This is a genomic window from Pseudonocardia sp. GCM10023141 (assembly GCF_042653605.1).
Window position 1 is genome coordinate 1 of record NZ_JBHSIR010000068.1, and the last position, 112,677, is coordinate 112,677.

Below are 112,677 nucleotides of genomic sequence, written 5' to 3' on the forward strand. Positions count from 1 at the left end.
GGCATAAAAAACCAATTCATGAAAAAGCTCGACACACTGTTGAGTTCTCAAAAGACACCCGCACACCATTCGCCACCGCTGGGCGGCGCTCCGGGGCTGTGTTCTACGTCTGTGTTCCTCGCGGCCTTGGCCGAAGCAACTTTTCTAACTTACCTGGTCCTGTTCGTGGAGTCAAGCTCCACCAGGCCCAATCTCTGAAGGCTAGCACCGAGGTGCTGGACCATCCGAGGCGGTCGGCGTCGGGGGCTGACTCTGGGCCAGAGGATCTCTGTCCCGGTCTGTCGTGCTGCCCCGCTGTGGCGACTTGGAGAAAGTTACACAGGTCGGTTTGGGGCCGTCAAACCGGGGGTACCTTTTTCGCATCCGCGCTGGTCAGAGGCCACTTTGGGGCTCATCCGGCCGCGACGGCCCGCGCACCGGCCAGGTTGCGCTTCCCCCGCCGGACGACGAGCCACCCGCCGGGAAGCAGGTCGGACTCCGCCGGTACCCACGCCTCGTCGGGCACCTTCGCGTTGTTGACGTACGCCCCGCCCTCCCCGACGGCACGGCGCGCGGCTCCCCTGCTGTCGGTCAGACCGGTGGCGACGAGCAGGTCGACGATCGTGGGGCGCTCCCCCAGCTCGATGAGGGCCGTCGGCACCTCCGACAGCGCCGCGTCCAGCGTTCCGGCGTCCAGCTCCCGCAGGTCACCGCGCCCGAACAGCGCGCTGCTGGCGGCGATCACCTGCTCGGTCTGGTGCTCCCCGTGCACGAGCGTGGTGAGCTCGGCGGCGAGCCGGCGCTGCCCGGCGCGCAGATGCGGCCGCTCGGCGACCTCCCGCTCGAGCTCCTCGATCTCCTCGCGCGACAGGAACGTGAACAGCCGCAGGTAGCCGCCCACATCGGCGTCGGCCGTGTTCACGAAGTACTGGTACCAGGCGTACGGCGAGGTCATCCCGGGGTCGAGCCAGACGTTGCCGCCGCCGGTGGACTTCCCGAACTTGCGCCCCTCGGCATCCGTGACGAGCGGGGCGGTGAGCGCGTGGACGGCCGCGCCCTCCACCTTCCGGATCAGCTCGACCCCGCCGATGATGTTGCCCCACTGGTCGGACCCACCCACCTGGAGCGCGCACCCGTACTGCCGGTAGAGCTGCAGGTAGTCCTGGCTCTGCAGCAGCAGGTAGCTGAACTCCGTGTACGACATGCCCTCGTCGGCGAGCCGGCGCTTGACCGTCTCCCGCGCCAGCATCACGTTGATCGAGAAGTGCTTCCCGACGTCGCGCAGGAAGTCCAATGTGGTCTGCTGGCCGGTCCAGCGGAGGTTGTTCTCGACGATCGCCCCGGTGGGCGTGTCGTCGAACTCCACGAACCGCTCGAGCTGGCCACGGATCCGCCCCGCCCAGTCGAGCACCGTCTCGGCGCTGTTGAGCGACCGCTCGCCGACGTCGCGAGGGTCGCCGATCATGCCGGTGGCTCCCCCGGCCAGCACGATCGGCCGCGCTCCCGCCTGCTGGAAGCGGCGCAGCGTGAGCAGCGGCACGAGGTTCCCCGCGTGCAGGCTCGGCGCCGTGGGGTCGAACCCGCAATAGAGAGTGAGGACCCCGGCCGCCAGCTCACGCCGCAGCGCGTCGCGATCGGTGCTCTGCGCGATGAGGCCGCGCCATTCCAGGTCCTCGAGGATGTCCGTGCTCACAGCACCGATCCTTGCGCATCCCGGCCGGCCGGTGTGCGACCGGCCGGGCGGCAAGGTGGGACGGGAGCTGCTCAGGCGGCGCCCACGCTCGCGTTGAGCTGCGCCGGGAGCTTGTCGAGCACCTCGGGCAGGCTCAGGACGCTGCCGAACGAGAGCGCGGCCGACATCCGGTCGTCGAGGGTGATGATGTGGTTGTCCTTCACGGACTTCAGCGCCGGGTAGCCGGAGAGCCCCGCGAACGCCTTGCGCTCCGCGTCGCTGCTCGTGATGACCACGACCGCGTCGGCGGTGTCGAGCAGGGCCAACTGCTCGGTGCTGATGTCGGCGTAGAACTTGTCACCGGCCAGCTTGTCGAACTCCGCGGGCACCGGCATGCCGATCGCCTTGAAGAACTGGGCGCGCAGGTCCTGCTGACCCCACACGAAGTAGTTCCCGCCCGCGGTGCTCGGCCGGGCTCCGGCGACGGTCTTGCCGACCAGCTTGGGGAACTGCGACTTGACCGCTGCGAGCCGGCCTTCGAGATCGGTGACGAGCTTGTCGGCCTCGGCGCTCTTGCCGAGCGCGGCGCCGGTCATCCGGGTGGCCTGCTGCCACGGCGTGCCGTAGTCGACGAACTCGGCGGGCTGGCTGATGGTCGGCGCGATCTTCGAGAGCAGGTCGTACTGGTCCTTGGTGAGGCCTGCCGAGATCGCGACGATCAGGTCGGGGCGCAGGGCCGCGATCGCCTCCGGCTTGAGCTCGGTGAGCTGCAGCACCTCCGGCTGCTGCCCCTGCAACTTGTCCTGTGCCCATGGCCAGGTCGCCGACGGCTGCATGCCGGTGAACTCCCGGATCGCCACCGGCACCACACCGAGCGCGAGGATCGCATCCTGGTCGGTGTAGCCGAGCGAGACGACCCGCTTGGGTGCGGCCGGGACGTCGGTGGTGCCGAACTTGTGCGTGACGTGCGCCGGGAACGCGCCGGGGGCGGTCGGAGCCGATCCCCCCGCCGCGGGTGTGCCGGACGACCCGCAGGCGGTTACGGCGAAGAGGGTGGCGAGGGCGAGGGTGAGCAGTCGCCACGAGTGGCTGCGAGGTCCGTTCACGGACGTAGGTTAGGCTTACCTACACCGCCGTGTCCAGCAACGATGCCCAGAAACCTTCACAAAACGTGCGGCGAAGATCACGTCACCGGGGCGCCCCGCCCCGGCCGGTACGGGCTGACGGCCGGCGAGCGGTCCACCCAGAACCGCCACGGCAACAAGTGCGCGGCCGCGACGCCCACCCGCGGGCCGCTGCGGACCAGCGCCGGATCCACCGGTGGCGCGGCGAGCAGCCGCACCGGCGACGCCGGATCCGTCAGGTCGACGCCGTTGGTGCTGCGGTCGAGCCCGAGCAGCGCCGCGAGCCGGGCCGGCCCCCTGGCCAGATCCACCGACCGCCGCGCGGTGGGCCGGCGCGCGTGCGCGAGTGCGACGTCGGACACCACCTCACCCGCGCGCAGCAGCACCCCACCCGATTCGCCCTCGGCGAGGCAGGTGACGTTGGCGCAGAAGTGCATCCCGTACACGAAGTAGACGTACAGGTGCCCGGCCGGACCGAACATCACCGCGTTGCGGGGTGTGGGCCCGCGGAAGCTGTGCGACGCGGCGTCGTCGGAGCCGCGGTAGGCCTCCACCTCGACCAGGCGCACCGCGACCGGACCGTCGGGGGTGTCGGCCTCCAGGGTGCATCCCAGCAGGCGCACCGCCGCGCGGAGCACGTCGTCGACGAGCTCCGCGCGGTCCAGCATCGCTCCGGGGAGCAGCGGGCTCGTCAGCTCTGACCCTGCTGGGCGAGCGCCAGCTTCACGCACACCACGACGCCCGCCATGGCCTTCTCGACCTCGTCGAGCACCGGGAAGGTGGGCGCCAGCCGGATGACGGCGTCCTCGGGGTCCTTGCCGTACGGGTGGGTGGCTCCGGCGGGCGTGAGGACGATGCCCGCGGCCTTGGCCAGCCCCACGATCGACGACGCCGTGCCGGCCGGCACCGTCAGCGTCACGAAGTACCCACCGGTCGGGGTGGTCCACGTGATGCCGTTCACGTGGGCGAAGTGCTCGGTGAGGATGCGCTCCACGGCGGCGAACTTGGGCGCGATGATCTCGCGGTGCTTGCGCATGTGGTCGGCGACACCGTCGGCGTCGCGCAGGAACATCGCGTGGCGCAGGTGGTTGACCTTGTCCGGCCCGATGGTGCGCTTGGCGGTGAGCGCCAGCCACCACGCGATGTTGGCAGGTGACGCGCCGAAGAACGCGACACCGGCGTTGGCCAGCGTGATCTTCGACGTGGAACCGAAGACGAACACGCGGTCGCCGTTGCCGGCGGCGGTGGCCAGGCCCAGCAGGTCGGCGATCTCGGCGGGGGTCTCGGTGAGGTGATGCACCGCGTAGGCGTTGTCCCACATGATGCGGAAGTCGGGCGCGGCCGTGGTCATCTCGGCCAGCCGCCGGACGGTGTCGTCGGAGTACACCGTGCCGGTGGGGTTGGAGTACTTCGGCACGCACCAGATGCCCTTGATGGCCGGGTCGGCGGCCACGAGCTCCTCGACGACGTCCATGTCCGGACCGTCGGCGGTCATCGGGACGGCCTGCAGCTCGATGCCGAGCCGCTCGCACAGCGCGAAGTGGCGGTCGTACCCGGGGACCGGGGCCAGGAAGACGATGCGCTCCTGGTCGATCCAGCGCTCCTCGGAACCCGGGAGCGGGCTCAGCAGCGCCTGCACGACCGTGTCGTGCATCAGCTCGAGGCTGCCGTTGCCGAACGCGATGAGCTGCTCCACCGGCACCTGCAGGGCGCCGCTGAAGATCTCGCGGAGCTCGGTGAGGCCGTTGAGCCCGCCGTAGTTGCGAGTGTCGGTGCCGTCGGCGGCCTTGTAGTCCTCGCCGGGCAGGCTCAGGAGCGCGGTGGCGAGGTCGAGCTGGGCGGAGCTGGGCTTGCCGCGGGTCAGGTCGAGCTTCATCCCCTGCGCGACGAGCGCGTTGTACTCGGCGCGCGCCGAGCCGAGAGTGGGTCGCGCCAGGTCGGCGGGCGAAGTCATGCTGATCCTCCGGTGGGACTGAGCGATGCCTGCGAGCGAGCATCGCGACTGAATGTGGAGCGGGCCGCGGTGACGGCGTTGCGCAAGGCGTCGAGCTGTTCGGCGACGCGCGCGCCCGCCGTACCACCGCGGGCATCACGTGAGGCTATCGAGCCCGCGACCGTGAGCACCTCGCGCACCCTCGGTGTGAGCCGAGGGTGCACTGTGCTGAGCTCGGCGTCGGTGAGCTCGGCCAACCCGACGCCGCGTGCCTCGGCCGTGCGGACGCAACCGCCTGCCGCTTCGTGCGCGACCCGGAACGGCACGCCCTCGCGCACGAGCCACTCGGCGACATCGGTGGCGAGGGTGAACCCGGCCGGGGCCAGCTCGGCGAGCCGGTCGGTGTGGAACACGAGCGTGGCGATCATGCCGGCGACCGCGGGAAGCAACAGCTCCAGCTGCTCGACGGAGTCGAAGATCGGCTCCTTGTCCTCCTGCAGATCCCGGTTGTAGGCCAGCGGCAGGCCCTTGAGCGTGGCCAGCAGCCCGGTGAGGTTGCCGATGAGGCGGCCGGCCTTTCCCCTGGTCAGCTCCGCCACGTCCGGGTTCTTCTTCTGTGGCATGATCGAGCTGCCGGTGGAGAACGCGTCGTCGAGGGTGATGTAGGAGAACTCCGCCGTGGCCCACAGGATCACCTCCTCCGCGACGCGCGAGAGGTCCACGGCGATCATGGCCAGCACGAACGCCGCCTCGGCGGCGAAGTCGCGGCTGGCGGTGCCGTCGATCGAGTTGGCTGCCGAGGAGTCGAAGCCCAGCTCCTTCGCCACCGCCTCGGGATCGAGCCCCAGCGACGAGCCGGCGAGCGCTCCCGAGCCGTAGGGCGACACCGCGGCGCGCTTGTCCCAGTCCCGCAGCCGGTCGATGTCGCGCAGCAGCGCGTGCGCGTGGGCCGCGAGGTGGTGGCCCAGCAGCACCGGCTGTGCGTGCTGCAGGTGGGTGCGGCCCGGCATCGGCGCATCGGGATGGGCCGCCGCCTGCGTGACCAGCGCCTCCACGACGTCGAGCACGCCCGCACCGACCCGGCCGGCCGCGTCGCGCAGCCACATCCGGAACAGCGTGGCGACCTGGTCGTTGCGCGACCGGCCGGCACGCAGCTTGCCACCCAGCTCCGGCCCGGCGCGCTCGATGAGGCCGCGCTCCAGTGCCGAGTGCACGTCCTCGTCGTCGGGCGCCGGGCCGAACGCGCCGGACGCCACGTCGGCCTCCAGCTTGGCCAGCGCGTCGAGCATGCCGGTGAGCTCGGCCTCGGTCAGCAGGCCCGCGCGGGCGAGCACCCGCGCGTGCGCCATCGAGCCGCGGACGTCGTACGGGGCGAGCCGCCAGTCGAACTGGGTGGACTTCGACAGCGCGGCGAGCGCGTCGGCGGGCCCGGAGGCGAACCGGCCGCCCCAGAGATTGGACGACATGACTACTTCATCACTCCCGGATCGGGGTCAGGTTCTGCAGGCGTTCGGCGAGTTCGGCGCCGGTGAGGGGCTCGCGAGCGACCACCAGCAGGGTGTCGTCGCCCGCGATGGTGCCGACGACGTCGTGCAGGGCCGCACGGTCCAGCGCGCTGGCCAGGTAGTGCGCGGCCCCGGGCGGGGTGCGCAGCACCGCCAGGTTCCCACTCGCGTCGGCGGACACGAGCAGCTCCCCCAGCAACCGGCCCAGCCGGGCCGTGCCGCCCTCGATGCCACGCACCGGGCTGCCGTCATCAGGGATGACGTAGACCGGGGCACCACCGTCGGCGCCGCGCAGCTTGACCGCACCGAGCTCGTCGAGATCGCGGGACAGCGTGGCCTGCGTGGTGCCGATGCCCTCGCCGTCGAGCAGCGCCAGCAGCTCGGGCTGGCTGTGCACCTGGCGACGGCTGATCAGCTCCACGATCCGGGCCTGGCGGGAGGCGCGCGATCGACCCGACGAGGTGACCGTCATCGTCGGAGCAGCCAGGTGAGCAGTGCTTTCTGGGCGTGCAGGCGGTTCTCCGCCTCGTCCCACACCGCGCTCGCCGGGCCGTCGATCACGCTGTCGGTGATCTCGTCACCGCGGTGCGCCGGCAGGCAGTGCAGCACGATCGCGCCACTCGCGGCCCTTCCGAGCAGCTCGTCGTTGATCTGCAGCGGCCGGAACGGGCCGGTGCGGTCGAGCCCGTCGGCCTCCTGCCCCATCGACGTCCAGGTGTCGGTGACCAGCACGTCGGCACCGTCGACGGCGGCCTGCGGATCGGCGATCAGCTCGACCCCGCCACCGGTGTCGGCGGCACGGCTCTTGGCGTCACCCAGGATGTCGGCGTCGGGCAGGAAGCCATCCGGCGCGCAGATCCGCACGCGCATCCCGGCCGTCGCCCCGCCCAGCAGCAGCGAGTGGGCCATGTTGTTGGCGCCGTCACCGAGGTAGGTGAGTGTGAGCCCGGTCAGGTGCCCGAAGCGCTCCCGGACGGTCTGCAGATCGGCGAGCACCTGGCACGGGTGGAACTGGTCGGTGAGCGCGTTGACGACGGGCACGGTGGCCGCGGCCGCCATCTCGTCGACGCGCGACTGGTCCCCCGTCCGCCAGACGATCGCGTCGACGAAGCGCGACAGCACGCGCGCGGTGTCGCCGATCGTCTCGCCGCGGCCCAGCTGGCTCACCGTGGTGTCGATGATCAGCGGGTTGCCGCCCAGCTGGGCGATGCCGACCTCGAACGAGATCCGCGTGCGGGTGGAGGCCTTGTCGAACAGGACCGCCACCGAGCGCGGACCGGCCAGCGGGTGCTGCGCGTACGGGTCGGCCTTCATCGCGGCCGCGAGATCGAGCACCTCCGCCTGCTCGGCCGGGGTGAGGTCGTCGTCGCGGAGGAGGTGTCTAGGCATTGCCGGCGTCCAGGAGTCCGGGCAGCGCAGCGAGGAACTCGCCCGCCTGCGCATCGGTGAGGATCAGGGGCGGGGCCAGCCGGATCCGGTCGGGCACCGCGGGGTTGATCAGGAAGCCGGCCTCGCGGGCGGCCGTGGCCACCGCACCGGAGACCGGCTTGCGCAGCCCGATGCCGATGAGGAGGCCCGCGCCGCTCACGCCGCTGACCAGCGGGTGGCCGAGCTCCTCGACGCCGGCGGCGAGCGTCTTGCCCACGAGCGTGGTGTGCTCGAGCAGCCCGTCGGCCGCGATCGTGTCGAGCACCGCGAGCGCTGCGGCGCAGCACACCGGGTTGCCGCCGAAGGTGGTGCCGTGCTGGCCGGGCTCGAGCAGCGACGCCGCCGCCCCGATGCCGATGCAGGCACCGATCGGCAGGCCACCGCCGAGGCCCTTCGCGAGCGTGACGACGTCGGGGACGATCCCGTCGCGCTGAAAGGCGAACCACGAGCCGGTGCGACCGATGCCGGTCTGGATCTCGTCGAGCACCAGCAGCGCACCGCGGGCGGCGGTGATCTCCCTGGCCGCCTTCAGGTACCCGTCCGGGGGCGTGATCGCGCCGGCCTCCCCGAGTATCGGCTCCAGGAACACGGCTGCGGTGTCGGCGTCGACGGCCGCGTCGAGCGCGGCGACGTCGCCGTAGGGGATGTGCGAGACCCCGGGCGTCATCGGCTCGAACGGCGTGCGCTTGGGCTCCTGCCCGGTGAGCGCGAGCGCGCCCATCGTGCGGCCGTGGAAGGCGTTCTCGGCGGCGATGATGTTCGGGCGGCCGGTGCGCCGCGCGATCTTGAAAGCGGCCTCGTTGGCTTCGGTGCCCGAGTTGCCGAACAGCACCCGCGCATCGGGCTGCTCCAGCAGCGCGACCAGCCGCTCGGCCAGTGCCAGCGACGGCTCGTTGATGAAGAAGTTGGACGTGTGGCCCAGCGTGGCGATCTGCGTGCTCACGGCCTCGACGATCGCGGGGTGCGCGTGGCCCAGCGCGTTGACGGCGATGCCGGCGAGCAGATCGAGGTAGCGGCGGCCGTCGGCGTCCCAGAGCTCGGCGCCCGAGCCACGCACGAGTGTGACGGCCGGGGTGCCGTAGTTGTTCATGAGCGCGCCCTGCCACCGCGCCCCGTTGTCGCTGCTGCTCATGACGGGACCACCATCGTTCCGACTCCCTCTTCGGTGAACACCTCGAGCAGCACCGAGTGCGGCACCCGCCCGTCGATCACGTGCGCCTGGCCGACGCCGCCGCGAACGGCACGCAGGCAGGCCTCCATCTTCGGCGCCATCCCGCTCTCCAGGCCCGCGAGCATCGGCTCCAGCTCGTCGGCCGTCAGCTCGCTGATCAGCGACTCCGGATCCGGGAAGTCGGCGTAGAGCCCGACGACGTCGGTGAGGATCACCAGCTTCGCCGCACCCAGTGCCGCGGCGAGCGCGGCGGCCGCGCTGTCGGCGTTGATGTTGTAGACGGTGCCGTCGACATCGGGTGCGACGCCCGCGACCACCGGGATGCGTCCGGCGGCCACGATGTCGAGCACGGCGTCGGGGTTGACGTGCACGACGTCGCCGACCAGCCCGATGTCGACCTCCTCACCACCGACCAGCGCCGTGCGCCGTTCCGCGGTGAGCAGGTGGGCGTCCTCGCCGGAGAGCCCGACCGCGTAGGGGCCGTGCTGGTTGATCAGGCCGACCAGCTCGCGGCCGACCTGTCCCACCAGCACCATCCGGATGATGTCGATCGTCTCGGGGGTGGTGACGCGCAGGCCGCCGCGGAACTCGCCGGGCAGCCCGAGCCGGTCGAGCATGGCCGTGATCTGCGGGCCGCCGCCGTGCACCACGACCGGCCGGATGCCGGCCAGGCGCAGGAACACCATGTCGCGGGCGAACGCCTGTTTGAGCTCCTCGTCGATCATCGCGTTGCCGCCGTACTTGATCACCACGAGCTGGCCGTTGAAGCGCTGCAGCCACGGCAGCGCCTCGGCCAGTACCGCGGCCTTCTCCCCCGCACGGTGCAGGCGGGCCTCACGAGGAGTACGCACTGTTCTCCTCCACGTAGGCGTGTGACAGGTCGGTGGTGAGGATGCCGCCGACGCCGTCGCCCACACCGAGGTCGATCTCGACGAGGATCTCGGGGCCCGCGAGGTCGGCGGCATGCCGATCCCCCGCCGCCACACCGTCGCGACACATCGCCACGCCGTTGATCGTGATGGCCAGCCGCTCGGGGTCGACCATCGCCGCCGAGCGCCCGACGGCCATCGCGATCCGGCCCCAGTTCGGGTCCGAGCCGAACCAGGCGGTCTTGCACAGGTTGTCCTGCGACACGGTCCGGGCCACCGTGAGCGCGTCGGCGTCCGACCGCGCCCCGCGCACCGAGACGCTGACGCGCTTCGTGGCGCCCTCGGCGTCGGCCTGCAGCTCCTGGCAGAGCGCGGCACAGGCCGCCGTCAGGGTGCTGGTCAGCTCGTCGACCGAAACGGTGACCTCGGAGGCGCCGGACGCCAGCAGCAGCACGGTGTCGTTGGTGGACGTGCCGCCGTCGATGTCGAGGCGGTTGAAGGTCCATTCGACGGCGTTGCGCAACGCGGCCTCGCAGGTGGCGGCGTCGGCGACGGCGTCGGTGGTGAGCACCACCAGCATCGTGGCCATCGCGGGCGCGATCATGCCCGAGCCCTTGGCGAACCCGCCGACGCTCCAGCCGTCGTCGTCGACGATCTGCACCTGCTTGGGCCGCGAGTCGGTGGTGAGCACGGCCGTGGCGGCCGCCGTGCCGGCGACAACGGTGTCGGCGAGACCGGCAACCGCCTTCTCCAGCCCCGCCAGCACCTTGGCGCGGGGCAGCTGCTCGCCGATGATCCCGGTGGAGCACACCGCGATCTCGCCCGCGCCGCAGCCGAGCAGCTCGGCGGCCTTCTCCGCGGTGGCGTGGGTGGTCTGGAAGCCTTCGGGGCCGGTGCAGGCGTTGGCTCCGCCGGAGTTGAGGACGACCCCCCGCAGCGCGCCGCCGGCGAGGACCTGCTGGGACCAGAGCACCGGGGCGGCCTTGACCTGGTTGGTGGTGAACAGGCCGGCGGCGGCGTGCTGCGGACCGTCGTTGACGACCAGCGCGAGGTCGAGCCGCTCCCCGTCCTTGATCCCCGCCGCGAGGCCTGCCGCGCGGAAGCCCTGAGGTCCGATGATCGTCACGGTGCGACTCCTACGAACGGCAGGCCGGTGGTCTCGGGCAGCCCGAGCGCGAGGTTCATGCACTGGATGGCACCGCCCGCGGTGCCCTTGGTGAGGTTGTCGATGGCGGCGACGGCGACCATGCGCCCGGCGTCCGCGTCGACGGTGACCTGCAGCTGCACGGTGTTGGCGCCCAGCGTCGCCGCGGTCGTCGGCCAGCTGCCGGTCGGCAGCAGGTGCACGAACGGCTCGTCCGCGTAGGCCTTCGCGTAGACCTCGGTGACCTCCTCCGCCGTCGCGGTGGTGGCCGCGGAGCAGGAGGCGAGGATGCCGCGGGGCAGCGGGGCGAGCACCGGGGTGAAGCTCACGCTCACCGGCGCGCCGGCGGCCGCCGACAGGTTCTGGATGATCTCGGGAGTGTGCCGGTGCAGGCCACCGACGCCGTAGGCCGACAGCGAGCCCATCACCTCCGAACCCAGCAGGTGCGGCTTCGGTGAGCGACCGGCGCCGGACGTGCCCGAGACCGCGGTGACGACGACGTCGTGGTCGACGATCCCGGCCTGCAGCGCGGGGAACAGCGCGAGCGAGGCGACGGTCGGGTAGCACCCGGGCACGGCGATCTGCCGGGCACCGCGCAGCGCGTCGCGGGCGCCGGGGAGCTCGGGAAGCCCGTAGGGCCATGCCCCGGCGTGCTCGCCGCCGTACCAGCGGACCCAGTCGGCCGGGTTGGTCAGCCGGTGGTCGGCGCCGCAGTCGATGACGACGACGTCATCGCCCAGCTGCGCGGCCACCTCCGCGGACCGGCCGTGCGGCAACGCCAGGAAGACGACGTCGTGGCCGGCGAGCACCTCCGGCGTCGTGTCCTGCACGATGCGCTCGGCGAGCGGCAGGAGGTGCGGCTGGTGCGCGCCCAACGGCGTGCCCGCACTCCCTCCGGCCGTCAGAGCACCGATCTCCACATCGGGATGTCCCAGCAACAGCCGGAGCAGCTCTCCACCGGCATATCCACTCGCACCCGCCACCGCGATTCGCACCACGTGGATGATTATGCACGCCGTTGCAACTCAATACGAGACCGGGGACGGCGCGGGCCGGCTTCCGGGAGCGTCACCGGGCTCGTCGCCTTGAGCGTGCGCAGCACCGGGGCGGTCTCGAGGGTGCGGATCCCTGCAACGCTCCCCAGCCGGTGGGTCAGGTAGTGGTGCAGCGCAGCGGGGTCGGCGCAGATCGCCTGGGCCAGCAGGTTGGTGGAGCCCGTGGTCGCCGCCACGACGGCGAGCTCCGGGTGCGTGGCCAGCGTCGTGGCGACCTCGCCGAGACGATCGGGCGCCACGGCCATCCACAGCATCGCCATCGTGGTGGCACCGAGTTTCGCAGCGTCGATCTCGACGTCGTAGAACAGCGCGCCGCTCGCCTCGAGGTCGGCCAGCCTCCTGGCAACGGTGGCGGGCGTCGCGCCGGAGGCCGCTGCCAGGTCCGCGAGGCTCGCCCGGCCGTCGCGCAGCAGCGCGGCCAGCAGCGGCGCATCGCCCGCGGCCGGTCCGCGTGGCGAGCTCGCGGGCCGGTCCGGCCGGTCCGTCGGCAGGAGCAACGCTCGCTGCCGCTCGTCGAGCACCTCGGTGCGGCCCCGCCACGCCGTGGGGCCGCCGAAGTAGGTGTGCAGCATCAGGTGCGCCGACACCGCGGTGATGCCGGCGGTGCGCGGGATGTCGCGCAGCAGCAGGGCATGCTCGTCACCGGCGGGGATGTGGATCATCGCGAAGATCTCCGTGCCGCCGGACGTGAGCTTGACCCAGGTGGTGTCGGGCCGCCTGGCCAGCGCCGTGGCCAGGTCGAGCGCGGCGTGGGGCGCCGCCGTGACGCGGACCGTCCACTGCTGCGTGCCGACCCGGTGCGGGACGTCGATCAGCCCGACGACGCGCAGCCCAGCCGTGGCCCGCAGCTGCCGGTAGCGGCGGGCGACGGTCTGGGTGGAGACGCCCAGCACCGACGCGATCCGCGTGAAGCTGGCCCGCCCGCTGATCTGCAGCGCCTGGACCAGCCCACGGTCGACGTCGTCGAGCATGGGTGAATCCTGCACCTCCGACGTCAACGATGGAAGAAATCATCGAGGTCAACGGCGTGGCTGGATCAGCGGTGGCACGGCACGCAGTCTCGGTACCGGTCACCCACGCCAGGAGGAAGACATGCCCCAGACGGTGTCGCTCGCGGAGACAACCGGGTACCGGTGGCGCTGGTGGGCACTCGCGGCGCTGCTCGTCGCGGAGGCGATGAACCTGCTCGACACCACGATCGTGCAGGTGGCAGGCCCGACGATGCACGCCGACCTGGGCGGTCCGGCGGCGGTCATCCCGTGGTTCAGCACCGCGTACACGCTGCCGTTCGCAGTGCTGTTGATCACCGGTGGTCGGCTCGGCGACATCGCGGGACGGCGCCGGGTGTTCCGGATCGGCGTCGTCGCGTTCATGGTGGCGTCGATCGCCTGCGCGCCGGCTCCGTCGGTGGGACTGCTGATCGCGTTCCGCGTGGTGCAGGGCGCCGCCGCCGCGGTGATCATCCCCCAGACGATCGGGCTGATCCGGACGATGTTCGCGGGCGCGGAGATGGGCCGGGCGCTGGGCACGATCGGGCCGGTGATGGGGCTCGCGGCCGTCTGTGGGCCGGTGCTGGGCGGCGTGCTCACCCACGCCGACCTGTTCGGCTCGTCGTGGCGCGCGGTGTTCCTGGTGAACGTCCCGCTGTCGGTGGCCGTGCTCGCGCTCGCGCCGCTGCTGCGGGAGAACCGGGCGCCGCAGCGCCCCGGCCTCGACCCGCTCGGCACCCTGCTGGCGACGATCGGCACGGCGCTGATCGTGTACCCGCTCGTCTCGTCGACCGGGATGGCGGCGCTGAGCTGGATCGGGGTGGCCGCTGGGCTTGCCGTCCTCGTCCTGTTCGGGGTGCAGCAGCGCCGCAGCAGGGGGCGCGGCCTCGTGGAGGTCAGCCTGTTCACCCACCGGGTGTTCCCGGCCGCGCTCGCCACGTCGCTGCTGTTCTTCGCCGTGACGTCCGGGCTGACGCTCGTGGTGGTGCTGCACCTGCAGCTCGGGCTCGGCGCCGACGTGCTCACGGCCGGGCTGACGCTGCTGCCGTGGTCGGTCGCGATGGGCGTGACGTCCTGGGTCACCGGCGCGTACCTGGTGCCGCGGTTCGGGCGCCGCCTCATGCCCGCGGGACTCGCGATCGCGTTGGCCGGGGTGGCCGCGTGCGACGTGGCGTTCCCCGGTGCGGCGTCGGGGCCGCGGCTGGTGGCCCTGGGCGTCGTCGGGGCCGGGGTCGGGGTGTTCACCACCTCGTTCTTCACCACCGCGCTGCAGGCGGTGGCGCCGCAGGAGGTGGGCTCGGCAGCCGGGCTGCTCAACGCCGCGCAGCAGCTCGGCGCGACGCTCGGGGTGGCCGTGCTCGGCAGCGTCTACCTGTCGGGATCGGGCACGCAGGCGGCGTTCTGGATCGCGGGTGCGCTGCTGGTGACGACGGTCGCGACGAGCGCACTGATGCGCTCGGCGTAGCGGGCGACGCTAGAGTGCGGCCCATGACGGGGCTCGTCGAGCAGGCCCGCGCCGGCCTCGCCGAGCTGGCCGATCCGGTGGCCGCGGAGCAGATGCGGGCCTACATGAAGTCGCCGATGCCGTTTCGCGGTGTGCCCAAACCGGCGCGGGACCGGCTGCTGCGGGTGCTCGTCGCGGAGCACCCGCCCGCCGATGCCGACGCGCTGCGCGCCGCGGTCACCGCGCTGTGGACGGGGGCGCGCTACCGCGAGGAGCGCTACCTGGCGCTGAGCCTGACGAGCCACCGCCGGTACGAGCGGCTGCTCGACCTCACCTGGTTGCCGGTGTGGCGGAAGTGGATCGTCGAGGGCGCGTGGTGGGACTTCACCGACGAGATCGCCAACCGGCGGATCGGGCCGCTGCTGCGCGCTCACCCCGCCGAGCTGCTGCCGACGCTGCGGGCCTGGGCCGTCGATGCCGACCGGTGGCTGCGCCGCACGTCGATCATCTGCCAACTCGGCTCCCGCGGCGACATCGACCTCGACCTGCTCACGGCCACGATCGAGGCGAACGTCGACGATCCCGACTTCTTCCTCCGCAAGGCCATCGGCTGGGCGCTGCGCCAGCACGCCAAGACCGACCCGGACTGGGTGCGGGAGTTCGTCGCGCAGCATCCGGGGCTGTCCCCGCTGTCGCGGAAGGAAGCGCTCAAGCACGTCGGGTGATCGTCTCGATGCGGCCGGGCCGTCCTGGGTGCTCGACGGCGCCAACCCCATGGCCACCGCGCCGACGTCCCAGCATCGGCGCGGCGGCTACTTGATTGGCGCGGTGGAGAAGGCGCCCGACCGCGCCAACCTGTTGGCCACCGCGCCGACGTCCCAACATCGGCGCGGCGGCTACTTGATTGGCGCGGTCGCTCGGGCCGTTACCCACATCGCACGGAGGAATGATCGGCATCGATCGGTCGTTGGCGCCGTTCGTGGAACTCGGTGTGCACACGTTCGCAGACGTCAGCCTCGACCCGGACGGCGTCGGGCCCGCGCAGCGCGTGCGTCAGCTCGTGGAGGAGATCGCGCTGGCCGACGAGGTCGGTCTCGACGTGTTCGGCGTGGGTGAGCACCACCGCCGCGACTACGCCGCATCGGCTCCGGCGATGCTGCTGGCGGCCGCGGCCGAGCGCACCTCCCGGATCCGGCTGACCAGCGCCGTCACCGTGCTGAGCTCGGACGACCCGGTCCGGGTCTTCCAGCAGTTCGCCACGCTCGACCTGCTCTCGGGCGGGCGCGCCGAGATCATGGCGGGGCGCGGCTCGTTCACGGAGTCCTTCCCGCTGTTCGGTTACGACCTCGCCGACTACGACGACCTGTTCGCCGAGAAGCTCGACCTGCTGCTCGCGATCCGCGAGTCCGAGCGTGTGACGTGGTCGGGGCGGCTGCGCGCACCGATCGACGACCAGCCCGTCTACCCGCGCCCGGTGCAGGACCCGCTCCCGGTCTGGGTGGCGGTGGGCGGCAACCCGCAGTCGGTGGTGCGGGCGGGCCTGCTCGGCCTGCCGCTCGCGCTCGCGATCATCGGTGGGGAGCCCGCCCGGTTCGCCCCGCTCGTGGACCTCTACCGCCGCGCCGCCGCGCAGGCCGGGCACGACGTGCCCGCGATCGGCATCAACATCCACGGTTTCGTCGCCGACACCTCGCAGCGCGCCGCCGACGTCTACTACCCGGCGCACTCCGAGGTGATGAACCGGATCGGCCGCGAGCGCGGCTGGGGCCCGACCGACCGCCGCGCGTTCGACGCCCAGACTGCGCTCGAGGGTGCCTACGCGGTCGGCGACCCCGACCGGCTCGTGGAGAAGCTGCTGTACCACCACGAGCTCTTCGGCCACCAGCGCACCATGATCCAACTGGCGATCGGCACCGTGCCCCACGCGGACGTGCTGCGCGCGATCGAGCTGCTCGGCACCGAGGTGGCACCGAAGGTGCGCGCCGAGGTCGCCCGGCGCGCACCCGCCACGACGGCGTCCTAGCTACCGGCGTACTGGCTACCGGCTCGTGGTCCAGTACTGCCGGAGCTCCCCGCGCGGGTCGGTGACCGTCTCCACCGTGTCGGCGAAGCTGCGGACCTTGCGCTCGGTGCCGTAGGGCTCCCACCCCGGGTCGCCGCTCGTCGCGAACGCCACCCAGGCCGCGTGCATCGCGTCGGCCAGCGCCTGCGGCGGCGTAGCGCCGGTCAGCCCCCGCGACGCGGCGAGCGTGTCGAACACGAATCCGAGCTCCAACGCGTGGCACGCGCCCAGCCGGCCGTCGAACAGCGGCGACTCCCAGCCGAACTCGTAGACGAACGTGGCAGGCCGGGCCTCGGCGAGCCGTACCGCAGGCATCCGGAACATGTACTCGCCGACCAGGTCGACCATCAGCAGGCCCGGGGTGGCGCCGGGGCGAGCGGCCCGGTAGGCGTCGACGGCGCCGTCGGGTAGCCCGAACCCGGCGGCGATCATGCCGATCGCCGCCTCGGGGACCTGACCGATCCCGTCGCCGGGCACGAGGAAGAGTCGCATCTCCTCGGTGGTGTTGCCCACGAGCAGGTCGACGCCGGCACTCGCCCCCGCCTGGACGCGATCGAACGCGAGCGCCGGCAGCACCTCGCCGTCGATCACCGGTTCGAAGATCATGCCGTTGGTGGCGGCCTCGCCCCAGCGTGCCGGATCCGGTGCGGCACTCATCTGTGCCGACAGCGCCCCCTGCGCCGCGACGAAGCGCTCCGGCGCGACCTGCTCCAGCTCGGCGAGCGTGGCCCCGACCCCGATCTCCTCGGCGACGTAGCCGGCGATCCGATCTGCCGTCGCCGCCGTCAGTGCGTGGTGGCACGCGCCGCTCTGCAGGATCGCGCGCCGGAACAGTCCCTCAGCCGCGGGCATCGCCAGCAGGGTGCCGACGCTGATGCCGCCCGCCGACTCGCCGAAGATCGTGACGTTGTCCGGATCACCGCCGAACGCCGCGATGTTGTCGCGCACCCACTCCAGCGCCGCAACCTGGTCGAGCATCCCGCGGTTGGCAGGCGCATCGGGGATGGCGAGGAAGCCCTCGGCACCGAGCCGGTAGTTGATGCCGACCAGCACCACCCCGTCGCGGGCGAACGCGCTGCCGTCGTAGATGGGGATGGCGTTGGACCCGTTGACGAACGCGCCGCCGTGGATCCACACCATCACCGGCCGGCCGGTGGCACCCTCGGGCGCCCACACGTTGACGTTGAGACACTCCTCGCCCGCGACCGCGGGTTCGGGCAGCAGGGTGTCGAAGGGCGGGACGTAACCGGGCTTGGGCACGGTGGCGCCGAACGCGAGCGCATCGCGCACTCCCTCCCAGCTCGGGGCCGGAGCGGGGGCCCGGAACCGGTGCGGGCCGAACGGCGCAGCCGCATAGGGGATGCCCAGGAAGCGGGCGATGCCGCCGTCGACCTGTCCGCGGACCTCGCCCGCGCCTGTCTTCACCACGAGATGCATAGCTGCATCTCTACTCCACCGGGAGCGAGCGGACCACGACCTCGTCGAGCCGCCGTTCGATGATGGAGCCGACGGGCCAGTCGGCCACCAGCGCGAGGAGATCCTCGGCCTCCTCCGCGGCGCAGTTCTCGCACGGATCCCAGCCCTGTTGCTGCAGGCTCGACCGGATGGCTTCGACGTAGTCGTCGTACGAGAGCGGCGTGTCGGCGATCATCGCCGTGGTGGTGGACTTGTGGGAGTTGAGCCCGCCGAAGCCGCGCCCGCAGCGGCAACGGCCGTCGGGGTCCTCGCGATCCTTGCGGCACACCTCGCCGATGCGCACCAGCTCTCCCTCGATGCACCAGTGGAAGTCGTTGGTGCGCCTGCCCTGGGTCCTGCGCGTGGCTACCAGCACTTTCATGGCCGTTCCTCTCCTCGGTGCGCCAACGACTACCAGCGGGCACCGACATTTCCGCCCGTTGCCAGCGAGTCGATGGGCGCGGGCAATCTCGCCGAACGCCCACGGGACCCACCGGTCCCCCGCTACCGTCGCCGGGTGCGACGCGCCTGGTGGGGGCCCCCGACGGTCCTGCTGACCGCCGGGCTGCTGGCCGCCTGCTCCGAGACGGTCACCGGCACGGCGGCCCCGGCGGGCCCGGCCGCGCCGAGAATGGTCACCACGCAGGCCGCCACCGGGGTCACCGGCGCGCTCGTGGCCGATGCCGTTGCCGACGAGTGCCTGCTCAACGCCTCCGAACTCGGCTCGTTGCTGAAGCGTGCGGTGCGACCGCCCGTGCAGAGCACGATCCCGCACGCCGACGGATCGAGCGGCTCCAGCTGCGTCGTCACGGCCGATGCCGAGCCCATCGCCATGATCAACGTCTACCGCGCGGGCACGGGTGTTCCCGCCGACTACATCGCGCCCGGTTCACACCCCGTCAGCGGTGCCGGCGACGCCGCCGGAGTGGTCACCACCGACGCCGGACCGATGCTGCAGCTGGCCACGCGCGGCTACCTGGTGACGATCCTCGTGGCAGGCGGGCCGGCACCCGCCGACGACGCGTGGCGCAAGGCGGCGGCAGCCGCGCTCACGCGCCTGCCGCCTTGACCCTCCCCCTCGACCCTTCCCCCTTGATCCTGCGGTGGCCGCGATCCGGGCCGTCAGGCGCGCAGCGTCGCGGCGTGGCGCGCCGTGGCCACCGCCACCGCGGCGTCGCGGGCCGCGTTGGCCTCTTCACTGGTCAGGGTGCGATCCGCGGCCCGGAAGCGCAGCGTGAAGGCCAGCGACCGCTTGCCCGCGCCCACCTGCTCACCCGCGTAGACGTCGAAGAGGCGCACGTCCTCCAGCAGCTCCCCGCCGCCGTCGATGAGGGCATCGGCGAGCTCCCCTGCCGGTACGGCGGCGTCGGCCACCAGCGCGACGTCGACGGCGATCGGCGGGTACGGCGAGATCCGCGGCGCCGGGCGGGCGTCGTCGAGCGGGAGCAGGTCGAGGTCGAGCTCCATCGCGCAGGTGCGCGGCGGCAGCCCGAGCGCCTCGACGACCTTGGGGTGCAGCTCACCGGCATGCCCGACGACCCAGTCGCCGATGCGCAGCGCGGCGCAGCGCCCCGGGTGCCACGGCGCGAGCGCGGCCGCCGTGGGTCGCAGCTCCACCCCCGCCGCCTCGCCCACCAACGTGGCGGCGTGCACGGCGTCGGCCCAGCCCGCGGCGCGGCCGGCGCCCCACCAGCCACGGACGTCCCGATCCCCGGCGAGCACGACGCCGACGTGCAGGGGTTGAGCGGGCAGCGCGGCCTTGATCTGCGCGTACTCCGCGTCGGTGGGACGGGACTCGACGCCGGGGTCGGGCATCGGTACCGGGTTGAGGTGCGGCAACACGACCTGGCCCAGCGTGTAGAGCGCCACGTCGGTGGCGCCGCGGGACCGGTTGCGCGCCAGCATGTCGAGCAGCCCGGGCAGCAGGGTGGTGGCGAGCTCGGCGCGGTCGGCGTCGAGCGGGTTGGCCACGTGCACCGTGCGGCGGCGCACGTCGTCGGCGGCGAGGCCGAAGTCGTCCCACACCGATGGGTCGATGAACGGGAACGGCAGCACCTCGACGCACCCGGACTCGGCCAGCGCCCGCGACACCGCGCGGCGGCGCTGCTGGGATGCGGTGAGGCCGCGCCCGGCGGGAGCGGCCGGGATCACCGACGGGATCACGTCGTAACCCTCCAGCCGCAGCACCTCCTCGACGAGGTCGGCGGGCTGGGTGAGGTCGGGGCGCCACGACGGCGGGGTGGCGACGAGCGTGTCGCCCTTGTCGGCGACGTCGCAGCCCACCTGACCCAGCCTGCGCGCGGCCGCGCCAGCCGGGTAGCCGATGCCGGCGAAGCGGTCGGGCAGGTCGACGGGCATCGTGATCGGGCCCGCCGCGGGCGCGGCGCCCGCGTCGGTGCGTCCGGGGGCGATGGTGCCGCCACCGAACTCGACCAGGAGCTGTGCCGCCCGCTCGGCCGCCACCGGGGGCAGCTCGGGGTCGACCGTGCGCTCGAAGCGCTTGGACGCCTCGCTGGGCAGCTTGTGGCGCCGCGCGGCGCGCGCGATGACCTCGGGAGCGAAGTGGGCGGCCTCGAGCAGGACGTCGATGCGACCGTCGGCACCGGGCTCGCCGATCTCGGTGCTCGCGCCGCCCATGACGCCGGCCATGCCGATCGGGCCGGAGCCGTCGGTGATCAGCAGGTCGTCGGGGTCGAGCGTGCGCTTCGCGTCGTCGAGGGTGGTGATCGTCTCACCCGCCTTCGCGCGGCGCACCACGATGCCGTCGGTGAGCCGGCGGGCGTCGTAGGCGTGCAGCGGCTGGCCGAGCTCGAGCATCACGTAGTTGGTGACGTCGACGATGAGCGAGATGGGGCGCATCCCGGCGGCCAGCAGGCGCCGCTGCATCCACCACGGCGCGGGGGCGGCGGGGTCGACACCGTCGACGCGGCGGGCGACGAACCGCAGGCAGCCGCTGTCGGCGAGCGTGACCGGCCAGGCGTCGCCGGTGGCGGCCGGCACGTCGACGGCCGCGGCCGGGTCGGCGAACGGGACGTCGAGCGAGCACGCCAGCTCCCGCGCGAGACCGCGCACGGCGAAGCAGTAGCCGCGGTCGGGCGTGACGTTGAGCTCGATGACGCTCTCGTCGAGCCCGAGGATCGGGCGGGCCTGCGCGCCGGGCTCGGCGGTGCCCGGCGGCAGCACGAGGATGCCGGCGTGCTCGCTGCCGATGCCGAGCTCGCGCACCGAGGCGATCATGCCGTCGGAGATGTGGCCGTAGGTCTTGCGGGCGGCGATCGCGAAGTCGCCGGGCAGCACGGCGCCAGGCAGCGCGATGACGACCAGGTCGTCGACGGCGAAGTTGGCCGCGCCGCAGATGATGCCGCGCGGCGCGTCCTCACCGACGTCGACCTGGCACCAGCGGATCGGCTTCTTCAGGCCGGTGAGCTGCTCGATCTCCAGCACCTGCCCGACGACGAGCGGACCGGTGATCACCGGTGGCGCGTGCAGCTCCTCGATCTCCAGCCCGACGCGGACGAACGCGTCGGCGGTGTCGTCGAGTGGCGGCAGCGTGCCCACGAGCTCGGACAGCCAGGACTGCGAAACGCGCACGTTCTCTTCTCCCGCTACTCAGATGCCGAACGCGCTGCTGAACCGCACGTCGCCCTCGACCATGTCGCGCATGTCGGGGATGCCGTTGCGGAACATCAACGTGCGCTCCAGGCCCATGCCGAACGCGAAGCCCGAGTGCACCTCGGGATCCACGCCGCAGGCACGCAGGACGTTGGGGTTGACCATGCCGCAGCCGCCCCACTCGACCCAGCCCGCGCCGCCCTTCTTCTCCGGGAACCACACGTCCACCTCGGCGGACGGCTCGGTGAAGGGGAAGTACGAGGGCCGCAGCCGCGTGCGCGAGTCGGCGCCGAACATCGCGCGGGCGAACGCGTCGAGCGTGCCCTTGAGGTGGGCCATGGTGATGCCCTTGTCGACGGCGATGCCCTCGACCTGGTGGAACACCGGGGTGTGCGTGGCATCGAGCGCGTCGGTGCGGAACGTGCGGCCCGGGCACACGACGTAGACGGGCAGCTCGCGCTCGAGCAGCGACCGGATCTGCACCGGTGAGGTGTGGGTGCGCAGCACCGTGCCCGAGTTCTCCCCGTCACCCAGGTAGAACGTGTCCTGCATGGTGCGGGCCGGGTGGTCCTTGCCGAAGTTGAGCGCGTCGAAGTTCAGCCACGACGAGTCGACCTCGGGGCCCTCCGCGACCTCCCAGCCCATGGCGACGAAGACGTCGGCGATGCGCTCGCCGATCTGCGTGATGGGGTGGCGCGCGCCGCGCGGGTTGCGCTCCCACGGCAGCGTGACGTCGACGGCCTCCTCGGCCAGCACCCGCGCGTCGCGCTCCGTGACGAGGACGGCGCGGCGGGCGTCGAAGGCCTCCTGCGCCTCGACGCGGGCGGCGTTGACGCGCTTGCCGGCGTCGGCGCGCTCCGGGCCGGGCAGCGAGCCGAGCTCGCGGCGCGCGAGCAGCAGCGGCGCGCGGTCACCGAGGTGCGCCGGTTTGATCGCGGCGAGGTCGGCGAGGTCGGCGGCACCGTCGAACGCGGCACGGGCCGCGGCGACCGCGGCGGCGAGGGTGTCGGGATCGAGCGCCGGCGTGATGCCGGTGGTGCTGTCGGGCATCAGACCAGGGACCTTCCGCGCATGGATCGGGGCAGGAATCGGGAGCAGCCGGATTCTAGGCGGGAGGGTGTTGGGGGATGCCGACGGCCCGGTGCCCCGTTGCAGGAAAGCCACTTTCCTGCAACGTCGTTGCGGGAAAGTGGCTTTCCTGCCACCCCAGAGCGCGGCTACCGGGCGCCGACGCTCGCGTAGAGGCAGATCGCCGCGGCCGTGGCCAGGTTGAGGCTCTCCGCGCGGCCGTGGATCGGCACCCGGACCCGGTGGTCGGCCAGCTCTGCCAGCTCATCGGGCACCCCGTGCGCCTCGCCGCCGAAGATCCACGCGACGGGACCACCGAGCACGGCTGCCGCGGCCGGGTCGTGCAGGTCCAGCTCGCCGCGCCCGTCGGCGACGAGCAGTGTGAGACCGACGGCGCGGCAGGCGTCGAGCACGGCGGCGGCGTCGCGGTCGCGGGCCAGCGGCAGGTGGAACACGCTACCGGTGGACGCGCGGACGGCCTTGCCGTTGTGGGGGTCGACGGTGTCGCCCGCGAGCAGCACCGCGTCGGCGCCTGCGGCGTCCGACACCCGGATGACGGTGCCCGCGTTGCCCGGATCGGCGATGCCCACGCACACGGTGATCAGCTGCGGTGAGCCGGCCAGCGCGTCGGTGACGGGAACGTCGAGCAGGTCGCAGACCGCCACCAGCCCCTGCGGGGTGACGGTGTCGGACAGCGAGTCGGCGGCGCGGTCGGTGACCAGGCTGACCCGCGCGCCCACGTCAGCGGCAGCGTCGATCAGCTCGGGGTGGCGCGCTGCGGCGACGTCGGTGGCGAACAGCTCGTGCACGTGGCCGTAGCGCAGCGCCTCGCGAACCGCCTGGGACCCCTCGACGAGAAACCGCCCGGCCCGATCGCGGCCTGCGCGGCGCAGCAGCTTGCGGGCTGCGACGACGCGCGGCGTGCGGTCGGATCCGGGCGGTACGTCGGTGGTGATGTTGCGGCTCAGGCCGCAGTCCCCTCGGACGGTGCGCCCTGCGCCGGGACGTTGGCGCGCGACAGCTCGACGAGAGCGGAGAACGCGGCCGGGTCGCTGATCGCGAGCTCCGACAGGTTCTTGCGGTCGACCTCGACACCGGCGATCTTCAGGCCCTGGATGAAGCGGTTGTACGTCATGCCGTTGGCACGCGCCGCCGCGTTGATCCGGGTGATCCACAGCTGCCGGAAGTCGCCCTTCTTGGCGCGACGGTCGCGGTAGGCGTAGTTCAGCGAGTGGAGCATCTGCTCCTTCGCCTTGCGGTACAGCCGCGACCGCTGGCCGCGGTAGCCGCTTGCCAGCTCGAGGGTGGAGCGACGCTTCTTCTGAGCGTTGACCGCGCGCTTCACGCGTGCCATGGGTGTTCCTTACGTTGTCGGCCGGCGCCGGGCGGGATGTGCCGGCGGCCGGTCAGCGGGTGGGCGGTGGCAGCGCTCTCAGCGACCGAGCATCTTCTTGACGCGCTTCGTGTCGGCCTTGTTGACCTGCACGTAACCCGACAGCGAGCGCGTCTCCTTGCTCGACTTGACCTCGAGCCGGTGCCGCAGACCGGTCTGCTGGCGCATCAACTTGCCGCCACCGGTCACCTTGATCCGCTTGGCGATCCCGCTGTGCGTCTTGTTCTTGGGCATGGCAATTCCTACTCACCGGTGGCACCTCCCGGAGGAGGCGCCAGTGCTTGTCGTGCGGCAGTCGTGCGGCGCTCGTGCCTACTGCGCGTCGACAGCCTCGGGGGCCGCGGAGGCCTCCGGAGCGGCAGACGCGGAATCCGTGGTGTCCGCACTGTCCGTGGAACTCGGACGCGGGCGGATCGGCGGCTTCTTCGTCGGAGCGATCACCATCGTCATGTTGCGGCCGTCCTGCTTGGGCGTCGACTCGACCACACCCAGATCCTCCACGTCCTTGGCCAACCGCTGCAGCAGCCGGAACCCGAGCTCGGGCCTGGACTGCTCGCGACCACGGAACATGATCGTGACCTTGACCTTGTTGCCACCCTCGAGGAACCGCCGCACGTGGCCGCGCTTCGTCTCGTAGTCGTGGGTATCGATCTTCGGTCGGAGCTTCTGCTCCTTGATCGTGGTGAGCTGCTGGTTGCGGCGGGACTCCCGGGCTTTCTGCGCGCTCTCGTACTTGAACTTGCCGTAGTCCATGAGCTTGCAGACCGGCGGGCGGGCCTGTGCTGCGACCTCGACGAGATCGAGCTCTGCCTCCTGCGCAAGCCGCAGTGCGTCCTCGATGCGCACGATCCCGACCTGTTCCCCGTTCGGCCCGACGAGCCGGACTTCGGGAACGCGGATGCGGTCGTTGATGCGCGTCTCTGTGCTGATGGGGTCTCCCTGTATCGACGTCGTGTGGTGCGACGGAAGAGGAGCCCTGAACCCGCAACGATCCATGCCCAACGACACCCCACGTGCTCGACGGGGTTCGCCGGCGGACCGAACCCGGACGCCGGAAGCGTTCGGGTGGGAGCGGGGCTCCACTTGATCGCCCTGTAGCACGTGTGAACGCACGACGGGGTGGTCGCATTCCAGAGGTTACAGCAGGTGGCTACCGGCGCGCCGGGCGGGGGCCCGAGAACCGCTCCTGTGCGGCCGGATAGCGCTGGGCGTACCGCGTGGGCGGCTCACCGAACATCGACGTGAAGTCGCGCGTGAAATGCGCCTGGTCAGCGTAACCCAGATCGGCGGCGAGCCCGGCCCAGTCGATGACGGCGCCTGCCGCCATCCGCTCCGTCACCTCGTGCAGCCGGTAACGCCGGATCACCCACTTCGGCCCGACGCCCACGTACTCGGCGAAGAGCCGCTGCAGGCTGCGCAGGCCGGTACCGCACTGCGCCGCGAGCCGGTCGGCGCGCAACACCGTCGGTTCGCAGGCGATCATCGCGACGATCTCCGCGGCGCGGGCTGCGGCCGGATCCGGTGCCGGCAGCGCCCGCCGCAGCCAGCCCTCCACCGACGCCATGGCGAACGGGTCTGCGGGGCCGCCGGGCGGCAGCGCCGTGATGTCTGCGGCCGGGACGCTCCGGTCGGTCAGGGCCGCGACCGACGACCCGAGGAAGGGACGGAACCCGCCGGGACGGAACGCGATCCCGAAGACCCGACCACGGCCGTCGAGCACCTTCAGCTGGTGCCCGCTCGCCACCCCGTGCACCGCGAACTCCCCCGCAGGTCCCGTCGACAGCTGGACGTGCGGGTACGGGACGATCACCTGCCGATACGGCGTGGCGTAGTCCCACTCGACCATCCAGTAGTGATCGACGAACGGCGCCAGGTCCGGAGCGGGCGCAGCGAACTCGTGGCGCTGGAACCGCGTCCAGGCACCACCCAGCTCCCGCTCGTCACGCTCCACCCGACCAGTGTCGCCTTTCTTCAAGACCGCCCCCACCAGCCTGCCTACCGTGGCGTCATGTCCTTCACGACCCGCTCCCCCGCAGCCCTCGTCGGACCCGCCGCCGCACCTATCCTCGCGCTCACCACGGACCTGGACCCGGCGCTGCTCGACCGGGCCACACCCTGCACCGACTTCGATGTGCGGACCCTGCTCGGCCACATCGCCCAGTGGGCGCCGGTGTTCGTGGCGGCCGCGAGCAAGGACACGGCGACGCCCGGCGCGGCCGATGCCGCGCTCGCTCCCGACCTGCTCGCCCGGGCCGCGACCGCCTGGTCCGACCCGGCGGCCTGGGACGGCACGGCGTCCTTCGGCGCCGATCCGCTCCCCGCCTCGATGATCGGTGGCATGATCGTCGGCGAGTTCGTGGTGCACGGCTGGGACCTCGGCCGTGCGCTCGGGGTCGAGCTCAGCTGGCCCGCCGACGTGCTCACCTACCTCCACGCCGAGGTGGCGGGCACGGCCGAGCTCGCGAGGCAGATGAGCGTGTACGGCCCCGAGGTGCCGGTGCCGGCGACGGCACCGGCCCTCGACCGGCTGCTGGGCGCGAGCGGGCGGGATCCGCGCTGGTCGGCGAGCTGACGGGACCGCACGGCAGGAACCGTCAGCGGGCTGCGGTCGCCTTCTTCTTCCGCGCCGCCGGAGCCTTGCGCGGAGCCGCCGACGTGACCAGCTTCTTCAGGAACTCCCCCGTGTAGCTGGTGGGGTGGGCCGCGATCTGCTCCGGGGTGCCCTCCGCGACCACCATGCCGCCGCCGGACCCGCCCTCCGGGCCCATGTCGATGATCCAGTCGGACGTCTTGATGACGTCGAGGTTGTGCTCGATGACGAGCACCGAGTTGCCCTTCTCGACCAGACCGTTGATCACGAGCAGGAGCTTGCGGATGTCCTCGAAGTGCAGGCCCGTGGTGGGCTCGTCGAGGATGTAGATGGTGCGGCCGTTGGAGCGCTTCTGCAGCTCCGACGCCAGCTTGACGCGCTGGGCCTCACCGCCCGACAGCGTGGGGGCCGGCTGGCCGAGCCGGACGTAGCCGAGACCGACGTCGACGAGCGTGCGCAGGTAGCGGCTGATCGAGGTGATGGGGCCGAAGAACTCAGCGGCCTCCTCGATCGGCATGTCGAGGACGTCGGCGACGGTCTTGCCCTTGTAGTGCACCTCGAGCGTCTCGCGGTTGTAGCGGGCGCCCTTGCAGACCTCGCACGGGACGTAGACGTCGGGCAGGAAGTTCATCTCGATCTTGATGGTGCCGTCGCCGGAGCACGCCTCGCAGCGGCCGCCCTTGACGTTGAACGAGAACCGGCCCGGCTGGTAGCCGCGGACCTTGGCCTCGGTGGTGGCCGCGAACAGCTTGCGGACGTTGTCCCACACCCCGGTGTACGTAGCCGGGTTGGAGCGCGGGGTGCGCCCGATCGGGGACTGGTCGACGCGCACCAGCTTGTCGAGCTCGTCGAGGCCGGTGATGCGCGTGTGACGCCCGGGGACCTGGCGCGCGCCGTTGAGCTTGTTGGCCAGCACCGTGGCGAGGATGTCGTTGACCAGCGTGGACTTGCCCGAGCCGGACACGCCGGTGACGGCCACGAGCGCGCCCAGCGGGATGTCGACGTCGATGCCGCGCAGGTTGTGTTCCCGCGCGCCGACGATGGTGAGCTTGCGCTTCGGATCGAGCTTGCGGCGCTTCTCCGGAAGCGGGATGGAGCGCCGCCCGGACAGGTACGCGCCGGTGAGCGACGTGTCGTGGGACTCGAGGCCGGCGACGGGCCCGCTGTGCACGATGATGCCGCCGTGCTCGCCGGCGCCGGGACCGATGTCGACGGCCCAGTCGGCGGCACGGATGGTGTCCTCGTCGTGCTCCACGACGATGAGCGTGTTGCCCAGATCGCGCAGCCGGATGAGCGTCTGGATGAGCTTGCGGTTGTCGCGCTGGTGCAGGCCGATGGACGGCTCGTCGAGCACGTAGAGCACGCCGACCAGTCCGGAGCCGATCTGCGTGGCCAGCCGGATGCGCTGGGCCTCACCGCCCGACAGCGATCCTGCGGCGCGGTCGAGCGAGAGGTAGTGCAGGCCGACGTCGAGCAGGAAGCCCAGCCGCGCCTGCACCTCCTTGAGGATGCTGCCGGCGATGATCGACTGCCGGTTGTCGAGCACCATGCCGCCGAGGAACTCGGAGCACTCCGACACCGACATGCTCGAGACCTCGGCGATGGACCGTTCGCCCTGGTCGCGGTGGGTGAGCGTGACGGCAAGCACCTCGGGCTTGAGCCGCGCCCCCTTGCACACGGGGCACGGGACGTCGCGCATGTAGCCCTCGTACTTCTCGCGCGCGTAGTCCGAGTCGGTCTGGTCGAGCCGGCGCTCGAGGAACGGGATGACGCCCTCGTAGTTGGCGTAGTACGAACGCTCGCGGCCGTAGCGGTTGCGGTACCGCACGTGCACCTGATCGCCGCTGCCGTGCAGCACGGCCTTCTGCGCGGCGATGGGCAGCTTGCGCCACGGCGTGTCCATGCGGAAACCGATGGCCGTGGACAGGCCCTCGAGCAGCCTGCCGAAGTACTCCGCCGACTGGCCGCCCGCCCACGGCGCGATGGCGCCGTCGGCGAGGCTCGCGTCGGGGTCGGGCACGACGAGCTCGGGGTCGACCTCCTTCTTGATGCCCAGGCCGCTGCACTCGGGGCAGGCGCCGTAGGGCGAGTTGAAGGAGAACGTGCGCGGCTCGAGGTCGTCGAGGGCGAGCGGGTGGCCGTTGGGGCAGGCCATGCGCTCGGAGAAGCGGCGCTCGCGGTGCGGATCGCCCTCTGGCAGGTCGACGAAGTCGAGCACGACGAGCCCGTCGGCAAGCCGCAGCGCCGTCTCGACCGAGTCGGTGAGCCGCTGCTTCGCCGAACCCTTGACCGCCAGCCGGTCGACCACCACGGAGATGTCGTGCTTCTCCTGCTTCTTCAGCGTGGGCGGATCGGTGAGGGCGTGCACGGTGCCGTCGACCAGCACGCGGGAGTAGCCCTGGCCCTGCAGGTTGGTGAACAGGTCGACGAACTCGCCCTTGCGCGTGCGCACGACCGGTGCCAGCACCTGGAACCGGGCGCCCTCGTCCATGGCCAGCACCTGGTCGACGATCTGTTGCGGCGTCTGCTTCTCGATCACGTTGCCGCAGACCGGGCAGTGCGGGATGCCGGCGCGCGCGTAGAGCAGGCGCAGGTAGTCGTAGACCTCGGTGATGGTGCCTACGGTGGAGCGCGGATTGCGGTTGGTGGACTTCTGGTCGATCGACACCGCGGGCGAGAGGCCCTCGATGAAGTCGACGTCGGGCTTGTCCATCTGCCCCAGGAACTGGCGCGCGTAGGCCGAGAGCGACTCGACGTAGCGGCGCTGGCCCTCCGCGAAGATGGTGTCGAACGCGAGGCTGGACTTGCCGGAACCCGACAGTCCGGTGAAGACGACGAGTGCGTCGCGCGGCATGTCGAGATCGACGCCACGCAGGTTGTGTTCGCGAGCGCCGCGGACGATGAGTCGATCGGCCACGGGGGGAGCCTCCGGTTTGTGCGAGGTGCGGCGGGCTTTCGCCTGCCCCGTTCCATGCTAGGCGCGACCACCGACAGGAACCGGGTGGCATCTGCGCGCTGCATCGAGGATCGCACGGACGTTCGAAGAGCGCACAGCCGGGTCGGACGGGTGCCGAACACGCAGCGTGCGGTCATGATCACGCTGTGCGGGACCGGGATTGCAGGAAGTCCGTCATGGCCTGCGGCCGCCATGAAAGATGAGAACCGGGACGTCGGCTGCGGAGGGGGAGCGTGCCCCGCTCTACCGCGCCCTCGCCGGGCCGGCAGATCAACAGGAGGAGGTCGTGCCCTCCCGCCGACCTCCCTATCGGGCTATCACGCGCCCACCCCACGCACAGGCTTCGTTCGAGACATCAAGGTGCCGGAGTGGCTGCGCGCGGGGCGGGCGCATGATCGGGCTGCGCCAGGTCGGCGGGAGGGCACAACAACCACCCCGGGCGCGCGAGCCGCACACCACAGCCCTGTCGACGGCGCTGCGGTCCGGCTCGCACCGATCATGCTCGCCGAGGCGCACCGCAGGGCCCGGCGCGGGGCCGTGGGTGCGTTTCGCTCGCCGCCGAGCGCGTACTGGCTCATGATCCAACCGGAACCTGTAGGCGTTGATCACCCGCGCGGCGCGGCAGGCTCTCGGATTGCAGGAAGGCCACGGCCAGTTTGCCGCAAGATTCTTGCGAGAAGGCCACCTTCCTGCAACGAGGCCAGCGCGGGGCGTCGGGGGTGCGCTTCCCGGTAGGTCCCGCTGGTAGGCCGCCTTCGGATGGGGATTCTCCTGACAGCCACTTTCCTGCAACGACGTTGCGAGAAAGTGGCTTTCCTGCCATCGCCGCGCGAGGGAAGCCTGCCTGCGACGGGACGAGCGGTGGCCAGAACGCCGAGGCGTCAGGCCCGGCGGCGCCTCAGCAACCGCGCCGACTGGCGCGGGGTGAGGTCGGGCAGGTAGGCGCGCCCGATCGCGAACCCGATGGCCGGCAGCGCCGCCAGATCCGGGTAGGCCAGGTAGAGCGGGGCGTAGACGGGCTGGAACTTCGCCTTGAACGCCAGCAGTGATCGGAACCCGTACACCGGCTCCAGCGCCGCGCCCAGCGCGTCGAGGACGCGTTGCAGGCCGCGCTCGTCGGCGGTGCGGTCGACCCGGGCCAGCGGTGACCCGGACAGCGAGATGAACTCGACGCCCTTCTCCTCCTGCAGGTCGCGCACCGCGGAGCCGACGAGGAACTCGGTGGTGCCGCGGAAGCCGCCGGTGCCGCGCCTGCGCATGAAGTCGAGCGTCCAGCCGACGATCTCGCCGTCGCGGTGCACGGGCATCCAGCTGGTGACCCCGTGCACGGTGCGGTCGGTGTCGACGGCGACGAGGCAGCGGACCGCATCGTCGGCCAGCTCGGGCAGGCCACCGAGGGTGAAGCCCATCTCCGGGAGGCCCTTGTCCGCGACCCACTCCTCGCTGATGGCCCGGATCTGGTCGGTGATCGCCAGCGGTGCGTGCGAGAAGGTGAGCCACTCGGCCTTGATGCCCTCCCGCTCGGCCTTGTTGAGGGCGGTACGGACGTCCTGCCAGCGCTTCCCCGTGAACGTCAGCCCCTCGAGCGGCACGACGATCTCCTCGGCCACCTGCACCGATCGCCACCCCAGCTCGGCGCACGCGTCACGGGTGGGGGCGGTGATGCTGTAGAGCGCCGGTGTCCAGCCGCGCTCGCCGCAGAACCGCGCGAAGCCCGCCACGGCGTCGGCGCGGCGCTCGGGGCGTCCGATCGGGTCGCCGGTCGTGACGGCGACCGATCCGATCACCCGGTAGGCGATCGCCGCCTCCTGGTCGCAGAACCAGTAGCTGTTGCCGGCCCACGTGGTGATCCAGGCCAGATCGGATCCGCCGTGCTCGACGACCAGCGCCCGCGCCCTGGCCGCGTCGGCGGCGGCCGCGGTGACGCGCGGCTTCACGAACCCGGCCAGCAGGCCGGCGGCGACCGTGATCCAGAAGGCGACACCGACCCACTCGAACAGCAGCGTCGCGACGAGCCCCTCCGGCAGGAACGCCGGATCCACCTCGCCCAGGTACCCCGGCGGCAGGAACCGCAGCGGGAGATCGGCCAGCAGCTGCGCCGCCGTCGGGGGGCGGTCGAACTGGTCGGCCACCGCCGTTCCCCCGACGACGTAGAGGATCGACAGCGTCCCGAGCACGGCGACCGACGTCGCCGCCGTGCGTTGCAGCGTGCCAGCCGGGGCCCGAACGGTGAACTGCGCGCGGCCGGCCAGCAGCAGCAGCACCACGCAGAGCGGCACCAGCGACGGCAGGAGCAGCGTGAGGAGCTGCTGGGCGCCGGGCACCCCCCGGAACACGACGAGCTCGCTGTCGGGGGTGTCGGCGATCAGCAGCCCGAGTCCCGCACCGAGCACGGCGAGCACGGCGTTGAGCGCCACCCCCAGCACCCACGCCGCCCGCCGCCCGCGGCGCAGCCCCTCGGCGATGACCAGCAGGAGGATCACGGGCACGGCCGAGGCGAGTGCCGGTCCGATCCCGGAGAGCCGCAGGTGGGCCTGCAGTTCGCGGCAGGTGTCGGCATCGCCGGAGAGGCAGATCTGCAGCACCGCGTCGGCGTCCGGTGGCGGGGAGAGGACGAGGTACTGCAGCACGGAGAGCGGCCCGATCGCCGCGCCAGCAGCAGCGGCGACCACCGGCCCGACCGCGGACGCCGCGACGATCATCGCCACCAGCACGCGGCTCTCGTGCCGCGACGCCGGGCCGGGACTGCGGTCGGTGCGGCCCAGCAGCAGCGGCCCGCAGACGAGCCCGACCAGGCCCGCCGAGAGCAGCACGACGTCGGAGAGCGCCCCCGAGTAGGCGACCAGCACGATGCCCGTGGTCAGCAGCAGGATCCGCAGCCGGCGCCGCCACAGCGCCGAGATCCGGCTCGTGACCGCCAACCCCAGCCCGACCGCACCCGGTGCCGCCCCGATCGCGGCCTGCGTCGCCAGCTCGCCGGCCCAACGCCCCCCGACCAGCGAGCCGAGGCCGACCAGCCCGCTCGCGAGCAGCGTGCCCGCGACCTGCGTGCCGAACAGCAGCAACACCGACCGCGCGGTGCCGATCCGGCGCTCGGCCACCGGCCCGGCCACCAGGAACAGCACCGTGGTGACCAGGTGTCCGCCGAGGCTCCCCCAGAAGAAGCACCCGGTGACCGCGGTCCACCAGTGCCCCGCCGCGAACGCCTCCGGCCCGGCGCCCACGTTGTGCAGCAGCCGAGCGCTCGCGCCGCCGGGGATCGAGCCCGTCAGGAAACCGGCCAGCCAGCAGACGGTGATGAGCGTGCACGTCATCGGGGCGTGGCGGGCCGCTCGGACCAGCGCGCTCCCGGTTCCCCGCGCGCGCTCGGCAACGTTCATCGACCGGTTCCCCGGTCGGTGCGGGCACGCCAGCGGACCGATCGTTCCCCCCGGACGTCCCCGATCTGCACACCGAGAGCCTGCCGTAGTCGCATCGGACCGCTGTGCCCGGGCGACGGGCCGTCGTCGCACACCGTCGCGGGTCGTCGCACACGCTGCGCGGTGTGCGACGACGGGTGCAGGTGTGCGACGTCGGGGTGGATGTGCGGCGTCGCACCAGGGGTGGGGCACTACTAGGCTGAGCGGGTGGACGTCCTCGAGTACTCAGGTCACACCGATCCCGGCGGCGCCGCCATCCGGCGCGACCTCGACGCGCTGAGCATCACCAAGCTCTCCGTCGGCACGATGGACAACAACGCCTACCTGCTCGTCTGCAAGGCGACGAACGAGGCGCTGCTCATCGATGCCGCCGCAGAGCCCGACCGGCTGGCCGATCTCGTCGGCTCCGGCGACGCCCGCCCGGAGCTGCGCCACCTGATCACCACGCACCGGCACTTCGACCACTGGCAGGCGCTCGGCGCGGTCGCGGGCATGTTCCAGACCCGCCAGATCGCCCACCCGCTCGACGCCGGCGAGCTGCCGATCCCGATGGACGAGCTGGTCGAGCAGGGTGACACCGTGCGCTTCGGCGAGATCGCGCTCGAGGTCGTGCACCTGCGCGGGCACACCCCCGGCTCCATCGCGCTCGTCTACACCGACGCCGCCGGGCCGCACATCTTCACCGGTGACTCGCTGTTCCCCGGTGGTCCCGGCAAGACCGCGGGTCCCGCGGAGTTCGGCACGCTGATGGACGACCTCGAGGCCAGGGTGTTCGACCCGCTCCCCGATGAGACCTGGGTCTACCCGGGCCACGGCGACGACACCACGCTCGGTGCCGAGCGTCCCAGCCTCGGTGAGTGGCGCTCCCGGGGTTGGTGAGGCCGCGCAGGGCGGTGGGTTCCCGACTTATGGCGAGGATCCGTTCGAGTTGACCGCGGGCGATCGCGCACCCCAGCGCTCGGCGGCGTGGCGCCGGTACCGGGCCCCGAACCCGTAGAGCACGATCAACCGCGGGATCAGCGGCACCTCGTGCAGCACCACCTGGCGACCCGGCTCGTCGAGGTCGTCCATCCGCCACAGACCCTCCTCGGCGAGCACCGGGAGCGACTTGGGCCCGATGTTGTGGGTCTGGTCCCACTCGTGCCACTGGCGATGCGTGAGTGTGGCCGACACCAGCGGCATCGCCTGCGTTTCCTCGCGCTCCAGGTGGGGCAGCAGGACGTCACCGAGCGCGTCGAGTGCCGCCCCCAGCGCGATCCGGTCGGCCTCGCCGCCGGAGCGGCCCCACCGCTGCGTCGCCGCGGTGAGGTGCTCCATGGCCGGGTCGATCGACCCGTGGTCGGCGGCCATCGCGTCGAGGAGCGTCGCGGCGCTCGGATCGGCGGCGCGGACCATCGGGTAGAGGCCCGCATCCTCGCCGCCGTGGTGGGCGTGGAGGAACCGCATCATCCAGTCCAGGTGGGCCGCGAGCGCCGTCCTCCGGGCCCCGTCGGGGAACGGGCTGCTGGTCAGCGCCGCGCGGGTGCGTCGCAGATCGCGCCGCAGCGCGTCGTGGACGATGCCCATGGAACTACCGCAATATCAATGCAAGGGTGTTTGCTGAATCGGTTCGGCCCACACCGCCGCGGCCGTCGCCCGCACCCAGTGCAGCGCGGCGATCCCGGTGTCCCGGCGGATCCGCAGGTCAGCGGTCGTCCGCAGGCCGACCAGGTCGGCAACGGCGTCCCGGAACGCCGCGTCGACGTCCGCACGCAGCGCCGCCGACCCGTCCACTGCGACGATCTGCGCGCAGCGTGACGCTGTCGCGACGATCCAGAACACCGCCTCGCGATGGTCGCCGCCGTCGATCAGCTCCCGGCTGCCGTCGATCGCGACCGGCCGGGCGGCGGGGGTGATGTCGGCCGAGAACGGGAACGGCGTCCGCGAGACGGCTGCCGTGGCGTCGAACATCGCGGCGAGCCGCTCGAGGTGCTTCCGAACGGTCGCGGCGGTGACGTCGGCAAACCCGAGCAGGTCGAGCAGGGGCGCGTAGGGCAGCCCGTGCTCGCGCAGCACGTCGCGCGCGGCCACGTAGCGTCGACGCACGGTGGGCGTGCGCAGTGCCGCCACCTGCATCGCGACGGCCGGCAGGCTGGCCGGGAACATCCAGGCCGTCACCAGGTCCGGCCACGGTGCGCTCCACTCGATGGCACCCCACCGGGCCTCGATCATGGTGAGAACGGTGGCCACGCGCTCCCCTGCCGTGGCCGCGAACGACGGCGCTACCACCGCACGCAGCCGGCCCAGGTGCCCGGTGGGATCGGCGAGTACCTGGTCGGTGGCGAAGCTCGGCGCGAGGTGCGGCGACCGCAGCACCGTCACGGCATCGGCCACCTCCGCCAGCGGCAGGTGGCTGACCTCGAGCAGCACCCCCCGGTGCAGGAACTTTCCGGGCTTCGGCGGCAGCGGCCCCTCGATCACCACCTGCACGTCGACGTCCGACGTCGGCGGCAGCGCGGCCTCGGGCGGCAGGACGGTGGCCGAGCCGGTCAGGAACGCGCCACGGAAGCCCGGCACGGCCGAACCGTGCCGCGCCACCCAGTCCCCCGCGACCTTGCGCGCATCACTCACCAGCACCCCGTCCACGCTACGGCGGCCCCGGACGCCTGACCGTCGAGAACGACGTTGCCATGATCAAAGTGCCTTTTGGATCATGGCAACGTCGTTCTCGACGGCCTGGAGGGCGCGCGTGACCGTGGCGGCGGCCGCCGGGAGCAGCGGGAGCCGGACGTCCGGGGTCGGGATCCGGCCCATGGCGTGCAGCACGCCCTTGATCACGCTCGGGTTCGGCTCCGCGAACAGCGCGGCGGCGAGCCCCGCGAGCGGCGCGGCCAGCTCCCGCCCGGTCGTCGCGTCGCCGCGGCGCCACGCGGCCACCATGGCGGCGAACCGGGCGGTCGCCACGTGCGCCGACGCGAGGATCGCGCCCTGCGCGCCGAGCGCCAGCAGCGGCGCGGCCACGACGTCATCGCCGGCGAGGACCGTGAACCCCGGCGGCGGGTCGGCCAGCAGCGCGACGGTCGTGGCGTCGACCGCGGGCACGGCGTGCTTCATCCCGATCACGCCCGGGATCGCGGCCAGCTCCCGGATCGTGTCCTCCCCCAGCTCGCGGCCGGTGCGGGCCGGCACGTTGTAGACGACGAGCGGCACCCCGGCCGTCGCGAGCGCCGCGAAGTGCGCCACCACGCCCGCCGCCGAGGGCCGCGTGAACGGCGGCACCGCCACCAGCGCCGCGTGGATCTCCGGCCACTGCGCGAGCCCGCGCAGTTCCAGGACGCTGCGCCGGGTGTCGTTGCCACCTGCGCCGACCACGACGGGAGCCCCGCCCGCCGCCCCCAGGCAGGTCCGCAGCACCGCGCGGCGCTCACCGTCGTCGAGCACCGCCGCCTCGGCGGTCGTGCCGAGAACGACCAGGCCGTCGGCTCCGCTGCCGAGGGCGTCGACAGCCAGCCGCCCCAGCGCGTCGTGATCGACCGCTCCGGTCGTGCTGAACGGGGTGACCAGCGGGACCAGCAGTCCGTCGAGGGGCATGGACCGAGCGTCCTGCCTGCGGAGCAACAGGTCCAGTTCACGTTCCTACCGTGGGACGTAAGCTCAACTGATGCTCGACGTCCGCCGGTTGCGCCTGCTGCGGGAGCTCTCGCTCCGCGGAACGATCGCGGCGGTCGCCGACGCGCTCGCGTTCACCCCGTCGGCCGTGTCGCAGCAGCTCGCTGCGCTGGAGCGGGAGGCCGGGGTCGCCCTGCTGGTGCGAACCGGCCGCCGGGTGGCACTGACACCGGCCGCGCTCGCGCTGGTGGCCCACACCGAGGTCGTGCTCGAACGGCTCGAGCAGGCCGATGCCGATCTCGCCGCCACCCGCGACGGCCTGGCCGGCACGCTGCGGATCGGCACGTTCCCGACGGCCGCGCGGGCGATCGTGCCGGCCGCGCTCACCACGCTGGCGCGCCGGCACCCGCGCCTCGACGCGTCGGTGCGCGAGATCGACCCCGCCGACGTCGCGGAGGCGCTGCGCGGCGGCGGGCTCGACGTCGCGCTCGTGCTGTCCTACGACTTCGTGCCCGACCAGGCCGAACCCGGGGTGGACACCGAGCACCTCTTCGACGAGGCGATGCACCTGGCGGCACCGCGGCACTGGCCGGCGCCCGAGGGTGACCCGATCGGCCGCTGGCGCGACGTGCACTGGGTGGTGGCGCCGCCCACCACGCGCTGCGGGGCGATGACGCTGCGGGCCTGCCAGCTCGCCGGGTTCACCCCCCGCGTCCGCGACGAGGTGGACGACTTCGGCACCGCGCTCGCGCTCGTCGGGATCGGCCGCGGGGTGGCACTCGTGCCCGAACTGGGCATCGCGGGCCCGCACCCGGACGTCACCTTCACGGCACTGCCCATGCGGCGCGCGACGCTGGCGGCCTACCGCCGGGGCGCCGCGACGCACCCGGCCGTCGCCGCCTTCGCCACAGCCGTCCGAGCGGCAGCAGGATCTCAGCGCACCGCTTCGGCGCCCGCCGATGTTGCGATCGACTCGAGCGAGCGGCCGGTGGTGCGCGGACCGAGCACAGCGACGTCCACCACGAGCACCGCCATCGCGGCAGCGACCACCGCGAACATGGCCCCGGCACCGGCACCGTCGAGCACCGGGATGAGCACGAACGGCATCGCGGCGGTGGCCAGCCGCGACAGCGAGTAGGCCGAGCCCGCGGCCGTCGCACGCAGCGAGGTCGGGAACAGCTCGCCCTGGTAGGTGTGGAAGGCGTTGGAGAAGACGTTGCTCGTGGCCGTGTAGCAGAAGCCGAGCACCGCGATCAGCACGTCGGACGTGGCGAAGCCGAAGCCCAGCCCGAACACCGCCATGCCGACGGCACTGCCGATGATCAGCCACTTGCGCTCGAACCGCTCGATGATCGGGATCGAGAGCGCGGAGCCGATCGGGTAGCCCAGGAAGGTCAGCGCGGCGAACGTCAGCGAGGTGACGAGCCCGAACCCCTTGGCGGCCAGCACGATCGGCACCAGCGAACCGAAGCCGTAGTAGCCGAAGGCCTGCATCGCCTGGAAGACGTAGAGCATGACGGCCCGCCGGCGCCACGGCGGTCGCAGCAGCGCCGACGCCCGCCCCGGCCCGGGCTCCGGCGGTGCTGCCACGGGCTCGGCGAGCGGACCGGGCGCCGCGGCCTCCAGCCGCCGCACCACGGCGTCGGCTTCCTCGATCCGGCCCCGCGCCGCCAGCCAGCGCGGCGACTCCGGCAACCCGATCCGCAGCAGCCACACGATCGCCGCACCGAGCGCGCCGATCACGAACAGCCACCGCCAGCCGTCGAACCCGAGTGGCGCGGTGCCCACGAGCCCGCGCGCGAGGAAGCCCGCGGCGGGCACGCCGCAGAAGCCGACGGTGTACGCCCAGGCGATCGCGCGCCCGCGCGAGCGCGCCGGCAGCAGGTCCGACAGGTAGGCATCGGCCAGCGGTAGCTCGGCCCCGATCCCGATCCCCGCGATGAACCGGCAGATCACGAGCATCCAGACGTCCGTGCTGAACGCGCCGAGCAGCGTGAACACCGAGTACAGGCTCAGCGTCAGCAAGAAGGCGCGGCGCCGCCCGATCCGGTCGGCGAGCCTGCCCAGCGTCACGGCCCCGACGAACGCGCCCAGGAACGCCGACGCGAGCACGAGCTTCAGCTCGTCGGGGCCGACGTGGAACTCCTTCGTGAGCACCGTGCTGACCGTGCTCGCGAGGAAGAGGTCGTAGAGGTCGAAGAACGTGGCGACACCGACCACGGCGATGAAGAACCGGTGCAGCCGGGTCACCGGCAACCGGTCCAGCCGTGCCGCGATCTCCGCCCGTCCGGTCATCGGCTCTGCGGGCCTCGACTCCCCACTCATGGAGATCAGGTTCTGCCCACCACCGCCGCTTCCGCAACCGCGAAAGCACCATCCGTCCGAGGGGTGGGACGGCCGGGCACGAACGCGGCCGCGACCGCACCGGCGACCAGCGCCGCGGCGGCCAGCCCGATCGCGGGTGCGAAGCCGCCGACGAACGCCGCGGGCGACGCGTAGCTCCCGGAACCGGCGAACACGGCCACCAGCACGGCCAGTCCGAGCACGCCGCCGAGCTCCCGGACCATCGCGTTCACGCCCGAAGCCTTGCCGACCTCCGCCGGCTCCACCGCGCCCAGCACGGCGTTCGCGGTGGGCGGCATGGCCAGCGAGGCACCGATGCTGGCCAGCAGGAACGGCGCGACGAGAGCGCTGTAGGTCAGTCCGGAATGCACGACGAGCGCGACCCAGGCGAGCCGCCTGCGGAGAGCAGCAGGCCGCCGACCATCAGCGGCCGGTTGCCGACGCGATCGGCCAGGCGACCGGCGAACGGACCGATCACGATCAGCGCCGACGTCCACGGCATCAGGCCGAGACCCGCCTGCAGCGGGGTGAACCCCAGCGCGTTCTGCAGCAGCTGGGAGAAGAAGAACACCCCGCCGAAGATCGAGACGACCAACCCGACCGTCGCCAGGTTGGCGGCGACGAACCCGCGGCTGCGGAACAGCCGCAGCGGCAGCATCGGCGCGGCGGCGCGGCGCTCCCATGCCACGAACGCGATCGTGAGCAGACCGCCTGCCACGAAGGCGGTCAGGACCTCTGCGCTCGTCCAGCCTGTGGCGTTGCCCCGGGCGAGCGCCCAGACGAGGCCGACGGCGGCGGCGGTGACCAGCAGCAGGCCGCGGATGTCGAGTGCCGTGTCGGCGCCGCGGCTCTCGTCGACCTTGCCGATCACGAGCAGGACCACGGCGAGCCCGATCGGGACGTTGAGCCAGAAGATGAACTCCCAGCCGACCGTTGTCGTGATGACACCGCCCAGACCCGGTCCGGCGAGCACCGCGAGCCCGGACCCGCCCTGCAGGATCCCCAGCGCGGCGCCTCGCCGGTCGGCCGGGTACGCGGCACCGACCAGCGTCATCGCCAGCGCCGTGACCAGCGCGGCGCCCGCACCCTGGGCGGCCCGCGCGGCCACGAGCACCACCACGTTCGGCGCCAGCGCGCAGGCGACCGACGCGACGGTGAACAGCGCGACCCCGATCGCGAACATCCGGCTGCGCCCGAACCGGTCGCCCAGCGCCGCGGCCGGCATCAGCAGCACCGCCATGACCAGGTTGAACGCGTTGATCGTCCATTCGAGCTGCTCGGCGGTGGCCCCGAGGTCGCGCTGGATGGTGGTGAGCGCGGTGGAGACGACGAGCGTGTCCAGCGCCGTCATCAGGGATGCTGCGGTGGCCAGCCCCAGCACCCATCGGCGCGCGGTGTCGGTCATGTCGAGCTCCTCGTTCGTCGAGCGGGCAGTCACCCACCGACGTGCGGCACGCCACTAAATCGACACCGGGGGCGCCACGAGTTCCGTCGAGAACGACGTTGCCATGATCAACAGGCCCTTTCGATCATGGCAACGTCGTTCTCGACGGCTCCACCGTGGTGAGGCGGCGCTGCAGGTAGCGGCGCTCGGCGTCGGTCGGCGCGAGGGTCAGCGCCTCCCGGTACGCCGCCGCCGACTCGGCATCGCGGCCGAGCCTGCGCAGCAGGTCGGCGCGGGTCGCCGGCACCAGGTGATGGCCCGGCAACTGCGCCGCAACCGCGTCCACCCGCACCAACCCGGCGGCGGGACCTTCGGCCATCGCGACGGCGATCGCCCGGTTCAGCTCCACCACCGGCGACGGCACCAGCCGCGCGAGCTCCCCGTAGAGCCGCACGATCTCGGGCCAGTCGGTGTCGGCGGCCGCAGGCGCCAGGTCGTGGCAGGCCGCGATCGCCGCCTGCAGCTGGTAGGCGCCTGCCCGTTCCCGCCGCAGCGCGCCGTCGAGCAGCCGGACGCCCTCGGCGATCGCGTCCCGGTCCCATCGGCCCCGGTCCTGCTCCTCCAGCGTGACGAGGTCACCCGCGGCGTCGAGCCGGGCCGCGCCGCGGGCGTCCTGCAGCAGCATCAGGGCGAGCAGGCCCTGCGCCTCCGGCTCGTCGGGCATCAGGCCGGCGAGCGCGCGGGCCAGCCGGATGGCCTCGGCCGTGAGGTCGCGGCGCAGCAGATCGGCACCGGCGCTGGCCGCGTAGCCCTCGCGGAACAGCAGGTAGAGCACCGCCAGCACGCCCGCGACGCGCTCGGGCAGCAGGTGCGCGGGCGGCACCCGGTACGGGATGGCGGCGTGGCGGATCTTCCGCTTGGCGCGCACGAGGCGCTGCGCCATCGTCGGCTCCGGCACGAGGAACGCGCGGGCGATCTCCGCGGTGGTCATGCCGGTGAGGGTGCGCAGGGTCAGCGCGACGCGCGCCTCGAGCGCCAGCGCCGGGTGGCAGCACGTGAAGATCAGCCGGAGCCGGTCGTCGGGCACGCCGCTGGGATCCCGGTCGGAGTAGGGGTCGTCGGCGGGTTGCACGGTCACCTCACCCAGCTCCTGGGATTCTGCGAGCTTCCGGGACTCCACGGCCATGCGCCGCTGTCGGTCCCGGGCGCGGTTGCGCGCCGTGACCGTCAGCCAGGCACCGGGGCTGCGCGGGACGCCGTCACGCCCCCAGTGCTGCAGCGCGAGCGCGAACGCGTCCTGGGTGCACTCCTCGGCGAGCTCCCAGTCCCCCGTCAGCCCGATCAGGGTGGCGACGACCTGGCCCCACTCGTCGCGGAATGCCTGCGCGACGGCGTCCTCGACGGTCACGTCCAGAGCGGCCGCACCTCGATGCCCGCGTAGGCGGCGATCGGGTGCTTGGCCGCGATCTCGATCGCCTCGTCGAGATCGGCGCACTCGAGCAGGTCGAACCCGCCGATCTGCTCGGTGCCCTCGGCGAACGGCCCGTCGGTGAGCAGGACCTCGCCGCCGCGCACCCGCACGGTGGTGGTGTCGGCGACAGGACGAAGACGGTCGCCGGTGATCCGGACCCCGCGCGCCGTCATCTCGTCGACCCACGCCTGGGTCATGCCCGGCATGTCCACGTCGGCGGGGATCTCGACGTCACCGCAGATCAGCATCAGGTACTGCATGGTTCCTCCTCGGTTCGGATACCCACCGACGAACCGGACCGCGACAGATCGACACGCACTCGCGAGAATTTCAGCTGATCTTCACGAGGTCCACGACGAAGACCAGCGTCGAGCCACCGGGGATCGGGCCGTTGGTCTGGTCGCCGTAGCCGAGCGCCGGCGGGATCACCAGCACCCGCCTGCCGCCGGCCTGCATGCCGGCGATGCCCTGTGAGAACCCCTTGACCACCCGGTTGAGCGGGAACGAGATGGGGTCGCTGCCGCGGCTCCACGAGCTGTCGAACACCGAGCCGTCGGTGTAGAGCGTGCCGGTGTAGCGGACGTCGACGGTGTTGGTGGGCGCTGCGGCGGGTCCGGTGCCGACCACGACGTCCTGCATGACGAGGCCGGCGGGCGGCGTGCCGGTGCCGGCCTGCGCCTGGGTGGGCTTGGTCAGGTCGGTGGGGGTGCCGGTCAGTGCCGGTACCCCGGCGGGCGCCGGCTGGGCGGGCGCGGTGGCGGGAGCGGCAGCCGACGAGGTGGCGGCCGCGGTGGGGGCCGCAGCGGCGGGCGATGGTGCCGCAGGACTGCCGCATGCGGCGAGCACCGCGGCGGCGGCGACCGCGACGGCAGCGGCGAGGAGGGAGCGCTTCATGGCGTCAAGTCGACCACGCCCGGGCGGGCACTACGGCGTCACCCCGCCAGCCCGGGCAGCTCCCGGCGCTGCAACGCGCTGATCAGGAATGTGACGGGCGCGCCGGGCGGGGTGCGGGCGATCAGCCGCACGATCCCGCCGTCGAGCTGTTCGACCTGCGGATCCGTCAGGTAGGCGGAGTAGGGCTCGCTCCCGGTCCGGGGCTTGCCCGAGCGCACCGCCTCGGTGACCGCCGCCGCAACGTCAGGGGCCGTCGCGCCGGCCGCCACGCACAGGACGCTGTCGGCCCGCGCCGGATCGGTACCGGCGCGACGCAGCCCGACGCCGGTCGCCCGGATACCGGTGCCGCCCGCCCCGGTGCCGCCCGCCCCCGTGACCAGGGTCGCCGTCAGCACGTCGCCGAGGCAGCGGGCGAGGGGGCCGACCACCGGATCGTCCTGCAGGTCCGGACCCGCGCCGTCGACGAGAGCGACCGCCGCGTCCGGCGCGCCGACCACGACGTCGCTGCCGATCGGGCGGACCGTGCCGGCCTGCAGCGTGAGCGGTTCCGCGAGCGAGAGCTGCCGGCCGAGCGTGTCACCACCCGTCCAGCCCGCTGCGGTGGCGGCGGTCCGGATCTCCGCAGCGTCCTGACCACCGGAGACGAGGGTGATCGCGCGGGGCGGACGCCCCGCCGTGAGGACGCTGCCCGCCGCGTCCAGGTCGATCTTCAGCTGGGCCGCGAGCGGCGCCCGGTAGGCGTCCAGCTGACCGCCGGCCCGCCCGCCGAGTCCCGGCAGCTCCGGCCCTGCTGCCAGCCGAGCGGTGTCCACGAAGTCCAGGTAGCCCTCGAACGGCCCGTCGACCCGGCTCAGTGCCTGCTCGAATGCCGGCCCCGACCGGGTCGGGCCGGGCGCGAGCTGCGGGGCGGCTGCCGGTGCGGCGCACGCGGCGAGGCAGGCGGTCCCGATCGCTGCCAGGAGTGCCCTACGGATCATGGATCGGACGGTAGTGCGACGGCGTCGGGGCGGGCGTCCGTGACACTACGCAGAACCGACGGGGCAGACTGGGCGACCGTGACCGACAGCTTCCCGCGCCGGCAGGCCCGCACCCGTCGTTTCACCCTGGGCGCCCCGCGCGGCTTCACCCTCTCCCCCGACGGCACGCGGGTGGTGTTCCTGCGCAGCCGCGGCGGCACCGACGCGGTGAACTGCCTGTGGTCGCTCGACGTCGCCACCGGCACGGAACGGCTGGTCGCCGACCCGCACCTGCTCGACGGCGCCGCGACCGAGGACCTGCCGCCCGAGGAGCGGGCCCGCCGGGAACGCAGCCGGGAGAAGGCAGGCGGGGTGGTCGGTTACGCCGTGGACGCCGTCGCCGAGGTCGCGGCGTTCGCGCTGTCCGGGCAGCTCTACGTCGCCGATCTGGTGGGTGCGGCTGCGCCGCGGGCCATCACGACACCGGGTGGGGTCATCGACCCCCGGCCCGATCCCACCGGACGGCGCGTCGCCTTCGTCAGCGGCGGCGCGCTGCACGTCCACGACCTGGAGACGGGCACGACGGCCGTGCTCGCCGCCCCGGACGGGGAGCAGGTCACCTTCGGGCTGGCGGACTTCGTCGCGGCCGAGGAGATGGACCGGATGCGCGGCTACTGGTGGTCGCCCGACGGCACCGCCCTGCTCGTCGCCCGGGTCGACGACGCGCCGGTGCAGCGCTGGCACATCGCCGACCCGGCCAACCCGGACCGCACCCCGACCGTGATCTCCTACCCGGCGGCCGGCACCCCGAACGCGGTCGTGACCTGCGAGATCATCACGCTCGACGGCGGCCGGACGCCCGTCGCCCGGGACACCGCGGTCGACGAGTACCTCGCCACCGTCGTCTGGGATGCCCACGAGCTGCTGCTGGTGGTGCAGCCCCGCGACCAGCGGGCGCTGCGCGTGCTGGCCGTCGACCCGGCCACCGGGGCGACCTCGCTGCGCCACGAGCAGACCGACCCGGTGTGGGTCGACATCGTGCCCGGCGTTCCCGCGCACACCGCGTCGGGCGCGCTCGTCACCGTCGCCGACCTCGACGACGCGCGCCGCCTCCTGATCGACGGGGTGGCCGTGACACCGCCGTCGCTGCAGGTCCGCGGCGTCGTGGAGGTCGAGGACGAGACGGTGCTGCTCCGCGCGAGCGAGGAGGCCGCCTCCACCGGGCTCTGGTCGTGGAGCCCGGACGGCCTCACCCTGTTGAGCCCGCCCCACGGCGTCCACAACGGGCGCCGCAGCGCCGGCACGCTCGTGCTGACCAGCGTCGACCTGGAGTCCGACGGCGCCACCACGGTCGTGCGGCACGCGGGCGGCGAGCACCCGATCGCGTCGCTCGCCGAGTCGCCGGACCTGACGCCGCGGATCACGTTGACCGTCGCGGGTGAGCGCGAGTCACCGACCGCGGTACTGCTGCCGTCCTGGCACCGGCCCGGCACGAAGCTCCCGGTGCTCATGGACCCCTACAGCGGCCCGCACGTCCAGCGCGTGGTCGCCGCCCGCGGGGCGCACGCGACCAGCCAGTGGTTCGCCGAGCAGGGCTTCGCCGTCGTCGTCGTCGACGGGCGCGGCACGCCCGGCCGCGGCCCGGCCGTGGAACGGGCGGTCTTCGGCGACCTCGCCTCCCCCGTCCTGCAGGACCAGGTGGACGCGCTGCACGCCGTCGCGGCGACGCATCCCGATCTCGACCTGACCCGCGTCGGCATCATCGGCTGGTCGTTCGGCGGTTACCTCGCCGCACTGGCCGTGCTGCGCCGTCCCGACGTCTTCCACGCCGCCGTCGCGGGTGCCCCCGTCACCGACTGGGCGCTCTACGACACGCACTACACCGAGCGCTACCTCGGCCACCCCGAGCAGTTCCCCGATGCCTACGCCCGCTCGTCGCTGCTCGGTGACGCCGCGAAGCTGACGCGTCCGCTGCTGCTGATCCACGGCCTCGCCGACGACAACGTGGTGGCCGCCCACACGCTGCGGCTGTCCTCGGCGTTGCTGGCCGCGGGCCGCCCGCACAGCGTGCTGCCGCTCTCGGGCGTCACCCACATGACGCCGCAGGAGGAGGTGGCGGAGAACCTCCTGCTGCTGCAGGTGCAGTTCCTCAAGGAGTCGCTGGGCGTGAGCTGAGCGGCTCGCACACACCTCCGCGTCGCCGCACACACCGTGCACGGTGTGTGCGGGGATGCTGCGATGTGTGCGAGCTAGTCGAGCGGGGTCAGGACGGCGTCCGGGGCGCCCGCCGTGCTCGGCCGGCCCGCCCGCCACTCCCAGATCCCGATCCCCAGCGCCACCGCGACGGACCCCGCGGCGGTGCCGATCGTGAGCGACACGGCCAGCGGGTAGTCGTTGCCGCTGCCCGCGAGCACCGCGTAGAAGAGCCCGGCGAGCGCGGCACCGCCGATGGCCGCGCCGATGCGCTGCCCGGTCTGCAGCGCCCCACCCGCGGAGCCCGCCATCTGCACCGGCACCCGGCGCAGCGTCATCGTGGTGTTGGGCGAGATCACCCAGCCGCCGCCGATCCCGGCGAGCAGCAGCGGCGCCGACACCGCCCAGCCCGCGACGCCGGGGGACGCCAGCCACAGCACCACGGCGGTGGCCGCCAGCCCGGCCACCACGAGTCCGAGCCCCGCGACGGTGAGCGCGCGGCCCCAGCGCTCGACCAGCCGCCCGCCCACCACGGCCGACACCGCCGACCCGAGCGCGAACGGGGTGACGGCGAGACCCGACTGCAGGGGTGTGTAGCCCAGTCCGGCCTGGAAGAAGAGAGCGAAGACGAGCCAGATGCCGCTGAACCCGATGAAGTACACCGATCCCAGCCCGGCGCCCGACGCGTAGCCGGGGATCTCGGTGAGCAGCCGGATGTCCAGCAGTGGCTGCCGTTCGCGCGCGATCACGCGCTGCTCCCAGCGGACGAACAACCAGCCCAGCACCACCGCGACCGGGAACAGCCACCACAGCCGGGCGATCCCACCCGACTCGGCCTGCACCAGTGGCAGCAGCACCGCGAGCACCGTGCCGCCGAGCAACCCGACCCCGACGAGATCGATGTGCTCGCGGCGCCCGGAACCGCCCTTCGGGAGCAGCCGCGCCGCCAGCACCAGCGCGAGCACGCCGATCGGCACGTTGATGTAGAAGATCCAGCGCCAGCCGTCGCCCTCTCCGGCGAGCGTCAGTATCAGCCCGCCGACCACCGGCCCGACGGCCGTGGAGATGCCAACGGTCGCCCCGAACAGGCCGAACGCGCGACCGCGCTCGGCGCCGCGGAACAGCTGCTGGATCAGCCCCGAGTTCTGCGGCGCCAGTGCTCCGGCCGCGAGGCCCTGCGCCAGCCGCGCGGCGATCAGCGTCGCGGTGGTCGGCGCCGCCCCGGCCAGCGCGCTGAACAGCACGAACGCCCCGAGCGCGATCAGGAACATCCGGCGCCTGCCCAGGGCGTCACCGAGCCGCCCGGCCGGCACCAGCGCCAACCCGAACGTCAGCGCGTAGCCCGAGATCACCCACTGGACGTCGGACGGGGTGGTGCCCAGCCCGTGCTGGATGGACGGCAGCGCCACCGAGACGATGCTGACGTCGAGCAGGCTCATGAAGCCCGCCACGAGCGTCACCCACAGCGCTCGCCAGCGACGCGGATCGGGCTCGTACTCCGAACCGGAGCTCACGCCGCCGGCTCGGCGGCGGGCGCGCGGCGGCACCGGGCGGGCATGGTCGTCACCCCGGCATCGTAAGCATCGACACGGATCTCCGCTGGCCGCCACCGTCACGGCGGCGGCGGGGCTCCCAACCGCCGTCGGTACTGCGCGGGGCTGTGGCCGGTGTGCTGTCGGAAGCGGGTCGAGAAGTAGAGCGGGTTGGGAAAACCGGCCTCCGCGGCCACCGAGGCGACCGGCCGGCTGGTGAGCTCGAGCAGCCGGCACGCGGTGTCGAGGCGGCGGCGCTCGACGAACTGCTGCGGTGTGGTGCCGAGCTGGCTGCGGAACACGTGGGCGAAGCGGGAGACCGACAGGTTGCTCACCCCGGCCAGCACCGCGACGGACAGGTCGGCGCGCAGGTGGCGGTCGACGTGCTCGATGGCGCGCAGCAGCCGGTCGTCGATCCGGGCCGCCGCGGGGTTCTGGGTGTCGCACCACAGCAGCGCGGCCTCCAGCGCGTTCATGCCCAGCTGCTCGCCCTGCGGCAGCACGCTGTCCTGGTGCCGGACGCACGCGGCGAGGCTGCCGCGGATCCGCTCGGCACCGTCCGCGCCGGCCCGGAGCACGAGCAGCCCGGGGGCGACCTCCGGCCAGTCGAGCAGCGGCAGCCAGTCCGGTCGCGGGTGGAAATGCGCGTAGAGGAAGTGCCAGCGCTGCATCGCCGGCTCCACGCCGTAGTCGTGGGGCGTGCCGGGGCGGATCAGCGCGGTCTCCCGCGGCTCCACGAACACGCCGGGGCCCAGCCGTCCCCGACCGGCGATGGTGTGGAACAGCAGCCAGTCGGTGGTGCCGCGGCTGCGGTACGTCGCGTAGCCCGACCCCTCGTCGAACTCGCCCGCGAGCAGCCGACGCACCGTCGGGGTGAAGGACTCCGCCCGGCTCGCAGCAGGATCTCGAAGGTTCACAGCGCAATACGCTATCCCCTTGCCCAGCTCATCGGCCGATGCTGGGAACCATGAGCAGCACAGTCGCAGAGGTGTACGAGCGCGACGGGGTCGTCCAGGTGCCCGGCGTACTCGACCGGTCCGAGGTGGAGCGGCTCCGGGCCGCCTACATGAGCCTCGTCGCCGCCGACCACTCGCTGGCGGTCGACGACGGGGTGCCCGACGGCGACCCGCTGGCCCGCTACCCGCGGTTCGTCCACCCGCACCGCCGCACCGACGTCGAGGCGGGCCGCCTGGCCATGGACCTGATGCTGGACGGCCGGATCCTCGATGTCGTCACGACGCTGATCGGACCCGCGCTCGGCGCCCAGTCGATGTTCTACTTCAAGCCACCGGGCGCTCGCGGGCAGGCGCTGCACCAGGACAACACGTTCCTGCGCGCCCATCCCGAGACCTGCCTGGCGGCCTGGATCGCGATCGACGACGTCGACGCCGAGAACGGTGGCCTCGCCGTCGTCCCGGGCTCGCACCGCGTCGAGTTGGCCTGCCCCGAGCCCGCGGACCTGGCCGAGTCGTTCACCTCCGTCGAGGTACCCGTCCCGGCCGGGATGCAGACCGTGCAGACGCGGATGGCAGCGGGCGACGTGCTCTTCTTCCACGGCAGCGTGGTGCACGGGTCGCGGCCCAACTCCAGCATCGACCGCTTCCGCCGCGCGCTGATCTTCCACTACGTGCCGGAGGCGAGCACCGAGATCGCCGAGTTCTACAACCCGCTGGTGCGGCCCGACCGCCGGACATGCACCCTCCCGGTGGCCGTGGGCGGCGGCCCGTGCGGCGAGTACGCCGACGCCGAGCCGTAGCCGCCCGGGGCGTTCTGGCAGGGTTGGGCTCCGCAGCAACCGGACTCACCAACCTGGAGAACGTCGTGGCACTCGAGAAGCCCCAGATCGACTACCCGGAGGGCACCCCGCCCGCCGACCTCGTCATCGAGGACATCCAGACCGGCGACGGAGCGGAGGCAGCAGCCGGCAACACCGTCGAGGTGCACTACGTCGGCGTCTCGTACTCGACAGGTGAGGAGTTCGACGCCTCGTGGAACCGCGGTTCCACGTTCCGCTTCGGCCTCGGCGCCGGTCAGGTCATCGCAGGCTGGGACCAGGGCGTCGCGGGCATGAAGATCGGTGGCCGGCGCAAGCTCACCATCCCGCCGCACCTGGGCTACGGCAACCGCGGCGCGGGCGGCGCGATCAAGCCGGGCGAGACGCTGATCTTCGTGGTGGACCTCGTCGGCGTCAGCTGACACCGGCGGAGGAGCGGCGATGGCGAAGAAGGAGCCCGACGAGACGCGCGAGGGCGTCGCGCTGACCAACCTCGACCAGCCGCTGTACGACGACGCGGAGGCCACCAAGCGCGACCTGGTGGACTACCTCGACGCGGTGCGGGATCGCATCCTCCCCGGCCTGGCCGGGCGCCCGCTCTCGGTGATGCGCGTGCGCCCCGGCCAGCCACCCTTCATGCAGAAGAACCTGCCCAAGTACGCGCCCGACTGGATCGCGACGGTCGGCGTGTGGGCGGAGGCGTCGCACCGCGAGGTGTCCTACCCGCTGTGCGAGGACCGCCGGACGCTGCTGTGGCTGGGCAACCAGCGCTGCGTGGAGTTCCACCCCACGCTCGTCCAGGGCGAGCAGGCGCGCATGACGCACCTGGTGCTCGACCTCGACCCGCCGGAGGGCGACGCGTTCCCGCACGTCGTGCGCGCCGCCCGGCTCGTCGAGCAGGCGCTCTCCGACAGCGGGCTCGCCGGCGCCGTCAAGACGAGTGGCGCCAAGGGCATCCACATCTACGTCCCGCTCGCCGCGGGCGTCGGGATCGAGGACGCCGCGGCCGCCACCCGTGCGCTGGCGGCGCGCGCCGAGCGGCTCGACCCGGACGTCGCCACCACCGCGTACATCCGCGAGGACCGCGAGGGCAAGGTCTTCCTGGACTCCACGCGCGCCGGCGGCGCCACGGTGGTGGCGGCCTACAGCCCGCGGATCCGGCCGGGCGTTCCGGTGTCGTTCCCGGTCGACTGGGCCGAGCTCGAGGCGATCAAGCCCGCCGACTTCACGATCCGCACCGCCCCGGCGCTGCTGGCGGGCGGCGACCCGTGGCACGAGCGGATGCCCGCGCCGCAGGAGCTACCGGCCGACCTGCTGGCCGAGGGGCACGCGATCCCCATCGCCCGGGTGGTCGCCATGCACGAGGGCAAGCGGCGGAAGCGGGCTGCTCAGCAGGAGTGACCGAGCAAGGGCGACTCCGGACGACCCACGCCGCCGGTTCCGCGGCACGGGGGCGACTCCGGGTTGCAGGAAGTCCGTCATGGCCTGGCGGGCGCATGATCGGGCTGCCGCCAGGTCGGCGGGAGGGCACCACAACCACCCCGGGGCGCGCGAGCCGCACGCCACGGCCCTGTCGACGACGCTGCGGTGCGGCTCGCGCGGATCATGCTCGCCGAGGCGCACAGGTGGGCCCGGCGTGGGGCGCTGAGGTGCGGCTGGGGTGATCAACGCCCACTGGTTCGGTGTTGACCATGACCCAGTGGGCGTTGATCTTCGTGCCGGTGGTCGAGCGCGCACTGGCTCATGATCCAACCGGAACCGGTGGGCGTTGATCACTCGCCCGGCGCGGCAGGCTCGCGCGTTGCAGGACTATGCGCAGACCGTCGTGTACTCCTGGTTCGCCACCATGTCGACGTTGTTGTCGGCTTCGGGCGCCAGCGGTCCGCTGCTGCGCGGCGCGATGGTGGCGCGCAGGATCCAGCAGGTGTCGTCATCGCTGCGGGAGTACATCCACTTGGTGTAGTCGGTGTTGTTCGCGAACGCGGACGCCCGGTCGTTCCAGCCCTTCGGGGTCAGCAGGAACCCACCGGCCCACATGAACGCCACCTCGAACCCCGCGTCGCTGCCGTCCGCGTTGTCGAAGATGCAGATCGCCTTGTCCGCGCAGTTGAACGACGCCGTGGCCGCCTGTGCCGGTGCCGCGCCCAGCAGGGCGCCGCCCAGCGCCACCGTCGCGGCGACCGCAGCCGCACCCGCACGATTACCCGAGAACATCGTCAGACTCCCCCACTGTCGTCGTCACCCGGCCCCCGGCCGAGCGACGACAACGCTAAGGGGATCTTCCGGACATCCGCGGGTCGTTTCGGCGATCGTCCAAACAAGATCGACGAGATCACACCCCGGCCGGCACCGAGAGGCCGCTGGTGCTCTGCCGCCAGGCCGTCGGCCGCGCGTGCTCGTCGTGGTGCCCGGCCACCGCGCGCGTGATCGTCACCTTGTCGATCTCACCGCCGAGGTCGCTGATCGCCCGCACCGTCATCGTCGACGTCCCGCCGGGCCGAGCCGGGACCACGTCGACCGTCAGGAACGCGTAGTCGAGGTAGCGCGTCTGCGACCAGTCCACCTTCTCCGGCACCTTCACGCCGCCGGTGCTGGCGATGTAGCTGGTGACGACGGTGCCGGTGTCCGGGTTCGGGCCGCCCCGGTACCGGTCGCCCACCCCGGGCTGCCAGGCGTAGCGCGGCCGTCCCGCCGAGCCGCAGCAGATGTAGGTGGTGCCGTCCTTCGTCGGGTCGATCGTGGAGCCGTCCGGCTTCTGCGCCCCGGACGTGCCGCCCTTGATCGGGTTGGTGCGCTCGTACTGGTGGTTGTGGCCCTGCACGACCAGGTCCACGGAGTACTTGTCGAACAGCGGCGCGAGCGCGGCCCGCACCCCGCCGTCGGAGGCGTGCGAGCTCGACGTCGCGAAGGCGCAGTGGTGGAAGAACGCCACGATGAAGTCGACGCGCGGGTCGGCGCGCAGCTCCCCGAGCCGCTCGGTCACCCAGGCCAGCTGCTTGCCGCCGCTGTAGCCCGCGTTGGTCGGGATCTCCTGCGACAGGTCGTTGGCGTCCAGCGACAGGATCGCGACGTTGCCGTAGACCACCGAGTACACCGACGGGCACGGGCTGGGGCCGGTCTTCGGCAGGTCCAGCCGCGCGGCGTGGCCCGCGTAGCCGTGCGTCGCGCCGCCCGGAGCCCTGTTGTCGTCGTAGAGGGCCTCCATGTCGTGGTTGCCCGTGGCGAAGAGCCACGGCGTGCTGGCCGCGCTCTTCTCGATCGACCCGAAGTACTGCGTCCAGACGGTCGGGTCGAAGTTGTTGAACCCCGAGGCGGCGGTGGCGGGCGCGTTGTTCTTGATCGGCTGCCCGGTCCCGGACGGGTCGGCGTAGCAGATGTCGCCCGCCAGCAGGTGGAACGCGGGCCGCTGCTCGGCGATGAGCGCGACGATCGAGTCCGCGGGCGCGAGCGTGCGCCTGGTGTCGGTCGGTGTGTAGTAGTTGTCGCTGAAACCGGTCTGCCCGTCCGGCGTCGGGTCGGTGCTCACGCCATGGTCGCCGAACGCGGTGAACGTGAACGGCTGCGGCACGCGCCGGTCGGGCGCGGTGGTGAACATCGCGTCCGCCGTGGTCGTGCCGTCCTCGAGCCGGAAGCGGTAGTGGAACGGGCGGCCCGGATCGAGCTTGTCGGCCAGCGCGTGCACGAAGAACTGGTCGGCGGCGCGGATGGTGCCGTTCTGCTGGGGCACCATGCTGATCAGCTCGCGGACCTCGGCCTCGATCGTGGTGCCGTAGTGGCTGTTGTGTCCGATGTCGACGAACACCTTGCCCGTGGGCTTGGCGGTGAGCTCGCCCGCGATCGCCATCTGGCTCGTCGGGTCGTCGCCGAAGCACAGGTGCCGCCCGATCACGGCCACCTCGCTGGTGGCCGCCTGCGCGGCGGAGGCGCGGGCCCACGGCGCCGCGGTCAGCCCGAGCGCGGCGAGCACGCTCGCCCCGCCCTGGAGCGCGGTACGCCTGCTGACGCGGTGCCGGTCGAGGTAGCCGCGCAGCCAGTCCTGCTGCTCACCGATCGTCATCGTCGCGGCCAGCCGCGCGGGCACGCCGACGTCTGGGGTCTCGCCTGGGGGGTTCACGATCACCGCCAGACGATGCAACGTCGGACCTCGTTTCACCCCATCCGGTGAGAAAAGGGTGGGTGAACAGTCGATCATTTCCGGGCGGAAGCACCGAAGGGGGCAAATCGACGCATGGCAGGATAGCGGCATGATTCTCGAGGTTGCCGACTTCAAGGTCCACGCCCACATGGCCGACGATTTCGCGGCGGCGGTGAGCAAGGGGCTGCCCTTCGCACAGGCCACTCCCGGGTTCGTGTCGGCCCGACTGACCCGCAGCATCGAGACGCCCACGCGCTTCGTCCTCCTGATCACCTGGGAGACCGTCGAGGCCCACACGGTCGCCTTCCGGGAGTCGGAGAACTTCCCGCGCTGGCGCGAGATCGTCGGCCCGTTCTTCGACGGACCGCCCACCGTCGAGCACGTGGAAGACGTCGCGGGCACCGGCGCCTGAGAACAGGCTGAGGCTCACCCTCCGCACAGGGTTGCACTTCGCCTAACGTCATGTCGTGCGACCAACTTCGCGGGCATTCGCGCTCGCACTGACCGCCGCTCTGCTGCTCGCCGTACCGGCGACAGCGGCGGCCGCCCCGGCTGACGTTCGCACCGAAACGCTGCGGATCGACGTCGGTGGCACGGATCCGGTGAGCCTCGACAGCACGCTGTACCTGCCTGCTCACACCCCGGCACCGGCGGTGCTCGTGGCCCACGGATTCGGCGGCAGCAAGACCTCGGTCGACGCCGACGCGCGCGACCTCGCCGCCCGCGGGTTCGTCGCGCTCGCCTGGTCGGCCCGCGGGTTCGGCGCGAGCACCGGCCAGATCTCGCTCGACGCGCCGGGCCGGGAGGTCGCCGATGCCCGCGCGCTCGTCGACTGGCTGGCCAAGCGTCCCGACGTCGTGCAGGACGGGCCGAACGACCCGCGCGTCGGCGTCACCGGCGGCTCCTACGGCGGTGCGCTGTCGCTGCTGCTGGCGGGCTACGACAAGCGCGTCGACGCGCTCGCGCCGGTGATCACGTGGAACGACCTCGGGCAGGCGCTGTTCCCCAACGCCGCCGCGGCCGTCGCACCCGCCGTAGACACCCCGGCGCACGGCGCCTTCGCCCCGGACGGGGTGTTCAAGCGCGGCTGGGCCGGCATCTTCTTCTCCGCGGGGCTCGGCCCTGCGCAATCGGCCCCGCCGGGTGCCGCCGGCGCCGCCCCGGCGCCGGTCCCGACCGTGGCGCCCACCCTCACGCCGACCGCCCCGCCCGCGGCACCGAACGGCACCGGACGCGGCACGACGAGCCCACCGGCCACCACCACACCCCCGGCCGCCACGGCGGCGAACCCGATCACCTGCGGCCGGTTCGCACCCGAGGTCTGCGCGGCCTACACCGAGGCGGCCACCGCCGGCCGGCTCTCCCCCGCCACCGCCGACCTGCTGCGGCGCTCATCACCAGCCACCGTCACCGGGATGATCACCGCGCCCACGCTCCTCGTGCAGGGTGAGCAGGACACGCTGTTCGGGCTCGACCAGGCCGACGCCAACGCACGTCAGATCGCCGCGGCGGGCGGCACGGTCAAGGTCCTCTGGTACCCGGGCGGCCACGACGGCGCCGCACCCGACCAGGCTGTGCGCGACGCGATCGGCGCCTGGTTCGACTTCCACCTCGCCCACACCGGCGTCGACCCCGGCACCGGGTTCGGCTATGCCGTGCAGAGCGGGGTCCGTGCCGGCGCCACCACCCCGACGTCGCGCACGGTCGTCGCGACCGCCTATCCCGGACTCGCGGGCACAGGCGCGCTGCAGACCCAGTCGCTCCCGCTCGAGGGCGATCCGCAGACGGTGCTCAACCCCGCGGGCGGCAACCCGGCCGCCATCACCTCGCTGCCGGGGCTCGGCGGGGCGCTGGGCGCCGTGGCGGGCCGGATCTCGGCGGCCACGTCGGAGCTGCCCGGGCAGTCGGCGCAGTTCCGCACCGCTCCGCTCGCGGCGCCGGTACTGCTGGCGGGGGCGCCGCGGGTCACGCTGATGGTCGCGCGGGTGCCCGGTCAGCCCGCGTCCGACGAGGCGATCCTGTTCGCGAAGACCTACGAGGTGACCCCGGACGGCGGCCGCTCGCTGCTGGGCAGTGCGGTCGCGCCGATCCGGGTGCCGGTACCGGCGGACGGGTCGGCCACCGTCACCGTCACCCTGCCCGGTGTGGTCGCCCCGATCGAGGCCGGCAACCGGCTGCTGGTGTCGGTCAGCACCACCGACCAGGGCTTCGCGGGCGCCACCGACCCGGCCGTCTGGCGCATCGCGACGGGCGCCGCTGCCGTCACCGTCCCGGTCGTGCCGGGTGCGGCGGTCACGGCCAACACCGTGCCGCTCGTCCCGCTGATCGGGATCGCGGTCGTGCTCGGCGCGGTGATCATCGCGTGGATCGTGGCGGCACTGCTGCGTCGCCGCCGCGCGTCGCTGACGCAGGCCGCCGTGGACCCCTACGCGCCACCGCTGGAGATCCGCGACCTCGCCAAGACCTACCGCGGCGGGTTCAGCGCGGTGAAGGGCGTGTCGTTCACCGTCGAGTACGGCATGGTGCTCGGCCTGCTCGGGCCCAACGGCGCCGGCAAGACCACCGTCCTGCGCATGCTGATGGGCCTGATCCGCCCGACGGCGGGCTCGATCATGGCGTTCGGGCGGCCGGTCGGCGCCGGCGCGCCCGTGCTCGCGCGGGTCGGCGCGTTCGTCGAGGGGCCCGGCTTCCTGCCGCACCTGTCCGGCGCGGACAACATGCGGCTGTACTGGGCGGCCACGGGCCGCCCGGCCGCCGACTCCTACCTCGAGGACGTGCTCGACATCGCCGGGCTGGGGGCGTCGATCGACCGCAGGGTCGGCACGTACAGCCAGGGCATGCGCCAGCGGCTCGCCATCGCGCAGGCGATGCTGGGGCTGCCGGACCTGCTCGTGCTCGACGAACCGACCAACGGGCTCGACCCGCCCCAGATCCACGCGATGCGCGACGTGCTGCGCCGCTACGCGGAGTCGGGCCGCACCGTGCTGGTCTCCAGCCACCTGCTCGCCGAGGTGGAGCAGACGTGCACGCACGTCGTCGTCATGCACCACGGCAAGGTGGTGGCCGACGGCACCGTCGAGGAGATCATCGCCGGCGGCGGGGCCGCCACGTTCACCGTCGACGAGCCCGCTCGCGCGGCAGCCGTGCTGAGCGGCATCGCCGGCGTGCACGAGGTGTCCGTCGAGGGCGCGGCCGTGCATGCCGAGCTCAACGGCACGCCGCGGTCGTCGGCCGTGCGGGCGCTGGTCACGGCGGGCGTCGACGTCGCGTCGGCAGGCCCGCGGCGGCGGCTCGAGGACGCGTTCCTGCAGCTGGTCGGAGAGGACAGGGAGCCGTGAGCGCCGACGTGGGCACCGAGCCGGAGTACGACGACGACGTCGAGCTCGACGAGTTCGATCTGGACGACGTGGGCTACCGCCCCTGGCGCACCCTGCCGCTGCGCGTCGAGCTGGTGCGCCAGCTCAAGCGCCGCCGAACCCAGGTGGCGTTCGCGCTGGTGGCGCTGCTGCCGGTGATCCTGTGGATCGCGTTCACGGTGGCGCCGAGCTCGCCGCCGAGCGGCTCGCTCAACCTCGTCGACCTCGCCAAGATCAGCGGTGGCAACTTCGCCGTGTTCGCGCTGTTCGCATCGGCGTCGTTCCTGCTGGTGGTGGTCGTGGCGCTGTTCTTCGGCGACACGGTGGCCGCGGAGGCGTCGTGGTCGAGCCTGCGTTACCTGCTGGCGGCACCGATCCCCCGCGCCCGGCTGCTGCGGCAGAAGGCGATCGTGTCAGCGGCGCTCGCGCTGGCGGCGCTGCTCGTGCTGCCGGTGATGGCGCTGCTGGTCGGCGGGCTCGCCTACGGCACGGGTGACGTCGTCAGCCCCACCGGGGAGTCGCTGTCGTTCTGGACGGGGGCCGGACGGATCCTGCTCGGCGCGGTCTACCTCGCGGTGCACCTGAGCTGGGTGGCCGCGCTCGCGATGCTGCTGTCGGTGAGCACGGACGCCCCGCTCGGGGCCGTCGGCGGGGCGGTGATGGTGTCGATCGTGTCGCAGATCCTCAACCAGATCACCGCGCTGGAGGACCTGCGCGACTACCTCCCCACCCGCTTCGCCACGGCCTGGTCGGACCTGTTGGCCGACCAGATCGACTGGGGCAACATGACACGAGGGGTGTTCAGCGCGGTGACCTACGCGGCGGTGTTCGGGTCGCTGGCGATCTGGCGCTTCCGGCGCAAGGACGTCACGAGCTGACGAGCGGCTCGCTCGGGCGCTGCTCGCGCAGGTAGCCGGGCGGGACGGCCGCCGTCAGCCAGACGCCGTTGGCGCTGACCCGGAACGCGTGGCCGTCGGCCTGCATCGCGGCGGCGTCGACGACCAGCACGACGGGAGCGCCCCGGCGGGCCCCGACCCGCTCCGCGGTGTCGCGCGTCGCCGAGAGGTGGACGTCGTGGCGCGCCATCGGGCGCAGCCCCTCGCGGCGGATCGCGTCGAGGAACCGGGCGACCGTGCCGTGGAAGAGCACCTCGGGCGGCACTGCAACCGGCAGGTCGAGTTCGACGGCCACGCTGTGGCCCTGGTTGGCGCGGATGCGTGGCCCTTCGATGACGAAGCGCTGCTTGTCGCTGGTGCGCACCACCTCGTCGAGGTCGGCGCGGGTGACGCCGCCGAGCGCGGCGAGCAGGACGTCGACGTCGACCCAGCCGCCCGCGTCCAGCTGCAGCCCGATCTTCTCCGGGGCGTGGCGCAGGTGCAGCGACAGGCGCTTCGAGAGCCGTGTGCGCGCGTGGTCGTCCATCAGGCGATGATCGCGCATCACCGTGGCGAGGGCAGCCGGATTGTCTCCCGGCCGCCGTTCCCGGATCGCAGCATGGTGGCCATCCTGCGATCTGACGCTGGGATGGCCACCATGCTGCAGTTCGGGAGCGCTGCAGTTCGGGAGCGCTGCAGCAGCACAGCCTCAGTGCGACGGCGTCGACGTCACCACCACCGGTTCCGGCGCCACCGGCACCACGGCCTTCGCCGCCCGGGGTGTCCCCAGCAGCACCCCGAAGACGATCACCGCCGCGGAGATCAGCTCGACGACGCTCGGCCGCTCCCCCAGCACCGCAGCGGCGAGCGCGATCCCGACCACCGGCACGAGCAGCGAGTACGGCGCGACCACGCCCGCGTTGTGGCGGCGCATGAGCGAGGTCCAGATGCCGGCGCCGAGGACCGTCGCGATCACCGCGATGTAGGCGACCGCGAGCACGCCCGGCAACCCGGCGGGAGTGACGGCCTCCTGCAGCGCACGCCACCCCGCGTCCGGCCCCTCGGTGATCCACGACGCCACGAGCAGCGGGATCGGCGGGATCACCGACATCCAGAGCGTCAGGTGCAGCGGGTTGGGTGCCGGAACGCCTGGTTCGACGTCGGCGACGGCTCGGCGGCTCGCGAGGTTGCCCAACGCCCAGCCCAGCGCGCCACACAGCGTCAGTACCACCGGCAGCAGCGCCGCGGTCTGCGCGCGCGCCACGGCGATCGCCGCCATGCCCAGGACGGCGAGCCCGATGCCGATGCCCTGGCGGCGCCCGATCCGCTCCCGCAGCAGCGCCGCACCGAGCAGCACCGTGAACGGCGCGGAGGCCTGCAGCACCAACGACGCGAGGCCCGTCGGCATGCCGTTGGCCATCGCGATGAACAGGAACAGGAACTGCAGGGTGCCGAACCCGACGCCGTAGCCGAGCAGCCAGCGCAGCTTGACCCGCGGGCGCGGCACGAACAGCACCGTCGGGATCGCGATCACCGCGAAGCGCAGCGCGGCGAGGAACAGCGGCGGGAAGTGCTCGAGGCCGATGTGGATCGCGAGGAAGTTCGCGCCCCAGAGCACGGCGACGAAGACGGCGAGCAGACGATCGCGGGAGGACACCCGTCCAGCGTCCGACGCTTCGACCCGGAAGACAATCGATAAGAATTGAACAATCTCTTTAGACTTGCTTCATGAACGTCACACGCCTGCGGGTCCTGCGCGAGCTGGCCGATCGCGGCTCCGTCACCGCGGTGGCAGCAGCGCTGTCGTTCACACCGTCGGCGATATCGCAGCAGCTCAAGGCGCTGGCGGAGGAGGTCGGGCTGCCACTCACCGAGCCGGCAGGCCGCGGGCTGCGGCTCACCGAGGCCGGCCGGGCGCTGGCGGCGGAGGCCGAGGGGGTGCTCACCGCGATCGCCCGCGCCGACGCCGCGGTCGAGCACCTGCGCACCACGCCCAGCGGGCCGGTGCGGATGGCGATCTTCCAGTCCGGGGCGCGGATGATGCTCGCCGGGCTGCTCGCCCGCCTCGATGCCGTGCCCGAGGTGGACCTGCAGTGCCGCGACGTCGACATGATCTCGTCCGACATCCCGGCGCTCACCGCCGAGTTCGACATCGTCATCGCCCATCGCGACGAGCAGGCACCGCCCTACGACGCCCGCGGCCGCGTGGTGGTGCCACTGATGCGCGAGCCGCTCGACATCGCGCTGCCGCCGGGCCACCGGCTGACCCGGCTCCGCCCGCTGCACCTCGCCGACCTGGTCGGCGAGCCGTGGATCAGCGTGAACGTCGGGTGGCCGGTGGACGACGTGCTGCGCTCGCTCGCGGTGCAGACCGGTGTCGCCCCGCGCGTGGTGCAGCGGATCAACGACTTCGCGGTGACCGAGGAGCTCGTGGCCGCCGGCCGCGGGCTCGCCCTGCTCCCCCGCTACTCCACCGACTTCCGGCGCGGCCGCAAGATCGTGCGCCGAACGCTCGCCGGCGTCCGGGCGGCCCGGCTGGTGGAGGCGGTGCTGCGCACGAGCGCGGCCGAACGTCCCGCCGTGGCCACGGTGCTCGCCGCCGTGCAGGCCGAGGCCGCGGAGATCGTCCGCACCCGCTGACCGCGCGGTCAGATCACCTCGAGTGTGTCGGCATCGAGCGACGACGTGTGGCCGCTGCCGCTCGCCACGTCCTGGTACCAGAACGCCGTGGAGGCGATGTCGTCCTGCAGCGGCAGGTAGCGGCCTCCGGAGCGCCAGCCCAGCGCCTGGATGTCGACGCGCAGGTCGGTGGCGAAGCGGATCGGGTCGGCGACGTGCCAGCGGTACATGCCGAAGCGCGTCTGGCTGCGGTGCACGCCGTCGGGCTGGATCGCCTGGTGGAAGCCCAGGTAGGGCGTGGTGTAGGTCTGGTAGCCGGTGCCGGGGCCCTGGAAGCACCACGCCCCGCCGACGTAGTCCTCGGTGCCGGTGCCGCAGATCGTCGGGTGCTCCTCGTCGCCGTCGAGGTAGAACTTGATCTCGCCCTCGCCCCACCAGCCCTGGTTGTTGGAGCCCCAGGCGAGGTAGGTGCCGACGTAGTGCCCGGCGCCGACGATCCCGTCGAGGATCGGGTGGGTGGTCAGGTACGGCAGCGGGTTGCTGCGCCGCCAGGTGGCGTGCAGGTACGCGACGTCGGCCGGCACCTCCTGCAGCGAGTACGTGACCTGGTAGTACACGCCGGCATCGCCGGTGCCGATGTTCTCCAGCGTGATCCGCGCGTTGTGGCGGAAGGGCATCTCCCAGTAGGAGTTGAGCCCGCCGTGCGCGTTGACGGCGATCGGCAACGACGAGAGCTGGGCGAACTCGCACCAGCCCTGGCCGAAGAAGTCGCCCAGCGGCGTGGCCACCGCGGGCTCGTCGGACCCGTCCCAGTAGCAGCGCAGCACGATGTTGCGCCACTGGCTCGGGTGCACGGTGATCCAGATGTGCTGGACGACGCCCGGGCCCGTCATCTCCGCGATCGTGGTGGTGGTGCCGCCGGCGATCTGGATCGACGGCGAGATCTTCCAGCCGAGCCCGAGGTCGCGCCCCGCCTCGGCGCCGGTGCCGCGGGTGGCGCGCGCACCGCCTCCGACGCGGCCGTCCGGGTTCTCGGCGCTGATCGACCGGGTACGGGCCGACGAGAGGCGGGCGAGGCCGCCGAGTGCAGGGATCGACATCGGCCCTGTCTACCGCATGCCGGTGACGGTGATCACTGCAGGCAGAACTCGTTGCCCTCCGGGTCCTGCAGCACGATCCAGTGCCCGGCGTCCTCGTTCACCTCGCCGATCACGGTGGCGCCCGCCGCCACGAGCTGCGCGGCGTGGCGCCGGACGGCTCCCCACCGGTCGACGGCCCCGTGACCGGCGTTGATGTCGAGGTGCAGGCGGTTCTTGACGACCTTCGACTCGGGGACGCGCTGGAACAGCACCCGCGGCCCCATCCCGGACGGGTCGATGACCGCGGTGTACTGGGCCAGCTCCCCCGCGGGGACGTAACCGGGCAGTGGCGGCTGCAGGACGTAGCCGAGTGCGACCGCCCAGAAGGCGGCCATCCGTTGGGGGTCCCGGGCATCGACGGTGATCTGCAGGGGAATCGCCATGGGCGAATTGTGCCGGAGCGGAGGTGGATGTTCAGCCGGTCGGACGCAACCGCTTCGGCAGTTTGGCCACGATCGCGGCGTACGAGCCGTCGATGAGCTCGCGCAGCTCGTCGTCGGGGACCGTGCCGTCGAGGGCGATGCTGTTCCAGCCGTGCCGCCCGATGTAGGCCATGATCGTGACCGCGTCCGGGTAGGCGAGGCGCAGCTCACCCGACTCGTCGAGGTCGCTCCCGCACTTGAGCCCGATGCCCTCGCCGCCCAGGAAGGCGAAGATCTTGCCGCCGACCTTGGCCACCAGGTCGTTCTCCCAGGGCTGGTCGGGCACGGCGCCCGGCTTGGCCAGGCAGTACGCCACCGCCTCGTCGTGGTTCACGACACCTCCACGCGGCCGGCCGGATGGAGCACCGTGGCGGAGCGCCGCCGCCACGCCAGCCACATCAGCACGAAGAGCACCACGGTGTACCAGACGTAGGTGCTCCCGATCACCTGTTGCAGCGCCGTCCAGTGCATCTCGTTGTCGCCTGCCCTGGGCAGTCCCTGCTGGTGCGGCGCGATCACGAACACCGCGGCCGTGACCACCGTGGCGACCGCCCAGCCGAGCGAGCGGAACCGCCAGGCCGTGGCCGCCATGACCAGCAGCGCCGGCGCGATCCACACCCAGTGGTGCGACCAGGACGTCGGCGACACGAGCAGCCCGACGCCGGCCGTCGCCACCATCGCCAGCGGCGCCGAGCCCTGGCGGATGACGGGGGCGGCGATCAGCACCAGCACCGCCGAGAGCGCCAGCCAGCAGACCGTGCGCGTGGTGCCGTCGACGCCCATGCGCACCAGCACCGCCTGGAACGTCTGGTTGGTGAAGAACGGCGACGCGCTGACCCCGCCCGCCGGGTTGTGCAGCCAGAACGTGAGCGACGCCGACGGCGCGAGCGCGAACCCGATGGCCGTTGCCACCGCCCCGGAGACGGCGGCGATCGCGGCCGAGCGGTAGTCGCGGCGCAGCAGGAAGTACAGCACGAACACCGCGGGTGTCAGCTTGATCGCCGCGGCGATGCCGATGAGGGTGCCGCGGGGCCACTTCGGGCGCAGTACCAGGCAGTCGAGCGCGACGAGCGCCATCAGCAGCAGGTTGATCTGGCCGAACTCGATGGTCTGCAGCACCGGTTCGAGCGCGATCGGTGGGCCGCCCGGTGGCGGGTTGGCGAAGTCGATGTCCTTGCCCGGCTGCACCGCCAACGCCAGCGGCAGCAGGATCGACATGACCGACAAGGCGCCGCCGGGCCCGCCCGACGGCCACAGCCGCCGCGCGGTGACGTAGAGCGTGGCGCCCAGCGACAGCACCGACAGCGCCAGCAGCGTGACCCAGGACGCGAGCCACGACACCACGGCCAGCGGCACCATCAGCACCGCGGCGAACGGCGGGTAGATGAACGGCAGCGCGATGTGGCCCGACGTCTCCGGCAGCGGGCCGTACATGTCGCCGCCCGCGAGCCAGGCCTGCACGCCGAAGCGGTAGACCTCGAGGTCGATGTGGCGCCCACCGGTGTGGATCACCAGGCCGACGAGCACCAGTGCCAGCAGCGGGATCGTGACGGGCAGGATCCGGCGCGGCGCCCGCAGCTGCGCCAGCAGCCACGGTCGCGTCCAGGTGGCCGACTGGCCGGTCGCCGTCACGGTGTCGTCCCCCTCCGTCACCGGCCACGGTATCCGGTGGAACGAGCGCGGCCTCAGGTGAGGGGGCGGTGCGCCGTCTCAGGCAGCCGGAGGTAGACGACGAGACCGAACACCGCGAGCACCACGACGTAGTACGGGAACAGTTCGGGACGGCCCAGCTGCGTGAGCCAGGTGGCGAGGAACGGTGCGGTGCCCCCGAAGACGGCGACGGTGAGCGAGTACGGGAACCCGATGCCGGACGCCCGCACGTGCCCGGGGAACAGCTCGGCGTTGACCGCGGCCGCGATCGCGGTGTAGCCGGTGAGCAGCACCATCCCCGCGCACTGCACGAGCAGCAACGACAGGAACGATCCGATGACGGCGAGCAACGGGATCAGCAGCAGGGCGAAGCCTGCCGCGAAGACGATCAGGAACGGCTTGCGGCCCCAGCGGTCGGACAGGATGCCGCCCAGCGGCTGGAGAACGGCGAAGAAGGCGAGCGCGATGGTGCTGGCCAGGGTGGCATCGGCCACGCTGAAACCGTAGTTGACCTGCGCGTACGTGGCGAAGTACGTGGTCCACGTGTAGTAGGTGACGGTGCCGGCCACGGTGACCGCGGCGATCAGCACCGACTGGCGCGGGTAGCGGCGCAGCGCCGTGAACAGTGGCGGTCGCTTGCCGGCGGCGAGATCGGCCTGCGCGGGATGGGTCTCGTCGGCGCTGCGGCGGATCCACACGCCGACGAGCGCGATCACGGCGCCGACGACGAACGGGATGCGCCAGCCCCAGCTCGCCATGTCGGGCTTGGCCACCGTGACGGCGAGCAGGGCAGTGAGCCCCGACGCCACGAGCTGGCCGATGGTGGTGGACACGTACTGGAAGCTCGAGAACAGGCCGCGCCGCCCGGTGGGCGCCGACTCGACGAGGAACGTGGTGGAGGCGGCGAACTCACCGCCGACCGACAGCCCCTGCACCAGCCGGGCGATCACCAGCAGGATCGGCGCGAGCACCCCGACCTGGTCGTAGGTGGGCAGGATCGCCATCAGCAGGCTGCCGCCACCCATCAGCAGGATGGTGGCGGTGAGCGCACCGCGCCTGCCGATCCGGTCGGCGAGCGAGCCCAGCAGCAGCCCGCCCAGTGGCCGCATGAAGAAGCCGACGGCGAACACCGCGAACGCGTTGAGCAGCGGCACCAGCGGATCGTCCGTGGAGGCCGGGAACACCTGGGTGGAGAAGTAGACGGCCAGGAACGAGTAGGCGTACCAGTCGTACCACTCCACGGCGTTGCCGATCGACGCCGCCACCAGCTGCCGGACCGGGCGCCGCACCTGCACCGCGTCGATCTCCGCCTGCTCCGCCATGCGACCCCCCGCGCTCGGTTGCCGAACTCTGCCTCGACAACCGGAGGACGGCAACCGGAAAGTGCGGGTTACTTGATGCCGGCAGCGTCCATCCCCCGCAGCTCCTTCTTCAGATCCTGGATCTCGTCGCGTAGGCGTGCGGCGAGCTCGAACTGGAGATCGCGAGCGGCGCCCAGCATCTGGTCGGACAGGTTCTGGACCAGGTCGGCCAGCTCCGCGCGGGGCATGTTCTTGGTGTCGCGACCGGTGACGATGCCCGAGCTCGCCGAGGCGCGGCCCGGTTCACCCGCGGCGCGCTTGCCGCGGGACTGGTTGCGGCCCGATCCGCCGACCGGGATCTCGCTGTCCTCGGCCTCCTTGTAGACCTGGTCGAGGATGTCGGCGATCTTCTTGCGCAGCGGCTGCGGATCGACGCCCCGCTCCTCGTTGTAGGCCACCTGCTTGGCGCGGCGCCGGTCGGTCTCGTCGATGGCGTGCTGCATCGAGTCGGTGACCTTGTCGGCGTACATGTGGACCTCGCCGGACACGTTACGGGCGGCGCGGCCGATGGTCTGGATCAGCGACGTGCCGGACCTCAGGAAGCCCTCCTTGTCGGCGTCGAGGATGGCCACCAGCGACACCTCGGGCAGGTCGAGACCCTCCCGCAGCAGGTTGATGCCGACGAGCACGTCGTAGTCGCCAAGGCGCAGTTGCCGCAGCAGCTCGATGCGCCGCAGCGTGTCGACCTCCGAGTGCAGGTAGCGCACCCGGATGCCGAGCTCGAGCAGGTAGTCGGTGAGGTCCTCTGCCATCTTCTTGGTGAGCGTGGTGACCAGCACCCGCTCGTCACGCTCGGCCCGCTCGCGGATCTCGTGCACGAGGTCGTCGATCTGGCCCTTCGTCGGCTTGATCACGACCTTCGGGTCGACCAGGCCGGTGGGCCGGATGACCTGCTCGACGAACTCGCCGCCGGTGCGCTGCATCTCGTAGGGGCCCGGGGTGGCCGAGAGGTAGACCGTCTGGCCGATCCGATCGGCGAACTCCTCCCAGGTGAGCGGCCGGTTGTCGACCGCGGACGGGAGCCGGAAGCCGAAGTCGACGAGGTTGCGCTTGCGCGACATGTCGCCCTCGTACATCCCGCCGATCTGCGGGACCGTCTGGTGGGACTCGTCGATGACCAGCAGGAAGTCGTCGGGGAAGTAGTCGATCAGGGTGGCCGGGGCCGTGCCGGCGCCACGACCGTCGATGTGGCGCGAGTAGTTCTCGATGCCGGAGCAGAACCCGACCTGGCGGATCATCTCCAGGTCGTACTGGGTGCGCATGCGCAGCCGCTGCGCCTCCAGGAGCTTGCCCTGGCGCTCCAGCTCGGCGAGCCGCTCGGCCAGCTCGGCCTCGATGTCGCGCACGGCGCGCTCCATGCGCTCCGGGCCCGCGACGTAGTGGGTGGCCGGGAAGATCCGCAGGTCGTCGACCTGCCGCACGACGTCGCCGGTGAGCGGGTGCAGGTAGTAGAGCGACTCGATCTCGTCGCCGAAGAACTCGATGCGGATGGCGAGCTCTTCGTAGGCCGGGATGATCTCGACCGTGTCGCCGCGCACCCGGAACGTGCCGCGGCTGAACGCCATGTCGTTGCGCGTGTACTGGACGTCGACGAGCGCGCGCAGCAGCTGATCGCGATCGACGGTGCCCCCGACCTCCAGCTTGACCGACCGGTCGAGGTAGGACTGCGGCGTGCCGAGGCCGTAGATGCACGACACCGACGCGACCACGACGACGTCGCGGCGCGAGAGCAGGTTGTGCGTGGCGGAGTGGCGCAGCCGCTCGACGTCCTCGTTGATCGAGGAGTCCTTCTCGATGTAGGTGTCGGTCTGCGCGATGTACGCCTCGGGCTGGTAGTAGTCGTAGTACGAGACGAAGTACTCGACGGCGTTGTGCGGGAGCATCTCGCGCAGCTCGTTGGCCAGCTGCGCCGCGAGCGTCTTGTTGGGCGCCATCACCAGCGTGGGCCGCTGCAGCTTCTCGATGAGCCAGGCCGTGGTGGCCGACTTGCCCGTGCCGGTGGCGCCGAGCAGCACGATGTCCTGCTCGCCCGCGCGGATGCGCTTCTCGAGCTCCTCGATGGCCGCGGGCTGATCGCCCGCCGGCTTGAACTCGCTGACGACCTCGAACCGCCCGCCCCGGCGCGGGATGTCGCTGACGGGGCGGTGCTCGGAGTGGGCGATCGGGATGTCCTGCATCGCCGCGCTGCCGGGAACCTCTGTTGCGAATGCCACGCCTCCAAGAGTACGAGCCTCCACCGACAAGTTCTGACAGGATCAGGATGGTGCACCCGCCGAAGATCGTCACCTTCGACGTCCCTGCCAGCATCAACATCGACACCAAGGGCGTGGAACGCCCGGTGGAGACCTACCGCGAGACACCGTTCGGCCTCTACATGAGCCGGGCGATGGTCGGTCGGCCCACCGCGCACTGGATCGAGTCGTGGCTGCTGCCCGACCTCGGGCTCTGCGTCACCGACTGGTGGTGGAACCCCGGTCATGCCCGCGACCAGGACTTCTACCTCGACCTGTGCGAGATCGTGCGCGACGGCGACCGCTGGCACCTCACCGACCACTACCTCGACATCGTCGTGCAGCAGCGACGCGGCGCCGAGGTGATCGACGTGGACGAGTTCGTGGCGGCCGTCGCGCTGGGGCTGCTGGCGCCGGCCGCGGCCGAGGCGGCCATGCACCGGACGCACCGGGCGATGGCGGGGCTGGCCGCGCACGGCTACGACCTGGATGCCTGGCTAGCGGAGTCCGGCATCGCGTTGAGCTGGAAGGTGCGGGGCTGAGCGGAGGCGCGACCGGCCCCGGAACGTCCAGCGGGGTGACATCACTGACGTCCGACGTCAGTGATGTCACCCCGCTGGAGTCGAGAACGGGTCAGATCAGGCGGCAGGGTTTCCCTGGATGGCCGCGTCGGCCGGGTTGGAGCCGGACGTGGAGGCCGGAGCTGACGAGGTGACCGTCGACGACGGCGGAGCCGTCGGCTTCGGGGTCTTCGTCGGCTTCGGCGGCGTCGTCGTCGGATCCGGTGTGCCCTCGGGCTGGGCGGTCGTTGTCACCACAACCGGCGGCGGCGTGGTCACCACGACCGGCGGCGGCACGACCACCGGCGGCGGGACGACGACCGGGGCCTTGGTGACCCGCGGTGCGACCGGACGAGGGGCCGGAGCGGGCTTGGCCTTCTCCTCCGTGGTCGGATCCGGAACCACCTCGGGCACCGGCACGTGCGCGGCCTCGACGGTGGGCGGCAGCGACGGGTCGGCGGCGGGTGCGACGGCCGCCGTGGCGACGGTGGGCTCGCTCGTGGACGCCTGAGCCACCGCGGTGATGCCCCCCAGAGCACCGACGGTGAGCACTGCAGCGGCCGCGGCCGTGCTGGCGCGGTTCAGGGTGCCGGCGCGACGGATCACACCGTCCACCGGCGGCAAGGTGACCGCTGCCGCGAGCTCGTCGTCCATGCGACGGAACTCGCCGGTCATCCGGTCGAACGCGTCGGTCACCGGTACTCCCCCTCCTCGTCGTACACGTCGCCCTCGTAGGGCTGTTCGCCCGGCATGCCGAGCACTTCGGGCAGCACGTCGGCCAGGCCCTCCGTGACGACGTGCCGCGCTCGGGACAGCCGGGCCTGGATGGTGCCCGGCGACACCTGCTCGACAGCAGCGATCTCGGCGAGCGGCGCGCCCGCCATGTGGAACAGCACGACGCAGCGGCGCTCGGGCGCCGGCAGCCTGCCGAGCGCGGCCAGCATCGCGGCGGTGCGCGGATCGACGCCGTCGGCGACCGGCGCGTGGCGCCCGATGCCGAACCGGTTGAGCACCCGCCGCCAGCTCCGGACCGTGGAACGCACCGCGACGCGGCGGATCCATGCGGTGGGATCGTCGGTGCGGCTGATCGTGGCCCAGTTGCGCCATGCGCGCGAGTACGCGTCCTGCACGACGTCGTGGGCCTCGCCCGGGTCGAGCGTGATGGCGTAGAGCTGCGCGACCAGGCGCTGGTAGTTGGCCTCGAGGTGGGCGCCGAAGTCGACGCGCAGCTGCGCGGGCGACGCCGCGGGGCCGTCCTGCTCGACGTGCGCGTACACCTGGTGCGGCACGGCGTCGGGAGCAGCGGCATCGGCCGCCTTGCTCACCAGCACCGTGGGCTCGACGTCGAGATCGACATCGGAAACGCCGTCGCCGGAGTCGGACCGGTGGTCGACCAGTGCGCTCACCCTCTCGTCCTCCCGCTCCTCCGGTGCCACCGCGGTGGCTCTCCGTAACCCCGCGCGTCACACGTTCAGGGAATGCCTCGTCCCTCCATCGTGACGGCGCAGCATTGCGTTACGGGTCCGGTGGTCTGATCAGTCCAACGACGGCGACCACCCCGAGGATGCGGCCCAACGTTCGGCCCGTGGCTCCGCGGCGTCGAACCACGGCTCCTTCTCCTCGGCGTACCGGGCGGCATCGGCGTCGCCCGCGTACCGGGCGGCGGTCGCGATCTTCAAGTCCCGGTACTCGTCGCGGGCGGCGGTGTCGGCCCGCAGCCAGTCGCGCAACAGCAGCGCGTAGCGCCACCCGGGCGATCCGACCTCACGAACGTGCAGGTGGACGACCCGACCGGGATCGGCCGAGCCGTGGTAGCGCTTGGGCATCGGCGCCGACCCCGGCGGCTTGGGGTTGTCCCAGGCGATGTCCGGGCGGGCCGGGAACCCGGCGTCCTGCAGCGCGTCGCGCGCGGCGTCGGCATCCGCCAGCGAGGCGACGCCGAGCTGGAGGTCGATGATGTCCTTCGCCGGTAGGCCGGGCACCGCGGTGGAGCCGATGTGGGCCACTCCACGCCCGTGGCCGGCAGCCGCGGCCGCGACCCGCGCCGCCAACCGCCGCCCGGCGGTCACCCATCCGGGTTGCGGCTCGGCGATCAGCGGCGATCCGCCCCGCGTCGGACGGCGCAGCCGCAGGTTCTCCTCGAACGGGACGAGCCGCTGCGACCACAGCGCATCCACCGTGGCCTCGATGTCGGCCGGGACGCCACCGTTGTCGAGCCAGACGTCGGCCGCCGCACGACGCGCCTCGTCATCGGCCTGCGCGGCGATCCGGGCCCTGGCGTCGGACTCGGGCATGCCCCGCTGCTCGACGAGCCGACGCACCCGCACCTCGGCGTCGGCATCGACGACGACCACCAGCGGGAACAGCGGCGACATCCCGCTCTCGACGAGCAACGGCACGTCCTGCACCACCACCGCGTCCGACGGGGCCGCTGCCAGCAGCTCGTCGGAACGCTGCCGCACGAGCGGGTGCACGATGCCGTTGAGCTGCTTGCGGGAGGTGTCGTCGCCGAAGACGACCGCGGCCAGCGCGGGACGGTCCAGCTCGCCGTCGGGCCGCAGCACGCCGTCGCCGAACGCGGCGACGATCTCCTGCAGTCCCGGCGTGCCCGCTGCCACCACCTCGCGGGCCAGCACATCGGAGTCGATCAGCACCGCCCCGCGGGCGACGAGCCGCCTGGCGACCGTCGACTTGCCCGAACCGATTCCGCCGGTCAGCCCCACGCGCAACACCCCGGCACCGTACCGCGGTGCCGACCGCCGCCCCCGCGCCCCCGGCTGCGGGCGAGCGGGCCTCAGTAGCCGGGGCCGGCCGCCTTGGGCGGGTTGGCACCGGGTGCGGCGCTGGGGCTCGGCGGGGGTGTCGCGGGCGATCCCGCCGGTGCACCCGTCGGGGCCGGGGGCGCGGCGCCCACCTCGGGCATCGTGGCGAGCACGCGCACGGCGAGGTCCTTGAGCACGTCGTCGCGGGTCCGGGCGCCCGGGAGCTTGCCGTTCGGCAGCAGCAGCGTGACGGTGCCCGTGCCGTAGACCGCCGACAGCTCCGCCTCGTCGCGGCGCTGGAACAGCACCGCCGTCGCGGCGCCGATCATGAGGTCCTGCCGGTCGCCGTCGCTCGCGTCCACGTTGATCTGCCACTGCTTGAGCGCGGCCGCGCGGTCCTGGAACGCCGTGGCCGCGACGCTCAGCAGCGCCTTGCCACGCACCGGGTTGGCGGTGCCGCTGTAGCTGCAGTCGACACGCTCGGTGCGTCCCGAGTCGGCCAGCGGCACGCCGATGATGGTGCGGACCGCCACCGAGTTCAGCGGCAGGCCCAGCAGCGCGCCGAGATCGGTCACCGACAGCAGCGCGGGGCAGTCGTCGGGGATCACCCCGACCTTCGCTGCCGCGGTGGCGGTGGCCGAGGTGGAGCCCGAGGTCGGGAACAGCGGCACGGCAGGCCCGGGGACGGGGGCGGCGCACGCGGCGGTGAGGAGTGCGGCGAGCGCGATGGCACCGATCCGAGCACGACGTCGTGCGATCGAAACCCACCCCCCGTGCATGTCGCCACGGTAGAGCGAACCGCGCCCGGGGCTCACCCGACGCGCCCGTCGGATCACCGAACGTTCACCCGGAAACGCCGGACGGCCCCGGCAACCTGTGGGGTTGCCGGGGCCGTCCGGGATGTTGCGTCTAGCGGTTGGTCACGCGCCGCCGGAGAGCTTCTCGCGCAGAGCCGCGAGCTGCTCGTCGCTGGCCAGCGAACCACCGGTCTCGGCCGGGGCACCGCCCGCGGGAGCCGACGAGTAGCTGGTGCCGGTGGCACCCTCGACCGCAGCCTCGGCCTCGGCCTCGGCTGCCTTCTTGAGCTGCGTGATGTGCTGCTCGAAGCGGGTGTGCGCCTCGGCGTACTGGCGCTCCCACTCCTCGCGCTGGCTCTCGAAGCCTTCCTGCCAGTCGCCGGTCTCGACGTCGAAGCCCTCGGGGTAGATGTAGTTCCCCTGGTCGTCGTACTCGGCGGCCATGCCGTAGCGCGTGGGGTCGAACTCGGTCTCGACCGTCATGCCCTCGTTGGCCTGCTTGAGCGACAGCGAGATGCGGCGGCGGTCCAGGTCGATGTCGATGACCTTGACCATGGCGTCGTCGCCGACCTGCACGACCTGCTCCGGGATCTCCACGTGGCGCTCGGCCAGCTCGGAGATGTGCACCAGGCCCTCGATGCCCTCCTCGACGCGGACGAACGCGCCGAAGGGAACCAGCTTGGTGACCTTGCCCGGCACGATCTGACCGATCGCGTGGGTGCGGGCGTACAGGCGCCACGGGTCTTCCTGCGTGGCCTTGAGCGACAGCGAGACGCGCTCGCGGTCCAGGTCGACGTCGAGAACCTCGACGGTGACCTCCTGGCCGACCTCGACGACCTCGGACGGGTGGTCGATGTGCTTCCAGGACAGCTCGGAGACGTGCACCAGACCGTCGACACCACCGAGGTCGACGAACGCACCGAAGTTGACCACCGAGGACACGACGCCCTTGCGCACCTGGCCGCGCGCCAGCTGGTTGAGGAACTCGCTGCGCACCTCGGACTGGGTCTGCTCCAGCCACGCCCGGCGGGACAGGACCACGTTGTTGCGGTTCTTGTCCAGCTCGATGATCTTGGCCTCGATCTTGCGGCCGACGTACGGCTGCAGATCGCGCACGCGGCGCATCTCGACCAGCGAGGCCGGGAGGAAGCCGCGGAGCCCGATGTCCAGGATCAGGCCGCCCTTGACGACCTCGATGACCGTGCCCTCGACCGGCTCGTCGGCCTCCTTGAGGGCCTCGATCGTGCCCCAGGCGCGCTCGTACTGCGCGCGCTTCTTGGACAGGATCAGCCGGCCTTCCTTGTCCTCCTTCTGGAGGACGAGGGCCTCGACGTGCTCTCCGACCGACACGACATCGGCGGGGTCGACATCGTGCTTGATCGAGAGTTCCCGCGAGGGGATGACGCCCTCGGTCTTGTAGCCGATGTCGAGCAGGACCTCGTCACGGTCGACCTTGACGATGGTGCCTTCGACGATGTCGCCATCGTTGAAGTACTTGATCGTCAGGTCGATGGCTGCGAGGAAGTCCTCCTCCGACCCGATGTCGTTGATGGCGACCTGCGGGGCCGTGTGGGTCGGGGCGGCGGTGGTGTCGGTGGACATGTAGTGGGGTGCTCCGGTTATGGATGGATTGGTGGTGCGGACCTGGTGGTGTTCGTCTCGTGACGTGGTGCTGTCACCCTTGCTCGTGGAACGTGGTGAAGAAGGCTGCAAGAAGATCAACGCGCGGCGATCGCGAAGACTGCCGGGGACCCCACGATCGAGGTCTGCGACGTTGACCACAATGCGAATTCCATGGTACGCGGGGCCCGATCACCACGGCAATGCGGGTACCCCCCTGCGAGCTGCCAATATCCTCGCATGACGGCCGAAGAGTTGCTGGGCACGGTGGGGGTTGCGCGGCGGTCGGTTGGTGCCGGGGAGTCGCAGCGCGCCAGCCGCCTCTGGTGGGACGCGGACGCGGCCGACTACCTGCAGGAACACGGCTCCGACATCGGTGATGCCGAGTTCGTCTGGGGGCCGGAGGGGCTCCGTGAGGACGACGCCGGGCTGCTCGGTGACGTCGCCGGCAAGCGGGTGCTGGAGGTCGGGGCCGGGTCGGCGCCGTGCGCGCGCTGGCTCGCCGCCCACGGCGCCCGCGCGGTGGCGCTGGACCTGTCGGGCGCGATGCTCCGCCACGCCGCCGCGCTGGGCGAATCGACCGGGATCTCCGTTCCGCTGGTGCAGGCCGGCGCCGAGCAGCTGCCGTTCGTCGACGCGTCGTTCGACATCGCCTGCTCGGCGTTCGGCGCGGTGCCGTTCGTGGCCGACCCGCGCCACGTGATGCGCGAGGTGGCCAGGGTGCTGCGCCCCGGCGGGCGCTGGGTGTTCGCCGTCAACCACCCGATGCGCTGGATGTTCTCCGACGACCCCGGGCCCGACGGGCTGGTGGTGCAGCAGTCCTACTTCGACCGCACGCCCTACGTCGAGGTCGACGAGACCGGCGCCGCCACCTACGTCGAGCACCACCGGACGCTCGGCGACCGCGTCCGTGACGTCGTGGCGGCCGGGTTCGTGCTCACCGACATCGTCGAGCCCGAATGGCCGGAGGGGCGCGAGCGGGTGTGGGGCCAGTGGTCACCGCTGCGCGGGGCGCTGTTCCCCGGCACCGCGATCTTCGTGTGCACGCGGCCGCTGACATAGGGTTCCCGAATGCCGATCGACCCCGCGGACCTGCAGCAGTCCGCCGACGTCCCCGAACAGCTCGCCGACCGCATGGGCATCGAGATCCTCAAGCTGAGCCTCGAGGAGGTCGTCGGCCGGCTCCCGGTCGCGGGCAACAAGCAGCCGTTCGGGCTGCTGCACGGCGGAGCGAGCGCCGTGCTCGCCGAGTCCCTCGGCTCCACCCTCTCGGCACTGCACGCGCTGCCGGAGCGCTTCCCGGTCGGGCTCGAGCTCTCCTGCACCCACCACCGCTCCGCCACCGAGGGCTACGTCACCGGCGTGGCCCGGCCCCTCCACGTCGGGCGCAGCACGTCCACCACGGAGATCGTGATCACCGACGAGCAGGGCCGCCGCACCTGCACGGCGAAGCTCACCTGCCTGCACCGCGACTCCCGGCCGACCAGCCCCAGCGCTTAGGTCGGCGGGTGGGCACAGCAACCACCGGCGTGTGCGGTCGGGGCGCCCGCCGCCGAGCGCGCACTGGCTCATGATCCAACCGGAACCTGTGGGCGTTGATCACTCGGCCGGCTCTCAACGCCGGAGCAGTTCGGCGAGCCGCTCCGGGGTGCCGTCCCACGTCCAGACCCCCCAGCCCGGCACCACCAGCAGGTACAGCGGCTGATCACCGGACAGCCGTAGGAGCTGGACGCCCACCGGAGCCGCTCCCGCCGGCGTGGACGCTGCCGGTGATCCCGTGCGGGCGTCGCGGCCGGCGGCGGGACGGGAGCGTTCCGCGGCGGCGATCAGGTCACCGAGATCATCCGCACCCGCCCGATCGGCCGGGTCGCCCAACGCCGGCGTCGAGTCATGGCCCGACCCGACCGAGTGATCCGGTGCCGGCCGATCTGCAGTCGGCCCAGCCCGGTCGGCCGAGCCGGTACCGCCGACGTCCGGACGATCCGGTGCCCGATCCCGGTCGGTCCCGGCGGTCGACGGCGTGCGGTGATCGGCTCCCGGATCCGCCGGGGAGTCCCCACCCTGCTGCGCCGCGTCCGACCGGGCTACCGGAGCCTTGTCCTGATCGGGCCGGTCCTGATCGGGCCGGTCCTGATCGGGCCGGTCCTGATCGGGCCGGGCTGCGGCCTTGCCGGACACCGCCGCGTTCGGAGCCGCAGGCTTCGCGTCCGCGAGCTTCGGGGCCACTCGCTTCGGGGCCACTGGCTTCGGGGCCACTGGCTTCGGGGCAGCCCGGTTGCCCGCAGCGGGAGCCGGAGCGGCCGGATTCGATGCCGCCGGAGCGGGTGCCGGTGCCGGTGCCGGTGCCGGTGCAGGTGCCGGTGCAGGTGCCGGTGCCGCAGGAGCCGGAACGGGGGTTCCGGGGATCTCCTGCCGGCCCAGCAGGTCGGCGATGTCCTCCACCGGGACGTACTCCGTCCACACCACCGCACCGCGGAACAGGATCGACGTGCCGCGCCCCTGCTCGGCCCGGTTCGCGCGCCGCGTCCCGTCCGGGAAGTCCGTCCGGTCGAACCGCGGGTTCCCGGCCGGCCCGTACGCCTGCAGGTTGCCGTTCGCGTCCACCGACAGCCGCCCGACTCCCAGCCCCGCCAGCTGCGCGTTGATCGCTGCCGGTGTCGCGCCGGTGCTCACCGTCGTGGTCAGCCCGCTGCCGTTCCACAGGACCGCGGCGGCGCCGTCGATCGTCACGCCCTCGGCCCGCGCCGTCGGCGGAACCTGGAAGTCCAACGCTCCCCCGGCGCCCACACCGGCCTCGGTCGTGATGATCCCGACCAGCTCACCCGTGCGCCGATCCCGCGCCAGCATCACCGTGTACCCACCACCCGGTCCCGCGTACGCCGCCACCCGTGAGCCCGCCAGCACCTCCAGATCTGACGACTTCGGGTCCGGGCCACCGAACAGCACGTCGGCTCCCTGGATCGCGGCCGCCGCCGAACCCGGGATCACCACCTTCTTCGGGATCCGGAAGTTCGGCTCCTTGTTCGCCAGCGTCCGCGCCCACGACGCGCTGCGTTCCGCGCGCGCCGCCGCCCGCTGCGCGGCTGCCGACGCGGCGCGCAGCGCCACCGCCGATGCTGCTGCACCGGACTCGTGGATGGGCGTCGGCAGCCCGGCCCTGTTCCGCGACGCGATCGTGGCCAGTGACCTGTCCAGCCCGGTCCGGGCCGCGCTGGCCGTCGCCCTCGCCGCCTCGACCCGCTCCTGTGCGCGCGCCGCGCTGTTCGCCGATCGCTGGGCCCGCCACCCGTAGATCTGGTCCCGGACCGGCGTGATCGCGCGTAGCGCCGCACGCGCAGGCGCCGACTCCCCGATCCTGGTCAGCGGTGGCTTGCTCCAGCCCAGATCGCCCCGGATCCGGTCCAGCCGCGTCGTGGCCCGATCCGCGAGCTGCCGGGTCGCGGTCGCGTCGGTTCGCGCGGCCGTCGCGGACCGGGCGGCCGCAGCACCGGCCACCGGCGCCCGCGGGCTCCCGGCCCGAACCGCCCACACCTGCGACTGCCGCGCGAGCTTGTCCGCCTTCACCGCGCTGCGTTCCGCGCCGGCCACCGCACGACCGGCGGCGAAGCGCGCCACCGCGCCCTCGAGCCGGGCCGCACCGGCAACCGCCGGGCCTGCCGCTGTCCGGGCCTGTCCGGCGCGCTGCCCCGCGACCTGCGCGGTGCGCAGATCCTGAGCACGCACCTTCGCCTTGTCGAGCTGCTTGCCCGCTCCACGCGCCTTCGCCGCAGCGCGCTGCTCGGCGACGCCCGACCACGCCCGCACCACCGGATCCGGCACCCGCAACCGTGCCGTCGTCGGTACCGCGACGCCGGCCGCCCGCGCCCCGTCCGCTCCGGTCGCGCTCTGCCGCTCGACGGCGTTCGCCTTCAACCGCGCCGCACGCGCCGACCCGGCCGCGGTGTCCGCCGCACGCGATGCGGCCGAGGCCGCTTTCGGCGCCGGAAGCGCCGGACCGGGCTGCTGGGCCTTGCCGGCGCCGGGCCTTGACGTCGCGGGTGACGTCCCGGCCGTTGCCGCGGTTCCCTGTTGACGCTGGGGTGGTTGAGGTGTCCCAGCAGCCTTCGGCACAGCCGCCTTCGGTGCTGCAGCCGCCTTCGGTACAGCAGCCGCCTTCGGTACAGCCGCCTGCGTGCCCCCGGCCTGCTGGCCTCCGGTCTGGCGCGCGGGTGCCCGCTGGGGCTTCGTTGCGGCCGGCGTCCGGGGCTTCACCCCCTTCTTGCCCTTCCAACCCGACCCGAGGGTCCCCTGCGTCGTCGTCGCCTTCGCAGCCGTGCCGGCCGGCTGCGCAGCGTGCGGCAGCGCCGCCTGCGCAGCCGCGGGCTGCGGTGCCGCCGCCGGAGCCGCCTTCGGCGCCTTCCGGGCCTTGCCGCCCGACCCGGACGTCCCCTTCGGACCCTGCGGGGCCTGGGCCGCGCAGTTGTGCACCAGCACCGCGTCGTCGGTCGAGTCACCCACGTAGTAGGTGTGCAGGCCGTCGATGCTGAGGTTGTAGACCCGCTCGAACGGCACGGTGAACGTCTGCGCCGACGTCAGCGCGACCAGGTCGCCGTCCGCCTCGACGAGCAGGTGGCCGACCACGAGGTCACCGGCATCCACCCACGCCCCCGCCGTCACGTCCCAGAACGGGTGGTTGCTGGTCGCGACCAGCTCCTGCCCGTCGGCGGTGACGAGGCGCACCAGCGTCTTGGTGCCCTCGCCGTGGATCAGCTGGGTCACCGCCCGCGCCGCCGTCAGCCCGGTGAACGGGTCCGTGGCCAGGACCATGTCCCCGATCCGCACCGACTCGATCGGCACCACCCGGCCATCGGCCAGCAGTACCCCCGTGCCCGCCCGGAAGCTGTTGCCGGGGCCGAGACCCCGCGCCGCGCACTGGAAGGGCAACCCCTCTGTGGTGTCCCGGAAGGTCCCGTAGTGATCGGGGGTGTAGTAGACCTCGCCGTCCTTGCCGAGGACGATCCGCTCCGAGTCCCGCTTCGGGGCGGTCTCGCCCAGCTTGGGCGACTTCGGCCACACGTCCGACTCGGCGTAGTGGTTTTGCAGCTTCGTGGGAAGGTCATTCCTCCTGTTGAGCCACGTACCGGTGGGACGTCCGTTCGCGCCGCCCTGGTGAACCCCGGGTGGCGGCGACCCGGTGCGCCGGATCGACTCGGTCACGGTGTCGATCTGCCTGGCCAGCGCCGGGGACTCGGTGTCGATGACACCCCACTTGCTGGCGACGAACCGGGGTGGCTGGGGCGCCGCCGGACCAGCGGTGTCGATGACGCCCTGCCGCGGGTGGCTGACGAACCTCGCCTTCGGCCCGTCCGTGATCTGCTTCGGATCGGCCTGGCCGCGGCTCCCCGCCGGTTCACGGGCCGCACTCTCGGGGGTCCGGGCCGGCTGGGTGTCGACCGTGCCCTTGGGGCCGTTGACGAACCGCGCCTGTGGCGGCGGAGCCCGGGCACCAGCGCCCCCGCCCGCACCTGCCCGCACCGCGGGAGCCCGGCCGGGCGGTGTCACCGCACCGGTCTTCCCCTGCGGCGCGGCGTCGGCCCGGGCCGGCGGTGCGCCCGCGGGAGCGTCGGCCCTGCCCGCGGGCTCCACGTCAGCACGGGTGCCACCCGCACGGGGCGCGGCCGCAGGTGCTCGACCCTCGACGGACGGACCGCTCCCACGACCGGCCGTCTCCCCCGCCGGTGCCCCACCGCGCGCACCCTTCACCGGAACCACGATCGATCCCAGGTCGAACAACGCGCGCGCGTTCTCGTTCGGCTGCTGCGCCCGGCCCTGCTGGTACTCGGCGTCATCGCCGGCCGCGAGCGCCGACTGCTCGTCCACCAGCTGTTGCGCCTCCGCCCGCTCCTGCGGCGTGCTCGCCGTCCTGACCGACGCCCGGGCGCGTGCCACGTTCGCCGCCCGCCGGTCGGCCTCCCGGTCGGCCGCGGCCGTTGCCCCCGCGCCAGCACAGCGTTCCCACCGGGCAGAATTCGGGCGATCTCCTCGCCCTGCCCCATCTCCGGCCGCGGCAGGCCTGCGGCCGTCGTGGCCCCGCGGGGGTCTTGACCGTCCCGGTACCGCTGCGTTCGCTCGTCCTTCGTGGTCGGCTGCCGCTCGGCCTGCTCCTTGTCGATCGCCGCCGACTCGTCCCGGATCTGCTGCAGGCTGCGGGCCCGCAGATCCGTGTCCAACGGCAACCCGTCGATGCGCCGGTCCACCGACTCCGCGTCGTCGAAGGCCTGCTTCGCCGACCCTGCCGGGTCGGTCCGCTTCACCTCGACCGGGTCCCGCCGCCCGGCGGGCGCCGAGGCCCGGCACGCCGTGGCGCCCGGCTGGCACGTCACGTAGCCGAGCCCGCGATGGTCATCACGCACCGCCGCGACGTCCGGGGTGCCCTTCAAGCCGTCCGCGAACGCGCTCCGCGCGCTGTAGTCCGCGGGCCCGGGGTCGAATCCGGCGTCCCTGGCCCGCTTGGCCGCGGCCGCACCCAACCCGTCCTCGGTCTTCTTCAGCGCCTCCGGCGAGGCCTTGGCCGGGTCCTGCCGAACCCGGTCCACGGCGGCCTTCGCATCGGCGTCGGTGGTCGAGTCGCCCCGCGTCAGCGGTGCCAGCTTCTGCGAGATCGGCTTGGGCTGCTTGCGCTTCTGCGCGTCGTCGATGGCTGCCGTCCGGTCCTCCCACGGCAGGGCCTTCGCGTCGTACGCCGACCGCGTCGGGTCATCACGGCGCTTGAGCTCCTCCGCCGCCTTGCGGCCCAGCCGGGCCGCCTCGGCGTCCTCACCGCTCGCCTCGGTCCGCCGGTTGACCGCGCTCAACTGCGAACGCTGGTCGGTGTCGACCTTGATCGCTGCGGCCTTGGTCTTCGCCGCGTCGGAGTCGGCCTTGCTCTTCAGCCGCTTGTACTCGGGATCGCCCTGCGCATTGGTGAAATCGCGTTCACCTTGGCGGAAGCTCTCCTCAGCCGACTGCTGCGGCGCCACCTTGGGCGCCGACTTGGGGGCCGACTTGGGGGCCGACTTGGGCGACGCCTTCGGGGCCGCCTTCGCATCCGACTTCTGCTTCTCACCCTGCGCATTGGTGAAATCGCGCTCACCCTGGCGGAAACTCTCCTCAGCCGACTGCTTCGGAGCAGGCTTCGACTCCTGCTTCGACTCCTGCTTCGGAGCGGGTTTCGCGGCCGGCTTCGGCTCGGATTTCGCAGCGGGCTTCGGCGCCGGCTTGGGCGCGGCCTTCGGCGCGGGCTTGGGCGCCGGCTTCGGGGCCGGCTTCGGGGCGGGTGGCGCCGCCGCCTTCGCGCCCTGGGCGTTGGTGAAGTCGCGCTCGCCCTGGCGGAACGCCTCCTGGGCCGTCTGCTTCGGAGCCGGCTCCGGAGGAGGCGGGCTCGCCATCGCCGCACCGGCACCGAGCAGCCAGCACGCGACGACGCCGGCCGCCACCAGCAGCACCCACCGGAGCACGCGGACAGCGGTGTAGGACAGATCAGACACTGCAGGAGCCACCGTTCACGGGAGGGCCCGGACGGCAGCGTCAGCATCCGGGCGCGGCAAGGGACAGGGGCAGGGGCGGCGCGGCATACCGGCGTGGCCCACCAGGGAAACATCCGCGACGACGACAGCAGAAGCGCCCTGGACCACAGCCTCCCGAGACGACCAGTCGTGAGCAGTCAACAACCGGTGTTCGAGGATCGTGGCGAGGCGGAGTGTAGGTCAACCCCGTTGCCATGGTCAACGATCGCCCTAGACTTACGACGTGCTCGAACCACTGCTCCCGGGCGACGAGCCGCATCTGCTCACCGAGGCCGCACTCACCACTCTGCTGACCGCCGCCCGGGCGCACGGCGTGCGGGTGGGCCGCATCTCCATCGGCGCGGCCGCCAACGATGTCGACATCTTCGACGCGCTCCGCACCGTGTTCACGTTCCCCGACTACTGCGGTTCGGGCTGGGATTCCTTCGACGACGCGAGCGACGACATCGCGGAGGACACCGAGTTCCCGTTGCTGATGGTGGTGGACGGTGCTTTCCCGCTGCTCGCCCGCGATCCGCACCGCGCATTGCACTTCCTGCTGAATGCCGCCGACGAAGCACGACGCTGGACCGCAGAAGGATTCACCTGGACCCTCGCCGTCGCGACCGAACGGGATCTCGAGGCGCCGCGCCGGCACCTTCCCGACGCGCCGCGGCCGGCCGATCCCAGCCCCTGGAGTGGCTTGCTCCCCCGGGGCGGAGAACCGTTCATGGTCGCTTCCGCTCCGCGCATTCCTGGAGCACTCACCGTCGACCTCGAACGGATCCGGTCCGCAGCCGACATCGACGCCGTGATCGACGCGATCGCGGCGGCGCCACCCGCGAACGGGGTCGTCGTCGCCGACGGGCTCCAGCGCGTGCTGCGCCGCGAGCCGGCGCTGGCGGCGCAGATCGTCCTCGCACTCGACGTGTCCTACCGCCATGGCTTTCTCGTGCTCTATCCCGGCAGCGGCAACGAATGGACACGGCGATGACGAGTCGACACCACTCCGGCTCCGGTCGCGCGAGCCTTGCGGCGATCGTGGCCGTCAGCGCGCTGGCGACGGCCTGCACCGCGGCGCCGGCAACGCCGGCGCCACCGCCCGCCGCGGTGTACGAGCTCCCGCCCCGCCCGGTGCGTCCCGACGAGATCGCGCTGAAGCCCGTCGCCACCAACGAGGGCGACACGGTGTTCGAGCTGATCGGGCTGACGACCGGGCTCAAGACCCTGCTGGGCAGCCATGCGGAGTGGCCCGCGAAGGGGCAGTTCCTGCGCATCCGGCTCGTCGTCACCAACAACGGGCGCACCAACGTCCCGTTCGACACGAACCGCCAGCTGCTCCTCACCGCGGACGGCGCGCAGCACGCTCCCGACAGCCAGGGGATGCTGATCAAGCGGCAGCCGGGGCAGATCGAGATCGGGGCGAACGACCGGCTCGAGTTCGACCTGTACTACGACGTTCCGGTCGACGCGAAGGCCACGGCACTGCGCGTGTTCGGCGGCCCCACGCTCGCCGACTTCAGCGACACGACCGGCGTCGACATCCCTGTCGACGCCGGTCGTTGATCGCGAGGAGCCTGCTGGGTCAGCTCTGCTCCGCCACCTCGGCCGCACCCTCGACGTCGAGGTCACCGCCGAGGTAGGCGGCGCGCACGGCCGGGTCGTCGAGCAGGTCCGACGCCACCGCGCCCTTGACGACGCGCCCGGTCTCGAGCACGTAGGCGCGGTCGGCCAGCTGCAGCGCCTGCTGCGCGTTCTGCTCCACCAGCAGCACCGTGGTGCCGCGGTTGTTGATCTCCTTGATGATGGAGAAGATCTGCTGCACCAGGATCGGCGCGAGCCCCATCGACGGCTCGTCGAGCAGCAGCACCCGCGGCTTGGCCATCAGCGCGCGGCCGATCGCCACCATCTGCTGCTCGCCGCCCGACATCGTGCCGCCGCTCTGCGTGCGGCGTTCGGCGAGGCGCGGGAAGAGCTCGTACACCTCGTTGAGCTCCGCGGTGAACGACCCCTTGCGCGTGTAGGCACCCATGAGGAGGTTCTCCTGCACGGTCATGCCGGGGAACACCCCCCGGCCCTCGGGCGCCTGCCCGATCCCGACCCGGACCCGCTTGTGGCCCGGCATCCGGCTGATGTCCTTGCCCTCGAACACGACCGAGCCCGCGGCGAGCGGGCGCAGACCGGAGATCGTCTTGAGCGTGGTGGTCTTGCCGGCGCCGTTGGCGCCGATGAGGGCGACGATCTCGCCCTCGTCGACCGACAGCGTCACGTTCTTCAGTGCCGCGATCTTGCCGTAGTACACCGCGACATCGGTGACCTCGAGCATCATTGGGGAGCTCCCAGGTAGGCCTCGATGACCTTCGGGTTGCGCTGCACCTCGCGGGGCAGCCCCTCGGCGATCAGCTGTCCGAAGTCGAGCACGGCGATGCGGTCGCTGATGTCCATCACCAGGCCCATGTCGTGCTCGATCAGCAGCACGGTCCGCCCGTCATCGCGGATCTTGCGGATGAGCGCCTGCAGCGCGATCTTCTCGGCCGGGTTCATACCGGCCGCGGGCTCGTCGAGCAGGAGCAGCCGCGGGTTGGTGGCCAGCGCCCTGGCGATCTCCAGCCGGCGCTGGTCGCCGTAGGGCAGGTTCTTCGCGGCCTCGTCGGCGCGGGCGCCGATCCCCACGAACTCGATGAGCTCGCGGGCCTTCTCCCGGCCGTCCTTCTCCTCGGCGCGGTGCCAGGGGAGGTTGAGGAACGCGCCGATGGCGCCGGTGCGGTGGTGGGCGTCGGCGCCCACCATGATGTTCTCCAGCGCCGTCATGTTGTGGAAGAGCCGGATGTTCTGGAACGTCCGCGCGATGCCGGTCTTGGTGACCTTGTTGCGCTTCATCCCGTCGATGCGGGAGCCCGCGAACCGGATCTCCCCCTCACTCGGCGAGAAGACGCCGGTGACGACGTTGAAGACCGTGGTCTTACCGGCGCCGTTGGGACCGATGAGCGCGAAGATCTCGCCCTCGCGCACATCCAGCCGGGCGTCGTTGAGCGCGACGACACCGCCGAAGCGCATCGTGACGTGGTCGAGCTCGAGCAGGGGCTTGCCTGCCGTGGTGGTCGCCGCCGCGGTGGCCGGGCTCGGGCTCTCGGTTCCGGTCATCGGGACGCCTCCACTGCCGCGGCGTCCGGATCGCTGTCGGGCGAGGGGACCTCGGCCCCGAGCCCGCCCAGACCGCCGGTGCCTTCCTTGATCTCCGCCCGGCGCTGCCGGGACGGCAGCAGGCCTTCGGGCCGCAGCACCATCACGAGCACCAGCGCCGCACCGAAGACCAGGATGCGGTAGTCGGCGAACCCGCGGAACCGCTCCGGCAGCCAGGCGACGACGAACGCGCCCAGGATGACGCCGGGCAGGTTGCCCGCGCCGCCCAGCAGGATCGCCGCGAGGATCGTCGCGGACAGGATGAACGGGAAGTTCGTCGGCGCGATGAAGATGACCTTGCTGGCGAAGATCGTGCCCGCGAGCCCACCGACCATGGCGCCGAGCGCGAAGGCCAGCAGCTTGAACTTGAACGTGGGCACGCCCATCAACTCGGCGGCGTCCTCGTCCTCGCGGATCGCCGTCCACGCCCGGCCCACCCGGCTGCGCTGCAGTCGGATCGAGAAGATGATCGTCAGCACGATGAACGCGAGCAGCAGGTAGTAGTACGGCAACGGGTTGAGCGTGAACTCCACCCCGAAGATGGCGGGCGGGTGCGGGATCGGCGTGATGCCGCGCGCCCCACCGATCTCGTTGGTGTTGACCGCGGTGATGCGGACGATCTCACCGAACCCGAGCGTGACGATCGCGAGGTAGTCACCGCGCAGCCGCAGCGTGGGTGCGCCCAGGATGACGCCGGACACCGCGGCCATGAAGATGCCGAGGATCAGCGTCGGCCAGAACGGCCAGCCGTGCGCCGTGCCCAGGTAGGCCAGCGTGTACGCGCCGATCGCGTAGAAGGCCACGAACCCGAGGTCGAGCAGGCCCGCCTGGCCGACGACGATGTTGAGCCCGATCGCGAGCAGCACGAACGTGCCGATCGGGTTGAACAGCAACGACGTCCAGTCGGTGTAGGGCGACATGAACGACCCGATGATCGGGCTCGGCGCGACGATCGCCAGCAGCAGCACGACGCCGTAGACCACCCAGCGCTGCCACTTCGGCGCGTCGCCCCACCAGTCCCGGATGCCGTCGGAGAGTCCGCCGGCAGCCCCGCGCGCCCTGGCGAGCGGGCTGCGCTTGATCGTGGACTTGTCGTAGTGGGTCATGCGCGCGCCTTCTGCAGTGATTCGCCGAGGATGCCCGTCGGGCGGAACAGGAGCACGATCACGAGGATGAGGAACGCGATGACATCCTTCCACTGGGAGCCGAAGAAGATCGCGCCCCAGTTCTCCACGAGACCGAGCAGCACGCCGCCCAGCAGTGCACCGCGGATGTTGCCGATACCGCCGAGCACGGCGGCGGTGAAGGCCTTGATGCCGAGGATGAACCCGATGTTGAACCGCAGGTTCTCGAACTCCATGGCGTAGAGCACGCCCGCCACGCCCGCCATCGCACCGCCCAGCAGGAACGTGAGCCGGACGATCGTGTCGATGTTGACGCCCATCAGGACGGCGGCTTCCGGGTCCTGCGCCGTGGCGCGGATGCCGCGACCGATGCGGGTGCGCGCGACCAGCTGGTCGAGCAGGATCATCACCACGACCGCGGCGAGGACCACGATGACCTGGTCGGTGCGGATCTCGGCGTTGCCGATGTTGAACAGGACATCGCGGCTGACGATGCGCGGCACTGCCGTGTCGATGCGTCCCGGCCGGTGGAAGACGTTGGGGATGACGAAGAGCGCGAACAGCTCCTGCAGGAAGAGCGAGGCACCGATCGCCGAGATCAGGGCGGCGAGCCGCGGGGCGCCGCGCTTGCGGAGCGGCCGGTAGGCGATGGCCTCGAGCAGGACCGCGGAGCCGCCTGCGACGAGTGCGGACACGATGATCGCGGCCAGCAGCAGGCCGAACAGGGCGATACCGGTCAGCGGGGCGGAGACGCCGACGACCGTGATGAGCCCGAGCGCGGCGTAGCTCCCGATCATGAAGATCTCGGAGTGCGCGAAGTTGATCAGTCGCAGGACGCCGTAGACCATCGTGTAGCCCAGCGCGACGAGCGCGTAGATCGCGCCGATCGCCAGTCCACCGACGGTGCTCGGCAGGAATTGTTGGAGGAAGTCCTCTATCACGGAACCTTCAGGCTGTTCGGAGCCGGCATGGGCGCGTCGGTCGAGCACCAGGGAGCGGCTGCCACCGAAGGGGTGGCAACCGCTCCCCGCTCAGCAGTGCGTCAGCCGATCTTCGCCTCGGTCGACGGCCCGAGCAGCGTCAGCGCTCCGCCCTTCACCTGGTAGATGAAGATGGAGTTCACGTCGGGCTCGCCGTTGGCCTTGAAGGCGATCTTCTTCGAGACACCGTCGAGCTTCTCGGCGGAGACGAAGGTGTTGATGTCCTCTGCGGTGGTCTTCCCGGCCTTGATGGCGTCGACGAACAGCGTGGCCGCGTCGTAGCCCTCGGTCGAGTAGATCGCCGGGTCGGTGTTGTACGCCTTCTTGTACTTGTCCGTGAAGTCCTTCAGGACACCACTGGTGGCACCGAAGGGGATGTTGCACGGGCAGGCGAGGACGGCGCCCTCGGCGGCCGGCGCGCCGGCACCCTGGATGATGCCCGGGTCGAGCGAGCCGTCGCCACTGGCGAAGGTGGCGGTGACGCCGCCGTCACGCAGCTGCTTGAGCAGACGCCCGGCCTGCGCGTAGTACCCGCCGTAGACGATCACGTCGGGGTTGGCAGCCTTGACCTTGGCAACGGTCGAGGAGTAGTCGGACGCGTCCTTGGTGAACTGGTCGCGCTCGACGGTGACGCCCTTGGCCTTCAGGGCGGCGAGTGCGGCGTCGGCGAGGCCGACGCTGTACTCCTGGTCGTCGCTCAGGACGTAGGCGTTCTTCGGCGCCTTGGCCCGGATCAGGAAGTCGGCGATGCCGGGGCCCTGGTCGGAGTCGTTGGCGACGACGCGGTGCCAGAACTTCCAGCCGTTCTGGGCCAGCCCCGGGTTGGTGGCCGATGCCGAGATGCTCGGGATCTTGGCCTGCTCCAGGATCGGGCCGACCGCCTTCGACTCACCGGAGAAGGCCGGGCCGAGGAGCGCCACGATCTTGTCGGTGTTGATCGCCTGCTGGGTCAGCGGGACCGCCTGGTCGGCGCTGCCCTGGCTGTCGTACTTGACGAGCTCGATCTTCTTGGCTGGGTTCGTCGCGTTGTACTCGTCGATCGCCAGCTTCGCGCCGTTGAACGGCGGGATGACGATGCCGGAGTTCTCACCGGTGAGGTCGCCCATGAAGCCGATCTTCAGCGTGTCGCCGCCACCACCGCCCCCGCCGCCAGTGGCCGCGCCCCCACCGCCACCACAGGCGGTGAGCACCAGCGCTCCGGCCAGGGTCGCCGCAGCGACAACCATCCGCTTCCGACTCATACTGAGTTCCTTCCGTACTGCTTCCGGTGCACGACGCCCCGACACCGTCGCGTTCTCACGCATGTCGAGAACTGGCCGGACGCTAGCGACGCAGTACGACCACGTCACCATCCCGGGCTGCTCCTTTACCGGAACGCAACCGAGCCCGAGCGATGAGTGACCACGCCAACAGCGGAGGGTGAGGAATACGGCGACCCGGTTAGTACGTGATGCTCACGATTCCTTGGGCGCGGCGAGCCCGTCCACGACGGCCTCGGCGACCGCCTTCATCGTGGTGCGGCGGTCCATCGCCGTGCGCTGGATCCACCGGAACGCGTCCGGTTCGGACATCTGCTGACGCGACATCAGCAGGCCCTTGGCGCGGTCGACGACCTTGCGCGTCTCGAGCCGGTCGGTGAGCGAGGCCACCTCGTCCTCGAGCGCGCGCTTCTCGGCGAACCGGGAGACGGCCAGCTCGATCGCGGGCACCAGCTCGTGGCGGGCGAACGGCTTGACCAGGTACGCCATCGCGCCCGCGTCCCTGGCCTGCTCGATGAGGTCGCGCTGGCTGAACGCGGTGAGCATCACGACCGGGGCGATCCGGTCCTCGACGATGACACCGGCGGCGGCGATGCCGTCCATCTTCGGCATCTTGACGTCCATGATCACGAGATCCGGACGCAGGCTGCGGGCCAGCTCGATGGCCTGCTCCCCGTCGCCCGCCTCACCGGCGATCACGTAGCCCTCTTCGGTCAGCATCTCGGTGAGGTCGAGGCGGATCAGCGCCTCGTCCTCCACGACCAGCACGCGCAGGCCGACCGGGGGCACAACGTCGGACGCGGGCGTGCTCTCAGTGGAAACCTGCTGGCTCACTGGTCTTCTCCTTACACCGGTGGTCTATCCGGAAGGATTCAGAATAGCCGGGTGGCGGGGCCTCCCGGATGTGATCTCCGATGGGCTGCGGAGCCCGATCGGGCGATCGCTAAGCTGATCGCGGGCCCGACGGCCCGGCGCGCCCCCGTAATCCAACCGGCAGAGATAGCGGTCTCAAACACCGTCCAGTGTGGGTTCGAATCCCACCGGGGGCACCACAGGTTGCGGTTCGCCGTGTAACGGATGCCCGCAGACCTCCGAGTGACGGCGCGCAGCAGTACCTCACCCGGTAAGGATCTCCATGTCAGATCTGCGTCCCGTCCACGTCGGAGCCGACGAGGGCGACACGGTGTTCCTGGTCGGGGACACCTACACCACGCTGCTGTCCGGGGCACAGACCGGTGGCGCCTTCACGCTCCTCGAGGCGCTGGTCATGCCCGACGCGGGCCCGCCGCCGCACATGCACCACGGCGAGGAGGAGACGTTCGTCCTGCTCGACGGGGCGATGTCGTTCACGGTGGCCGGCACCACGCACGACGCCGGTCCCGGCTCCGTGCTGTACGTGCCCCGCGACACCCCGCACAGCTACCGCAACACCGGTGACGGCCCGGCGCGGATGCTGTTCCTGTACAGCCCAGCGGGCATGGACGGCATGTTCCCGGAGATCGGCGCCCCGGGCACGCGCGGTGCGATCCCCCCGCCGCTGGACCCGGCCGACATCGTGGCGATGGCCGCCGTCGCCGGGAAGTACGGCTTCTCCTTCGTGACCGGCTGATTCACCAGCGCCCGGCCGGGGCCGGCCCCGGCCGTCCGGTGGACAGCCGGGTGACCGGACTGGAATGCTGGGGGCGTCGCTCCGGACCCCTTTGGCGACACCGATTCCGGTGGCCCTGAGGTGTGACGATGACGCGCAATGGTGACGTAACGGGTGCTGCGGTGCCCGAAACCCGACGAGGCAGCGAGTTCGCCGAGCTCTCCCGTGAGGTGAAGGCGGCCGGGTTGATGGCACGGCGCACCCGCGGCTACTGGGTGCGGATCGGTGTCACGCTGGGGATCTACGCCGCCGCGTGGACGGCCTTCGGCCTGCTCGGTCCGTCGTGGTGGCAGCTCGCGGTCGCCGCGGTGCTGGCGATCGTGTTCACCCAGATCGGGTTCCTCGGTCACGACGCCGGGCATCGCCAGGTCTTCCACACGCGGCGGGCCAACGACCTGCTGGGACTGGTGTGCGCCAACCTGCTGATCGGGTTGAGCTACAGCTGGTGGATCGACAAGCACAACCGCCACCACGCCAACCCCAACCACGTCGACCGCGATCCCGACATCGCCGTGAGCGTCGTCGCGTTCACGCCGGCTCAGGCGCAGGACCGCGGCGGCGCGTTCGGTCGGGCGGTCGCCCGGCACCAGGCCGCGCTGTTCTTCCCGCTGCTGTTGCTCGAGGCGATCGCGCTGCACGTCGCCAGCGTCCGCGCGCTGGTCACGCGGCCGACCGACCGGCCCCGGGTGATCGAGTCGGTCCTGCTCGGCATCCACGGCGTCGCCTACGTCGCCGCGATCGTGATCGTGCTGCCGCCGTGGCAGGCGGTCGCGTTCGTCGCGGTCCACCAGGGCCTGTTCGGGCTCTACCTCGGCTCGACGTTCGCACCCAACCACAAGGGCATGGCCGTGCTGAGCGACTCCGACGAGCTCGACTACCTGCGCCGCCAGGTGCTCACGTCCCGCAACATCGCCGGCAGCCGGTTCCTCGACATGGCGATGGGCGGGCTCAACCACCAGATCGAGCACCACCTGTTCCCGAGCATGCCCAGCATGTCGTTGCGGCGCGCGAAGCCGCCGGTCCGTGCGTTCTGCATGGAGCACGACGTCGCGTACGTCGAGACGACACTGACCGGTTCCTACGCTCACGTGCTGCGCTATCTCGACGACGTCGGCGTGCTGGCGACACCGCCGGTGAAGGGCGCCGTCAGCGGCCCGTGAAGCGCGGCGCGCGGCGTTCCAGCACCGCGGCCAGCCCTTCGCGCGAATCGGCCGTACCGGACAACTCAGCCACCGTGCGGGCCTCCTCGGGAAGCTGGGCCTCCACGCGGGCTCCCAGCCCCGACCACACCAGCCGCTTGGTGGCCCCGAGCGCCTTCGGTGCTCCGGCGGCGAGCGTGCGGGCGAGCGCCAGTGCCTCGTCGTGCAGGTCGTCGTCGGGCACGACCCGCGTGATCAGGCCGATGGCGAGCGCGTCGGCAGCGGTGAGCGTCGGGTTGGTCAGGAAGATCTCCATCGCCTTCCGGACGCCGACGAGCTGCACCAGCGTGACCGACGACCCGGCGTCGGGCGCCATGCCGACCCGGGTGGCCCCGGACATGAACCGGGCCGACTCCCCCGCGATCACCAGGTCCGACGCGCAGACCAGACCGAACCCACCGCCCCCTGCCGCGTAGCCGTGCACGGCGGCGATCACCGGCGCCTGCAGCCCGAGCAGCCCCTGCACGCAGACCTGCAGCCAGGACGTGGCCTCGCGCAGGTAGTCCGGCAGCGCCGCGCCCTTGCTCGCGAACGTCTTGACGTCGCCGCCCGCGCAGAAGTTGCGGCCCTCCCCCGTGAGCAGGAGCACTCGGAGGCCGGGTTCACCGTGCGCGCGCATGATCGCGTCGTAGAGGGCGCGCAGGAACGGCACGTCCATCCCGTTGGACGCCTCGGGCCGGTTGAGGCGCAGGTGCCCGACGCCGTCGTCGTCGAGGTCGAGCAGGACGTGGCCGCTGTCGATCAGCTTCACGGTTCTCCCTCTTCGGTGAGATGGGCGAGCGTCGCCTCGACCTCCATGGCCAGGCCGTCGGTCAGCGAACCCGCCATCCCGGTGCGGACGAGCTGCTTGATCCGCGCGAGCGCGGCGCGGTCCTTGCCCGCGAGGTTCGCGACGAGGGCCGCGACGGCGTCCTCGAACCCGGCGGCAGGCACCGACCGGTAGACGACGCCCCAGGCCGCGGCCTCGGCGCCGGTGAGCCGGTCGCCGGTGAGGATGTGCCCGAGCGCCCGCGGTACCCCGACGAGCCGGGGCAGCCGCTGCGAGCCACCTCCGCCCGGGATCATCCCGGCGTTGGCGTGGTTGTCGGCGAGCACGGCGTCGTCGCGCACGATCGCGATGTCCACCGACTGGACCAGCTCGAACCCGCCCGCGACCGCGGCGCCCTCGACGGCGGCGACGACCGGAACCGGCAGCCGCGCGATCAGCTCGCAGGCGCCGATGAACGTCTCGAACAGCGGGCGCAGCGCGGCGGCACCCTGCTCGCGCAGCCGGGCGACCTCGGCGCGGTCACCGCCCGCGCAGAAGGTGCCGTCGGCACCGCGGATGACGATGACGCGGGCGCGCTGCGCCGCCGCCGTCAACGTGTCGCGCAGCGCCGCCGCGAGCTCGATCGTGATGGCGTTGCGCGCCTGCGGCCGGTTGAGCAGCACGTGTGCCACCTCCCCGTCGACGCGCAGCAGGACCGGGTTGCTCACGTGTCCTCCCGCCAGCGGTCCGCGGCCGGGTCGAGCAGCCGGCGCAGGTGACCGTCGGGCAGCCAGACCAGCGTCTCCAGCTCGAGCGCGTCGAGGTAGCGGACGCGCCCGGTGCGGCGGTCCTCCAGGCGCAGGCGGGGGCTGTTGGCGTCCCCGTCGACGCTGACGGCGACCTGGGCGAACTCGTTGCCGATGATCTCCATCAGATCAGGAACGCCAATGTGGGCAGCACGCGCGCGTTGTCGACGAGCGCCACCTTCTTGTAGGCCATCCGCAGCGCGCCGTCGACGAGGCGCAGCCGGTAGGTGTAGCGGCCGGCCCACAGCTGCGTGCCCCGCTCCCGCGACTCGACGAGCACGAAGTTGGCCTCGACCGTGACCTCCGGTCCCTCACCATCGAGCACTTCCACATTGGACACCACCCGGCGCAGCCGCGAGCGCGGCGTCTGGGAGTGCCGGCGGCCGGTCTTGAGCTGTTTGATCCGGGTGGAGATCCGGTTGCGGTTGTCGTGCACCACCGACATCTGCGTCATCGGGTCGGTGTCGTCGGCGCCCGCAGGCACCCAGTAGAGGGCGTCATCGGTCCAGAGCGACTCCCAGCCGTCGTAGTCGTGCTCGTCGGCCAGCCGGGCCTCGCGGTAGAGGAACTGCTCGAGGACGCGGATGTCGAGTTCCGTCGCGGCCGTCACGCGCTCATCAGCTCCTTGTAGTGCGCCCAGAACCCGCGCATCCCCGTCTCGTCGGTGGCGCCGCCGACCGTCAGGCCGCGCTCGTCGACGTGCTCGCGGTGCGCGCCGCGGCGCACGTCGAGCCACTCGGGGCGCAGCTCGGCGACCCCGACCTGGTTGCGCTCGTACATCTCGGTGTCGTCGGCCAGCAGCAGCCCCGCGGGCCCGACGGACCCGACGCACTGCTGCAGCATCCGCCTGTTCATCTCCGGCGCGCCCTTGAGCTGCACGGCCGTGACGTGCTGGACGGTGAGGTCGGCGGCCAGCGGCTGGATGGTGAACATGCTGATCTCGGCGATGAACAGGTTGGGGAAGATCATCACGTGCGGCGCGCCCTCGACGAGGATGTCCTCGGCGGCCGGCCCGTGCAGCGCGCGCATCGCGGCGACGTAGTCGGGCACCTTGGCCTCGGTGGTGCCGAACCAGCCCAGCGGCGCACCCAGCCTGCGGAACTCCGGACGCAGGTCGTTCTCGCTGTGGCCGTTGCCCAGCGCGCGTGTGACGGCCGTGGACTTCTCGCCGTAGAGCGCCCCGATGCCGCTCTCGGCCACGCTGAAGATCGAGGCGTGCACGAACTGCGGGTGGTAGCCGTCGGTCTCGTTCTCCGCCAGCAGCTTCCAGTTGGCCCGGGCGCGGTGCTTGAGCCAGCCGGCCTTGACCTCGATCTCGCCTTCGGGTGACAGGCGCACCAGCCGGTCGATCTCCCCGGCCGCGTCGCCGAGGTGCTGGGCGAGGCTCGGACCGTCGGCGGCGAAGCTGCCGAACACGAAGCCCTGGTACACCGCCATGCGTGGCACCCGGCCCAGCCCCAGCTCGTCGAGCTTGCCGCGGCCGCCGTAGCCCTGCGGGAACGGGTAGCCGATGAGCTCACCGGAGTTGCGGTAGGTCCAGCCGTGGTACGGGCAGCGGAACGAGCTGGAGTTGCCCTTGTCCGCCTCGCAGACCAGGTTGCCGCGGTGGGCGCAGCGGTTGAGCAGCAGGTGCACCTCGCCGCCCGCGTCGCGGGACATGATCACGTCCTGCGGGCCGATGCTCTTGCGCACGTAGTCGCCCGGCGCGGCGATCTCGCTGACGTGACCGACGTAGACCCACGAGCGGTACCAGATCTTCGCCAGCTCGTCGGCGAAGATCTCCGGCGAGGTGTAGAGCGACCCGTGCACCCGTTGCGGCTGCACCAGTTCGTCGTAGCGCATGTGGACCCGCCCCATTTCTTAATCTAGATTAAAGACTAGCCGACACCGAAAGTGGGCGCAAATGCAGCTCGGACATGCCGGGGCCCGCGTCGTCGTCACCGGCGGCGCGGCCAACATCGGGCGCGGCATCGCCCACGGTTTCGCGCGCGAGGGCGCGCGGGTGCTGATCGTCGACATCGACGGGGAGCAGGCCGAGCGGGTGCGCGGCGAGCTGGCCGAGCTCGGCGCGGCGGCGGCCGAGGCGCTGGCGCTCGACCTGACCGCCGAAGGCGCGGGCGCGGCGGCCATCGGGCGGGCCGTCGAGGCGTGGGGCGGGGTCGACGTGCTGGTCAACAACGCCGGCTGGAGCAGGCCGGGGTGGTTCGTCGAGCAGACCGACCGCGCGCTGTGGCAGCACACGATCGAGGTCAACCTGTTCGCGGCCATCGACTGCACCCAGGCCGCGCTGGGCCCGATGCGCGCGGCCGGGCAGGGCTCGGTGGTGTTCCTGTCCAGCGACGCCGCGTTCGGCGCCGTCCGGCAGGGGATCTACGGCACGACCAAGGCCGGGCTGATCGCACTGGCCCGCACGGTGGCGAGGGAGGAGGGGCGGTACGGGATCCGGGCCAACGTCGTCGCACCCGGCCTCGTCGTCCCGCCCGATGCCGATGCGGTGGGGGCCAGCAGCGTGTGGGCCGGGCCGCTGTTCACCGACGAGCAGCTCGACGCGGTGCTGAAGACCCAGGCCCTGCGGCGGCCGACCACGCCCGACGACATCGCCAACACGGTGCTGTGGCTGGCGTCCGAGACCGTGGCACGGCAGGTGACCGGGCAGGTGGTGGCGGTGGGTGGGGGTTCGGCGATGCCGTGAGGCGGCCCCGTGCCCGGCTCGAGCCCCGCCCCGCCCGCCCCGTTGCAGGAAAGCCACTTTCCTGCAACGACGTTGCGGGAAAGTGGCTTTCCTGCCATCGCCGATCGAACGCGGCCTGCCAGTGCGGACGCCGAACCGCTACCCCCCGAGCCCCAGCAGCGCCTCGAGCGCCGTGGCCGTCTCGGCAGGCGACCGGCCACCCGGCCCCAGCCCCACCAACCCCGCGTTCATCGCCCCGACGATCAGCTCGCGAACGGTGCGCGGGTCGACGGCCGCTGTGAGCACCCCCGCCCGTTGCGCGTCCTCGATCAGCGCGATCCACTGTCGCCCGTACACGCGCCGCAGCCGGTGGTACTCGGCGGCGGCCGGGCCGTCGGCGGCCGTGTCGAGCGCCAGCACCACCGCCGCGTAGTCGTTGAGCTCGTGCAGGGCGTCGAGGTGGGCGCGGATCGCCGCCCGCAGGCGGCCCCGCGCATCGGCGGCGTCCGGGACGGCGGCCAGCGCGTCGTCGAGGTAGCGCAGCGTCTCGCGCAGGCCGTCGGCCAGCATCGTCTCGATGAGCTCGTCCTTCGAGGCGAAGTGGAAGTAGATGCTGCCGGTCTTGAGCCCGGCCGCCACGGCGATCTGTGTGAGGCTGGCCCGGGCGGCGCCGTGCCGCGCCACCTCCGCGGCCGCCGCGTCGAGCAGCCGGCGCCGCGTGCGCACGCCCTTCGTCGCGGTGCTCATGGACTCCCCGTCAGTTGATCCGACGATCGTGGCCGCGCCAGTACGGTTCCCGCAACTCGGTCTTGACGACCTTGCCGGTGGCCGTGCGGGGCAGCGTCGCGACGACGTCGACGCTGGTGGGGCACTTGAACCGCGCCAGCTCGCCACGCGCGAACGCGATCACGTCGGTGGCGTCCACCGTCGCACCCTCCCGCGCGAGGACGATCGCCTTCACCGTCTCGCCCCAGCGCTCGTCGGGCACCCCGATCACCGCCACCTCCGCGATGGCCGGGTGCGCGGCCAGCACGTTCTCCACCTCGGCCGGGTAGACGTTCTCACCGCCGGTGATGATCAGGTCCTTGGCCCGGTCGACGAGGAAGATCCGGCCCTCGTCGTCGAGGTGGCCGAGGTCACCGGTGCGCAGCCAGCCGTCGGGGGTGAGCGCGCGAGCGGTCTCCTCGGGCTGGTTCCAGTAGCCGACGAGGTTCTGCTCCGACCTCGTGAGGATCTCGCCGATCCCACCCGGCGGGTCGACGCGCACCTCCACCCACGGGTAGGGCCGTCCCGCCGAGCGCAGCAGGCCCGCGCGCGGGCCACCGGGGTCGTGGTCGGCCGCCGGCAGCTGCGCGAACGCGCCCGTGGCCTCGGTCAGACCGTAGATCTGCACGAAGTCGCAGCGCAGCGCCTTCATCGCGGCGGTCAGCGCGGTGGTGCTGATCGGCGAGCCGGAGTAGATCATCTGGCGCAGCGCCAGCGCACGGGCGTCGATGCCCGGCACGGCGCAGAGCGCGGCGAGCATGGCGGGCACGCAGAACGCCGTGGTCACCCGCTCCCGCTCCATGACGTCGAGCACCGTGGCCGGCACGAAGTCGCGCACCACCACCCCGCGCGCACCGCGCGCCATCCCGGCCAGCGCCCACGCGACACCGCCCATGTGGAACAGGGGCATGCAGACCAGGCTCGTGTCGGCGGGCGTGAACCCCCACGCCACGGAGATGTCGTCGAGCAACACCCGCAGGTTGGTGCCGTTGGCGAACATCGCGCCCTTGGGACGGCCGGTGGTGCCGCTCGTGTAGAGCTGGAACGCGATGTGGTCGGGCTCGGCGGCGACGCCCGGGTCGTCGGCCGGCCCCCACCAGCTCCCGATCTCGCCGATGGCGACGCTGCGCACCGGCAGCTCGCCCAGCTCCGGGTCGACGAACGCCACCGTCGCGCCGCTGTCGGCCGCGATCGCCGCCAGCTCCCGCGGTGCGAGCCGCCAGTTCAGCGGCGTCGGGATCGCCCCGGCCAGCGCGGCGCCGAACAGCACGTCGAAGCAGCGCAGATCGTTCTTCCCCAGGTAGAGCACCCGTTCCTGGACGCCTACCCCGTCGCGCACGAGCCCGGCCGCCACCCGCACGGCGCGCTCGTGCAGCTGCGCCCAGGTGACCTGCTCCCCCGGTCCGACCAGCACGACGTCATCGGGGTTCGACCGCGCGCGCCCCTCGAGAAGCTCGCGCAGGCTCGCCGTCACCGGGTCCGCCCGTCGGCCGTCGCACCGCGGTAGACCCCGATCTGGCGCATCAGCCCGAGCAGATCGTAGGACGCGTTGAGATAGCAGGCGCGGTCACCGCGGAAGTCGAAGACCTCCAGGCCGGCGAACGCGAACGCCCGCCCGTTGCCGGGGATGCCGGGCGGGGTGAGCGTCCCGCTGAAGTGGCCGGTGCCCCGCCAGCTGAACGCCGCCCGCGGCAGCCCGTCGGCGAACATCGGCGGCGCGACGACCTCCCAGATCAGGTCCGGGTAGGCGCCCAGCACGTAGCGGACGTAGTCGCTCGCGGCCTGCGGACCCTGCACGTGCCAGCCGGTATGGCGGGTGGTGGGACTGTCGAGCACGAAGTCGTCGGTGACGATCGCCTTCACCTGCTCGGGGTCGTGGCTGTTCCACGCGTCGATCCAGCTCTGGTACCAGCGCACCGCGAACGCGTGGTCCAGCGTGCCGGTGTCGGTCGATGCGGTCATGGGGGCCTCCAGCCGAAAAACCTAACGACTTGCAGAATTTATCAGAGGTTAGATAATCTGCGCCAGGCGTTGACCGCATCCGGCCGCGCTGTCTACTCTCGATTAAATTCTGAGGAGCTGACGTGGACCCGCTGACGGTGACCGCGCCCCCGGCCGAGCTCGCCCGGCGCCTGTACGCCGCGCTCGCCACGGGCGACCGACCCGAGCTCGACACCCTGCTGCACCCCGAATTCCACGGGGTGCTCGCCGACGGCATGCCGTTCGGCATCGGCGGCGAGTACCGCGGCGCCGACGCCATGCGTGCCGACGGCTGGGGCGGCATCGGCCGCCACTTCGCCGCCCGCGCCGAGGCCGCGCAGTTCCTCCCGCTCGAGGACGGCCGGCTGCTCGTCACCGGCCGCTACACGGGCACCGGGCGCCACGGCGGCGGGCCCGTCGACGCCGCGTTCGCCCACCTGATCACCGTGACCGACGGTCGGATCAGCGCGCTGGAGCAGCACACCGACACCGCCCGCTGGACCGCCGCCGCGTCGCCGTTCACCACGCTCACGCTGCGCATCACCGACGGGGTGGCCGCGCTGCGGCTCAACCGGCCCGAGCACAACAACGCGATCAACGAGGCCGTCGCAGCCGACCTGTCCGAGGCCGCCACCCGGATCGCGGAGGACGACTCCGTGCGCGCGGTCCTGCTCGGGGGCAACGGGCCGATGTTCACCGTGGGCGGCGACATCGACCTGTTCGCCGGCACCGCTCACGCCGACCTGCCCGCCGTGCTGCGCCGCTCGATCGACGACTACCACCTCGCACTCGAGCGCCTCACGGAGATCGACGCGCCGCTCGTCGTGGCCGTCCGGGGTGCTGCCGCAGGTGGCGGTCTGGGCATGGTGTGCGCCGCCGACGTGGTCGTCGCGGCCGAGGACGCCGTCTTCACCGTCGGCTACGGCGGCATCGGGCTCACCGCCGACGGCGGCAACAGCTGGTACCTGCCCCGGCTGATCGGACTGCGCCGGGCGCAGGAGATGTTCCTGCTCAACCGGCGACTCTCGGCCGCCGAAGCGCTCGAATGGGGGCTGGTCACCCGGGTCGTGCCCGACGCCGCCGTCGAGGAGGAGGCCGCCGCGATCGCCACCCGGCTGGCCACCGGCCCGACGCGGGCGTTCGGCGGCATGCGCCGGCTGCTGCGGCAGAGCTTCGACACCGACCTGCGCGGCCAGCTCGCCGCGGAGAAGGCCGTGATCACCGAGGCCGCCACCACCACCGACGCCGCGGAGGGCATCGCCGCGTTCGCCGGGAAACGCCGCCCCCGATTCATCGGAGACTGAATGAGCCCCACGTCCGTCGTCGCCGACACCGAGGAGCGCGCCGCGCTCCGCGCCGCGGTCGGGAAGCTCGTCGGCCGCTACGGCCACGACTACTTCATGGCCAAGGCCAAGGCCCACGAGGAGCCCACCGAGCTCTGGAAGGACCTCGGCCAGGCCGGCTTCCTCGGCGTGCACCTGTCGGAGGCCTACGGCGGTGGCGGCGGCACGATGTCGGACCTGGCCGTCGTCGTCGAGGAGGCCTCGACGCAGGGCTGCCCGCTGCTGATGATGGTGATCTCGCCCGCCATCTGCGGCTCCATCATCGACGCCCACGGCAGCCACGAGCTCAAGCAGCGCTTGCTGCCCGGCATCGCCGACGGCACGCTCAAGATGGCCTTCGCGATCACCGAGCCCGACGCGGGCTCCAACAGCCACGCGATCACCACCACCGCGCACCCCGACGCCCACGGCTGGCGGATCAGCGGCACCAAGTACTGGACATCGGGCATCGACGAGGCCGATGCCGTGCTGGTCGTCACGCGCTCACCGCAACCGGGTCCGAGCGGGCGCCACCCGCTGTCGCTGTTCGTCGTCCCGACCGACGCGCCGGGCCTGAGCTACACCCGCATCGACGCCGCGCTGCAGCAGCCGGAGCACCAGTTCACGGTCTTCTTCGACGCGGTGCCCGTCGGGCCGGAGGCGTTGATCGGCGAGGAGGGCAAGGGGCTGCGCCAGGTGTTCGCCGGCCTCAACCCGGAGCGGATCACCGCGGCCTGCATCAGCAACGGCATCGCGCGTTACGCGCTGGCCAAGGCGGCCCGCTACGCCCAGGAGCGGTCGGTCTGGAACTCGCCCATCGGCGCGCACCAGGGCGTGGCGCACCCGCTGGCCGAGTCCTACATCGGCGTGCAGCTGGCCCGCTTGATGGCCTACCGGGCTGCCGAGCTGTTCGATGCGGGCGCCGACGCCGCGGAGGCCGCCAACATGGCCAAGTTCGCGGCGGCCGACGCGTCGCTGCGGGCACTGGACCAGGCCATGCAGACCCACGGCGGCAACGGCATGGCGCTCGAGTACGGCTTGGCGGACCTGTGGTTCGTCGCGCGCATGCTCAAGACCGCACCGGTGAGCCGGGAGATGGTGCTCAACTTCGTGGCGCAGAACAGCCTGGGGCTGCCGCGCTCCTACTGAACGTCGCTACTGAACGGCTCGGGCGTCGAAGTCTGCGCGCGCCGCCTCGATCTGCGTGATGTTGGCGTAGGACCACCTGCGCAGCACGTGCACGGTGGCCGCCAGCTCACGCCCGAGATCGGTGAGCCGGTACTCGACGGTGGCAGGCACCGTGGGGTAGACGGTGCGGCTGACCAGGCCGTCGCGTTCGAGGTGGCGCAGCGTCTGGGTGAGCATCTTCTGCGTCACCCCCTCGACGCGGCGGCGCAGCTCGGAGAACCGCAGCACGTCCGATGCGGTCAGCGCGGTGACCACGAGCATCGTCCACTTGTCGCCGACCCGGGTGAGCACCTGACGGGTGGGGCAGTTGGCGCTCAGCACATCCCATCCGAGCACGTCGTCGACGGTATCCACCGGGTACCTATACCACCTTGGAGTGCGTTCTTCCGCCGGGTTGCCCGGGTTCCTAGCGTGGTCCACGCAGGCGGTGGCAGCAGCCTCAGCCCCGAGCACAGGAGTGGATCATGCGTGCGTGGACCGGTACGGGACGGCCGGAGCGGCCGCTCGACTGGACGACCGTCGACCGGCCGCGGCCCGGCCCCGGCGAGGTGCTGGTGGCCGTCGAGGCGTTCTCGATCAACCGCGGGGAGACGTTCCTGCTGGAGCCGGGAGGCCCGCTACCGCAACCGGCACCCGGGTGGCGTCCCGGCAAGGACATCGCAGGAACCGTGGCCGAGTCCGGTGTCGCAGGCCTGCCCGTGGGCACGCGCGTCGTGGGCCACGTCGCGTCCGCGGGCTGGGCCGAGTTCGCGGTGGTGCCGGTCGACGCCGTGGCGGTGCTGCCGGCAGCGGTGTCGACCCGGACCGCGGCCGCGCTCCCGCTGGCCGGGCTGACGGCGCTGCGGGTGGTGCGGGTACTCGGTTCGCTCGCGGGCAAGCGGGTGCTGCTCACCCGCGCGTCCGGTGGGGTGGGCCACTACCTCGTGGAGCTGGCCGCAGCGCAGGGCGCCCTCGTCACGGCCGTCGTGTCCACGCCGGAACGGGGGAAGCGGCTGGCGGCGATGGGCGCCGAGATCGCGCTCGACGTCGGCGACGCGATCGGCCCGTTCGATGTCGCGATCGAGTCGGTGGGCGGGGCCGTGTTCCCCGCGGTGTGGTCACAGCTGGCCGACGGCGGCACGCTGCTGTGGCTGGGCCAGGCCAGCCGCACACCCGTCACGCTCGACTTCTTCGACTGGACGGGTGGCGCGAACGCCACCCTGCGCAAGTTCCACTACCTCGACGACGACCGCACCGTCGCCGGCGACCTCGCCACGCCGGCACGGCTCGTCGAGCACGGGCACCTGCACCCGGAGATCGACAGCGTGCGGGACTGGGGCGAGACCCCGGACGCGGTGCGGGCACTGGTGAACCGTGAGGTCCGCGGCAACGTCGTGCTGGCGGTGGCGTCATGAGCGCCACGCCGCGCGCGGTGCTGGTCGCGTACCTCGACGCGCTCACCGCAGTCGACCTGGCCTCGATCGAGGACAGCTTCGCCGAGGACGCCACCTGGTGGCTGCACGGCGACACCCCGCTCGCGGGGATGCGGCACGGCCGCGCCGAGATCATGGAGTTCCTGACGTCGGCGGGCGTGCTGTTCGTGCCGGGAACCCAGGAGTTCACGTTCGGCGACATCGTGGCGGGAGCCGACCGCGCGGTGCTGGAGTGGTCGGTGCGCGGGCGGGGTGCCGCCACCGGGCTCGACTACGCCAACGAGTACTGCGGCGTGTTCGTCGTCCGGGACGGGCGGATCAGCGAGGTGCGCGAGTACCTGGACACCCACCACGCGGCGCAGGTGCTGTTCGGGTCCCCATCCGATGGACCGGCGGCCGATTGACCCCGTGCGGAGCATCGGTTCTACTTCCGATTAAAGAAGTGTGCACCACCACATCGGAGGTACGCGTGGAGACCGCCACCGCTCTGCACCTGTCCGATCGGCCACCGGACGAGTCCCTCCCCGTGCTGGAGGAGACGGTCGGCGGCCTGCTGCGCGAGCAGGTGCGGCGCCACCCCGATGCCATGGCGCTGGTGGCCACCACCCATGCCGGTCAGCGCCGGTCGTGGACCTACGCGGAGCTGCTCAGCGCGGCCCGGCACACCTGCGGGAGCCTGCTGTCGGTGGCCGAGCCCGGCGATCACGTCGCGCTCTGGGCGCCGAACGTGGCCGAGTGGCCGATCGTGCAGTACGCGGCGGCGCTGGCGGGCGTCACGCTGGTGGCGCTCAACCCGGCGCTGCGTCCGGCCGAGCTAGACCACGCCCTGCGCCTGTCCCGGGCCTCGGTGCTGATCCACGCCGACCGGATGCGCACCTACGACATGGCGGCGGTGGTCGAGCAGGTCACCCCGGGCATCCCGGAGCTGGACGAGGTGATCAGCCTGTCCGACGTCGGGCGGCTCTACGGCAGCCCTGTCGACCCCGAGGAGCTCAGCGAGCCGGGCGCGCCGGCGATGATGCAGTTCACCTCCGGCACCACCGGGCGACCCAAGGGGGTGCTGCTGTCGCACCGGTCGCTGGTGAACAACGCCCGGTTCACGATGCTCACCGCCGAGGTGGCACCCGGTGCCGTGACGATCGCGCCGCTGCCGGCGTTCCACACCGCGGGCTGCGTGATCTCGCACCTCGGCCCGGCGTTCGTCGGCGGCGCGGTGGTGCTCATCGAGAGGTTCGATCCGGCCGAGGTGCTCGCCGAGATGGCGCAGTGGCAGGCGTCGGTGCTGTTCAGCGTGCCGACCGTGTTGGGAGCCGTGCTGCACGCGGCGCTGCAGGGCGACCGACCGGGGCCGCAGCTGGACACGGTGCTCGTCGGGGCGTCCACGGTGCCGGGCACGATGATCGAGGCGGTGGAGCAGACGTTCGGCGCGTCCGTGCACAACCTCTACGGCCAAACCGAGCTCTCCCCGGTGCTGAGCCTGACCCGGCGCAGCGACAGCCGCGCGGACCTCGTCACGAGCGTCGGGCGCCCGCTGCCGCACACCGGCGCGCGGATCGTCGACCCCGCTACCGGCGCGGTGCAGCCCCTCGGGGTCGCCGGCGAGATCTGCGCGCGGGGCTACAACCAGATGCTGTCCTACTTCGACGATCCCGAGGCAACCGCCGCCACCGTCGACGCCGAGGGCTGGCTGCACACCGGCGACCTCGGTTCGATGGACGAGCGCGGCATGATCACGCTGTCCGGGCGGCTCAAGGAGCTGATCATCCGCGGCGGCGAGAACATCTCCCCCGCCGAGATCGAGATCGCGCTCGCGGCGCACCCGGCCGTGGCGGAGTCGGCGGTGATCGGGCTGCCCGACGAGCGGTGGGGCGAGATCGTGGCGGCGGTCGTCACCACGCACGAGCCCGTGAAACCGGGGCTGGAGCAGGAGCTGATCGACCACTGCCTGGCCCGGCTCACCCCGTTCAAGGTGCCGGTGCGGTGGTTCTTCCGCGCCGAACTGCCCCACACCCCGTCCGGGAAGGTGCAGAAGTTCGTGCTGCGCGCCGAGCTCTCCTGACCGTCGAGAACGACGTTGTCATGATCGAAAGGGCCTTTTGATCATGGCAACGTCGTTCTCGACGGGTCAGTGGGCGAGTTGCTGGGCCGCTCGTTGGGCCAGCCGGAACTTCTGGACCTTGCCCGTCGGGGTGGTGGGCAGCTCCTCGGCCGTGGTGACGAGCACGTGCTTGGGCACCTTGAAGCGCGCGAGCTTGTCCCGGCACAGCGCGAGCAGTTCGTCGACGTCGATCGTCGCGCCGGGCTCGGCCACGACCCAGGCGCACCCGACCTCGCCCCAGCGGTCGTCGGGCACGCCGACGGCGTAGGCCTGGCTGACCCCCGGGTGCTGGGTGAGCAGCTCCTCGATCTCCTTGGGCATCACCAGCTCGCCGCCGCTCTTGTAGAGCTCCTTGCTGCGGCCGGTGAGCTGCAGGTAGTCGTCACCGCGGACCCGGCCGAGATCGCCCGAGTGCACCCAGCCGTCCCGCAGTGCCGCGGCCGTCTCCGCGGGCTTGTCCCAGAACCCCAGCATGTGGGTGGGTCCGGACGAGACGAGCTCGCCCTCGGCGCCGTCGGGCAGCGGGTCGCCCGTCATCGGATCGACGGTGCGGTAGCGGCACAGGTCCCCGTCCGCCAGCCCCGCGACGCCGGCCAGCTTGACCCGCCCGACGGTGGCCGAGTGCCGCTCCAGGGGGTCCTCCGGCAGCGACATGGTCATCGCCCCACCGCACTCGGTCATCCCGTAGCCGGTGGTGATCTCGGTGATGCCGAGCTCGGCCTGCACCTTCTCCCACAGCCAGACGGGCGCGGGCGCGGCGCCGGACAGGATCGCGAACACCGACGACAGGTCGCGCGTGCGGCGGTCGGGGTGTTCCAGCAGCGCCACCGTCATCGTCGGGACGCAGAGGATCTCGGTGGCGCGGTGGCGTTCGATCCCGGCGAAGTAGTCGGCGGGCGAGAACGCCGTGCGCGGGAGGATCGCGCCGCCCACGAACATCGTCGCCATCAGCCCTTCGACGTAGCCGAACATGTGGTAGCAGGGCAGCGAGAACAGGATGCGGCGGCCGTCCTCGAACGCCCTGGTGAGCGCCGACGCGTAGCCGGTGCGCTGCACCGCGTCGTGGGTGACCAGCACGCCCTTGGGCGTGCCGGTGGTGCCCGAGGTGTAGAGGATGTCGCCGAGGTCGTGGGGCTGCGCGCGCGCAGCGTCCGACGCGCCGGCGTGGTCGTCGCCGAGCGCGGCGAGGTCGTCGACCGTCAGGACGCCGGCCCGGGTGCGGCCGTCGGTGGACAGCTGCACGACCGAGCGCAGGTCGGGCAGGGCGAGCTGGGTGCCGGTGTCCCAGCCGGTGGCGACGGCATCGAGCATCGCCGGGTAGTCCAGCCCCGCGAAGCCCGTCATCGTGATCAGCGCCGTGCAGCGCGACTGGCGCAGGACGTAGGCCAGCTCCTCCTCGCGGTAGAGGAAGTTGAACGGGATGGCGACGGCTCCGGCGCGCGCGATGGCGAACTTCAGCGGCGCGAACTCGAGGAAGTTCGCCATCAGCAGGCCCACCCGGTCGCCCGGGCGGATACCGAGCGCCACCAGCCCATCGGCGAGGCGCCGCGACCAAGCCGCGGTCTCGGCGTAGCTGATGGTCCGGTCGTCGGTGATCACGAGGGGCCGGTCGGGGAACTCGGCGGCGCAGCGGTCGAGGAACCCGTCCAGCGTGGTGGGCTCCCAGACCGGGTGCCGCTGCTGGAGGGCGGCGCGCCGCTCGTCGATGGTGGCGGTCATCGGCACCTCTCCCGGTTGTTTAATCGAGAATAGATTAGTGACCGGACGGGCGCGGCGGCAAGAGGCGGGGGCAGCCCATACGATCACCACGTGCCCCGCAGGACCCCCGAACCGACCGACGCCGAGACGGCGTCGAAGTCCGCGCGCACCCGCAGCCGGCTGCTGGACGCGGCGGCGAAGGTGCTGAGCCGCAAGGGGTTCGCCGGCACCCGCCTGTCCGACATCGCCGACGAGGCGCACGTCCAGGCCCCGGCGATCTACTACTACTACCCGTCGCGCGAGGACCTCATCGAGGAGGTCATGTTCGTCGGGGCGGCCGCGATGCGCACCCATCTCGCCGAGGCGCTCGACGCGCTGCCGGCCGGCACCCCACCCGCCGTCCGGATCTCGGTGGCCGTCGAGGCCCACCTGCGCCACGAGCTGGAGATCTCCGACTACTCCACGGCGATCATCCGCAACGCCAACCAGCTCCCCGAGCCCGTCAGCAGGCGCGCGCTCGCGGAGGTGGCGGCCTACAACGACGTCTGGCGCGCGCTGGTGGCCGACCTGGAGGCCGCCGGGCAGCTGCGCGCGGACGTCGACCCGGCCGTCGCGCGGATGATGGTGCTCGGCGCCCTGAACTGGGCGGCGGAGTGGTGGGACCCGGAACGCGGCTCCCTCGACGACGTCATCGGCACGGCGCAGTCGATGGTGCTGCACTCCCTGCGCCCCTGATCCGAGCCGCCGATTTCGCACATCCGGCACGCTGATTTCGCCGATCCGGCACGCTCCGCCGAGCCACGCCGTGCCGAGATCGCGCACACGGCGTGCTCGAACCGCGAAATCGGCGTGCCAGGATGGCGAAATCAGCGCTGGACGGGCGATGGTTGACGGTCCCGGCCGCTTAATTTACTCTCGATTAAATGAATGACTGCGACGTGCTGGTGGTCGGCGCCGGTGCCGGTGGCCTCTTCACCGCCGCCCGGCTCGCCCACGCCGGCTACCGGGTGCTCGTCGTCGAGCGGCTCGGGAAGGTCGGGGGCCGCGCCTCCACCACGGAGATCGACGGGTTCCTCGTCAACGACGGCGCCATCGTCATCGAGGTCGGCGGCATCACCGAGGAGACGTTCGCCGAGGTCGGAGCCGAGTTCGACGTCCGCACGCCCGCGGTCCCGGTGCTCTACCGCGTCGGTTCGAAGGACCTCGACGTCACGCGCGGCGGCTGGGGCATGCTGCTGTCGAACCTGACCCGCCACGGCGCGAAGCTGCTCACCGGCATCGGCGCCGCCCGCAAGGACGACGACGCGCTGCCCGGCAGCGAGCTGTCCACCGCCGACTGGGTCCGGAAGTACACCAAGAACGCCGCGGTGCAGGGCGTGTTCCGCAACATGTGCGCGTCGGTGTTCGCCGTCGGCTCGGAGGAGCTGCCCGCGCGGGTGTTCCTCACCTACTTCACCCGCAAGTCGGCGTTCAAGCACTTCGGGTTCTGCCCGGACGGCACGATCGGGCTGTGGGAGTCCCTCGCCGCGACGATCACGGCCCGCGGCGGGGAGATCTGGCTCGCCAGCAGCGTCGAGTCGCTCACGGTCGCCGCCGGCCGCGTCACCGGCGCCACCGTGCTGCGCGACGGGCAGACCGTCGCGGTGACCTGCTCGGTGGCCGTCAGCGACGTCGGCCCGGCCGCGACGATCGGGCTCGTCGGCGCCGAGCACCTCCCCGCCGACTACCGCGATCTGATCAGCGCCAAGGACCGCCCGTGCTCCATGATCGCGCTGAACTTCGCGAGCCCGCAGCGGCTCGTCGACGTGCCCGGCCTGCTGCTGTTCTCCGCCACGGAACGCCTCTGCTACGTCGCGAACTTCACCGACACCTGCCCGGAGATGGCTCCTCCCGGCTGGAACCTCTACGTGGCCGGGTCGGTGCCCGAGCCCGCCGTCGGCGACTTCGACGAGACCGCCGAGATCGCGCTGCTCACCGCCGACCTGCGCAAACAACTGCCCGGGTTCGACGAGGCCCGGGTGCTGTCCACCGCCGTCCTGCGCGACGGCTGGCCCCCGCAGCGCGCCGTCGCCGGCTACGACATGCCCCACACCACGCCGCTGCCGAACCTCTGGAACGTCGGTGACGGGGTGAAGGAGTACGCCAACGGCGGCACCACGGCCTGCGCGGAGACGGCGAAGCTGGTGGTGGCGCAGATCGTGGCAAGCACCGCGGCGACGCCCGCGGGAACCGGAAGCCGATAATGGACCGGTGAGCGTTGTTCTGGGCATCGAGACCTCCTGCGACGAGACGGGCGCCGGCCTGGTCAGCGACGGGGTGTTGCTCGGTGATGCGCTGGCGTCCAGTGCCGACGAGCACGCCCGCTTCGGCGGGGTCGTGCCGGAGGTCGCGGCGCGCGCCCACGTGAGCGCGCTGGTGCCGATGGTCCGCCAGGCCGTCGACCGCGCCGGGATCAGGCTCAAGGACATCGACGCGGTCGCCGTCACTGCGGGTCCGGGGCTCTCCACGGCCGTCCAGGTCGGGCTCGCTGCGGCCAAGGCCTACGCCACCGCGCTCGACGTCCCGCTCTACGGCGTGCACCACCTCGCCGGGCACGCCGCGGTCGACGTGCTCGACCACGGGCCGCTGCCCGAGCGCTGCGTCGCGCTGATCGTCTCCGGTGGCCACACCTCGCTGCTCGCGCTGCGCGATCTGGCGCGCGACCCGGTGGTGCACCTGGGCGACACCGTCGACGACGCCGCCGGCGAGGCGTTCGACAAGGTCGCCCGGCTGCTGGGTCTCGCCTACCCCGGTGGCCCGGCGATCAGCCAGGCCGCGCTCGACGGCGACCCCGCGGCCATCGCGTTCCCGCGCCCGATGACCGGGCCGCGCGACGCTCCCTTCGGGTTCTCGTTCTCCGGGCTCAAGACGGGGGTCGCGCGCCACGTCGAGGCCGCCACCGGGCCGATCGCGGTCGCCGATGTCGCGGCGTCGTTCCAGCAGGCGGTGGTGGACGTGCTCGTCACCAAGGCGCTGCGCGCCTGCCGCGCCGAGGGAGCCGACACGCTGCTGATGGTGGGTGGCGTCGCGGCCAACCGCGCGTTGCGCGCCGGCATGCAGGAGGCGTGCACGGCCGCGGGCATCACGTTGCGGGTGCCACCGATCCGGCTCTGCACCGACAACGGCGCGATGATCGCGGCACTGGGCGATCTGCTGGTGCGGGCCGACGTCAAGCCCACGGGACTGGCGAGCGCGGTGGAGCCGGGTGCCGTGCTGACCGGCGCGCTGATCCCGCCGCGCTGATCCCCGCACCCACCCCGGCCCGGCGCTGGTTGCAGGAAAGCCACTTTCCTGCAACGAGATTGCGGGAAAGTGGCTTTCCTGCCATCGCCGCGCGAGGGTGGCCTACCAGCGGGGACGCACTGGAGGCGCACCAAACGCCCCCGCGCTGGCCCCATTGCAGGAAGGTGGCCTTCCCGCAAGAATCTTGCGACAAGGTGGCCTTCCTGCGACGCGAGGGCAGGGCGCGCGCCGGGAGGGTGATCAACCCACACAGGTTCCGGTTGGATCATGAGCCATCGGGTACTCGGCCACCGGCGCCGTGCCAGAGCTATCGCGCCCCCGCCCGCCACGCCCCCGTGTTGGCCGCGGCCGCCAGCTGCGCCGCCACCTCCCCGTGGTGATCGGCCAGCAGCCCCACCGTGACGCGGATGTGGTCCTGCGGGCTGGGCAGCAGCGCGAAGGGCGCACCGGGCGTCACCCCGATCCCCTGGCTCGCCAGCCGCACCACCGCAGCCGACTCGTCGTGCACCGGCACCCAGATGTTGATGCCGTCGGTGCCACCCACCGGCACCCCGACCCCCGCGAGCGCGTCGACGACGGCGGCGCGGCGGCGCGCGTACTCGTCGCGGGCCGCCGCGACCGTCGCGATCGCGGTGGCGTCGGTGAGCAGGCTGTGCAGGATCCGCTGCAGCAGCCTGCTGCTCCAGCCCTGCCCCTGCTGCCGCCGTGCGACCAGTGGCCCGAGCACCTCGTGCGGGCCGCTCATCGCGGCGAGCCGCAGGTCGGGACCGTGCGACTTGGAGAAGCTGCGGATGTGCACGGTCTGCTCCGGCAGCACCCGGCCGAGGCTCACCGGCGGCGAGACCGACGTGGGTCCGGCCGAGTCGTCCTCGACGATCAGCGTGGACGTGGCTCCCAGCAGCGCCGCCAGCTCGGCGATCCGCGCCGGGGTGGTGGAGATCCCGGTCGGGTTCTGCGCCCGCGGCTGTAGCACCACCGCCGTCAGCGGCGCCGACAACGCGTCCGCCAGCGCCGCCGGCACCACCCCGTCGGCGTCCATCGGCAGCGGCACGAGCTGCACGCCCACCGCTTCGAGCAGGTCGACGAGCGGCGGGAAGCTCGGGTGCTCGACGGCCACGCGGTCGCCGAAGCGCAGCACCGACCGGGCCAGCAGGTCGAGCGCGTCCATCGCCCCGTCGACGACCATCAGCTCCGGGGCCGGGTAGGGCCAGTCGGCCAGCAGCACCTCGCGCAGCTGCGGCAGCACCGGGTCGTCGAGGTAGTTGCCCGGGATCCCGGCCGACGTCAGCCGGGCGAGCGCCGGGCCGAGCGCGGGCAGCAGCGCCGAGTCGGGGACGCCGGTGGACAGGTCGAGGCTGAAGTCGGCCTGCTGCTGCAGCGCGGTGCGGTAGCGGCCACCGGACGCAGCGGTGTCGGCGACGGTGGTGCCGTGCCGCCCGTTGGTGCGGATCGTGCCCGAGCGCGTGAGCAGCGCCCAGCCGGCACTCACGGTGGTGGGCGAGAGCGCGAGCTCGCGCGCGACCTCCCGGATCGGTGGCAGCCGCGTGCCCGGCGGCAGCACGCCGTCGCGGATGGCCCGGCCCACGGCGTTGGCCAGGTCCCGCGCGGTGGGGCTGTCCAGCCGCTGCTCGATCTCCGACAACAGGTTCACCTTTGTAACATAGCAATCGACATATTGTTCCGCATCAACCTGGCACGTAACGTTCCGGTCATGACGACGCGCATCCCGCACTGGATCGACGGCCGTGAGACCCCCGGCACGTCGGGCCGCCGGTCACCGGTCTTCAACCCCGCCACCGGCGCGCAGACCGGCGATGTCGACCTCGCCAGCACCGAGGAGGTCGACGCCGCTGTCGCCAGCGCCACGGCGGCCGCCCGCGAGTGGCGCCACGCCTCGCTCTCGAAGCGTGCCGCGGTGCTGTTCGCGCTGCGCGAGCTGATCCACCAGCGCACCGACGAGCTCGCCGCGATCATCACCGCCGAACACGGCAAGGTCCTCGCCGACGCCGCCGGTGAGATCGCCCGCGGCCTCGAGAACGTCGAGTTCGCCGCCGGCGTGCCGCAACTGCTCAAGGGCGGCTACTCCGAGCAGGCCGCCAGCGGCGTCGACGTCTACAACATCCGCCAGCCGCTCGGCGTGGTCGCCGGCATCACGCCGTTCAACTTCCCGGCCATGGTGCCGCTGTGGATGTGCGCCAACGCCATCGCCTGCGGCAACGCGTTCATCCTCAAGCCCAGCGAGAAGGACCCGTCGGCGGCGCTGTTCCTCGCGCAGCTCTGGAAGGAAGCCGGGCTGCCCGACGGCGTGTTCAGCGTGGTCCAGGGCGACAAGGAAGCCGTCGACGCGATACTGGAGCACCCCGGCATCGCCGCGGTCAGCTTCGTCGGCTCCACCCCGATCGCCCGCTACATCTACGAGACCGGCACCGCGCACGGCAAGCGCGTGCAGGCGCTGGGCGGTGCCAAGAACCACGCTCTGGTCCTGCCCGACGCCGACGTCGACATGGCAGCCGACGCCGTCGTGTCCGCCGCGTACGGCGCCGCTGGCGAGCGCTGCATGGCGCTGTCGGTGGCCGTCGCGGTCGGCGAGATCGGTGACGTGCTCGTGGACGCCATCGCCGCGCGCCTGCCCAAGCTCGTCATCGGCGACGGCGCGGCCACCGGCACCGACATGGGGCCGCTGATCACCCGGGAGCACCGCGACAAGGTCAAGGGCTACATCGACGCCGGCGCCGACGCGGGCGCCACCGTGGTGGTGGACGGCCGCGAGACCGACGTCCCGTCCGACGGCTTCTTCCTGGGCACCACGCTGCTCGACAACGTCGCCAAGGACATGACCGTCTACACCGACGAGATCTTCGGCCCGGTGCTGTCGGTCGTGCGCGTCGACACCTACGAGGAGGGGCTGGAGCTGATCAACTCCAACCCGTACGCGAACGGCACCGCGATCTTCACCCGCGACGGCGGCGTCGCCCGCCAGTTCCAGTTCGACGTCGAGGTCGGCATGGTCGGCATCAACGTCCCGATCCCGGTGCCGGTGGCCTACTACTCCTTCGGCGGCTGGAAGGACTCGCTGTTCGGCGACACGCACATGTACGGGCCGGAGGGCGTCAACTTCTACACCCGCGGCAAGGTCGTCACCTCGCGCTGGCCCGACCCGGCCACCTCGAGCGTCGACCTCGGCTTCCCCCGGACGCGGTGAGAGCGATGACGGCACTGCAGGACGCCCCCGTCAGCACCACCCGCCGCGACGACCGCGCCCACGTCTTCCACTCCTGGTCGGCGCAGGCGCAGATCGACCCGATGCCGATCGAGCGCGCCGACGGCTCCTACTTCTGGGACGAGAACGGCAAGCGCTACCTCGACTTCTCCTCGCAGCTGGTCAACGTCAACATCGGCTACCAGCACCCGCGGCTCGTCGCGGCGATCGCCGAGCAGGCCGCCAAGCTCTGCACGGTGGCGCCCGGCTTCGCCAACGACGCCCGCTCCACCGCGGCGCGCATGATCGCCGAGGTGGCCCCCGGCGATCTCGACAAGGTGTTCTTCACCAACGGCGGCGCCGAGGCCAACGAGAACGCCGTGCGCATGGCGCGGCTGCACACCGGGCGCCACAAGGTGCTCGCCGCCTACCGCAGCTACCACGGCGCCACGGCCGGGGCGATCGCGCTCACCGGCGACCCGCGCCGCTGGGCGTCGGAGCCCGGGCTGCCCGGCATCGTCAGGTACTGGGGCCCCTACCCCTACCGCTCGGCGTTCCACGCCGTCGACGAGCAGCAGGAGGGCGAGCGAGCCCTCGCGCACCTGCGCAGCACCCTCGAGGTCGAGGGGCCGCACACGGTGGCCGCGATCATCCTGGAGACCGTCGTCGGCACCAACGGCGTGCTCGTCCCGCCCCCCGGTTACCTCGCCGGGGTCCGGGCGCTGTGCGACGAGTTCGGGATCGTGCTCATCGCCGACGAGGTGATGTCCGGATTCGGCCGCTGCGGAGAGTGGTTCGCGGTGGACCGCTGGGGCGTCACCCCCGACCTGATCACCTTCGCCAAGGGCGTCAACTCCGGCTACGTCCCGCTCGGTGGCGTCGTGATCTCCGCGGCGATCGCTGCCACCTTCGCCGACCGGCCCTTCCCCGGCGGGCTCACCTACTCCGGGCACCCGCTGGCCTGCGCGTCCGCGGTGGCCTCGATGCAGGTGTTCCACGACGAGGACATCCCTGGCCGGGCCCGACGCCTCGGTGCCGAGGTGATCGGACCGGAGCTGCGGGCGCTGCAGGAGCGACACCCGTCGATCGGTGAGGTGCGCGGGCTCGGCGCGATGTGGGCGATCGAGCTGGTGCGCAACCGGGAGACCCGCGAGCCGCTGGTGCCGTTCAACGCGAGCGGTCCGGCAGCGGCGCCGATGGCGGGCGTCGTGGCGGCGTGCAAGGAGCGCGGCCTCTGGCCGTTCGTGCACTTCAACCGGCTGCACGTGGTGCCGCCCTGCACCACCACCGCCGACGAGATCCGCGAGGGAGTCGCCGTTCTGGATGCGGCGCTGGAGGGGGCTGACCGATACTGCGCCCCATGAAGATCGTGACGGGTCCGCGGATCCTGCCCCTGGACGGCACCGCACCGGAGGCGCTCGCCGTCGACGGGGACCGGGTGGTGGCGTCCGGATCACGTGCTGAGCTGCGTTCCCGGTTCGCCGGGGCGGAGCAGGTGGATCTCGACGGCGCGCTGCTCGTCCCCGGGTTCAACGACGCGCACTGCCACCCGTCGCAGGCCGCGCTGGCCAGGGTGCGGGCCGACCTGACCGGCGCGACGACGCTCGACGATGTCCGGGCGGTGCTCGGCGCCGAGGCGGCGGCGACACCGGCCGGGGAGTGGGTGGTCGGCCAGCCGATCAACGAGAGCCGGCTGCCCGGCGTCGACCGGGACCTGCTCGACTCGATCTCCACCGCCCACCCGATCGTCGTGGTGCAGTACACGTTCCACCGCGCGGTGGTGAACAGCCGCGCGCTGGAGCTGCTCGGCTACCGGACACCCGCCGACGCCCCGCCCGGCGGCGAGCTGCGCGTCGACGCCGACGGGCGCCTCAACGGCTGGCTGCTGGAGCGGGCCTGGCTGGATCCGTGGCTGCCCGGGCTCGGGCACTCCTCGATCGCGGCGGCCGGCACGACCGATGACCAGGTCCGGGCCCTCCGGGAGATCAACGCCGAGCTGCACGCGGTGGGCATCACGTCCTACTGCGACGCGATCGTCACGCCGCTGGAGCTGCGGATGTTC

At 72.2% G+C, this 112,677-nt stretch carries 103 protein-coding genes, 1 tRNA gene and 1 pseudogene (1 of these 105 only partly in view); 36 read left to right on the forward strand and 69 right to left on the reverse strand.

The features are described 5' to 3' along the window. Positions 1-198, forward strand: a 198-nt coding sequence (locus tag ACFPFQ_RS39390; RefSeq protein ID WP_379628307.1) for a hypothetical protein, incomplete at its 5' end; no start/stop codon positions are given. Between the two features lie 193 nt (positions 199-391). On the opposite strand, the gene tyrS is transcribed toward ACFPFQ_RS39390, so the two are convergent. From tyrS to ACFPFQ_RS39450, 12 genes are all read right to left on the reverse strand, one after another. Beyond that, positions 392-1,672 (reverse strand): tyrosine--tRNA ligase, encoded by a 1,281-nt coding sequence (tyrS, locus tag ACFPFQ_RS39395; protein WP_379628309.1) that lies wholly within the window; start codon positions 1,670-1,672, stop codon positions 392-394. Positions 1,673-1,743: 71 nt separating this feature from the next. After that, positions 1,744-2,757, reverse strand: coding sequence for an iron-siderophore ABC transporter substrate-binding protein (locus ACFPFQ_RS39400; protein ID WP_379628311.1), 1,014 nt, complete (start codon positions 2,755-2,757; stop codon positions 1,744-1,746). 77 nt (positions 2,758-2,834) lie between these two features. Further along, a complete protein-coding gene (locus ACFPFQ_RS39405; RefSeq protein ID WP_379628313.1) occupies positions 2,835-3,443 on the reverse strand; it encodes a DNA-3-methyladenine glycosylase in 609 nt (202 codons plus the stop codon). A gap of 23 nt (positions 3,444-3,466) precedes the next feature. After that, positions 3,467-4,729: an aminotransferase class I/II-fold pyridoxal phosphate-dependent enzyme gene (locus ACFPFQ_RS39410; protein ID WP_379628315.1), complete on the reverse strand. Its 1,263-nt coding sequence runs from the start codon at positions 4,727-4,729 to the stop codon at positions 3,467-3,469. Then, the gene (gene argH, locus ACFPFQ_RS39415) at positions 4,726-6,174 is read right to left on the reverse strand and encodes an argininosuccinate lyase (protein ID WP_379628317.1); all 1,449 of its coding nucleotides are present in this window, start codon (positions 6,172-6,174) and stop codon (positions 4,726-4,728) included. Before argH ends, ACFPFQ_RS39410 begins: the two co-directional genes overlap by 4 nt. A 10-nt stretch (positions 6,175-6,184) precedes the next feature. Then, positions 6,185-6,685: an arginine repressor gene (locus ACFPFQ_RS39420; RefSeq protein ID WP_379628319.1), complete on the reverse strand. Its 501-nt coding sequence runs from the start codon at positions 6,683-6,685 to the stop codon at positions 6,185-6,187. Next, complete coding sequence (gene argF, locus ACFPFQ_RS39425; protein WP_379628321.1) at positions 6,682-7,602, reverse strand: ornithine carbamoyltransferase; 921 nt, start codon at positions 7,600-7,602, stop codon at positions 6,682-6,684. Before argF ends, ACFPFQ_RS39420 begins: the two co-directional genes overlap by 4 nt. After that, positions 7,595-8,773, reverse strand: a complete 1,179-nt coding sequence (locus ACFPFQ_RS39430; RefSeq protein WP_379628323.1) for an acetylornithine transaminase — start codon at positions 8,771-8,773, stop codon at positions 7,595-7,597. Before ACFPFQ_RS39430 ends, argF begins: the two co-directional genes overlap by 8 nt. Continuing rightward, positions 8,770-9,663 carry an acetylglutamate kinase gene (argB, locus tag ACFPFQ_RS39435; protein WP_379628325.1) on the reverse strand — a complete coding sequence of 298 codons (894 nt, stop codon included), beginning with the start codon at positions 9,661-9,663 and terminating at the stop codon, positions 8,770-8,772. Before argB ends, ACFPFQ_RS39430 begins: the two co-directional genes overlap by 4 nt. After that, positions 9,647-10,807: a bifunctional glutamate N-acetyltransferase/amino-acid acetyltransferase ArgJ gene (gene argJ / locus ACFPFQ_RS39440; RefSeq protein WP_379628327.1), complete on the reverse strand. Its 1,161-nt coding sequence runs from the start codon at positions 10,805-10,807 to the stop codon at positions 9,647-9,649. The genes argB and argJ overlap by 17 nt, the downstream gene beginning before the upstream one ends. Then, positions 10,804-11,829: an N-acetyl-gamma-glutamyl-phosphate reductase gene (argC, locus tag ACFPFQ_RS39445; RefSeq protein WP_379628626.1), complete on the reverse strand. Its 1,026-nt coding sequence runs from the start codon at positions 11,827-11,829 to the stop codon at positions 10,804-10,806. The genes argJ and argC overlap by 4 nt, the downstream gene beginning before the upstream one ends. 2 nt (positions 11,830-11,831) lie before the next feature. Then, entirely contained in the window at positions 11,832-12,851 is a 1,020-nt protein-coding gene (locus tag ACFPFQ_RS39450) for an Lrp/AsnC family transcriptional regulator (RefSeq protein ID WP_379628329.1), read from the reverse strand. 121 nt (positions 12,852-12,972) lie between these two features. Here ACFPFQ_RS39450 and ACFPFQ_RS39455 point away from each other — a divergent pair, with 121 nt between their 5' ends. From ACFPFQ_RS39455 to ACFPFQ_RS39465, 3 genes are all read left to right on the forward strand, one after another. Further along, complete coding sequence (locus ACFPFQ_RS39455) at positions 12,973-14,334, forward strand: MFS transporter (protein WP_379628331.1); 1,362 nt, start codon at positions 12,973-12,975, stop codon at positions 14,332-14,334. Between the two features lie 23 nt (positions 14,335-14,357). Continuing rightward, positions 14,358-15,038, forward strand: coding sequence for a DNA alkylation repair protein (locus ACFPFQ_RS39460; protein WP_379628333.1), 681 nt, complete (start codon positions 14,358-14,360; stop codon positions 15,036-15,038). 221 nt (positions 15,039-15,259) lie between these two features. After that, positions 15,260-16,336, forward strand: a complete 1,077-nt coding sequence (locus tag ACFPFQ_RS39465) for an LLM class flavin-dependent oxidoreductase (protein ID WP_379628334.1) — start codon at positions 15,260-15,262, stop codon at positions 16,334-16,336. Between the two features lie 15 nt (positions 16,337-16,351). Here the strand turns inward: ACFPFQ_RS39465 and ACFPFQ_RS39470 are convergent, their stop codons facing one another. Both ACFPFQ_RS39470 and ACFPFQ_RS39475 read right to left on the reverse strand, forming a co-directional pair. Then, entirely contained in the window at positions 16,352-17,812 is a 1,461-nt protein-coding gene (locus ACFPFQ_RS39470; protein ID WP_379628336.1) for a carboxylesterase/lipase family protein, read from the reverse strand. 10 nt (positions 17,813-17,822) lie between these two features. Next, a complete protein-coding gene (locus tag ACFPFQ_RS39475) occupies positions 17,823-18,212 on the reverse strand; it encodes a DUF7715 family protein (protein WP_379628338.1) in 390 nt (129 codons plus the stop codon). Positions 18,213-18,347: 135 nt separating this feature from the next. Between ACFPFQ_RS39475 and ACFPFQ_RS39480 the strand changes: the two genes are divergently transcribed. Next, positions 18,348-18,899 (forward strand): hypothetical protein, encoded by a 552-nt coding sequence (locus ACFPFQ_RS39480; protein WP_379628340.1) that lies wholly within the window; start codon positions 18,348-18,350, stop codon positions 18,897-18,899. Positions 18,900-18,952: 53 nt separating this feature from the next. Here ACFPFQ_RS39480 and pheT read toward each other — a convergent pair whose 3' ends face one another. From pheT to ACFPFQ_RS39515, 7 genes are all read right to left on the reverse strand, one after another. Continuing rightward, positions 18,953-21,421, reverse strand: a complete 2,469-nt coding sequence (gene pheT / locus ACFPFQ_RS39485; protein WP_379628342.1) for a phenylalanine--tRNA ligase subunit beta — start codon at positions 21,419-21,421, stop codon at positions 18,953-18,955. 18 nt (positions 21,422-21,439) lie between these two features. Then, positions 21,440-22,492: a phenylalanine--tRNA ligase subunit alpha gene (pheS, locus tag ACFPFQ_RS39490; protein ID WP_379628344.1), complete on the reverse strand. Its 1,053-nt coding sequence runs from the start codon at positions 22,490-22,492 to the stop codon at positions 21,440-21,442. 167 nt (positions 22,493-22,659) lie between these two features. After that, a complete protein-coding gene (locus ACFPFQ_RS39495; RefSeq protein ID WP_379628627.1) occupies positions 22,660-23,466 on the reverse strand; it encodes a TrmH family RNA methyltransferase in 807 nt (268 codons plus the stop codon). A gap of 8 nt (positions 23,467-23,474) precedes the next feature. Then, positions 23,475-23,864 (reverse strand): 50S ribosomal protein L20, encoded by a 390-nt coding sequence (rplT, locus tag ACFPFQ_RS39500; protein ID WP_379628346.1) that lies wholly within the window; start codon positions 23,862-23,864, stop codon positions 23,475-23,477. 78 nt (positions 23,865-23,942) lie between these two features. Next, positions 23,943-24,137 carry a 50S ribosomal protein L35 gene (gene rpmI, locus ACFPFQ_RS39505; RefSeq protein WP_379628348.1) on the reverse strand — a complete coding sequence of 65 codons (195 nt, stop codon included), beginning with the start codon at positions 24,135-24,137 and terminating at the stop codon, positions 23,943-23,945. A 78-nt stretch (positions 24,138-24,215) separates the two neighbouring features. Next, positions 24,216-24,899 (reverse strand): translation initiation factor IF-3, encoded by a 684-nt coding sequence (gene infC / locus ACFPFQ_RS39510; RefSeq protein ID WP_379628349.1) that lies wholly within the window; start codon positions 24,897-24,899, stop codon positions 24,216-24,218. Between the two features lie 154 nt (positions 24,900-25,053). After that, positions 25,054-25,854 (reverse strand): DUF6597 domain-containing transcriptional factor, encoded by an 801-nt coding sequence (locus ACFPFQ_RS39515; RefSeq protein WP_379628351.1) that lies wholly within the window; start codon positions 25,852-25,854, stop codon positions 25,054-25,056. A gap of 57 nt (positions 25,855-25,911) precedes the next feature. Here ACFPFQ_RS39515 and ACFPFQ_RS39520 point away from each other — a divergent pair, with 57 nt between their 5' ends. After that, a complete protein-coding gene (locus ACFPFQ_RS39520) occupies positions 25,912-26,475 on the forward strand; it encodes a TIGR03086 family metal-binding protein (RefSeq protein ID WP_379628353.1) in 564 nt (187 codons plus the stop codon). 22 nt (positions 26,476-26,497) lie between these two features. Here ACFPFQ_RS39520 and uvrA read toward each other — a convergent pair whose 3' ends face one another. Together uvrA and ACFPFQ_RS39530 are read right to left on the reverse strand one after the other, a co-directional pair. Then, entirely contained in the window at positions 26,498-29,410 is a 2,913-nt protein-coding gene (uvrA, locus tag ACFPFQ_RS39525; protein ID WP_379628355.1) for an excinuclease ABC subunit UvrA, read from the reverse strand. Positions 29,411-30,330: 920 nt separating this feature from the next. After that, entirely contained in the window at positions 30,331-32,829 is a 2,499-nt protein-coding gene (locus ACFPFQ_RS39530) for a bifunctional lysylphosphatidylglycerol flippase/synthetase MprF (RefSeq protein WP_379628357.1), read from the reverse strand. Between the two features lie 246 nt (positions 32,830-33,075). Between ACFPFQ_RS39530 and ACFPFQ_RS39535 the strand changes: the two genes are divergently transcribed. Then, positions 33,076-33,747: an MBL fold metallo-hydrolase gene (locus ACFPFQ_RS39535; RefSeq protein WP_379628359.1), complete on the forward strand. Its 672-nt coding sequence runs from the start codon at positions 33,076-33,078 to the stop codon at positions 33,745-33,747. A 27-nt stretch (positions 33,748-33,774) separates the two neighbouring features. Here ACFPFQ_RS39535 and ACFPFQ_RS39540 read toward each other — a convergent pair whose 3' ends face one another. The 3 genes from ACFPFQ_RS39540 to ACFPFQ_RS39550 are packed head-to-tail and all read right to left on the reverse strand — an operon-like array spanning position 33,775 to position 36,438. Beyond that, on the reverse strand, positions 33,775-34,434 hold the full coding sequence (locus ACFPFQ_RS39540) for a hemerythrin domain-containing protein (protein ID WP_379628361.1): 660 nt from the start codon (positions 34,432-34,434) through the stop codon (positions 33,775-33,777). Positions 34,435-34,449: 15 nt separating this feature from the next. Beyond that, positions 34,450-35,484: a hypothetical protein gene (locus tag ACFPFQ_RS39545; protein ID WP_379628363.1), complete on the reverse strand. Its 1,035-nt coding sequence runs from the start codon at positions 35,482-35,484 to the stop codon at positions 34,450-34,452. Between the two features lie 57 nt (positions 35,485-35,541). Then, on the reverse strand, positions 35,542-36,438 hold the full coding sequence (locus ACFPFQ_RS39550) for a dihydrodipicolinate synthase family protein (protein ID WP_379628365.1): 897 nt from the start codon (positions 36,436-36,438) through the stop codon (positions 35,542-35,544). A gap of 70 nt (positions 36,439-36,508) precedes the next feature. Here ACFPFQ_RS39550 and ACFPFQ_RS39555 point away from each other — a divergent pair. After that, a pseudogene (locus ACFPFQ_RS39555) lies at positions 36,509-37,369 on the forward strand (LysR substrate-binding domain-containing protein); the annotation flags it as partial. Between the two features lie 20 nt (positions 37,370-37,389). On the opposite strand, the gene ACFPFQ_RS39560 reads toward ACFPFQ_RS39555, so the two are convergent. The 7 genes from ACFPFQ_RS39560 to ACFPFQ_RS39590 form a co-directional block, all read right to left on the reverse strand. Then, entirely contained in the window at positions 37,390-38,751 is a 1,362-nt protein-coding gene (locus ACFPFQ_RS39560) for an MFS transporter (protein WP_379628628.1), read from the reverse strand. A gap of 35 nt (positions 38,752-38,786) precedes the next feature. Continuing rightward, positions 38,787-39,170 carry a hypothetical protein gene (locus tag ACFPFQ_RS39565; RefSeq protein ID WP_379628366.1) on the reverse strand — a complete coding sequence of 128 codons (384 nt, stop codon included), beginning with the start codon at positions 39,168-39,170 and terminating at the stop codon, positions 38,787-38,789. Beyond that, entirely contained in the window at positions 39,155-40,204 is a 1,050-nt protein-coding gene (locus ACFPFQ_RS39570; RefSeq protein WP_379628368.1) for a DHA2 family efflux MFS transporter permease subunit, read from the reverse strand. The genes ACFPFQ_RS39565 and ACFPFQ_RS39570 overlap by 16 nt, the downstream gene beginning before the upstream one ends. A gap of 124 nt (positions 40,205-40,328) precedes the next feature. After that, positions 40,329-41,591 (reverse strand): RNA polymerase sigma factor, encoded by a 1,263-nt coding sequence (locus tag ACFPFQ_RS39575; RefSeq protein ID WP_379628370.1) that lies wholly within the window; start codon positions 41,589-41,591, stop codon positions 40,329-40,331. Next, positions 41,588-41,914 (reverse strand): YciI family protein, encoded by a 327-nt coding sequence (locus ACFPFQ_RS39580; protein ID WP_379628372.1) that lies wholly within the window; start codon positions 41,912-41,914, stop codon positions 41,588-41,590. The genes ACFPFQ_RS39575 and ACFPFQ_RS39580 overlap by 4 nt, the downstream gene beginning before the upstream one ends. Before the next feature lie 70 nt (positions 41,915-41,984). Continuing rightward, positions 41,985-42,548, reverse strand: a complete 564-nt coding sequence (locus ACFPFQ_RS39585; protein ID WP_379628373.1) for an FKBP-type peptidyl-prolyl cis-trans isomerase — start codon at positions 42,546-42,548, stop codon at positions 41,985-41,987. Positions 42,549-42,586: 38 nt separating this feature from the next. After that, positions 42,587-43,525, reverse strand: coding sequence for a hypothetical protein (locus ACFPFQ_RS39590; RefSeq protein WP_379628375.1), 939 nt, complete (start codon positions 43,523-43,525; stop codon positions 42,587-42,589). A 78-nt stretch (positions 43,526-43,603) separates the two neighbouring features. Here ACFPFQ_RS39590 and ACFPFQ_RS39595 point away from each other — a divergent pair, with 78 nt between their 5' ends. Beyond that, positions 43,604-45,679 carry a S9 family peptidase gene (locus ACFPFQ_RS39595; protein WP_379628377.1) on the forward strand — a complete coding sequence of 692 codons (2,076 nt, stop codon included), beginning with the start codon at positions 43,604-43,606 and terminating at the stop codon, positions 45,677-45,679. Between the two features lie 74 nt (positions 45,680-45,753). Here the strand turns inward: ACFPFQ_RS39595 and ACFPFQ_RS39600 are convergent, their stop codons facing one another. Together ACFPFQ_RS39600 and ACFPFQ_RS39605 are read right to left on the reverse strand one after the other, a co-directional pair. Next, positions 45,754-47,211 carry an MFS transporter gene (locus tag ACFPFQ_RS39600; RefSeq protein WP_379628379.1) on the reverse strand — a complete coding sequence of 486 codons (1,458 nt, stop codon included), beginning with the start codon at positions 47,209-47,211 and terminating at the stop codon, positions 45,754-45,756. 98 nt (positions 47,212-47,309) lie between these two features. Further along, positions 47,310-48,146, reverse strand: a complete 837-nt coding sequence (locus tag ACFPFQ_RS39605; RefSeq protein WP_379628380.1) for a helix-turn-helix domain-containing protein — start codon at positions 48,144-48,146, stop codon at positions 47,310-47,312. Between the two features lie 50 nt (positions 48,147-48,196). Here ACFPFQ_RS39605 and ACFPFQ_RS39610 point away from each other — a divergent pair, with 50 nt between their 5' ends. The 3 genes from ACFPFQ_RS39610 to ACFPFQ_RS39620 all read left to right on the forward strand — a co-directional run bounded on the left by ACFPFQ_RS39610 (position 48,197) and on the right by ACFPFQ_RS39620 (position 50,404). Continuing rightward, entirely contained in the window at positions 48,197-48,985 is a 789-nt protein-coding gene (locus ACFPFQ_RS39610) for a phytanoyl-CoA dioxygenase family protein (protein WP_379628382.1), read from the forward strand. 65 nt (positions 48,986-49,050) lie between these two features. Continuing rightward, complete coding sequence (locus ACFPFQ_RS39615) at positions 49,051-49,425, forward strand: FKBP-type peptidyl-prolyl cis-trans isomerase (RefSeq protein WP_379628384.1); 375 nt, start codon at positions 49,051-49,053, stop codon at positions 49,423-49,425. Between the two features lie 19 nt (positions 49,426-49,444). Further along, complete coding sequence (locus ACFPFQ_RS39620) at positions 49,445-50,404, forward strand: DNA polymerase domain-containing protein (RefSeq protein WP_379628386.1); 960 nt, start codon at positions 49,445-49,447, stop codon at positions 50,402-50,404. A 408-nt stretch (positions 50,405-50,812) separates the two neighbouring features. Here ACFPFQ_RS39620 and ACFPFQ_RS39625 read toward each other — a convergent pair whose 3' ends face one another. Further along, a complete protein-coding gene (locus tag ACFPFQ_RS39625; RefSeq protein ID WP_379628388.1) occupies positions 50,813-51,217 on the reverse strand; it encodes a peptidase inhibitor family I36 protein in 405 nt (134 codons plus the stop codon). Between the two features lie 118 nt (positions 51,218-51,335). After that, positions 51,336-53,123, reverse strand: coding sequence for a metallophosphoesterase (locus ACFPFQ_RS39630; RefSeq protein ID WP_379628390.1), 1,788 nt, complete (start codon positions 53,121-53,123; stop codon positions 51,336-51,338). A gap of 124 nt (positions 53,124-53,247) precedes the next feature. Between ACFPFQ_RS39630 and ACFPFQ_RS39635 the strand changes: the two genes are divergently transcribed. The 3 genes from ACFPFQ_RS39635 to ACFPFQ_RS39645 are packed head-to-tail and all read left to right on the forward strand — an operon-like array spanning position 53,248 to position 57,372. Beyond that, entirely contained in the window at positions 53,248-53,550 is a 303-nt protein-coding gene (locus ACFPFQ_RS39635; protein WP_379628391.1) for an antibiotic biosynthesis monooxygenase family protein, read from the forward strand. Positions 53,551-53,605: 55 nt separating this feature from the next. After that, entirely contained in the window at positions 53,606-56,476 is a 2,871-nt protein-coding gene (locus ACFPFQ_RS39640) for an alpha/beta fold hydrolase (protein ID WP_379628393.1), read from the forward strand. Next, complete coding sequence (locus ACFPFQ_RS39645) at positions 56,473-57,372, forward strand: ABC transporter permease (RefSeq protein ID WP_379628394.1); 900 nt, start codon at positions 56,473-56,475, stop codon at positions 57,370-57,372. The genes ACFPFQ_RS39640 and ACFPFQ_RS39645 overlap by 4 nt, the downstream gene beginning before the upstream one ends. Here ACFPFQ_RS39645 and ACFPFQ_RS39650 read toward each other — a convergent pair. Both ACFPFQ_RS39650 and ACFPFQ_RS39655 read right to left on the reverse strand, forming a co-directional pair. After that, the gene (locus tag ACFPFQ_RS39650) at positions 57,362-57,916 is read right to left on the reverse strand and encodes an RNA 2'-phosphotransferase (RefSeq protein WP_379628396.1); all 555 of its coding nucleotides are present in this window, start codon (positions 57,914-57,916) and stop codon (positions 57,362-57,364) included. The two genes, ACFPFQ_RS39645 and ACFPFQ_RS39650, sit on opposite strands and share 11 nt — an antisense overlap. Positions 57,917-58,078: 162 nt before the next feature. Next, complete coding sequence (locus ACFPFQ_RS39655) at positions 58,079-59,026, reverse strand: EamA family transporter (protein WP_379628398.1); 948 nt, start codon at positions 59,024-59,026, stop codon at positions 58,079-58,081. A gap of 71 nt (positions 59,027-59,097) precedes the next feature. Between ACFPFQ_RS39655 and ACFPFQ_RS39660 the strand changes: the two genes are divergently transcribed. Further along, positions 59,098-60,009 (forward strand): LysR family transcriptional regulator, encoded by a 912-nt coding sequence (locus tag ACFPFQ_RS39660; protein ID WP_379628399.1) that lies wholly within the window; start codon positions 59,098-59,100, stop codon positions 60,007-60,009. A gap of 8 nt (positions 60,010-60,017) precedes the next feature. Here the strand turns inward: ACFPFQ_RS39660 and ACFPFQ_RS39665 are convergent, their stop codons facing one another. From ACFPFQ_RS39665 to uvrB, 6 genes are all read right to left on the reverse strand, one after another. Further along, positions 60,018-61,088 (reverse strand): glycoside hydrolase family 172 protein, encoded by a 1,071-nt coding sequence (locus tag ACFPFQ_RS39665; protein ID WP_379628401.1) that lies wholly within the window; start codon positions 61,086-61,088, stop codon positions 60,018-60,020. A gap of 32 nt (positions 61,089-61,120) precedes the next feature. Further along, positions 61,121-61,510 carry a VOC family protein gene (locus ACFPFQ_RS39670; RefSeq protein ID WP_379628402.1) on the reverse strand — a complete coding sequence of 130 codons (390 nt, stop codon included), beginning with the start codon at positions 61,508-61,510 and terminating at the stop codon, positions 61,121-61,123. A gap of 31 nt (positions 61,511-61,541) precedes the next feature. After that, the gene (locus ACFPFQ_RS39675; RefSeq protein ID WP_379628403.1) at positions 61,542-61,883 is read right to left on the reverse strand and encodes an MmcQ/YjbR family DNA-binding protein; all 342 of its coding nucleotides are present in this window, start codon (positions 61,881-61,883) and stop codon (positions 61,542-61,544) included. Continuing rightward, positions 61,880-63,202, reverse strand: a complete 1,323-nt coding sequence (locus ACFPFQ_RS39680; RefSeq protein ID WP_379628404.1) for a glycosyltransferase 87 family protein — start codon at positions 63,200-63,202, stop codon at positions 61,880-61,882. Before ACFPFQ_RS39680 ends, ACFPFQ_RS39675 begins: the two co-directional genes overlap by 4 nt. Before the next feature lie 32 nt (positions 63,203-63,234). Further along, positions 63,235-64,521: an MFS transporter gene (locus ACFPFQ_RS39685; protein WP_379628405.1), complete on the reverse strand. Its 1,287-nt coding sequence runs from the start codon at positions 64,519-64,521 to the stop codon at positions 63,235-63,237. A 68-nt stretch (positions 64,522-64,589) separates the two neighbouring features. Continuing rightward, positions 64,590-66,773, reverse strand: coding sequence for an excinuclease ABC subunit UvrB (uvrB, locus tag ACFPFQ_RS39690; RefSeq protein WP_379628406.1), 2,184 nt, complete (start codon positions 66,771-66,773; stop codon positions 64,590-64,592). Between the two features lie 47 nt (positions 66,774-66,820). On the opposite strand from uvrB, the gene ACFPFQ_RS39695 reads away from it, so the two are divergent. Continuing rightward, on the forward strand, positions 66,821-67,333 hold the full coding sequence (locus ACFPFQ_RS39695) for a DUF402 domain-containing protein (RefSeq protein ID WP_379628407.1): 513 nt from the start codon (positions 66,821-66,823) through the stop codon (positions 67,331-67,333). 96 nt (positions 67,334-67,429) lie between these two features. On the opposite strand, the gene ACFPFQ_RS39700 is transcribed toward ACFPFQ_RS39695, so the two are convergent. The 5 genes from ACFPFQ_RS39700 to rpsA all read right to left on the reverse strand — a co-directional run bounded on the left by ACFPFQ_RS39700 (position 67,430) and on the right by rpsA (position 72,512). Next, a complete protein-coding gene (locus ACFPFQ_RS39700) occupies positions 67,430-68,047 on the reverse strand; it encodes a hypothetical protein (RefSeq protein ID WP_379628408.1) in 618 nt (205 codons plus the stop codon). After that, positions 68,044-68,757 (reverse strand): RNA polymerase sigma factor, encoded by a 714-nt coding sequence (locus ACFPFQ_RS39705; RefSeq protein WP_379628409.1) that lies wholly within the window; start codon positions 68,755-68,757, stop codon positions 68,044-68,046. Before ACFPFQ_RS39705 ends, ACFPFQ_RS39700 begins: the two co-directional genes overlap by 4 nt. A 129-nt stretch (positions 68,758-68,886) precedes the next feature. After that, on the reverse strand, positions 68,887-70,083 hold the full coding sequence (gene coaE / locus ACFPFQ_RS39710) for a dephospho-CoA kinase (protein ID WP_379628410.1): 1,197 nt from the start codon (positions 70,081-70,083) through the stop codon (positions 68,887-68,889). Positions 70,084-70,145: 62 nt separating this feature from the next. Then, complete coding sequence (locus tag ACFPFQ_RS39715) at positions 70,146-70,892, reverse strand: hypothetical protein (RefSeq protein WP_379628411.1); 747 nt, start codon at positions 70,890-70,892, stop codon at positions 70,146-70,148. 141 nt (positions 70,893-71,033) lie between these two features. After that, the gene (gene rpsA, locus ACFPFQ_RS39720; RefSeq protein ID WP_379628412.1) at positions 71,034-72,512 is read right to left on the reverse strand and encodes a 30S ribosomal protein S1; all 1,479 of its coding nucleotides are present in this window, start codon (positions 72,510-72,512) and stop codon (positions 71,034-71,036) included. A gap of 258 nt (positions 72,513-72,770) precedes the next feature. On the opposite strand from rpsA, the gene ACFPFQ_RS39725 reads away from it, so the two are divergent. After that, the gene (locus ACFPFQ_RS39725; RefSeq protein WP_379628413.1) at positions 72,771-73,592 is read left to right on the forward strand and encodes a class I SAM-dependent methyltransferase; all 822 of its coding nucleotides are present in this window, start codon (positions 72,771-72,773) and stop codon (positions 73,590-73,592) included. Positions 73,593-73,601: 9 nt separating this feature from the next. Further along, positions 73,602-74,030: a PaaI family thioesterase gene (locus tag ACFPFQ_RS39730; RefSeq protein WP_379628414.1), complete on the forward strand. Its 429-nt coding sequence runs from the start codon at positions 73,602-73,604 to the stop codon at positions 74,028-74,030. Positions 74,031-74,144: 114 nt separating this feature from the next. On the opposite strand, the gene ACFPFQ_RS39735 is transcribed toward ACFPFQ_RS39730, so the two are convergent. Then, complete coding sequence (locus ACFPFQ_RS39735; protein WP_379628629.1) at positions 74,145-78,281, reverse strand: polymorphic toxin-type HINT domain-containing protein; 4,137 nt, start codon at positions 78,279-78,281, stop codon at positions 74,145-74,147. Next, positions 78,269-80,035 (reverse strand): hypothetical protein, encoded by a 1,767-nt coding sequence (locus ACFPFQ_RS39740; RefSeq protein ID WP_379628415.1) that lies wholly within the window; start codon positions 80,033-80,035, stop codon positions 78,269-78,271. Before ACFPFQ_RS39740 ends, ACFPFQ_RS39735 begins: the two co-directional genes overlap by 13 nt. Positions 80,036-80,297: 262 nt before the next feature. On the opposite strand from ACFPFQ_RS39740, the gene ACFPFQ_RS39745 reads away from it, so the two are divergent. Together ACFPFQ_RS39745 and ACFPFQ_RS39750 are read left to right on the forward strand one after the other, a co-directional pair. Then, positions 80,298-81,047, forward strand: coding sequence for a barstar family protein (locus ACFPFQ_RS39745; protein WP_379628416.1), 750 nt, complete (start codon positions 80,298-80,300; stop codon positions 81,045-81,047). Further along, entirely contained in the window at positions 81,044-81,619 is a 576-nt protein-coding gene (locus ACFPFQ_RS39750) for a DUF4352 domain-containing protein (protein ID WP_379628417.1), read from the forward strand. Before ACFPFQ_RS39745 ends, ACFPFQ_RS39750 begins: the two co-directional genes overlap by 4 nt. Positions 81,620-81,638: 19 nt before the next feature. Here the strand turns inward: ACFPFQ_RS39750 and ACFPFQ_RS39755 are convergent, their stop codons facing one another. From ACFPFQ_RS39755 to ACFPFQ_RS39780, 6 genes are all read right to left on the reverse strand, one after another. Next, complete coding sequence (locus ACFPFQ_RS39755) at positions 81,639-82,382, reverse strand: ABC transporter ATP-binding protein (RefSeq protein ID WP_379628418.1); 744 nt, start codon at positions 82,380-82,382, stop codon at positions 81,639-81,641. Beyond that, on the reverse strand, positions 82,379-83,110 hold the full coding sequence (locus ACFPFQ_RS39760; protein ID WP_379628630.1) for an ABC transporter ATP-binding protein: 732 nt from the start codon (positions 83,108-83,110) through the stop codon (positions 82,379-82,381). Before ACFPFQ_RS39760 ends, ACFPFQ_RS39755 begins: the two co-directional genes overlap by 4 nt. 83 nt (positions 83,111-83,193) lie before the next feature. Then, positions 83,194-84,342, reverse strand: a complete 1,149-nt coding sequence (locus tag ACFPFQ_RS39765; RefSeq protein ID WP_379628419.1) for a branched-chain amino acid ABC transporter permease — start codon at positions 84,340-84,342, stop codon at positions 83,194-83,196. Beyond that, a complete protein-coding gene (locus ACFPFQ_RS39770; RefSeq protein WP_379628420.1) occupies positions 84,339-85,301 on the reverse strand; it encodes a branched-chain amino acid ABC transporter permease in 963 nt (320 codons plus the stop codon). The genes ACFPFQ_RS39765 and ACFPFQ_RS39770 overlap by 4 nt, the downstream gene beginning before the upstream one ends. 101 nt (positions 85,302-85,402) lie before the next feature. Continuing rightward, positions 85,403-86,581 carry a branched-chain amino acid ABC transporter substrate-binding protein gene (locus ACFPFQ_RS39775; protein WP_379628421.1) on the reverse strand — a complete coding sequence of 393 codons (1,179 nt, stop codon included), beginning with the start codon at positions 86,579-86,581 and terminating at the stop codon, positions 85,403-85,405. Between the two features lie 213 nt (positions 86,582-86,794). After that, positions 86,795-87,433, reverse strand: a complete 639-nt coding sequence (locus ACFPFQ_RS39780; RefSeq protein WP_379628422.1) for an ANTAR domain-containing response regulator — start codon at positions 87,431-87,433, stop codon at positions 86,795-86,797. Positions 87,434-87,574: 141 nt separating this feature from the next. On the opposite strand from ACFPFQ_RS39780, the gene ACFPFQ_RS39785 reads away from it, so the two are divergent. The 3 genes from ACFPFQ_RS39785 to ACFPFQ_RS39795 all read left to right on the forward strand — a co-directional run bounded on the left by ACFPFQ_RS39785 (position 87,575) and on the right by ACFPFQ_RS39795 (position 89,407). Further along, positions 87,575-87,651: transfer RNA gene (locus tag ACFPFQ_RS39785), tRNA-Leu, on the forward strand. Positions 87,652-87,734: 83 nt separating this feature from the next. Further along, the gene (locus ACFPFQ_RS39790; RefSeq protein ID WP_379628423.1) at positions 87,735-88,208 is read left to right on the forward strand and encodes a cupin domain-containing protein; all 474 of its coding nucleotides are present in this window, start codon (positions 87,735-87,737) and stop codon (positions 88,206-88,208) included. Positions 88,209-88,336: 128 nt separating this feature from the next. Then, positions 88,337-89,407 (forward strand): fatty acid desaturase family protein, encoded by a 1,071-nt coding sequence (locus ACFPFQ_RS39795; RefSeq protein ID WP_379628424.1) that lies wholly within the window; start codon positions 88,337-88,339, stop codon positions 89,405-89,407. Here the strand turns inward: ACFPFQ_RS39795 and ACFPFQ_RS39800 are convergent. Genes ACFPFQ_RS39800 through ACFPFQ_RS39820 form a run of 5 tightly spaced genes read right to left on the reverse strand, consistent with a single transcriptional unit; the run spans position 89,394 to position 92,842 of the window. Next, on the reverse strand, positions 89,394-90,197 hold the full coding sequence (locus ACFPFQ_RS39800; protein WP_379628425.1) for an enoyl-CoA hydratase/isomerase family protein: 804 nt from the start codon (positions 90,195-90,197) through the stop codon (positions 89,394-89,396). The genes ACFPFQ_RS39795 and ACFPFQ_RS39800 overlap by 14 nt on opposite strands. Then, complete coding sequence (locus ACFPFQ_RS39805) at positions 90,194-90,922, reverse strand: enoyl-CoA hydratase/isomerase family protein (protein WP_379628426.1); 729 nt, start codon at positions 90,920-90,922, stop codon at positions 90,194-90,196. Before ACFPFQ_RS39805 ends, ACFPFQ_RS39800 begins: the two co-directional genes overlap by 4 nt. Further along, a complete protein-coding gene (locus ACFPFQ_RS39810) occupies positions 90,919-91,125 on the reverse strand; it encodes a hypothetical protein (protein WP_379628427.1) in 207 nt (68 codons plus the stop codon). Before ACFPFQ_RS39810 ends, ACFPFQ_RS39805 begins: the two co-directional genes overlap by 4 nt. Then, positions 91,125-91,610, reverse strand: a complete 486-nt coding sequence (locus ACFPFQ_RS39815; protein ID WP_379628428.1) for an aromatic-ring-hydroxylating dioxygenase subunit beta — start codon at positions 91,608-91,610, stop codon at positions 91,125-91,127. The genes ACFPFQ_RS39810 and ACFPFQ_RS39815 overlap by 1 nt, the downstream gene beginning before the upstream one ends. Continuing rightward, the gene (locus ACFPFQ_RS39820; RefSeq protein WP_379628429.1) at positions 91,607-92,842 is read right to left on the reverse strand and encodes an aromatic ring-hydroxylating oxygenase subunit alpha; all 1,236 of its coding nucleotides are present in this window, start codon (positions 92,840-92,842) and stop codon (positions 91,607-91,609) included. Before ACFPFQ_RS39820 ends, ACFPFQ_RS39815 begins: the two co-directional genes overlap by 4 nt. A gap of 61 nt (positions 92,843-92,903) precedes the next feature. On the opposite strand from ACFPFQ_RS39820, the gene ACFPFQ_RS39825 reads away from it, so the two are divergent. Beyond that, entirely contained in the window at positions 92,904-93,692 is a 789-nt protein-coding gene (locus tag ACFPFQ_RS39825) for an SDR family NAD(P)-dependent oxidoreductase (protein ID WP_379628430.1), read from the forward strand. 138 nt (positions 93,693-93,830) lie between these two features. Here ACFPFQ_RS39825 and ACFPFQ_RS39830 read toward each other — a convergent pair whose 3' ends face one another. From ACFPFQ_RS39830 to ACFPFQ_RS39840, 3 genes are read right to left on the reverse strand one after another with little or no spacing between them, the layout of a single operon-like run. Then, positions 93,831-94,418, reverse strand: a complete 588-nt coding sequence (locus ACFPFQ_RS39830) for a TetR family transcriptional regulator (protein ID WP_379628431.1) — start codon at positions 94,416-94,418, stop codon at positions 93,831-93,833. A gap of 10 nt (positions 94,419-94,428) precedes the next feature. Continuing rightward, positions 94,429-95,910, reverse strand: coding sequence for an AMP-binding protein (locus ACFPFQ_RS39835; RefSeq protein ID WP_379628432.1), 1,482 nt, complete (start codon positions 95,908-95,910; stop codon positions 94,429-94,431). Continuing rightward, a complete protein-coding gene (locus ACFPFQ_RS39840) occupies positions 95,907-96,398 on the reverse strand; it encodes an ester cyclase (protein ID WP_379628433.1) in 492 nt (163 codons plus the stop codon). Before ACFPFQ_RS39840 ends, ACFPFQ_RS39835 begins: the two co-directional genes overlap by 4 nt. Positions 96,399-96,520: 122 nt before the next feature. Between ACFPFQ_RS39840 and ACFPFQ_RS39845 the strand changes: the two genes are divergently transcribed. Further along, positions 96,521-97,720 (forward strand): enoyl-CoA hydratase-related protein, encoded by a 1,200-nt coding sequence (locus ACFPFQ_RS39845; protein WP_379628434.1) that lies wholly within the window; start codon positions 96,521-96,523, stop codon positions 97,718-97,720. After that, the gene (locus tag ACFPFQ_RS39850) at positions 97,721-98,887 is read left to right on the forward strand and encodes an acyl-CoA dehydrogenase family protein (RefSeq protein WP_379628435.1); all 1,167 of its coding nucleotides are present in this window, start codon (positions 97,721-97,723) and stop codon (positions 98,885-98,887) included. It abuts the gene before it with no gap. A 6-nt stretch (positions 98,888-98,893) separates the two neighbouring features. Here ACFPFQ_RS39850 and ACFPFQ_RS39855 read toward each other — a convergent pair whose 3' ends face one another. After that, positions 98,894-99,262, reverse strand: coding sequence for a winged helix-turn-helix transcriptional regulator (locus tag ACFPFQ_RS39855; RefSeq protein ID WP_379628436.1), 369 nt, complete (start codon positions 99,260-99,262; stop codon positions 98,894-98,896). Between the two features lie 128 nt (positions 99,263-99,390). Here ACFPFQ_RS39855 and ACFPFQ_RS39860 point away from each other — a divergent pair, with 128 nt between their 5' ends. From ACFPFQ_RS39860 to ACFPFQ_RS39870, 3 genes are all read left to right on the forward strand, one after another. Next, positions 99,391-100,320, forward strand: a complete 930-nt coding sequence (locus ACFPFQ_RS39860; protein WP_379628437.1) for a zinc-binding dehydrogenase — start codon at positions 99,391-99,393, stop codon at positions 100,318-100,320. Continuing rightward, positions 100,317-100,742, forward strand: a complete 426-nt coding sequence (locus ACFPFQ_RS39865) for a nuclear transport factor 2 family protein (RefSeq protein WP_379628438.1) — start codon at positions 100,317-100,319, stop codon at positions 100,740-100,742. Before ACFPFQ_RS39860 ends, ACFPFQ_RS39865 begins: the two co-directional genes overlap by 4 nt. Positions 100,743-100,807: 65 nt before the next feature. After that, entirely contained in the window at positions 100,808-102,397 is a 1,590-nt protein-coding gene (locus ACFPFQ_RS39870; protein ID WP_379628439.1) for a class I adenylate-forming enzyme family protein, read from the forward strand. A gap of 66 nt (positions 102,398-102,463) precedes the next feature. On the opposite strand, the gene ACFPFQ_RS39875 is transcribed toward ACFPFQ_RS39870, so the two are convergent. After that, entirely contained in the window at positions 102,464-104,155 is a 1,692-nt protein-coding gene (locus ACFPFQ_RS39875) for an AMP-binding protein (RefSeq protein WP_379628440.1), read from the reverse strand. A 90-nt stretch (positions 104,156-104,245) separates the two neighbouring features. Here ACFPFQ_RS39875 and ACFPFQ_RS39880 point away from each other — a divergent pair, with 90 nt between their 5' ends. The 3 genes from ACFPFQ_RS39880 (at position 104,246) to tsaD (ending at position 107,416) form a co-directional block, all read left to right on the forward strand. Then, positions 104,246-104,869, forward strand: coding sequence for a TetR/AcrR family transcriptional regulator (locus ACFPFQ_RS39880; protein ID WP_379628441.1), 624 nt, complete (start codon positions 104,246-104,248; stop codon positions 104,867-104,869). A 188-nt stretch (positions 104,870-105,057) separates the two neighbouring features. Then, a complete protein-coding gene (locus tag ACFPFQ_RS39885; protein ID WP_379628442.1) occupies positions 105,058-106,377 on the forward strand; it encodes a phytoene desaturase family protein in 1,320 nt (439 codons plus the stop codon). Positions 106,378-106,384: 7 nt separating this feature from the next. Next, positions 106,385-107,416, forward strand: a complete 1,032-nt coding sequence (gene tsaD, locus ACFPFQ_RS39890; RefSeq protein ID WP_379628443.1) for a tRNA (adenosine(37)-N6)-threonylcarbamoyltransferase complex transferase subunit TsaD — start codon at positions 106,385-106,387, stop codon at positions 107,414-107,416. A 307-nt stretch (positions 107,417-107,723) separates the two neighbouring features. Here tsaD and ACFPFQ_RS39895 read toward each other — a convergent pair whose 3' ends face one another. Beyond that, on the reverse strand, positions 107,724-109,067 hold the full coding sequence (locus ACFPFQ_RS39895) for a PLP-dependent aminotransferase family protein (RefSeq protein ID WP_379628444.1): 1,344 nt from the start codon (positions 109,065-109,067) through the stop codon (positions 107,724-107,726). A gap of 60 nt (positions 109,068-109,127) precedes the next feature. Here ACFPFQ_RS39895 and ACFPFQ_RS39900 point away from each other — a divergent pair, with 60 nt between their 5' ends. The 3 genes in view from ACFPFQ_RS39900 to ACFPFQ_RS39910 are tightly spaced (at most 5 nt apart) and all read left to right on the forward strand, a layout consistent with a single transcriptional unit that may run on beyond the window. Further along, the gene (locus ACFPFQ_RS39900) at positions 109,128-110,618 is read left to right on the forward strand and encodes a CoA-acylating methylmalonate-semialdehyde dehydrogenase (RefSeq protein ID WP_379628445.1); all 1,491 of its coding nucleotides are present in this window, start codon (positions 109,128-109,130) and stop codon (positions 110,616-110,618) included. 5 nt (positions 110,619-110,623) lie between these two features. Beyond that, entirely contained in the window at positions 110,624-111,979 is a 1,356-nt protein-coding gene (locus ACFPFQ_RS39905) for an aspartate aminotransferase family protein (protein ID WP_379628446.1), read from the forward strand. After that, positions 111,976-112,677: the 5' portion of an amidohydrolase gene (locus ACFPFQ_RS39910; RefSeq protein WP_379628447.1), read on the forward strand. The gene runs 870 nt beyond the window's last position; only the first 702 of its 1,572 coding nucleotides appear in the window; the start codon lies at positions 111,976-111,978; its stop codon lies off the right edge, out of view. The genes ACFPFQ_RS39905 and ACFPFQ_RS39910 overlap by 4 nt, the downstream gene beginning before the upstream one ends.

What these genes read in the sequence shown, in the direction of transcription:
- ACFPFQ_RS39405 (WP_379628313.1), bottom strand. Translation starts at nt 3,443, where the DNA reads ATGCTGGACCGCGCGGAGCTCGTCGACGACGTGCTCCGCGCGGCGGTG.
- ACFPFQ_RS39410 (WP_379628315.1), bottom strand. Translation starts at nt 4,729, where the DNA reads ATGACTTCGCCCGCCGACCTGGCGCGACCCACTCTCGGCTCGGCGCGC.
- argH (WP_379628317.1), bottom strand. Translation starts at nt 6,174, where the DNA reads ATGTCGTCCAATCTCTGGGGCGGCCGGTTCGCCTCCGGGCCCGCCGAC.
- ACFPFQ_RS39420 (WP_379628319.1), bottom strand. Translation starts at nt 6,685, where the DNA reads ATGACGGTCACCTCGTCGGGTCGATCGCGCGCCTCCCGCCAGGCCCGG.
- argF (WP_379628321.1), bottom strand. Translation starts at nt 7,602, where the DNA reads ATGCCTAGACACCTCCTCCGCGACGACGACCTCACCCCGGCCGAGCAG.
- ACFPFQ_RS39430 (WP_379628323.1), bottom strand. Translation starts at nt 8,773, where the DNA reads ATGAGCAGCAGCGACAACGGGGCGCGGTGGCAGGGCGCGCTCATGAAC.
- ACFPFQ_RS39450 (WP_379628329.1), bottom strand. Translation starts at nt 12,851, where the DNA reads ATGCTCGACGACGTCGACCGTGGGCTGGTCCAGGCGCTGCAGATCAGC.
- ACFPFQ_RS39455 (WP_379628331.1), top strand. Translation starts at nt 12,973, where the DNA reads ATGCCCCAGACGGTGTCGCTCGCGGAGACAACCGGGTACCGGTGGCGC.
- ACFPFQ_RS39460 (WP_379628333.1), top strand. Translation starts at nt 14,358, where the DNA reads ATGACGGGGCTCGTCGAGCAGGCCCGCGCCGGCCTCGCCGAGCTGGCC.
- ACFPFQ_RS39465 (WP_379628334.1), top strand. Translation starts at nt 15,260, where the DNA reads ATGATCGGCATCGATCGGTCGTTGGCGCCGTTCGTGGAACTCGGTGTG.
- ACFPFQ_RS39470 (WP_379628336.1), bottom strand. Translation starts at nt 17,812, where the DNA reads ATGCATCTCGTGGTGAAGACAGGCGCGGGCGAGGTCCGCGGACAGGTC.
- ACFPFQ_RS39475 (WP_379628338.1), bottom strand. Translation starts at nt 18,212, where the DNA reads ATGAAAGTGCTGGTAGCCACGCGCAGGACCCAGGGCAGGCGCACCAAC.
- pheS (WP_379628344.1), bottom strand. Translation starts at nt 22,492, where the DNA reads ATGCCCGACAGCACCACCGGCATCACGCCGGCGCTCGATCCCGACACC.
- rplT (WP_379628346.1), bottom strand. Translation starts at nt 23,864, where the DNA reads ATGGCACGCGTGAAGCGCGCGGTCAACGCTCAGAAGAAGCGTCGCTCC.
- rpmI (WP_379628348.1), bottom strand. Translation starts at nt 24,137, where the DNA reads ATGCCCAAGAACAAGACGCACAGCGGGATCGCCAAGCGGATCAAGGTG.
- infC (WP_379628349.1), bottom strand. Translation starts at nt 24,899, where the DNA reads ATGGATCGTTGCGGGTTCAGGGCTCCTCTTCCGTCGCACCACACGACG.
- ACFPFQ_RS39520 (WP_379628353.1), top strand. Translation starts at nt 25,912, where the DNA reads ATGTCCTTCACGACCCGCTCCCCCGCAGCCCTCGTCGGACCCGCCGCC.
- ACFPFQ_RS39530 (WP_379628357.1), bottom strand. Translation starts at nt 32,829, where the DNA reads ATGAACGTTGCCGAGCGCGCGCGGGGAACCGGGAGCGCGCTGGTCCGA.
- ACFPFQ_RS39540 (WP_379628361.1), bottom strand. Translation starts at nt 34,434, where the DNA reads ATGGGCATCGTCCACGACGCGCTGCGGCGCGATCTGCGACGCACCCGC.
- ACFPFQ_RS39550 (WP_379628365.1), bottom strand. Translation starts at nt 36,438, where the DNA reads ATGCCCCTCGACGGACTGCTGGTCCCGCTGGTCACCCCGTTCAGCACG.
- ACFPFQ_RS39560 (WP_379628628.1), bottom strand. Translation starts at nt 38,751, where the DNA reads ATGACCGGACGGGCGGAGATCGCGGCACGGCTGGACCGGTTGCCGGTG.
- ACFPFQ_RS39570 (WP_379628368.1), bottom strand. Translation starts at nt 40,204, where the DNA reads ATGACCGACACCGCGCGCCGATGGGTGCTGGGGCTGGCCACCGCAGCA.
- ACFPFQ_RS39580 (WP_379628372.1), bottom strand. Translation starts at nt 41,914, where the DNA reads ATGCAGTACCTGATGCTGATCTGCGGTGACGTCGAGATCCCCGCCGAC.
- ACFPFQ_RS39585 (WP_379628373.1), bottom strand. Translation starts at nt 42,548, where the DNA reads ATGAAGCGCTCCCTCCTCGCCGCTGCCGTCGCGGTCGCCGCCGCCGCG.
- ACFPFQ_RS39590 (WP_379628375.1), bottom strand. Translation starts at nt 43,525, where the DNA reads ATGATCCGTAGGGCACTCCTGGCAGCGATCGGGACCGCCTGCCTCGCC.
- ACFPFQ_RS39610 (WP_379628382.1), top strand. Translation starts at nt 48,197, where the DNA reads ATGAGCAGCACAGTCGCAGAGGTGTACGAGCGCGACGGGGTCGTCCAG.
- ACFPFQ_RS39620 (WP_379628386.1), top strand. Translation starts at nt 49,445, where the DNA reads ATGGCGAAGAAGGAGCCCGACGAGACGCGCGAGGGCGTCGCGCTGACC.
- ACFPFQ_RS39625 (WP_379628388.1), bottom strand. Translation starts at nt 51,217, where the DNA reads ATGTTCTCGGGTAATCGTGCGGGTGCGGCTGCGGTCGCCGCGACGGTG.
- ACFPFQ_RS39635 (WP_379628391.1), top strand. Translation starts at nt 53,248, where the DNA reads ATGATTCTCGAGGTTGCCGACTTCAAGGTCCACGCCCACATGGCCGAC.
- ACFPFQ_RS39650 (WP_379628396.1), bottom strand. Translation starts at nt 57,916, where the DNA reads ATGGACGACCACGCGCGCACACGGCTCTCGAAGCGCCTGTCGCTGCAC.
- ACFPFQ_RS39660 (WP_379628399.1), top strand. Translation starts at nt 59,098, where the DNA reads ATGAACGTCACACGCCTGCGGGTCCTGCGCGAGCTGGCCGATCGCGGC.
- ACFPFQ_RS39665 (WP_379628401.1), bottom strand. Translation starts at nt 61,088, where the DNA reads ATGTCGATCCCTGCACTCGGCGGCCTCGCCCGCCTCTCGTCGGCCCGT.
- ACFPFQ_RS39670 (WP_379628402.1), bottom strand. Translation starts at nt 61,510, where the DNA reads ATGGCGATTCCCCTGCAGATCACCGTCGATGCCCGGGACCCCCAACGG.
- ACFPFQ_RS39685 (WP_379628405.1), bottom strand. Translation starts at nt 64,521, where the DNA reads ATGGCGGAGCAGGCGGAGATCGACGCGGTGCAGGTGCGGCGCCCGGTC.
- ACFPFQ_RS39695 (WP_379628407.1), top strand. Translation starts at nt 66,821, where the DNA reads ATGGTGCACCCGCCGAAGATCGTCACCTTCGACGTCCCTGCCAGCATC.
- ACFPFQ_RS39715 (WP_379628411.1), bottom strand. Translation starts at nt 70,892, where the DNA reads ATGCACGGGGGGTGGGTTTCGATCGCACGACGTCGTGCTCGGATCGGT.
- rpsA (WP_379628412.1), bottom strand. Translation starts at nt 72,512, where the DNA reads ATGTCCACCGACACCACCGCCGCCCCGACCCACACGGCCCCGCAGGTC.
- ACFPFQ_RS39725 (WP_379628413.1), top strand. Translation starts at nt 72,771, where the DNA reads ATGACGGCCGAAGAGTTGCTGGGCACGGTGGGGGTTGCGCGGCGGTCG.
- ACFPFQ_RS39730 (WP_379628414.1), top strand. Translation starts at nt 73,602, where the DNA reads ATGCCGATCGACCCCGCGGACCTGCAGCAGTCCGCCGACGTCCCCGAA.
- ACFPFQ_RS39750 (WP_379628417.1), top strand. Translation starts at nt 81,044, where the DNA reads ATGACGAGTCGACACCACTCCGGCTCCGGTCGCGCGAGCCTTGCGGCG.
- ACFPFQ_RS39755 (WP_379628418.1), bottom strand. Translation starts at nt 82,382, where the DNA reads ATGATGCTCGAGGTCACCGATGTCGCGGTGTACTACGGCAAGATCGCG.
- ACFPFQ_RS39760 (WP_379628630.1), bottom strand. Translation starts at nt 83,110, where the DNA reads ATGCGCTTCGGCGGTGTCGTCGCGCTCAACGACGCCCGGCTGGATGTG.
- ACFPFQ_RS39765 (WP_379628419.1), bottom strand. Translation starts at nt 84,342, where the DNA reads ATGACCCACTACGACAAGTCCACGATCAAGCGCAGCCCGCTCGCCAGG.
- ACFPFQ_RS39775 (WP_379628421.1), bottom strand. Translation starts at nt 86,581, where the DNA reads ATGAGTCGGAAGCGGATGGTTGTCGCTGCGGCGACCCTGGCCGGAGCG.
- ACFPFQ_RS39790 (WP_379628423.1), top strand. Translation starts at nt 87,735, where the DNA reads ATGTCAGATCTGCGTCCCGTCCACGTCGGAGCCGACGAGGGCGACACG.
- ACFPFQ_RS39795 (WP_379628424.1), top strand. Translation starts at nt 88,337, where the DNA reads ATGACGCGCAATGGTGACGTAACGGGTGCTGCGGTGCCCGAAACCCGA.
- ACFPFQ_RS39810 (WP_379628427.1), bottom strand. Translation starts at nt 91,125, where the DNA reads ATGGAGATCATCGGCAACGAGTTCGCCCAGGTCGCCGTCAGCGTCGAC.
- ACFPFQ_RS39820 (WP_379628429.1), bottom strand. Translation starts at nt 92,842, where the DNA reads ATGCGCTACGACGAACTGGTGCAGCCGCAACGGGTGCACGGGTCGCTC.
- ACFPFQ_RS39825 (WP_379628430.1), top strand. Translation starts at nt 92,904, where the DNA reads ATGCAGCTCGGACATGCCGGGGCCCGCGTCGTCGTCACCGGCGGCGCG.
- ACFPFQ_RS39830 (WP_379628431.1), bottom strand. Translation starts at nt 94,418, where the DNA reads ATGAGCACCGCGACGAAGGGCGTGCGCACGCGGCGCCGGCTGCTCGAC.
- ACFPFQ_RS39840 (WP_379628433.1), bottom strand. Translation starts at nt 96,398, where the DNA reads ATGACCGCATCGACCGACACCGGCACGCTGGACCACGCGTTCGCGGTG.
- ACFPFQ_RS39850 (WP_379628435.1), top strand. Translation starts at nt 97,721, where the DNA reads ATGAGCCCCACGTCCGTCGTCGCCGACACCGAGGAGCGCGCCGCGCTC.
- ACFPFQ_RS39860 (WP_379628437.1), top strand. Translation starts at nt 99,391, where the DNA reads ATGCGTGCGTGGACCGGTACGGGACGGCCGGAGCGGCCGCTCGACTGG.
- ACFPFQ_RS39865 (WP_379628438.1), top strand. Translation starts at nt 100,317, where the DNA reads ATGAGCGCCACGCCGCGCGCGGTGCTGGTCGCGTACCTCGACGCGCTC.
- ACFPFQ_RS39875 (WP_379628440.1), bottom strand. Translation starts at nt 104,155, where the DNA reads ATGACCGCCACCATCGACGAGCGGCGCGCCGCCCTCCAGCAGCGGCAC.
- ACFPFQ_RS39885 (WP_379628442.1), top strand. Translation starts at nt 105,058, where the DNA reads ATGAATGACTGCGACGTGCTGGTGGTCGGCGCCGGTGCCGGTGGCCTC.
- ACFPFQ_RS39900 (WP_379628445.1), top strand. Translation starts at nt 109,128, where the DNA reads ATGACGACGCGCATCCCGCACTGGATCGACGGCCGTGAGACCCCCGGC.
- ACFPFQ_RS39905 (WP_379628446.1), top strand. Translation starts at nt 110,624, where the DNA reads ATGACGGCACTGCAGGACGCCCCCGTCAGCACCACCCGCCGCGACGAC.